Raw genomic sequence first — 89139 nt, 5'->3', positions numbered from 1 at the left:
ATCCGCTCAAAAGCGGAGAGTAGACGCGATCCGCCGACAGTTTACAAGCGCTGCTCTATGTCATTGAAAGTAAACGTGTTCTTTCGCGGCCGCGATTCGCCGGTCACGATGTGTATAACGACATGCCTTTAAGGACTTTCCCATTTTGCAAGCTCGGTGCGGCTGTCGTGCACGGCCCCGCATGACGACGCCGTGCCCTTCGACGTCTCGGCGCGCAGGTTCCACTTGCCTTTGTCCGCGTCGGCTTGCTGCCCCCAGCGGAACCCGACCGACCCGACCGGCACGACGAACTCGCCGGTCGCGTCGTCGATCATCACGCTCTTCCATTCCGGATGCGCGGTTTCGTCGAGCGCATCGCCGAAGTCGGACGCGCGCAACAGAAAATCTCGTCCATTCGAGTAGGAAAATCGACGACACAGGACGTCGAAAGAACCCTCGGCAGGCCGGGCGATGTCCAGCTTGAAGAAGGCGGCGCACAAGTCTGGACTTACCAGACGGTCAATCCCAGTGTCCTCGCGTTCATCCCGGTTGCGAATTTGCTCGGCAAGTCGATGCAGGAAGACAACCTCACCGTTCGCTTCAATAAAAAGGGCGTCGTCACAGCCTTGGGTCGCGGGCAGCACCGGTTCTAATGCCGGCACGATAGAGAATCGTAAAGACCAAACAAAAAGCCCGTAACCGCGAGGGTTACAGGCTTTTTGTTTGCGAAAAGCAGCTTGGTCGGATTTAGAACGGAATATCGTCATCCATCTCGTCGAAGCCGCCGCCGGCCGGCGCGCTCGGACGGCTTTGTGCGCCGCCACCACCGCCACGGGCCGCGCCACCGGCACGACCACCGCCACCGCCGCGCTCCATCTGCTCGCCACGGCCGCCGCCACCACCGCCATAACCGCCACCGTAACCGCTTTCATCACCACCACCACCGCCGCCTGCGCCGCCACGGCCGCCGAGCATCTGCATCTGATCAGCGACGATTTCGGTCGAGTAGCGGTCCTGGCCGTCCTGGCCTTGCCACTTGCGGGTGCGGATACGGCCTTCGATGTACACCGACGAACCCTTCTTCAGGTATTCGCTGACGATTTCCGCGAGGCGGCCGAAGAACGCGACGCGATGCCACTCGGTCATTTCCTTGAACTCGCCGCTCGCCTTGTCCTTGTAGCGGTCGGTCGTCGCGAGACGGATGTTCGCAACCGCGTCGCCGCTCGGCAGGTAACGGACTTCAGGATCGGCGCCGAGATTGCCGACGAGGATGACCTTGTTGACGGATGCCATGTGTTTCTCCAGTAAATTCGATGCCGGGCCGCTCGCGGGTCACGTCGAGCCGGCCCGCCGGGCGGCCCGGCAAGCGCCACCGATGCGTGCCCGGATAAAGGGTCAGGCCTTGCGCGGCGGCGCTTTCATGCTGGCCGCGATTATAAGCCACGCGGCAACGAGGCCCGAGCACGCGTAGAACACCGTGTTCGCGCCGCCGTGCTTCAGCAGCCAGCCGCCCGCAACGCCGCCGAGCGCGAGCCCGATCGATTGCGTCGTGTTGTAAACACCCGTGGCCGCGCCCTTGCGCGAGCCCGGCGCGAGCTTCGAGACCAGCGACGGCTGCGACGCTTCCAGGATGTTGAACCCGAGGAAATAGACGAAGAGGATCGCTGCCACAATGAGGATGGTATGCGGCGCGCTGCCCAGCAGCAATTGGCCGATCAGGATAGCGAAGATGCCGCCGAGCAGCACCGGCTTCATCTTGCCCCGTTTTTCCGCGACGATGATCGCGGGCACCATCATCACGAACGCGAGCCCCATCACGGGCAGGTAGACCTTCCAGTGCGACGCGACCGGCAGCCCGCCGTCGACGAGCAGGCGCGGCACGACGAGGAACAGCGCGGTCTGCGTCGCGTGCAGCACGAGCACGCCGAAATTGAGGCGCAGCAGCTCGCCGTTGTGCAGCACTTCCGCGAACGGCGCGGGCACGTGCACGGGCTTCGCCGCGTTCGGCACGACCCACAGCACGACGCCGATCGCGAGCAGCGACAGCACGCCGACCAGCGCGAACAAGCCGTTCATCCCGACCCAGTGGAACACGATCGGCGCGCCGACGATCGCGACCGCGAACGACACGCCGATCGAGCCGCCGACCATCGCCATTGCCTTGGTGCGGTTCTGCTCGGAAGTCAGGTCGGCGATGAACGCGAGCACCGCGGACGACACGGCGCCCATCCCCTGGATCACGCGGCCGACGATGATCCACGTGATGTCGTGCGCGGACGCGGCGACGAAGCTGCCGAGCGCGAAGATCAGCAGACCGATCGCGATCACCGGCTTGCGGCCGAACCGGTCGGACGCCCAGCCGTAGAAGATATAGAGCAGCGACTGCGTGACGCCGTAGGCCCCGAGCGCGATCCCGACGAGCAGCACGTTGTCGCCGCCCGGGATGGTTTTCGCGTAGACCGAGAACACCGGCATGATCATGAACAGGCCGAGCATGCGCAGCGCGAAGATCGCCGCGAGCGACGTGGTCGCACGCAGTTCGGGCGCGCTCATGCGGGAAGACGTGGCGGACGGATTGGACATCGGGAACGAATTTCGAATGATCGGATGGTCCGCCCGGCACCGGGCGGCGGAAGATCAGGGCCGTTGATCGGTGATCGCCGATCGGGCGGTCCGGGCAGGCGGACGTGACGCGGGCCGCCGACAGGCCGCTCGAGACGCAACATGCCGTGCGGCACGGCGGCATTCCCGGCGCAGGCGCCGCCTTGCTGACAGCTGCTGCAAACGCCTGGCGCCCCTTTGGGGCCCCGAACGACGGCCTCGAAAAGCCGTTATAGTAGCAGGTTTGGTTCCCTCCTTTTTCGCCAGGTTCATGGAACAAATCCGTATCCGTGGGGCGCGTACCCACAACCTGAAGAACGTCAATCTCGACCTGCCGCGCCACAAGCTGATCGTGATTACCGGGCTGTCCGGATCGGGCAAATCGTCGCTTGCGTTCGATACCCTTTATGCCGAAGGCCAGCGCCGCTACGTGGAAAGCCTGTCCGCGTATGCCCGCCAGTTCCTGCAGCTGATGGAGAAACCGGACGTCGACCTGATCGAGGGCCTGTCGCCCGCGATCTCGATCGAGCAGAAGGCGACGTCGCATAACCCGCGTTCGACCGTCGGCACGGTCACGGAAATCCACGACTACCTGCGACTTTTGTATGCACGGGTCGGCACGCCGTACTGCCCGGACCACGACATCCCGCTGGAAGCGCAGAGCGTGTCGCAGATGGTCGACGCCGCACTCGCGCTGCCCGAGGAAACCAAGCTGATGATCCTCGCGCCCGTCGTCGCGGACCGCAAGGGCGAGCACGCGGAGCTGTTCGAGGACATGCAGGCGCAGGGCTTCGTGCGCTTTCGCGTGCGCTCGGGCGGCGGCACCGCGAACGAAGGCGTCGCGAAGATCTACGAGGTCGATTCGCTGCCGAAGCTCAAGAAGAACGACAAGCACACGATCGACGTCGTCGTCGACCGCCTGAAGGTGCGCGCGGACATGAAGCAGCGGCTCGCCGAGTCGTTCGAGACCGCGCTGCGCCTCGCCGACGGCCGCGCGATCGCGCTCGAGATGGACACCGACCACGAGCACCTGTTCAGCTCGAAGTTCGCGTGCCCCGTGTGCTCGTACTCGCTGCAGGAACTCGAGCCGCGCCTGTTCTCGTTCAACAACCCGATGGGCGCATGCCCGGATTGCGACGGCCTCGGCCAGATCACGTTCTTCGACCCGAAGCGGGTCGTCGCGCACCCGTCGCTGTCGCTCGCCGCGGGTGCGGTGAAGGGCTGGGACCGGCGCAACCAGTTCTATTTCCAGATGCTGCAGAGCCTCGCGGCGTTCTACGAATTCGACATCGACGCCGCGTTCGAGGATCTGCCCGAGAAGATCAGGAAAGTGCTGCTGTACGGCTCCGGCAAGCAGACGATCCCGTTCTCGTACATGAACGAGCGCGGCCGCACGACGATCCGCGAGCACGTGTTCGAGGGGATCATTCCGAACCTCGAGCGCCGCTACCGCGAGACCGATTCGGTCGCGGTGCGCGAAGAGCTGTCGAAATACCAGAACAACCAGCCGTGCCCGTCGTGCGACGGCACGCGCCTGCGCCGCGAGGCACGCCACGTGCGGGTCGGCACGGGCGACTACGCGCGCGGCATCTATGAAGTCAGCAGCTGGCCGCTGCGCGACGCGCTCGGCTATTTCGACGGCCTGACGCTCGAAGGTGCGAAAGCCGAGATCGCCGACAAGGTGATCAAGGAAATCGTCGCGCGCCTGACGTTCCTGAACAACGTCGGCCTCGACTACCTGTCGCTCGAGCGCAGCGCCGAAACGCTGTCGGGCGGCGAGGCGCAGCGTATCCGCCTCGCGTCGCAGATCGGCTCGGGCCTCACGGGCGTGATGTACGTGCTCGACGAGCCGTCGATCGGCCTGCACCAGCGCGACAACGACCGGCTGATCGCGACGCTCAAGCACCTGCGCGACCTCGGCAACTCGGTGATCGTCGTCGAACATGACGAGGACATGATCCGCACCGCCGACTACGTCGTCGACATGGGCCCCGGCGCCGGCGAACACGGCGGCGTGGTGGTCGCGGAAGGCACGCCGAAGCAGGTGCAGGCGAACCCGCAATCGCTGACGGGCCAGTACCTCGTCGGCAAGCGCACGATCGAGTATCCGGACGAGCGGATCGGGCCCGATCCGGAGCGGATGCTGCGCATCGTCGACGCGCACGGCAACAACCTGAAGCACGTCGATCTCGAGCTGCCGGTCGGCCTGCTGACCTGCATCACCGGCGTGTCGGGCTCCGGCAAGTCGACGCTGATCAACGACACGCTGTATCACGCGGTCGCGCGCCACCTGTACGGCTCGTCCGCCGAGCCGGCGCCGCACGAGGCGATCGAGGGCCTCGAACACTTCGACAAGGTGATCAACGTCGACCAGTCGCCGATCGGCCGCACGCCGCGCTCGAACCCGGCCACCTACACGGGCCTGTTCACGCCGATCCGCGAGCTGTTCTCTGGCGTGCCGACCTCGAAGGAGCGCGGCTACGATCCGGGCCGCTTCTCGTTCAACGTGAAGGGCGGCCGCTGCGAGTCGTGCCAGGGCGACGGCGTGCTGAAGGTCGAGATGCACTTCCTGCCGGACGTCTATGTGCCGTGCGACGTGTGCCACGGCAAGCGCTACAACCGCGAGACGCTCGAAGTCCAGTACAAGGGCAAGAACATCAGCGAAGTGCTCGACATGACGGTCGAGCACGCGTACGAGTTCTTCAGCGCGGTGCCGGTCATTGCGCGCAAGCTGAAGACGCTGCTCGACGTCGGCCTCGGCTACATCCGCCTCGGCCAGTCGGCGACGACCTTGTCGGGCGGCGAGGCGCAGCGCGTGAAGCTGTCGCTCGAGCTGTCGAAGCGCGACACGGGCCGCACGCTGTACATCCTCGACGAGCCGACGACCGGCCTGCACTTCCACGACATCGCGCTGCTGCTCGAAGTGATCCACCGGCTGCGCGACCAGGGCAACACGGTCGTGATCATCGAGCACAACCTCGACGTGATCAAGACGGCCGACTGGGTGATCGACCTCGGCCCGGAAGGCGGTGCGGGCGGCGGCCAGATCATCGCGCAGGGCACGCCCGAGCAGGTCGCGAAGACAAAGGCGAGCTTCACCGGCAAGTACCTCGCGCCGCTCCTCAAGCGCAACAACCGCAAAGTCGCGGCGGGCTGATCCCGCCGCCCCGCGCGCGGCCGCCCGGCCGCGCGCGCCCGATCCGATCCCCTCCCCGCCCGGGCGGCCGCACGCCGTGCGTGTCCTCGTTTTCCCTTCTTCGTTTACACCACGCGCCAAACGCCCGGTTGCGGACCATAATGGCGGCTATACTTTACGGTCGTAAGGTTCGCCATTCGCACCAATCCGGTGCGCAGACACGCGGACGCCACCCGGCCAGACTCGCACCGGCCGGCGCACGAACGACAGCTATTGCATGGGGCCGGAGTCAGCGCTGAAGCGCTCACTCCGGCCCACACGGGAAAACACGATGGAGAAGCAACAAGAGTCGCCGCGCGAAGCGCAGAACAAGGAGCCGCACCTGCGCAGCGTGCGGCTGACGAGCGACTTCAGCCTGCCGAAACTGTCGGCGATCGAGATCGGCAGCTACCTGCTGGCGCTCGTCGCGATGTGGCTCATCCTCGACCTCAAGCTGCTCGGCGGGCTGCTCGCCGGCCTGCTCGTCTACCAGCTGATCCACACGATCGCGCCGGTGATCGAGCGCCACACGACGAGCATGCGCGCGCGCTGGGTCGCCGTCGTGCTGTTGTCCGCCGCGATCGTCGGCGGGCTCACGGGCATCACGATCGGCATCATCGAACACTTCGAGCACACGGTGCCGAACCTGCAGAGCCTGCTCGGCCAGCTGATGCAGATCGTCGAGCAGACCCGCGCACGCACGCCCGCGTGGATCGCGAACCTGCTGCCGGTCGACGTCGAGCAGATGAAGGCGAAGGCGGCCGTGCTGATGCACACGCACATGGACCAGCTGCAGCAGAGCGGCAAGAACGTCGCGCGCGGCTTCGGCCACGTGCTGTTCGGGATGATCATCGGCGCGATGATCGCGATCGGCGTCGAGCACGGCAAGGTGCGCCGGCCGCTCTCGACCGCACTCGTCACGCGCGTGTCGCGCTTCGCCGACGCGTTCCGCCGGATCGTGTTCGCACAGATCAAGATCTCGGCGATCAACTCGTTCTTCACGGGCCTCTACCTGCTGGTCGCGCTGCCGATCTTCCACGAGCAGCTGCCGCTGTCGAAGACGCTCGTGCTCGTCACGTTCATCGTCGGCCTGCTGCCGGTGATCGGCAACCTGATCTCGAACACGCTGATCGTCGCCGTATCGCTGTCGGTGAGCATGGGCACCGCGATCGCGTCGCTCGCGTTCCTCGTGATCATCCACAAGCTCGAGTACTTCCTGAATGCGAAGATCATCGGCGGCCAGATCGAATCGCGCGCGTGGGAGCTGCTGCTCGCGATGCTCATCATGGAAGCCGCGTTCGGGCTGCCGGGCGTGATCGCCGCGCCGATCTTCTACGCGTACCTTAAGCGCGAGCTGTACATGCTGCGGCTGATCTGACGCGCGGCGCGGACGCAACACCCGCCCCAACGAAAAACGCCGCGCCCGTTGCCGGGTGCGGCGTTTTGCTTGTCGTGCGGCAGAACGGTGGCTTAGCGGAACCTTAGCGAAACACGACCGTCTTCGTCCCGTTCAGCACGATGCGATGCTCGACATGCCACTTCACCGCGCGTGCGAGCGTCACACACTCGACGTCGCGGCCGATCGCGGTCAGCTGGTCCGGCGTCATGCTGTGGTCGACGCGCTCCACTTCCTGCTCGATGATCGGGCCTTCGTCCAGATCGGTCGTCACGTAGTGCGCGGTCGCGCCGATCAGCTTCACGCCGCGGTCGAACGCCTGGTAGTACGGCTTCGCGCCCTTGAAGCTCGGCAGGAACGAATGGTGGATGTTGATCGCGCGGCCGGCAAGCTGCTCGCACATGTTCGGCGACAGGATCTGCATGTAGCGCGCGAGCACGACGAGATCCGCCTGGTGCTCGTCGATCACTTCCAGCACGCGCGCTTCCTGCGCGGCCTTCGCAGCGTCGGACGAGCCGCCGACGAGCGGGAAGTGATGGAACGGGATGTCGTAGCTCGCGGCGAGCTGGTAGAAATCCTTGTGGTTCGACACGATCGCCGGGATCTCGATCGGCAGCTGGCCCGTGCGATAGCGGAACAGCAGGTCGTTCAGGCAATGGCCGATCTTCGACACCATGATCACGACGCGCGGCTTCACCGCCGCGTCGTGCAACTCCCAGCGCATCGCGAACTGCTCGGCGAGCGGCGCGAACTGCGTGCGCAGCGTGTCGAGCGCCGTCGTCGCATCCATGCCGTTGCCGTCATGCTCGAAATGCACGCGCATGAAGAACTCGCCGGTGCGGCTGTCGCCGAACTGCGCCGAGTCGAGGATGTTGTTGCCGCGCTCGAACAGGAAGCCCGAGACCGCGTGGACGATGCCGTGCCGGTCGGGGCACGACAGTTTCAAGATAAAGCTGTGATCGGCCGACATGACCGCTACTCCCTTCGTTTCCGTATTCGTGAAATGGCCCGCGCGGGGCCGTCCGCGGCAGCCCGGCAGGCGCCACCCGAGCCCGTCCGATGCGCGGCGTCAGGCTGCGTGCGCGAACAGCGCGTCGATTCCCGCCGCGTCGTCCGCCGCGATCCACCGATGCCGCAGCAGCGTGTCGAGCATCGCGAGGCTCGCGTCCATCGTCGCTTTGCCGTCCCGCAGCCAGCCGACCACCTCCGGCACGCTGGCCAGCCGGTGCTCGGCGACTTCGCCGTCCTGGTTGTGCGGCGCGAAGTCGCGCGGCAGCGGCAGGTCGTAGACGAAGATCAGTTCGGACTGCGTCCCTTCCGGCAGCGAGCACAGCACCTGCACCGCACGGCCCGCGATCGCGCGTGCCGCGAGTTCGGCCGGAATGCCGGCTTCCTCCCAGCATTCCTTCGTCAGCGTCTCGTGAACGCCGAGCCCCCAGCCGATGCCGCCCGCGACGACGTTGTCGAGCATGCCCGGGTCGGTTGCCTTGGTCGCGCTGCGGCGGCCGAGCCACATCTGCGGCGCCGCAGCGCCTTCCGGCCGGGGCGCACCCGGCTGAGGCGCCCCCGGTAGAACCGCATATTCTACGATGCCGTTCAGGTGCACCGCATAAGTCTGCGTGCCGAAGAACCGCGACGCGGCCCGCTCGATGTACGCAAGCGGCGGATCGTCGAAGCGGTTGCGGATCGCGTAGATCTCGTCGCGCCAGCCGGGAATCGCGCCCTCGGCCGCGAGCGCGCCGATCGCGCTCGCGAGCGCCATGCTGCGCGCGTCGACCGAGTCGTAGCGGTCGGACAGCACGACGCAGTCGTCCGTCAGCTCGAACACGTCGGGCCAGCGGGCGAGCCGCGCTGCGTCGGAACGCCGCACCCAGCCGACCGGCACGCCGGCGATCTCGAAGCGCAGGTGCGCGGCCGGGTCGAAGCGGCGCGCGGCGGCAATGCAGGGAAACGTCATCGGCCGCTCCGTCAGTCCTTCAGCGCGACACGGATGCCGATCGCGATGAACGTCGCGCCGGCGAGCCGGTCGAGCCATACGCCGACCGCCGGCCGGCGCTTCAGCCACACGCCGATCGCCCCCGCGCACACGCCGAACAGCGAAAAGATCACGGCCGTCTGCAGCATGAACAACGCGCCGAGTTCGAACATCTGCAGCGTCACGCTCTGCGCGCCGTGGGCATCGACGAACTGCGGCAGGAACACGACGAAGAACAGCGTGACCTTCGGGTTCATCAGGTTGCCGAGCACGCTCTGCCGGAAGATCGACGCGAGCGGCTGCGGGGGGCGCGTGTGCGCGGTCGCGAGGCCCTGGCTGCGCAACGCCTTGATGCCGATCCAGACGAGGTACGCGGCGCCCGCGAGCTTCAGGATCTGGAACGCGACCGGCGACGAACGCAGCACAGCCGCGACGCCGAGCGCCGCGAGCGTCGTGTGGAACGTCACGCCGGCGGCGAAACCGAGCGCGGCGACGAGGCCGGCCGCGCGGCCCTGCGAGATCCCGCGCGCGAGCACCTGCAGGTTGTCGGGGCCGGGCGCGAACGTGATCGCGATCGACGTGGCGAGAAACAGCATGAAATTCGGCATCGTGGCCTCGCTTCGTGAGCCGGCGCTCAGTGGCCGGAGAACTCGGTGACGGTGTAGACGGGCAGCCCTGCGCCACGCAGCAGCGCCGAGCCGCCGAGATCCGGCAGGTCGATGATCGCAGCGCCCTCGACGACGACCGCGCCAAGCCGCTGCAGCAGGTTGCGCCCCGCCATCATCGTGCCGCCCGTCGCGATCAGGTCGTCCATGATGACCACGCGGTCGCCGGGCCGGCACGCGTCCTCGTGGATCTCGACGGTCGCGCTGCCGTATTCGAGCTCGTACGATTCCGAGCGGGTCTTGTACGGCAGCTTGCCGACCTTGCGAATCGGCACGAAGCCGACGCTCAGCTCGTACGCGACGATCGGCGCGATGATGAAGCCGCGCGCATCGAGGCCCGCGACATAGTCGAGCTTCGCGTCGACATAGCGCTCGACGAACAGGTCGACGAGCACGCGCAGCGCCTTCGGGCTCTGCAGCAGCGTCGTGATGTCGCGAAACATCACGCCCGGCTGCGGCCAGTCGGGCACGGTGCGGATCTGGCTGTGGATGAAGGCGGCGGGATCGAGCGGCGCGCCCGATGACGAATGCGGCATGAAACTCTCCGAAAAAAACGGTGCGCGACGTTCCGGGCACCGTTCAGTCATTCCAGTAATGCGGGTCAGATAATCATTGACCGACGCTCAGACCGCCGGGGCCGGCGGCTCCCGCCGGTGGCGCGACAGGCGCTCCTCCGCGAGCGCGAGCGCCTCGGGCAGCCCGCGCAGCACGACGATGTCGCTCGCGCGCAGCTTGGTCTGCGGATCCGGCTCGACGCCGCGGATGCCGTGCCGGCGGATTGCCGTCACCTCGAGCCCGAGCGCAAACAGCCCGAGCTCGTCCAGCGAGCGCCCGACCGCATCCGCGCGTGCGTCGACCGGCACCGATTGTAGCCGCACCTGCTCGTGGTCGTCGTCGTCCGTGTCGTCGGCGCCGCGGAAATAGCCGCGCAGCAGGCTGTAGCGCTCGTCGCGCATCTCCTCGACGCGCCGCACGACCTTGCGCATCGGCACGCCGACCAGCACCAGCGTATGCGACGCGAGCATCAGGCTGCCTTCGACGATCTCCGGGATCACCTCGGTCGCGCCGGCCGCGAGCAGCTTCTCGAGGTCGGCGTCGTCGACGGTGCGCACGATCGCCGGCAGCGTCGGTTCGAGCTCGTGCACGTGATGCAGCACGCGCAGCGCGGACGGCGTGTTCGCATAGGTGATCGCCACGGCCGCCGCGCGGTGGATACCGGCTGCGAGCAGCGACTCGCGGCGTGCGGCGTCGCCGAACACGACCGACTCGCCGGCCGCCGCGGCCGAGCTCACGCGGTCGGGGTCGAGGTCGAGCGCGACGTACGAAATCCCTTCCTGCTCGAGCATCCGCGCAAGGTTCTGACCCGCGCGGCCATAGCCGCAGATGATCACGTGGCCGCGCTGCTTCAGGCTTTGCGTCGCGATCCGGGTCATCTGCAGCGACTGCATCATCCACTCCGTCGACGACAGCCGCATCACGATCCGGTCCGCGTTCTGAATCAGGAACGGCGCCGCGAGCATCGACAGCAGCATCGACGCGAGGATCGCCTGCAGCAGCGTCGAATCGACGAGATGCCGGTCGAGAATCAGGTTCAGCAGCACGAAGCCGAATTCGCCGGCCTGCGCGAGGCCGAGGCCCGTGCGCATCGCGACGCCCGGGCTCGCGCCGAAGAGCCGCGCGAGCCCCGCGATCATCGTGCCCTTGAACAGGATCTGCCCGACGAAGAAGCCGAGCACGAGCAACGGGTGCTCCCAGATCACGCGCGGATCGAGCAGCATCCCGGTCGTCACGAAGAACAGGCCGAGCAGCACGTCGCGGAACGGCTTGATGTCTTCCTCGACCTGATGGCGGAACGGCGTCTCCGAGATCAGCATCCCCGCGATGAACGCGCCGAGCGCGAGCGACAGGCCGAACTTGTCGGTGATGAACGCGGCGCCGAGCGTGACGAGCAGCAGGTTCAGCACGAACAGCTCCTGCGAGCGGCGCCGCGCGACGACATTGAGCCAACGGGTCATGAAGCGCTGTCCGACGATCAGCAGCAGCGCGAGCGCGATCACGATCTTGACGGCCGCGAAGCCGAGCGTGATCGCCAGGTCCTTCGACGATTCCGCGCCGAACGCGGCGATCACGATCAGCAGCGGCACGACGGCGAGATCCTGGAACAGCAGCACGCCGAAGATGTTGCGGCCGTGCTCGGTCTCGATCTCGAGCCGCTCGGCGAGCATCTTCGACACGATCGCGGTCGACGACATCGCGAGCGCGCCGCCGAGCGCGACGCTGCCCTGCCACGTGACATGCACCCAGCGTTCGAACAGCATGCCGAGCACGAGCGCGAGCACGAGCGTCGCGACCACCTGCAACAGGCCGAGGCCGAACACGAGCCGCTGCATCGCGCGCAGCTTCGCGAGCGAGAACTCGAGGCCGATCGAGAACATCAGGAACACCACGCCGAATTCCGCGAGATGCTCGGCCCGCTCGAGATCCGCGGCGATGCCGAGCGCGTGCGGGCCGACCAGGATGCCGACGGTCAGGTAGCCGAGCATCGGCGGCAGGTTCAGCGAACGGAACACGACGACGCCCACCACCGAAGCCAGCAGCAGCAGGAGCGTCATTTCGAGCGGGGAAATCACAGGCAAAGCGTCCTCGTTCGTCGGGGCCACGGCAATGCGGGCGCGGGTGGTGGCGGTGGACAGGCGACATCGGACGAGTCCGAAGGGCCGGCGCGGCGAACAAACGCCTTTGCTATACTCCGCGCATGATAGCGAAAATCAATGATGATCGGGCGCTCGCGCTCGCCCGCGACGTGCTCGACATCGAGGCGGACGCCGTGCGCGCATTGCGCGACCAGCTCGACGGCGACTTCGTCAGGGCCGTCGCGCTGCTGCTCGGCTGCAGCGGGCGCGTGGTCGTTTCCGGAATCGGCAAATCGGGGCATATCGCCCGCAAGATCGCGGCCACGCTGGCCAGCACCGGCACGCCCGCGTTCTTCGTCCATCCGGCCGAGGCCAGCCACGGCGACCTCGGGATGGTCACGGCCGACGACGTGTTCATCGGCATCTCCTACTCCGGCGAGTCGGAAGAACTCGTCGCGATCCTGCCGCTCGTGAAGCGGATCGGCGCGAAGCTGATCTCGATCACGGGCCGCTCCGAATCCAGCCTCGGCCAGCTCGCCGACGTGAACCTGAACGCCGCGGTGTCGAAGGAAGCGTGCCCGCTGAACCTCGCGCCCACCGCGAGCACGACCGCCGCGCTCGCGCTCGGCGACGCGCTCGCCGTCGCGGTGCTCGATGCGCGCGGCTTCGGCTCCGAGGATTTCGCGCGCTCGCACCCCGGCGGCGCGCTCGGCCGGCGCCTGCTCACCTACGTGCGCGACGTGATGCGCACCGGCGACGAGATTCCGTTCGTCGGGCTCGACGCGACGCTGTCGGACGCGCTGTTCCAGATCACCGCGAAGCGCCTCGGCATGACGGCCGTGGTCGACGCGGGCGGCAAGGTCGCGGGCATCTTCACGGACGGCGACCTGCGCCGCGTGCTTGCGCGCGACGGCGACTTCCGCACGCTGCCGATCGCCGACGTGATGACGCGCAACCCGCGCACGATCGCGCCGGATCACCTGGCGGTCGAGGCCGTGGAACTGATGGAGCGCCACCGGATCAACCAGATGCTGGTGGTCGATGCCGACGGCGCGCTGATCGGCGCGCTGAACATGCACGACCTGTTCTCGAAGAAGGTGATCTGATGACCGCTGCGCTCACTGCGGCCGAACGCGCGAGCCGCGTGAAGCTGATGATTTTCGACGTCGACGGCGTGCTGACCGACGGCGGCCTGCTGTTTACGGCTGCCGGCGACGCGATGAAGTCGTTCAATTCGCTCGACGGCCACGGCGTGAAGCTGCTCGGCGAGGCCGGCATCGCGACCGCGATCATCACCGGCCGCCGCTCCGAGATCGTCGCCGCACGCGCGCAGGAAATGAAGGTCACGCACCTGTTCCAGGGCGTCGAGAACAAGCTCGCGGTGTTCGCCGACCTGATCGCGTCGCTCGGCCTCGCGCCCGACGCGTGCGGCTACATGGGCGACGACTGGCCCGACCTGCCCGTGATGCTGCGCTGCGGCTTCGCGGCCGCGCCGGCCAACGCGCATCCCGAGGTGATCGCCCGCGCGCACTGGGTCGCCGAGGCCCGCGGCGGCCACGGCGCGGTGCGCGAAGTCTGCGACACGGTGCTGCGCGCGCAGCGCCGCTACGACGCGCTGCTCGCGGCCGCCTGCGGAGCCTGACGGATGAATAGCCGATTCCGCTGGACCCAGCTGCTGCCGCTCGTCGCGGTCGCGGCGCTCGCGGGCATCACGTGGTGGCTGCTGCAGGCGACACTGCCGCCGCCCGGCGAAGGCCCCGCGCAGGAGAAGCGCCACACGCCCGACTATTTCGCCGACAACTTCTCGGTCACCGAGCTCGACCAGTCCGGCGCGACCCAGTACCGTCTGACGGCGACGAAGCTGATCCACTTCGAGGACACCGAATCGAGCGACCTGACCGCGCCTGCGATGCGCGCGTTCCAGCCAGGCCGGCCGATCGTGACGACCACCGCGAAGCGCGGCACCGTCAACGGCGACGTGTCGGTCGTCGACCTGTACGACGACGCGCGCATCCTGCGCGCGGCGGGCGGCGGCGATCCGCAGATGCAGGCCGATTCCCAGCATTTCCGGATCTTCGTCAATGACGATGTGATCCAGACTGAAAAGCCGGTTAAACTTCAGCGCGGCCTGTCGCTCGTCAACGCGACCGACGGCATGAAGTACAACAACGTCACCCGGGTCATCGAACTCTACGGCAACGTGCGCGGCACGATCGCCGCGCCGGACACGTCCGGCGGCTCGAAACGCCAACCCAAGTGACGCATCCCTCACGTGATTGCATGAACGAATCGTTCCCTCGTCAGAATACCGGCGGCGCTGCGCGCGCCGTCCGCGCCGCGCTCGCCGCGACGCTCGTGGCGCTCCCGCTCGTCGGGCTGGCGCCGCTCGCCCATGCCGAGAAGGCCGACCAGAGCAAGCCGATCAACGTCGAGGCCGACAACCTGACCTATGACGACCTGAAGCAGGTGACCGTCGCGACCGGCAACGTCGTGATCACGAAGGGCACGATCGTCATCAAGGGCGATCGTGTCGAAGTGCGGCAGGATCCGGAAGGCTACCAGTACGCAACGTCATACGGCAGCGGCAAGAAACACGCGTCGTTCCGCCAGAAGCGCGAAGGCCTCGACGAATACATCGACGGCGACGCGGAACGCATCGACTACGACGGCAAGCAGGACCTGACGACGCTCACGACCGCCGCGACCGTACGCCGCCTGCAGGGCACGTCGACGATCGCCGACACTGTGCACGGCAGCGTGGTCACGTACGACGGCCAGCGCGACTTCTACACCGCGCGGGGCGGCAAGGACGTCGCCGCGCCGGGCAACCCGAACGGCCGCGTGCGCGCGATGCTGTCGCCGAAGAACGGCGGCCCCGCGCCGCTGACGGGCGCGCCGGCCAGGCTCGCGCCGTCGCCGACGATCCAGGGAGCGCCGGACTGATGAACGCGTTACCGAACCGCCAGCCGGCCGGCACGTCGAGCTCGCTCGTCGTCCGCAACCTGAAGAAGCGCTACGGCTCGCGCACCGTCGTCAAGGACGTGTCGCTCGACGTGAAGAGCGGCGAAGTCGTCGGCCTGCTCGGCCCGAACGGCGCCGGCAAGACCACGTCGTTCTACATGATCGTCGGCCTCGTGCCGCTCGACGCGGGCGAGATCTCGCTGAATGGCAGCTCGATCAGCCTGCTGCCGATCCACAAGCGCGCGTCGCTCGGGCTGTCGTACCTGCCGCAGGAAGCATCGGTGTTCCGCAAGCTGACCGTCGAGGAGAACATCCGCGCGGTGCTCGAGCTGCAATTCGGCGACGACGGCAAGCGGCTGTCGAAGGACGCGATCGCGTCGCGCACCGAGGCGCTGCTCGACGAGCTGCAGATCGGCCACCTGCGCGAGAACCCTGCGCTGTCGCTGTCGGGTGGCGAACGCCGCCGCGTCGAGATCGCGCGCGCGCTCGCAACCAACCCGAGCTTCATCCTGCTCGACGAGCCGTTCGCGGGCGTCGACCCGATCGCGGTGCTCGAGATCCAGAAGATCGTCAAGTTCCTGAAGCAGCGCAACATCGGCGTGCTGATCACCGACCACAACGTGCGCGAAACGCTCGGCATCTGCGACCACGCGTACATCATCAGCGACGGCTCGGTGCTCGCGGCCGGCGCCCCCAGCGAGATCATCGAGAACGAGAGCGTGCGCCGCGTGTATCTCGGCGAACACTTCCGCATGTAACGCGCGTTCACGGCAACGCTTCGCACGGCCCTGCCCGGCTCCGCCGCGCGGGGCCGTGCCCCGTTTCACGCGGCCGTGCCGGCGCGCGTAATCGCGGATGGCCCAACGCGGCTGGGACGTGGCAAACTCCGGGTATGACTCCCTCCTTGCCATGAAAGCCAGCCTTCAACTCCGCCTGTCACAACATCTGGCGCTGACGCCGCAACTGCAGCAGTCGATCCGGCTCCTGCAGCTGTCGACGCTCGAACTCCAGCAGGAAGTGGCGATGGCGGTCGCCCAGAATCCGCTGCTCGAGAACGACGACGAATGGATCGCGAGCCCGCTGCGCGTCGCAGCGGACGGTTCGCTGATCGCGCAGACGCCGCCCGCGTCGAACCCCGAGCCGATGGCAGCCCCCAACGGCACCGGCCAGACCAGTGAGCGCGCGGAACGCGACGAGCCTGCCGGCGCCGACGAGTACGACGGCTACGCAAGCGGCGACGGCGGCGACGGGCCGCAATGGAACCTCGACGAGTTCGGCCGCGCGAGCGGCGCGTCCGACGACGACGACCTGCCGCCGCTGCAGGTGCAGGAAGCCGCGACGTCGCTGCGCGACCACCTGTCCGCGCAACTGCGCGTCACGCAGGCCGGGACGCGCGATCGCGCGCTCGTGATGTTCCTGATCGAATCGCTCGACGACGACGGCTACCTGACCGCGACGCTCGACGAGGTGCTCGCCGATCTGCCGCCCGAACTCGAGGTCGACTGCGACGAGCTGAACGCCGCGCTCGCGCTGCTGCACAGCTTCGATCCGGCCGGTGTCGGGGCCCGTTCGGCGTCCGAATGCCTGAAGCTGCAGTTGCTGCGGCTCGATCCGTCCCCGACGCGCACGCTCGCGCTCGAGATCGTGTCGCAACACCTCGAACTGCTGGCCGCGCGCGACTTCACACGGTTGCGCAAGCACCTGAAGGCGACCGACGACGCGCTGCGCGACGCGCACGCGCTGATCCGCTCGCTCGAGCCGTTCCCCGGCGCCGCGTACGGCAAGGCCGAGGCCGACTACGTCGTGCCCGACATCATCGTGAAGAAGGTCGGCCAGGGCTGGCAGGCGGAACTCAATCCGGAAGTCGTGCCGCGCCTGCGGATCAACAACCTCTACGCGAACATCCTGCGCAACAGCCGCGGCGATCCGTCCACCGGTTCGCTGAAGCAGCAGCTGCAGGAAGCACGCTGGCTGATCAAGAACATCCAGCAGCGCTTCGACACGATCCTGCGTGTTGCGCAGGCTATTGTCGAACGTCAGAAGAATTTCTTTGCGCACGGCGAAATCGCGATGCGCCCCTTGGTTTTGCGGGAAATTGCTGATACGCTGGGCCTACACGAGTCGACTGTCAGCCGTGTGACAACCGGGAAGTACATGCTGACCCCGTTCGGGACGCTTGAATTTAAGTACTTCTTCGGATCTCACGTTTCGACCGACACCGGTGGCGCCGCATCGTCGACCGCCATCCGTGCCCTCATCAAGCAACTGATAGGAGCCGAAGACACAAAATCGCCTCTTTCGGACAGCCGAATTGCCGAACTGCTGGCAGAACAAGGCTTCGTGGTCGCGCGCCGCACGGTTGCAAAATATCGCGAAGCCCTCAAGATCCCGGCAGTCAATCTGCGCAAGTCTCTTTAGGCCTGCTGCCTGCCCGGCGGCAGGCGTGTTCCGGCCACCGCGCATACGGGGTAAGGCCGGGCGACCTGTCCGTCATCTGCCGCATCGCGGATGCGGCACGGGCAAGTCGACCGGACGACCGCAACAACGCGGACTGGTGGCCACTCGCTTGGAGAAGCACTATGAACCTGAAGATCAGTGGACATCATCTCGAAGTCACGCCTGCAATTCGCGAATACGTGATCACCAAGCTGGACCGGGTGCTACGGCATAGCGATCAGGTGATCGATGGCACTGTGATCCTCTCGGTCGACAACCACAAGGAAAAGGACAAGCAGCAACGCGCGGAAATCAATCTGCACCTGAAGGGCAAGGACATCTTCGTCGAAAGCGCAAACGGCAACCTGTACGCGGCGATCGATCTGCTGATCGACAAGCTGGACCGCCAGGTCGTCAAGCACATGGAACGCCTGCAAACGCATGCGCATGATCCGATCAAGCTTCAACCGGCGATCGAACAGATCGAAGTGCCGCCGCAATAACTGCACACTGCATCAGCATGCCGCCCGGTTCGCCGGGCGGTTTTTTTTGTGGTCCGGCGCAACGCCGCGAGCACTGCCGGCACCGCGCGCGGCTCGCGGATGCCGCCCGGCCGCTTCGCGCCACGCGCCCGGCTGTGTTCTATAATGCTCCGGTTATTGCCGGGGGGCGTTGGGTACGGTCGCCGTGCCTCGCAGGTCTCCATCGCCAAACGCCTTGATATCGCCGAACATGGAAAATCAGTCTGCCGCCGCGAGGAGACCCCAGGCCGCCCAATCGCCTGCCAACATGAATCGCCTAGCCAAAATCCTGCCCCTAGAGAACGTCGTCATCGACCTCTCCGTCACCAGCAAGAAACGCGTGTTCGAACAAGCCGGGCTGATGTTCGAGAATCAGAACGGCATTGCCCGCAGCACCGTCACGGACAACCTGTTCGCGCGCGAGCGCCTCGGCTCGACCGGGCTCGGCGAAGGCGTCGCGATTCCGCACGGGCGCATCAAGGGCCTCAAGCATCCGCTCGCCGCGTTCGTGCGGCTCGCCGATCCGATTCCGTTCGAGGCGCCCGACGGCCAGCCGGTTTCCCTCCTGATTTTCCTGCTCGTCCCCGAGCAAGCCACCCAGCAGCATCTCGAGATCCTGTCGGAAATCGCGCAACTGCTGTCCGACCGCGACGCGCGCGAGCGTCTGCACAACGAAACGGACCCCGCCGAGTTGCATAGCCTGCTCACTCAGTGGCAACCTTGAGTTGATCCGGGCGGTACATTTTCCCGAACGAGGCGGCGCAAGCCGCCGTCCCGGGCCGCCCGGCGCCGGCCCGGCAAGGCGACGCCCGTCGCCGCGCGCGCGCACCGGCTCATTGGAGTGACGGACTCATGGATACGTCCAGCATCAACGCCCAGAGCATCTTCGACGACAACGCGGCCACGCTGAAGCTCAGCTGGCTGACGGGGCATGAAGGCTGGGAGCGCGGCTTTTCGGCCGACACCGTCGCCAACGCGACCTCGAGCGCCGACCTCGTCGGCCACCTGAACCTGATCCACCCGAACCGGATCCAGGTGCTCGGCGAAGCCGAGATCGACTACTACCAGCGGCAGACCGACGAGGACCGTTCGCGCCACATGGCCGAACTGATCGCCCTCGAGCCGCCGTTCCTCGTCGTCGCCGGCGGCGCCGCGGCGCCGCCCGAGCTCGTGCTGCGCTGTACGCGCTCGTCGACCCCGCTGTTCACGACGCCGATGTCGGCCGCCGCGGTGATCGACAGCCTGCGCCTCTACATGTCGCGGATCCTCGCGCCGCGCGCGACGCTGCATGGCGTGTTTCTCGACATCCTCGGGATGGGCGTGCTGCTGACGGGCGACTCGGGCCTCGGCAAGAGCGAACTCGGCCTCGAGCTGATCAGCCGCGGCCACGGCCTCGTCGCCGACGACGCGGTCGACTTCGTCCGTCTTGGCCCCGATTTCGTCGAAGGGCGCTGCCCGCCGCTGCTGCAGAACCTGCTCGAAGTGCGCGGCCTCGGCCTGCTCGACATCAAGACGATCTTCGGCGAGACCGCCGTGCGGCGGAAGATGAAGCTGAAGCTGATCGTGCAGCTCGTGCGGCGCCCGGACGGCGAGTTCCAGCGCCTGCCGCTCGAAAGCCAGACCGTCGACGTGCTCGGCCTGCCGATCAGCAAGGTCACGATCCAGGTTGCGGCCGGCCGCAACCTCGCGGTGCTCGTCGAGGCAGCGGTGCGCAACACGATCCTGCAGTTGCGCGGAATCGACACGTTGCGTGATTTCATGGATCGGCAACGACTCGCGATGCAAGATCCCGATAGTCAGTTTCCCGGCAAGCTCGTATAGGGCCTGCTCACGCCAACAACGGGCCCGCTGCGGCCCGTCGCGCAGCGCGGGCGCGTCGTGCCGGTGCTATGATGAACCGTCAGGATTTTCTGCTTCCCATGCGCATAGTTCTCATCACCGGCATTTCCGGTTCCGGCAAATCCGTCGCGCTGAACGCGCTCGAAGACGCAGGCTACTACTGCGTCGACAATCTGCCGCCGCACGTGCTGCCCGAGCTAACCCGCTACCTCGCCGAAGAAGGCCAGCAGCGGCTCGCGGTTGCGATCGACGCGCGCTCGAGCGCGTCGCTCGACGAAATGCCCGGCCTGATCCGTACGCTGTCGCGCGATCACGATCTGCGCGTGCTGTTCCTCAATGCGAGCACCCCCGCGCTGATCCAGCGCTTCTCCGAGACGCGCCGCCGCCATCCTCTGTCGGGCTCGCCGTCGCACGACGCGGACATCGGCCTGCTGTCGTCGCTCGAGGAGGCGATCGAGCGCGAGCGCGACCTCGTCGCGCCGCTCGCCGAGTTCGGCCACCAGATCGACACGAGCAACCTGCGCGCGAACGTGCTGCGCACCTGGGTCAAGCGCTTCATCGAACAGAAGAACGACGACCTGATGCTGATGTTCGAATCGTTCGGCTTCAAGCGCGGCGTGCCGCTCGACGCCGACCTGATGTTCGACGTGCGCGCGCTGCCGAACCCGTACTACGACCATGAGTTGCGCCCGCTCACCGGGCTCGACCAGCCGGTCATCGCGTTTCTCGACGCACTGCCGATCGTCCACCAGATGATCGACGACATCCATGCGTTCCTGATCAAATGGCTGCCGCACTTCCGCGAAGACAACCGTAGCTACCTGACCGTCGCCATCGGCTGTACGGGCGGCCAGCATCGCTCGGTCTTCATCGCGGAAACGCTCGCCGCGCGCCTCGCGCACCAGGCGAACGTGATCGTGCGGCATCGTGACGCGCCCGTGGATGTCGACGCGTCGTCGCGGCTCGTGGCCGAGGTCGCCAGACCTTAGCAACGCCGCTTCTCCGTAAGCGCCATGTCCTCTCTCTCGACCACCCTGCTCGACCTGCCGCTGTTCCCCCTCCATACGGTGCTGTTTCCGGGCGGCCTGCTGCCGCTGAAGGTCTTCGAGGCGCGCTACCTCGACATGGCGCGCGCGTGCCTGCGCGACAACGCGCCGTTTGGCGTCTGCCTACTGAAGAGCGGGCCGGAAGTCGCACAGGAAGGCGCGGTGTCGGTACCCGAAACGATCGGCTGCATGGCGCGCATCGTCGAATGCGACACCGGCGAGTTCGGAATGCTGTTCCTGCAGGCGATCGGCACGCAGCGCTTCGAGTTGCTGTCGCATCGCGTCGAGGCGAACGGGCTGCTGGTCGGCATCGCGGAGCCGCTGCCCGACGACATTCCGCTCGAGGGCGAGCAGGCGCTCGCGCAGTTCGGCGCGTGCGCGGAGGTGCTCGAACGCATCATCGAAGCGCTAAAGCAGAAGATCGACAAGGAAAAGGAAAAGCTGCCGTTCTGCGAACCGTTCCGGCTCGACGATCCGAGCTGGGTGTCGAACCGTCTCGCGGAACTGCTGCCGCTCGACCTGCGCGCGCGACAGAAGCTGATGGAGTTTCCCGATGTCGGCGCGCGCATCGACGCCGTGCATCACGTGCTGAACCGGCACGGCTGGCTCTGAGCGCGAAGACGGGTGCGCTTTGCAGGTGCGCTCGCGGGCGCACTTAGCGCGCGCCCGCGCGTCGCGTTACAGCAGCGAACCGCTCAATCCGTCGAGCAGCTTGCGCACCGGCGCAGGCACGCCGTATGCGTCGAGCCCGGCGAGCGGCACCCACGCAGTCTGTGCGTCCTGCGCGACGAGCGCGCCGCCGTCACCCATCTCGCTCAGCCGCGGCTCGATCTCGAGCTTGAAATGCGTGAACGTGTGCGTGAGCGGTGCGAGCGGCACCGGACCACCGCCGCCGAATCCGCGCGCGCGCTCGGCGAGCGCGGCATCGCCGTCGGCCTCCGGCAGGCTCCAGAGCCCGCCCCAGATGCCGGCCGGCGGACGCCGCTCGAGCAGCACCGCGTCGCCATCGCGCAGCACGAGCATCCACGTCTTCTTCGTCGGCACCTTCTTCTTCGGACGCGCGGCCGGCAATTCGCGCTGCCGGCCCGTCGACTGGGCGACGCAATCCCCCGCGAACGGGCAGCGCGCGCAATCCGGCTTGCCGCGCACGCACAGCGTCGCACCGAGATCCATCAGCCCCTGCGTGTAGGCGCTGACGTCGTCCGCATGCGCAGCGTCGGGCAACAACGATTCGGCAAGCGCCCACATGTCGTTCTCGACACGCTTTTCCCCCGGGAAACCCTCGACGCCGAATACACGCGCGAGCACGCGCTTCACATTGCCGTCGAGAATCGTCGCGTGCGCGCCGAACGCGAACGACGCGATCGCCGCGGCGGTCGAGCGGCCGATGCCCGGCAGTTCGGCGAGCGCCTCCGGCGTCGACGGAAACGCGCCGCCGTGCCCGGCGACCACGACCTGCGCGCAGCGATGCAGGTTGCGCGCGCGCGAGTAGTAGCCGAGGCCGGCCCACAACGCCATTACGTCGTCGAGCGGCGCGGCCGCGAGCGCCGCGACGTCCGGGTAGCGGTCGAGAAAGCGCAGGTAGTACGGCACGACGGTCGATACCTGCGTCTGCTGCAGCATGATTTCGGACAGCCAGATGCGATACGGGTCACGGGTGTTCTGCCACGGCAGGTCGTGGCGTCCGTGCTCGCGCTGCCACGCGATCAGGCGCGTGGCGAACTTGCGGTGCAGCGGCGTGACGGGAAACGGAGCGGGGGCGATACGGGGTGGCTTCAAGGTCGCAAGTAGGTGGCAAGTGGTTTCAACGCTGGCAGGACGGACAGTAGTAGGTCGACCGCTGGCCCTGCACGATCTGCCTGATCGGCGTGCCGCACACGCGGCAAGGCTGCCCGGCGCGATCATAGACGAAGCAGTCGAGCTGGAAGTAGCCGCTCTCGCCGTTGCTGCCGACGAAATCGCGCAGCGTGCTGCCGCCGCGCTCGATGGCGTCGGCGAGCGTCGCGCGCACGGCGTCGGCAAGCCGCTCGTAGCGCGGCAGCGACACCTTGCCGGCCGCGGTGGTCGGCCGGATGCGCGCGCGGAACAGGCTCTCCGACGCATAGATGTTGCCGACGCCGACGACGATGTCGCCCGCGAGCAGCGCCTGCTTGACCGACACCGAGCGCCCGCGCGTGCGCGCGTGGAGCAGCGCGCCGGTGAACGCCGGCGAGAACGGTTCGACGCCGAGCCCGGCCAGGAGCGGATGCGCGTGCACGTCGCCGTCTTCGCGCGGATGCCACAGCACCGCGCCGAACCGGCGCGGATCGCGGAAACGCAGCACGAACTCGTCGAAAATCCAGTCGATATGGTCGTGTTTCGCGGCCGCGGGCGGCGCGCCGGCCGTCGGCAGCACGCGCAGCGTGCCCGTCATGCCGAGGTGCACGATGAACCAGCCGGCGTCGACTTCGAACAGCAGGTATTTGCCGCGACGCTCGACGCCGAGCACCTCGCGCGCGCGCAGCTGTTCCGCGAGCCCGGCGGGCACGGGCCAGCGCAGCATCGCGGTGCGCACGTCGACGCGCTCGACGCGACGGCCCGCGACAAAGGGTTCGATACCGCGGCGCGTCACTTCGACTTCCGGCAACTCTGGCATGTTCTGGGGGTCTTAGACTGGATGATGACGATCGTGCGTGTATTGTAGCGAGCGCGATACAATCGGCTGAAACATCGAACGGATTTCCATGACCCTGCCCTCGAAGCTGCTTCAGAAGCGCCCCGCCGCCGACGCACGTGCCTCGCGCGCCTTCCCGATCCGCCGCGCGCTTGGTGCCGCGCTGATCGCCGCATGGACGCTTGCCGCCTTCCCGGCTCACGCGCAGGATCCGGCACCGGACGATGCCGAATCCCAGAACTCGTTCGATCACGTGTTGCCGGACGAGAAAAAGGATCTCCCGAACGTCCAGCTGACGAGCCAGATCGTCTACCAGGTGCTCGCCGCCGAGGTTGCGCTGCAGCGCAACCAGCCTGCGCCTGCGTTCCAGACCTATCTCGCGCTCGCACGCGACACGCACGACCCGCGCATGGCGCAGCGCGCGACCGAAATCGCGCTCGGCGCGCAGAGCCCGGCCGACGCGCTGTCCGCCGCAGAGCTGTGGCGGCAGTACGCGCCCAATTCGAATCGCGCGTCGCAGGTCGACGCCGCGCTGCTCGTGCTGTCCGGCAAGCCGGCCGACGCGCAGCCGATGCTCGCGCGCGAACTCGCGCGCGCGAGCGGCGACTCGCGCGGCCCCGCGATCCTCGCGCTGCAGGCGCTGCTCGCACGCGGCGCGGACCGCGTCGGCGGCCTCGCGGTGCTGAAGGACATGCTGAAGAACGACATGAACCGCCCTGAGGCGCAGCTCGCGATCGCGCGGCAGCAGCTCGCGGTCGACGACAAGGAGGGCGCCGCGCAGTCGCTGAAGCAGGCGCTGAAGATCCGGCCGGACTACCTGCCGGCGGCGCTGATGCTGTCGCAGATGGGTCCGGCGGAGCGCGCGGCAGGCATCGCGTCGTTCGAGAAATATGTTCAGCAGAATCCGAAGTCGCGCGATGCGCGGCTCGCACTGTCGCAGCTGTATCTCGCCGACGAACGCCTCGACGATGCGCAGAAGCAGTTCGAGACGATGCGCAAGCTCGATGCGAAGGATCCGACGCCGCTGATGGCGCTGGCGCTGATCAAGATTCAGCAGAAGAAACTCGACGACGCGACGGCCTTCCTGAAGCAATACGTGCAGCTCGGCGACAAGCAGCCCGATCTCGACGTCGGCCAGGGCTACATCTACCTCGCTCAGATCGCGATCGACCAGGGCAACGACGCGCAGGCGTCGCAATGGCTCGACAAGGTCGACCAGACGAGCCAGCACTACCTGCCCGCGCAGATCACGCGCGCGCAGCTGCTGCAGAAGCAGGGCAAGACCGACGAAGCGCGCAAGGTGCTCGACAACCTGTCGGTCACCGATCCGCGCGATGCTGCCGTGATCGCGCGCACTGACGCGTCGATCCTGTTCACCGCGAAGCGCTACAACGAAGCGGAAGCGCGCCTGTCGCGCGCAGTCGACGATTTCCCGGAAGATCCGGACCTGCGCTACGACTATGCGATGGCGGCCGAGAAGACCGGCCACTACACGACGATGGAAAAGCAGCTGCGCGAACTGATCCGCACGCAGCCCGACAACCCGCAGGCGTACAACGCGCTCGGCTATTCGCTTGCCGACCGCAACCAGCGCCTGTCGGAGGCCAGCAAGCTGATCGAGAAGGCAATCGCGCTCGCGCCGAACGACGCGTACATCATGGACAGCCTCGGCTGGGTGAAGTACCGGATGGGCGACACGGCCGGTGCGACGACGATCCTGCGGCGCGCCTACGACCTGCAGCCGAACGCCGAAATCGGCGCGCATCTCGGCGAGGTGCTGTGGCGGACCGGCGCGCAGGACGAGGCGCGTTCCGCGTGGCGTGCGGCGCAGAAGCTCGAGCCGGACAACGACACGCTCGTGCAGACGCTCAAGCGCCTCCAGATCAACGGTCTCTGATGCAGGTATTCCGGATGTTTTCCCTGTCCTCCGGTGCGGCGCGTGCCGCCGCAGCGGCCGCGGCGGCGTTCGCGCTTGCCGGCTGCGCAAGCACGCCGCCGTCGGCGAGCGCGCCGTCCGCCGACGCGCTGCAGACCGCCGCGACGCACGCCTATCACGGCCGCTTCGCGGTGCAGTACAGCGACCGCCTCGGCAAGCCGCAGAACGTGTACGGCAACTTCGACTGGCAGGAGCACGGCGACGACGTGTTGCTCGAGCTGCGCAGCCCGCTCGGCCAGACGCTCGCAGTCGTCAAGTCGTCGCCGCGCGAGGCGTCGCTCGAGCTGCCGAACCGTCAGCCGAAATTCGCGACGGACGTCGGCGAGCTGATGCAGAACACGCTCGGCTTCGCGCTGCCGCTCGCGGGCCTGCGCTACTGGCTGCTGCCGACGCCCGCGCCCGCGACGCCCGCGCAGACGGTACGTGATCCCGACGACGGCACGCGCATCAAGCAGATCCGCCAGGATGGCTGGACGATCGACTACATCGCCTATGCGGATGCGCCGGCCACCGGCGTCAAACGCGTGAATCTCGTGCGCGCCACGCCGCCGCTCGACATCAAGCTCGTGCTCGACCAGTGAGCACGCGCACCCTGCCCGACCAGACACCAGCATGACCGACTCGACCCGCTCGCTGCGCAACTGCCTTGCGCCCGCGAAACTCAACCTGTTCCTGCACATCACCGGCCGCCGTCCGAACGGCTATCACGACCTGCAGAGCGTGTTCCAACTGCTGAACTGGGGCGATACGCTGCACTTCACGCTGCGCGACGACGGCAAGGTCGCGCGCGCGACCGACGTGCCCGGCGTGCCCGAGGAAAGCGATCTCGTCGTGCGCGCGGCGAACCTGCTGAAAGCGCACACGGGTACCGCGGCCGGCGTCGATATCGAGATCGACAAGCGCCTGCCGATGGGCGCGGGCCTCGGCGGCGGCAGCTCCGACGCGGCAACGACGCTGCTCGCGCTGAACCGTCTGTGGCAGCTGAATCTGCCGCGCGCGGAATTGCAATCGCTCGCGGTGAAACTCGGCGCCGACGTGCCGTTTTTTATTTTTGGAAAAAATGCGTTCGCAGAGGGTATCGGAGAAGAATTAGCTGAGGTAGAATTGCCGACTCGCTGGTTCCTGGTTGTGACGCCAAGCGTTCATGTCCCGACTGCTGAAATATTTTCAGATAAGTTGTTGACAAGAGATTCAAAGCCCGTCACAATTACAGACTTTCTTGCACGACAAAGCAGCGACGCAGGATGGCCAGATAGTTTCGGTCGGAATGATATGCAGCAAGTTGTGACAAGTAAGTACGCGGAAGTTGCGCAGGTGGTCAAATGGTTGTATGATGTGACCCCCGCGAGGATGACCGGCTCCGGAGCTAGCGTGTTTGCGGTGTTTCGCAGCAAGCACGAGGCAGAAGCGGTGAAAGCCAAACTGCCCGCCGGTTGGAATGGCGCAGTTGCCGAGAGTTTGAACGAGCATCCGCTCTTCTCTTTCGCGTCATGAAGTTTTGCTTTGTCGGATGGCCTACAGTCCGGCGAAGATTCAGTTAAGTGTAGGGGAGTCGCCAAGTTGGTCAAGGCACCGGATTTTGATTCCGGCATGCGAGGGTTCGAGTCCTTCCTCCCCTGCCATAAATTTTCCCGCATTTTCCCGCCCAAGCCCGAAGCAGGTGCATGATGAGCAGCCACGCCCATGACGGCCTGATGGTCTTTACTGGTAACGCGAATCCCGCGCTTGCTCAGGAAGTCGTCAATATCCTTGGTATTCCCCTCGGCAAGGCAATGGTCAGCCGTTTCTCCGACGGCGAGATCCAGGTCGAGATCCAGGAAAACGTGCGCGGCAAGGACGTCTTCGTCCTGCAATCCACGTGCGCGCCGACCAACGACAACCTGATGGAACTGATGATCATGGTCGATGCGCTGAAGCGCGCATCCGCAGGCCGGATCACCGCAGCCATCCCCTACTTCGGCTATGCCCGCCAGGATCGCCGCCCGCGTTCGGCGCGCGTCGCGATCTCGGCGAAGGTCATCGCGAACATGCTGGAAATCGCCGGCGTCGAGCGGATCATCACGATGGATCTGCACGCCGACCAGATTCAGGGCTTCTTCGACATCCCGGTCGACAACATCTACGCAACGCCGATCCTGCTGGGCGACCTGCGCAAGCAGAACTACTCGGATCTGCTCGTCGTATCGCCGGACGTCGGCGGCGTGGTCCGCGCCCGTGCGCTCGCGAAGCAGCTCAACTGCGATCTCGCGATCATCGACAAGCGTCGCCCGAAGGCGAACGTCGCCGAAGTGATGAACATCATCGGTGAAGTCGAAGGCCGTACCTGCGTGATCATGGACGACATGGTCGACACCGCCGGCACGCTCTGCAAGGCAGCGCAAGTGCTGAAGGACCGCGGCGCGAAGCAGGTGTTCGCGTATGCGACGCACCCCGTGCTGTCGGGCGGCGCAGCCGAGCGCATCGCCGCATCGGCGCTCGACGAGCTGGTCGTCACCGACACGATCCCGCTGTCCGCAGAATCGCTGGCGTGCTCGAAGATCCGCTCGCTGACGAGCGCGAGCCTGCTGGCCGAGACGTTCTCGCGGATCCGCCGCGGCGATTCGGTGATGTCGCTGTTCGCGGAATCCTGATCGGATACCGACAAGTCAAGCATGCGTAGAAAGCGAAGCGGCAACGCTTCGCTTTTTGCACAATCGGCCGGGACTTACGAAACCCCGGCCGTATCATCGGGGGCCGCGCTGTCGACGGCCCCGTTTTACTGCCTGGTCGCGGGCAGCAAATGGAGAAACACATGAAAATCGTCGCTTTCGAGCGCCAACTGCAAGGTACGGGTGCGAGCCGCCGCCTGCGCAACGCCGGTAAGACCACGGGTATCGTCTACGGTGGTGAAGCAGCGCCGCAAATGATCGAGCTCGATCACAACGCGCTGTGGCACGCACTGAAGAAGGAAGCCTTCCACTCGTCGATCCTCGACCTCGAAGTGGCCGGCCAGTCGCAGCAAGTCCTGCTGCGCGACGTGCAATACCACCCGTTCAAGCAACTCGTGCTGCACGTGGACTTCCAGCGCGTCGACTCGAAGAAGAAGCTGCACACGAAGGTGCCGGTTCACTTCGTGAACGCCGAGACGAGCCCGGCTGTGAAGCTGGCAAGCGCGATCATCGCGCACGTCGTGACGGAAATCGAAGTCGAGTGCCTGCCGGTCGACCTGCCGGAATTCGTCGAACTCGACCTGTCGAAGATCGAAGCTGGCCAGTCGCTGCACGCGAAGGACATCGTACTGCCGAAGGGCGTCGCGCTGACCGCGCACGTCGACGCTGAAAACCCGGTCGTCGCGTCGGCAGCCCTGCCGGCTGGCGCCGTGGCGGATGCGGCTGAAGGCGAAACGCCGGCTGCCTAAGCGCCATTTCGATCCGTTTTCCGAAACGGTCGACGCAACCCGCCGCGGCTTGCCCGGCGGGTTTTTCTTTTTTTGCGCCCAGGCGGCCCGCTGCCGCCTTCGAAACGTCATGATCAAACTGATCGTCGGCCTCGGCAATCCCGGGGCGGAATACACCGCGACGCGCCACAACGCCGGCTTCTGGCTGGTCGACCAGCTGGCCCGCGAAGCGGGCGCCACGCTGCGCGACGAGCGCCGCTTCCACGGCTTTTACGCGAAGGCCCGCCTGCACGGCGAGGAAGTCCACCTGCTCGAGCCGCAGACGTACATGAACCGTTCCGGCCAGTCGGTCGTCGCGCTCGCGCAATTCTTCAAGATCCTGCCGGACCAGATCCTCGTCGCGCACGACGAACTCGACCTGCCGCCCGGCACCGTCAAGCTGAAGCGCGGCGGCGGCAGCGGCGGCCACAACGGCCTCAAGGACATTTCCGCGCACCTGTCGTCGCAGCAGTACTGGCGGCTGCGAATCGGCATCGGCCACCCGCGCGACCTGATCCCCGAGAGCGCGCGCGCCGGCGCGAAGCCGGACGTCGCGAATTTCGTGCTGAAGCCGCCGCGCCGCGAAGAGCAGGACGTGATCGACGCGTCGATCGAACGTGCGCTTGCCGTGATGCCGATGGTCGTCAAGGGCGAGCTCGACCGCGCGACGATGCTGCTGCATCGCAACGACTGACCGCACCGCTTTGCCGCGCATGAGGTAATCTCGTTGTTTTACCTTGTCAGGAGCCTAGCGGTGAGCCGTTACTGGAGCGACGTCGTTCAGCAACTCGTGCCCTACGTGCCGGGCGAACAGCCCGCGCTCGCGCACCCGGTCAAGCTGAACACCAACGAGAATCCCTATCCGCCGTCGCCACGTGTCGTCGCGGCGATCGCGCACGAACTCGGCGACGCCGGCGACACGCTGCGCCGCTATCCCGATCCGCTCGCGCGCAAGCTGCGCGAGACGGTCGCCGCCCATCACCGCATCGCGCCCGAACAGGTGTTCGCCGGCAACGGCTCCGACGAGGTGCTCGCGCACACGTTCCAGGCGCTGCTCAAGCACGACCGGCCGCTGCGTTTCCCCGACATCACGTACAGCTTCTACCCGACCTACGCGCGCCTGTATGGCGTGCGCTACGACGCACTGCCGCTCGCCGACGACTTCTCGATCCGCGTCGACGACTACCTCGACGATGCGGGCGGCGTGCTGTTCCCGAACCCGAACGCGCCGACCGGGCGCGCGCTGCCACTCGCGGACGTCGAGCGGATCGCGGCCGCGAATCCGTCGTCTCCCGTCGTGATCGACGAGGCATACGTGGACTTCGGCGCACAGTCGGCGATCTCGCTGATCGACCGCTACCCGAACCTGCTCGTCGTCCATACGACGTCGAAGGCGCGTTCGCTCGCCGGAATGCGGGTCGGCTTCGCGTTCGGCGACGCCGGGCTGATCGAAGCGCTCAACCGCGTGAAGGACAGCTTCAACTCGTATCCGCTCGACCGGCTCGCGCAGGTCGCCGCACAAGCGGCATACGAAGACGACGCCTACTTCGGCGCAACCTGCCAGCGCGTGATCGACAGCCGCACGCGGCTCACGCAGGCGCTCGAGGGATTGGGATTCGACGTCGTGCCGTCGGCCGCGAACTTCGTGTTCGCGCGCCATCCGGCATACGATGCGGCCACGCTCGCAGCGCGGCTGAAGCAACGGGAAATTTTCGTGCGGCACTTCAAGCTGCCGCGGATCGACCAGCATCTGCGCATCACCGTCGGCACCGACGCCGAATGCGACACGTTCGTCGCGGCACTGCGCGACCTGCTGGGCTGAGGAAGCCGGAAACGGCGCGGGCGGCGCATGCCGCCCGGCCTGCGTCACATCACGACGCGTCGTCGCCCTTCGCGGCGATCAATGCGTGGTACTTCTCCATCAACTGCTCGTGCGTTTCCACGTGCTGCGGATCGCGCGGGATGCATTCGACCGGACACACCTGCTGGCACTGCGGCTCGTCGAAATGGCCGACGCACTCGGTGCACTTGCGGGGATCGATCACATAGATTTCCGGGCCCATCGAAATTGCGCCGTTCGGGCACTCGGGCTCGCACACGTCACAATTGATGCACTCGTCGGTAATCGTCAAAGCCATACTGATCTCACTTCATCAGGCCAGTGGTCGGCTTCCGGGAGAAGCCGACCGGCGCCGCATCACGCGGCCGGGCCCTGGCCCATCGAGGCCACTTTTTCCGTCAGCCACTTCTCGACCGACGGGAACACGAACTTGCTGACATCTCCGCCCAACTGAGCGATTTCGCGCACGATCGTCCCCGAAATGAACTGGTACTGATCGGACGGCGTCATGAACATCGTCTCGACGTCCGGCAGCAGATAGCGGTTCATCCCCGCCATCTGGAACTCATATTCGAAATCGGACACTGCACGCAGGCCACGCACGATCACCCGTGCGTTGTTGGTGCGAACGAAATCCTTCAGGAGGCCGGTGAAGCCCATCACCTTCACGTTCGGGTAATGGCCGAGCACCTCGTTCGCAATCTCCAGCCGCTCCTCCAGCGAGAAGAACGGCTTTTTCGCGCGGCTGTCGGCAACGCCAACGACCAGCGTATCAAAAATGCTCGACGCCCGCCGCACGAGATCCTCATGCCCGCGCGTCAGCGGATCGAACGTACCCGGATACACGGCGACTACCATGTCGCTCCTCCTGTCATCACGTCTCGTTTGGAACGCGCATTATTCATCATTTTCGCGTCGCAGCAAATGATAGTGCACCGCGCCTGCCTTGCCATGCTTTGCAATCTGCCAGCCGGCGAGCGCATCGTGCGCGGCCGGGTCGAGCTCCGCCCCCGTCTCGACGTACAGCATGCCGCCCGGCGCGACGAGCGGCGCGGTCAGCGCGATCGCCCGCTCGAGCACCGCCGCATCGCCGAACGGCGGATCGAGGAACACGACGTCGAACGCGCCCGGCGTGAGCCCGGCCGCGAGACGCAGCGCATCGGCCTCCGCAATCTCGACGGTGCGCGCGCCGAGCTTGTCCTTGATCGCGCGCAGTTGCTGCGCCGCACGCGGATGGCGCTCGACCATCACGACGCTCGCCGCGCCGCGCGACGCAGCCTCGAAGCCGAGCGCGCCGGTGCCGGCGAACAGGTCGAGACAGCGCTGCCCGCCAAGATCCTGGCCGAGCCAGTTGAACAGCGTCTCGCGTACGCGATCGGGCGTCGGCCGCAGGCCGTCGAGATCCAGCACCGCGAGCGGCGTGCGTTTCCAGTCGCCGCCGATGATGCGGATCGTGTGCGGCTTGCCGCGGCTGGTGGAGGCCGCGGGGCGGCCGGAAGATGAACGGGACATACGAAGGAAAATGAACGACAGGGACCGGGCGCGCACGGGGCGCGCCGCCAAACAGGCGCACGTTACCACAAGCGGCGCCACAAGCTGGCGCGAGCGCTGCGCGGGTGCCTGATAAAATGCGAGGCTTCGGCTATCGCGCGCCGTGCCCGCACGGGGTCGCGCGACGGCCCGCACACAGTCCGCGCGCCCAGCGGCGGCCTGCCCTCTTCCTGACGCCAGACCATGTTCAGTTTCTTCAAACGATTCAAGAAAACGCAGGAGCCGACTCCCGCGGAATCGCTGCCGGCCGACGCGCCGCAACCGGAAGCGCAGCCCGCCGGCACGCGTCCGGCCGACGCGTCTTCGGCACCCGCAAGCGCTCCCGCGACACCGGCAGCCCCCGCAGCGCAGCCTACCGCACCGGCCAGGCCGGCCGCCCCGTCCGTCGTGATGACGGTCACGCCGACCGGCAACGGCCGCGACGAAGTCGTCGAGACGGTCGAGATCGTTCCGCCGCCGGCGCAGGATCCGTCCGCGAAGAAGTCGTGGCTCGCCCGCCTGAAAACCGGGCTCGCGAAGACGGGTTCCAGCATCACGAACGTCTTCGTCAACACGAAGATCGACGAGGATCTGTACGAGGAGCTCGAAACCGCGCTGCTGATGTCCGATGCGGGGGTCGACGCGACCGAATACCTGCTCGACGCATTGCGCGAGAAAGTGCGGGCGGACCGGCTGACCGATCCGCAGCAGGTCAAGGGCGCGTTACGCGACCTGCTCGTCGAGCTGCTGCAGCCGCTCGAAAAATCGCTGACGCTCGGCCGCGCGCAGCCGCTCGTGATGATGATCGCGGGCGTGAACGGCGCGGGCAAGACGACCAGCATCGGCAAGCTCGCGAAGCACCTGCAGAGCTTCGACCAGTCGGTGCTGCTGGCCGCGGGCGACACGTTCCGCGCGGCCGCGCGCGAACAGCTGACGGTCTGGGGCGAGCGCAACAACGTGACGGTCGTGCAGCAGGAGAGCGGCGATCCGGCCGCGGTGATCTTCGACGCGGTCAGCGCCGCGCGCGCACGCGGCATCGACGTGATGATGGCCGACACCGCCGGCCGCCTGCCAACGCAGTTGCACCTGATGGAAGAGCTGAAGAAGGTGAAGCGCGTGATCGCGAAGGCGCACAACGGCGCGCCGCACGAGGTGCTGCTCGTGATCGACGCGAACACGGGCCAGAACGGGCTCACGCAGGTGAAGGCGTTCGACGATGCGCTCGGGCTGACGGGCCTGATCGTCACGAAGCTCGACGGCACCGCGAAGGGCGGCATCCTCGCCGCGATCGCGCGCCAGCGTCCGGTGCCCGTCTACTTCATCGGCGTCGGCGAGAAGGTCGAGGACCTGCAGCCGTTCAGTGCTGAGGAATTCGCCGACGCGCTGCTCGGCTGAACGCCGCGGCCGCCGACACGGATCCAGGGCGCCCGAGGGCGCCCTTTTTTCATGCGGCTGCTTGCGTCATTCCGCGTCCGGCTGCTCGCCCGGCGCGGCTGCCTTGAATGCGTCGAGCGTCGCCGCGTAATCGACGATGCGCTGGATCGTCGGATAACGCGCAGTGTCGATCGAGAAGCGATTCGCATTGAACACCTGCGGCACGAGGCAGATGTCGGCCAGCGTCGGCGTATCGCCGAAGCACAGCTTGCCGGTCCGCGGATCGCTCGCGAGGCGCGCCTCGAGCGATGCGAAGCCCGTCTCGATCCAGTGGCGGTACCAGTCGTTCTTCGCCTCTTCCGGCACCTGCAGCATGTGCTTCAGGTACTTCAGCACGCGCAGGTTGTTCAGCGGATGGATCTCGCACGCGATCTGCAGCGCGATCGTGCGCACATACGCGCGATCGGCCGGCTGCTTCGGCAGCAGCGCCGGCTCCGGATGCGTCTCTTCCAGGTACTCGATGATCGCGAGCGACTGCTGCAGCGTCGCGTCGCCGTCGATCAGCGTCGGCACGAGCGAATCGGGGTTCAGCGCGCGATACTCGTCCTTCAGCTGCTGGCCGCCCTCGCGCAGCAGGTGGACGGGCACGTAGTCGAATGGCAGCTGCTTCAGGTTCAGGGCGATCCGCACGCGATACGACGCGGAACTGCGGAAATAGCTGTAAAGCTTCATCGGATGTCTCTCGTTGTCATGTTCGGCCGGGGCCGGAGTACGGTCGCGCGTTGCCGGGATCATGAGTGTAGCGCGCCGGCCCGCGGCCGCGCGCTTGCAAGAACCGCGCGAATGCGTGCGATACTTGAAGGGTTCCCACCTCTGTCCGTGCGGCCCGCTCGCCTATGCGACACGCGCCGCCTCCCTACGCTTCGATGACCGCTTCCCACGATCCCGCCGCTGCCGCGGCCGAACCGTTCCACTGCGCCCGCTTCATCAAGGAAATCGGGCGCGGTCCGCATGGCGCGCGCGCGCTGTCCGCCGAAGACACGTTCGAGCTGTACCGTGCGATGCTCGATGCGCGCGTGTCGGACGTCGAACTCGGCGCGATCCTGATCGCTTACCGGCTGAAGGGCGAGACCGCCGACGAACTGGCCGCGATGCTCGCCGCCGCGCATGCATCGTTCGAACCCGTGCACGTGCGCGACAGCGCGTTTCGCGCGGTGGCGATCCCGAGCTACAACGGCGCGCGCAAGCAGCCGAACCTCGTGCCGCTGCTCGCGCTGCTGCTCGCGCGCGAAGGCGTGCCGGTGCTCGTGCATGGCGTCACGCGGGATCCGGGCCGCGTGACGAGCGCGGAGATCTTCGCGGCGCTGTCGATCGCGCCGTCGGCGTCGCACGATGCAATCGAAGACACGCTCGCCGAACGTCGCGTCGCATTCGCATCGATCGACGTGCTCGCGCCGCGGCTCGCGCGCCTGCTGGCGATGCGCAGCGTGCTCGGCGTGCGCAACTCGACGCATACGCTCGTGAAGATCCTGCAGCCGTTCGCGCCCGCGGGCCTGCGGCTCGTCAACTACACGCATCCGCCGTATCGCGACAGCCTCGCGCAGCTGTTCCGCGACCATCCGGACGCCGCGCAGGGCGGCGCACTGCTCGCGCGCGGCACCGAGGGCGAGGCCGTCGCCGACACGCGGCGCCAGGTGCAGGTCGACTGGCTGCACGACGGTGTCTGCGACGCGCTGATCGAAGCCGAGCGCTCGTCGGCCGATGCGCCGCCCGTCGCGCTGCCGGAATCGCGCGATGCGGGCACCACCGCCGCATGGACGGACGCGGTGCTGCGTGGCGAAATCCCGGTGCCGGAGACGGTCGCGCGGCAAGTCGACACGATCGTGCGGATCGCTCGCATCGACGCCTGAATTTGACACGCGCCGGCAAGTTGGCATAGAGTTGTCGCCATGCGTTCCTTTCCGAACACCCTCCGAATTACCTCCGGCCGCCTAGCGCGGCCGCTATCGCTACGACTAGCCTAAGGCAGCCGTAGCGCCGTGCGCTGTCCGCACGGTCCCTCCTCAGCAGTTCCTCGCAGTACCTTCTCGCAGTTTTTTACAACCCGAAGTCGTCAGCTTTCGTCCGTCTATCCGTCGGCCGAATCGCGAAGATCATCCGCATCCGACGCGCGATCGTGCGCACCGGTGCGAGGCAGCGTCAACCGTCGCTCATGCCGTCCGTCTTCGCTCGCGACTTGAGCCCCGAGGTCAAGAAGATGAAGCGCAACCCGCAAGAGAAATACCGACCGTTCGCACCCGTCCGCATCAATGGCCGCAAATGGCCGACCCGCACGATCGAGCGCGCGCCGGTCTGGATGAGCACCGATTTGCGCGACGGCAACCAGTCGCTGATCGAGCCGATGAGCATCGAGCAGAAGCTCGAGTTCTTCGAGATGCTCGTCGCGATCGGCTTCAAGGAGATCGAAGTCGGTTTTCCGTCGGCGTCGCAAACCGACTTCGATTTCGTGCGCAAGCTGATCGACGAGAAGCGCATCCCCGACGACGTGACGATCGAAGTGCTCGTGCAGTCGCGCGAGGATCTGATCGCCCGCACGTTCGACGCGCTCGACGGCGTGCCGCGCGCGATCGTGCACCTGTACAACGCGATCTGCCCGTCGTTCCGCCGCATCGTGTTCGGGATGTCGAAGGACGACGTGAAGGCGCTCGCGGTCGACGGGACGCGAATGATCAAGGAACACGCGATGGCGCGCCCGGACACGCACTGGACCTACCAGTATTCGCCGGAAACCTTCAGCATGACCGAGCTCACGTTCGCGCGCGAAGTGTGCGATGCGGTCGCGCAGACCTGGCGTCCGACCCGCGACCACAAGATGATCGTCAACCTGCCGGCGACCGTCGAAGCCGCGATGCCGAACGTGTTCGCGGACCAGATCGAGTGGATGGACCGCAACCTCGGCTATCGCGACAGCATCGTGCTGTCCGTGCATCCGCACAATGACCGCGGCACCGCGGTCGCCGCCGCCGAACTCGCGCTGCTTGCGGGCGCCGACCGCATCGAAGGCTGCCTGTTCGGCAACGGCGAGCGCACCGGCAATGTCGATCTCGTCACGCTCGCGCTGAATCTCTACACGCAGGGCATCGATCCGGGCCTCGATTTTTCGGATATCGATGCAGTGCGCCGCGTGGTCGAGCGCTGCAACCAGATTCCCGTGCATCCGCGCCATCCGTATGCGGGCGACCTCGTGTTCACCGCGTTCTCGGGCTCGCACCAGGACGCAATCCGCAAGGGCTTCGCGCAGCAGCGCCCCGACGCGATCTGGGAAGTGCCGTACCTGCCGATCGATCCGGCCGACGTCGGCCGCAGCTACGACGCGGTGATCCGCGTGAACAGCCAGTCCGGCAAGGGCGGCTCGACGTTCCTGCTCGAACGCGGGATGGGCTTCACGCCGCCGCGCCGCGTGCAGATCGAGTTCAGCCATGCGGTGCAGACGATCGCCGACGCATCCGGCGAGGAAGTGACGGGAGAGAAGATCTGCGCGCTGTTCTCGCGCGAATTCCTCGAGACTGACGGTCCCGCCAGCCGCAACGGCAGTGGGGCACGCTGGGAGAACCGCGAGATCGCCGGCGCGGGCGCAGCCGATGCGCCGCCGGAACAGGCCGTGCCGCGCGTGGCCGCAGCTTTCGCGGCGGCAGCCGGTGCGGCGGTCGACGTCGGCTCCTGCGAGCATGTCCGCACGGCGGACGGCCGCACCGCGGTGTTCGTCAGTTGCCGGGTCGGCGACGCGCCGCTGCGGCATGGGGTCGGCGTGCATGCCGACGCGGCGACCGCCGCAATGGATGCCGTCGTCAGCGCGATCAACCGCTCGGCATGGCACTGTGCCGATCGCCGTGCGGCGGCCTGACGGGCCGCATCAGGGTTTGAAGAAGGTCAGCGAGCGGTGCAGGACCACCCGTGCAACACGCGATCCGCGTTGCACGGGCCAACGAAAAGCGGCCCAGAAGGCCGCTTCGGAAGAGACACGCAAAGGAATGCCAAGCGGAATGCCACGCGCGTTCATGTCTCGGTCGCGCACCGCGTCGCCTGCCACGCAAGCAGGCGCCAGCGCCCCTGCTCCTGGGTCTGCACGGCGGTATAGGCAATCGGAAACACGAGACCGCCGTTGTTCGTTTCCATCTCGATCAGTGCGCGCCCGGTGACGACGCAGGTCTCGTTGCCGACGGGCAGCACGTCCTGCGACTGGACCTCGATCTGGCGATAGCGACGGCGGCCTGCGGCGATGGCGTCGATGAACTGCTGCTTCGTTTCCCGTTTGCCATTGGTATGGACATAGAACACTTTGTCCGACAGCAGTGCGTCGAGCACCTCGCCGTCACCGTCCACCATTGCGCGGAACCGATCGCGCTCGAGCGCGCGGATCGCATCGACCACCTTCGCCATCGCCTGACTCCTCGGCAACGCGCACGCCGTGCGCGGGCGTGCGAATCAGAAGTTGTACTGCATGTAGAACTGGTGGAAATTTATACCAGGATTCGGCTCTTTGATACCCGCGTTAGACACATGTTGAAAACGGTAGCCGACCTGATACTGTTGCCGTTCTCCGAACTGGGCGCCGACGCCGACCGTGTCCGCGAACTGGAACGCGGTGGACATCGAGAAATTGGTCGCAATCGTCGGATGGGACAGCAGCCGCACGCCCGCGCCGGCTTCGATATACGGACGCACCGCGCCCGCACTCTTGATGAAGCGCAGCATCGGCGTCGCGCCGAGCTCCCACAGGTTGCTGTGGATGTTGCCGCCCGTGTGCCAGTAGCCGACATGGCCTTCCATCACGAACGCGAAGTGCCAGCCGCCGATCTCCCACCACGTCCAGCCCGGATCCCACACGACGCCGAGGGTCCCCTTGTCGATGCCATGGCGATCGGAAAACCCGCCGCCCGCCTGAATCCCCCAACGATCCGCAAACGCCGCGCCGGACCCGCCCAGCAATGCCGCAGCCAGAACGGCATGCGTCGCAACTCGGCTGTGCCGCCGACCATTCTTCTTATTGTTCATCTGACACTCCAACTCTGTGGGTTGAATGGAACCGGCCGCGGACGGCCTGGATCGAGCGAACAGAATCTTATGGTAAAGGACTTTTCCGATCGGCATCACAGAGCGAAATGGTTTGCTTCCTAAACTACAAAAATCGGAACCGTCTGCCTGATCCTCGGAAAAACAACGACTTATGGAACTTGCCGGCGTTCGAGTGGTCACGCCTAACACTATCGATCTCGCAAGATCGATAGAGAATCGGGAACTCGAAAGCCCGTGCCCCCTCTAAGGAATTAGCACTCCGTTGAAGGGAGTGCTAAGATTGACCGCGGAATCATCCGATACCGGGGTTCATCCCTGATTCCAAAGGAGTTTTCTTAAGTGAGCAACGCTCTGACCCTTCCGAACACCCTGAGCCCGGCGTCCGCTAAGGCCGAATCGGCAGGCTCGCTGGCGCTCGCAACCTATTCGATGTTGCCGGGCCAGCTGGGCAACATCGACGCCTATATCCAGGCAGTCAATCGTATCCCGTTGCTGACGGCCGAGGAAGAACGCCAGTACGCAACCGAATTCCGCGAGCAGAACAACCTCGACTCGGCCCGCCGCCTCGTGCTGTCGCACCTGCGGCTCGTCGTGTCGATCGCGCGCAACTATCTCGGCTACGGCCTGCCGCACGGCGACCTGATCCAGGAAGGCAACATCGGCCTGATGAAGGCCGTGAAGCGCTTCGATCCGGCGCAGAACGTGCGTCTCGTGTCGTATGCGATCCACTGGATCAAGGCCGAGATCCACGAATACATCCTGCGCAACTGGCGCATGGTGAAGGTCGCGACGACGAAGGCGCAGCGCAAGCTGTTCTTCAACCTGCGCAGCCACAAGAAGGGCATGCAGGCGATGACGCCCGAGGAAATCGACGGCCTCGCGCAGGAGCTCAACGTCAAGCGCGAAGAAGTGACCGAGATGGAAACGCGGCTGTCGGGCGGCGACATCGCGCTCGAAGGCCAGGTCGAGGACGGCGAGGAAAGCTATGCGCCGATCGCGTATCTCGCCGATTCGCACAACGAGCCGACCGCCGTGCTCGCCGCGCGTCAGCGCGACTCGCTGCAGACGGACGGCATCGCGCAGGCACTCGACGCGCTCGACGCGCGCAGCCGCCGCATCATCGAGGCACGCTGGCTGCACGTCGACGACGACGGCTCGGGCGGCTCGACGCTGCACGATCTCGCCGCCGAGTTCGGCGTATCGGCGGAGCGCATCCGCCAGATCGAAGCGAGCGCGATGAAGAAAATGCGCACGGCACTCGCCGAATACGCGTAAATCGACTGATTCAAAGCGTCGTAACCAAAACCGCTGCCACCCGGCAGCGGTTTTTTTTCGTCGATTGATTGACCGATTTCATCGGGTATTCAGTCGCGAAAGGCCGTTTCCGAAAAACATTGATTTACGTCAAATCCCGCCGCGCCGTTCGCGACGGTGTGCCGCAGCGCAGCACTCGGCGCGGCGAAGGCGGCCTTTTAGAATGGGTATGTCCGGCGCAACAGGATTAAGAAACCGCTTAACAGCCGTCATATATCCAACGTAAAGTCGCCCCCAACCCGCGTTAAATCGATTCAGGATAATCGCCGTGATCTCGATCGACAAAAAGCCCGCATCACCTGCCGCGGGGTCGGCAGGCTGGCGTGGCCGCATCGCCACGTGGGCCCGCGGCCCGACCCTCGCCCGGGACATCACTTTCGTACTGATCGTCAAGCTGGCCCTGCTGATGGCGCTCAAATACGCATTCTTCAATCATCCGCAGGCCGAGCACATGTCGCTGCCGCCTGCCGCCGTCGCCGAGAAGCTGCTCTCGGTCCCGGCGCCCGTTTCTACCCAGGGAGACCAACATGATAAGTAGCGAAGTCGTCGATCTGTCACGACTGCAGTTCGGCATCACAGCGCTCTACCACTTCCTGTTCGTGCCGCTGACGCTCGGTCTGTCGTGGCTGCTCGTGATCATGGAAGCCGTGTACGTGATGACCGGCAAGCAGGTCTACAAGGACATGACCCAGTTCTGGGGCAAGCTGTTCGGGATCAACTTTGCGATGGGCGTGACGACCGGCATCACGCTCGAATTCCAGTTCGGCACGAACTGGTCGTACTACTCGCACTACGTCGGCGACATCTTCGGCGTGCCGCTCGCGGTCGAAGGCCTGATGGCGTTCTTCCTCGAATCGACGTTCGTCGGCCTGTTCTTCTTCGGCTGGAACCGCCTGTCGAAGGTCAAGCACCTGATGGTCACGTTCCTCGTCGCGCTCGGCTCGAACCTGTCCGCGCTGTGGATCCTCGTCGCGAACGGCTGGATGAACAACCCGGTCGGCGCCGAGTTCAATTACCAGACGATGCGCATGGAGATGACGAGCCTGTTCGACGTGATCTTCAACCCGGTCGCGCAGGTGAAGTTCGTGCACACCGTGTCGGCCGGCTACGTGTCGGCTGCGATGTTCGTGCTCGGCGTGTCGTCGTGGTACCTGCTGAAGAAGCGCGACACCGACTTCGCGCTGCGCTCGTTCGCGGTCGCGGCCGGCTTCGGCCTCGCATCGACGCTTTGCGTGATCGTGCTCGGCGACGAATCGGGCTACACGACCGGCGAAGTGCAGAAGATGAAGCTCGCCGCGATCGAATCCGAATGGGAAACGCAGCCGGCGCCCGCGTCGTTCACGCTGATCGGCCTGCCGAACCAGAAGGAGCAGCGTACCGACTACGCGATCAAGATCCCGTACGCGCTCGGCCTGATCGCGACGCGCTCGATCGACGAGCCGGTGGTCGGCCTGCGCGATCTCGCGAAGCACAGCGAGGAGCACATCCAGAGCGGGATGATCGCGTACGGCGCGCTGCAGAAGCTCAAGGAAGGCGACAAGAGCGCCGCGACGCAAGCGCTGTTCGACCGGCACAAGCAGTATCTCGGCTACGGGCTGATGCTCAAGCAGTTCACGCCGAACGTGACCGACGCGACGCCCGAGCAGATCAAGGAAGCCGCGAAGAAGACCATCCCGCCCGTCGCGCCGGTGTTCTTCTCGTTCCGGATCATGGTGTTCCTCGGTTTCCTGTTCGTCGCGACCTTCGTCGCCGCGTTCTGGTTCTGCGCGCGCCGCGAACTGCTGCAGGACAACCGCCGCTGGTTCCTGCGCTACGCGGTGTGGGCAATCCCGCTGCCGTGGATCGCGATCGAATTCGGCTGGGTCGTCGCCGAACTGGGCCGACAGCCGTGGACGATCGCGGGCGTGCTGCCGACGCACCTGTCCGCGTCGAGCCTGACGCCGTCCGACCTGTACCTGAGCCTCGCCGGCTTCATCCTGTTCTACACGGTGCTCTTCATCGTCGAGATCACGCTGATGTTCAAGTACGCACGTCTCGGCCCGTCGTCGCTGCATACGGGGCGCTACCACCACGAGCTGATCGCCGCCGAGCGCGCGTCCGTATGACGGCGCACGCGTACCCGACACCGAACAAGGAATCGCTATGGACTATGCAACTCTCAAGCTGATCTGGTGGCTGCTCGTCGGCGTGCTGCTGATCGGCTTCGCCGTCACCGACGGCTTCGACATGGGCGCGACCGCGCTGCTGCCGTTCCTCGGCAAGACCGACGACGAGCGCCGCATCATCGTCAACACGGTAGGCGCAACCTGGGAAGGCAACCAGGTGTGGCTGATCACCGCCGGCGGCGCGATGTTTGCCGCCTGGCCGCTCGTCTATGCGGCGTCGTTCTCCGGCTTCTACTTCGCGATGCTGCTCGTGCTGTTCGCGCTGTTCTTCCGGCCGGTCGGCTTCGACTACCGCAGCAAGCGGCCGGACCCGCGCTGGCGCGCGGCCTGGGACTGGGGCCTGTTCGTCGGCGGCTTCGTGCCGGCACTCGTGTTCGGCGTCGCATTCGGCAACCTGCTGCAGGGCGTGCCGTTCCAGTTCGACACCGATCTGCGCGTGACCTACCACGGCAGCTTCTGGGCGCTGTTGAACCCGTTCGCGCTGCTGTGCGGCCTCGTCAGCCTGACGATGCTCGTCGCGCACGGCGCCGCGTTCATCAAGATGAAGACGGACGGCGTGATCGCGCGCCGCGCGTCGGTCGCGCTGCGCGCGTCGGCGTTCCTCGCCGTCGTGCTGTTCGTGCTCGCCGGTGTGCTGGTCGCGTCGTACATCGGCGGCTATCACATCACGCACGCCGCGCCCACCGACACGGTCGCGAACCCGCTGCTCAAGGATGTCGCCTCCGGGTCGGGCCTGTGGCTCGCGAACTACGGCGAATATCCGTGGATGATCGCGGCGCCTGTCGTCGGCATCGCGGGCGGCGTGCTCGCACTGCTGCTCGCGGGCTCGCGCCTCGAGAAGACCGCGTTCGTCTGCACGGGCCTGATGATCGTCGGCGTGATCCTGACCGCGGGCTTCTCGATGTTCCCGTTCATCATGCCGTCGTCGCTGGACCCGAAGAGCAGCCTGACGGTATGGGACTCGACGTCGAGCCACATGACGCTGCAGGTGATGCTGTTCGCCGTGATCGTGTTCCTGCCGATCGTCCTGCTCTACACGAGCTGGGTGTACCGCGTGATGCGCGGCAAGGTCACGCGCCAGGCGCTCGAGGAAAACACGCACTCGATGTACTGAACCGGGCCGGGGCGCGCAGGCGCCCCCCCGCCCCGCCCTCCCCCGTTTCGCAAGGAGTCGGATCATGTGGTATTTCAGCTGGATTCTCGGTATCGGCGTCGCGCTCGCGTTCGGCATCATCAACGCGATGTGGCTCGAAGCGCGACAGCGCAGCAAGCAGGAAGCGTAAGTACGCGCGAACTGACGCGGCCCGCTGCGGGCGCGGCCTGACAGCCCGCGCAACGCAAACCCACCCGCAATGAAACACGGCGCCCTCGGGCGCCGTGTTTCGTTTCCGGGTGCGGCCACGATCGGGGAATCACTGCCGCCATCGCCGCGCGACGTCAGGCCGGCTGCGCGGCTGCCCCGCCGCCCGCCGCCGGCAGGCGCGCATTGAGCTGCTCCGCGTAGCGCGACGCTGCGCTGCCGCAGACGATGTGGAACGTGTCGGCGCCGACCCACGCGACGTCGAGCGATTCGAGGCGCTGGCGATCGACCGCCGACGGATCGAGCACGACGACACGCAGGCGCGTGGTCGCCACCGCGTCGAGCGACGCAACGTTCGTCGCGCCGCCGAACACCGCGAGCCAGCGTGCCGGCTCCGGATCGAGCGGACCGGCCGCGCCGACCGCAGCCGTGGCCGCCGGTGCAGCGGCAACCGTCGGCACCGCAGCGCTTGCCTCAGTGCTTGCCGCAGCACCGCCGCCGATCGCCGTGCGCATTTCGTCGGCGATGATGTCCGCCTCCGGCCCGATGATCACCTGCACGCTGTTGCCGCCGCGCTTGAGCACGCCGCGCGCGCCGACCGCCTTCAGGTCCGCTTCCGACACCTTGCCCGGATCGACGACGCTCAGGCGCAGGCGCGTCGTGCATGCGTCGACGACTGTCAGGTTCGCGGCGCCGCCGAGCGCGGCGATGTAGCGCTGTGCGCGCGGCGCGGTGGCAGCCGCGATCGGCGCGACGCCGACACCCGCGTCGAGCGACTCGGCCGCCGCGTCGGCCGTCGCAGGCTCACGGCCCGGCGTCGCCATGTTGAACTTGCGGATGAAGAAGCGGAACAGCCCGTAGTACGCGATGCCGTATGCAATGCCGAGCGGAATCGCGATCCAGCCCTTCGTCGACAACCCGTAGTTCAGCACGTAGTCGATCGCGCCCGCCGAGAACGTGAAGCCGAGCTTCACGTCGAGCAGCTGGCAGATCGCGAGCGACAGCCCCGTCAGCAGCGCGTGGATCACGTACAGCACCGGCGCGAGGAACATGAAGCTGAATTCGATCGGCTCGGTCACGCCGGTCAGGAACGATGTGAGCGCCATCGACAGCAGCAGGCCGCCGACCACCGCGCGGCGCTCCTTCGGCGCCTCGTGCAGCATCGCGAGACACGCGGCAGGCAGGCCGAACATCATGATCGGGAAGAAGCCGGCCATGAAGGTGCCGGCGGTCTGGTCGCCCGCGAAGAAGCGGTGCAGGTCGCCGTGCACGAGCTCGCCACCGGCCGGCGGCGTGAAGTTGCCGAACACGAACCACGCGAGCGAGTTGAGGATGTGGTGCAGGCCCGTGACGAGCAGCAGCCGGTTCAGGAAGCCGAACACGAACGCGCCGATCGCGCCCGCGGTCGTCAGCCACTGGCCGGCCGCATCGATCGCGTGCTGCACCGGCTGCCACACGTAGCCGAACACGATGCCGAGCAGCACGCACGCGAGACCCGTGATGATCGGCACGAAACGCTTGCCGCCGAAGAACGCGAGGTAGTCGGGCAGCTTGATGTCCTTGTAGCGGTTGTACAGCAAGCCCGCGACCACGCCCGCGATGATCCCGGACAGCACGCCCATGTTCAGCTTCGGATCGATGTCCTTCATGATCGCGGTTTCGATCAGGTAGCCGATCGCACCCGCGAGCGCCGCGACGCCGTTGTTGTCCTTCGCGAAGCCGACCGCCACGCCGATCGCGAACAGCAGCGGCAGGTTGTCGAAGATCGCGCCGCCCGCGTCGGCGATCATCTTGATGTTGAACACGTCCGGCTGGCCGAGGCGCAGCAGGATGCCGGCGACCGGCAGCACTGCAATGGGCAGCATCAGTGCGCGGCCCAGGCTCTGTATCTTCAGAAACGGATTTCCGTCCATTCAGTCCTCCTATCCTTGTTCCATTGATCAAGGGTGGGTGCACGCATGGCGCTTCCATGCATGCACCGCCCCTCCTTTGATATTGAAACCGTTGAAACGCGTTGCGAGTCCGCCGCCGATGCTCAGTCGAGCGGCCAGATCTCGCGGCTTGCTGCCCTTACCGCCTGCGCCGAATCGAGCGCGAGCAGATCCTGCGCGCGCTGGCGGCACAGCGGGTAATCGAGTCGGCGCACGCGCGCCTTGATGCCCGGCACCGACACCGGATCGACCGACAGTTCGGTCACGCCGAGGCCGACGAGGATCGGCACCGCGAGCGGATCGCCGCCGAGCGCGCCGCACACGCCAACCCACTTGCCGTGCTTCTGCGCGCCGCGCACCGCGATGTCGATCAGGCGCAGCACGGCCGGATGCAGGCCATCCGCCTGCGCGGCCAGATCGGCCTGGCAGCGGTCCATCGCGAGCGTGTACTGGGTCAGGTCGTTGGTGCCGATCGACAGGAAGTCCGCGTGCTGCGACAGCTGGTCGGCGAGCAGCGCCGCCGACGGCACCTCGATCATCACGCCGACCTCGATCGGCTCGGTGCGGCCCATCGCGTGCGCGAATTCGTCGATGCGCTTGCGCAACCGCACCAGTTCGCCCGCATCAGTGACCATCGGCAGCAGGATCCGCACCGCGCCGAACGGCTTCACCGCGAGCAGGCCCTGCAACTGGTCGTCGAGCAGGTCGGGGCGCACCTGCGCGAGGCGGATGCCGCGCAGGCCGAGCGCCGGGTTCGGCTCGGGCGGCAGCGTCAGGTAGTCGACTTCCTTGTCCGCGCCGACGTCGAGCGTGCGGATGATCGCGGTGCGGCCCTGCAGCGCGTCGACGATCGCCTGGTAGCTGTCGCGGTGCTCGGCCGCCGTCGGTGCCGCCTGGCGATGGATGAACATCAGCTCGGTGCGCAGCAGGCCGACCGCGTCCGCGCCGTTGTCGACCGCGGTGTTCGCGTCGTCGAGCGTCGCGATGTTCGCGGCGACCTCGATCGCGCGGCCGTCGGCCGTCGTGGCGGCTTCGCCCGCGGTCTGGCGGTTCGCTTCGCGCACGCCGGCAAGACGCTGGCGCTCGTGCCGCGCACGCTCGACGTCGAGCGCGGTCGGCGCATGTTCGAGCCGGCCCGCGCTTGCATCGACGACGACCTGCGTGCCGTCCGGAATCGCGTACAGCGCATCGCCGACCGCGACGAGCGCCGGAATGCCGAGCTGGCGCGCGATGATCGCCGCGTGCGACGTCGCGCCGCCGCGTGCCATCACGAGCGCCGTCACGTGTTCGCGATCGAGCGACGCGAGATCGGACGGCGTGAATTCCTCGGCGGCCAGCACGGCTTCGTCGGGCAGCGTGCGCGCCGCACTGTTCGCATGGCCGAGCGCGCGCAGCACGCGCTTCTCGATATCGCGCAGGTCCGCCGCGCGCTCGGCGAGCAGCGCATCGTCGAGCTTCGACAGCGTGTCGATCTGCGTGCGGATCGTCGCGCGCCACGCATGGCCCGCGCTCTTGCCGAGGCTGATCAGGTCGCGTGCCGCGTCGATCAGCGTCGGATCCTCGAGCAGCACGCGATGCACCGCGAAGATCCCTGCTTCACCGACCGCGCCGCGCGCCGATGCGTTGCGCACGGTGACGTCGAGTTCCGCGTCGACGGCCTTCAGCGCCTGGTCGAGCTGGCGACTCTCCGACGCGGGCGTGCCGCTCGCCTGCTCGGGCGGCGTGAGCTCTGCATCGTCGAGGCGCACCAGCGTGCCGACCGCGATGCCGGGGGCCGCGCACACGCCCGCGAGCGTGTTGGGTTCCAGGGGCGCGCCGGCGTTGCGCACGAGCGCCTGCGGTGCGGGCGACAGCGTGCGCGCCGGTTTTTCGTCGACCTCGCCATGCGCCTCGCGCAGCAGTTCGTCTGCGACCGCATCGACCGCCTGCTGCGCCTGCGCGCCGCGCCCGACCAGCTCGATCGTCGCCTGTTCGCCGGCGCCAAGGCCGAGCAGCCCGACCACGCTCTCGATCGGCGCCTTGCGGCCGTCATAGTGCACGTCGACGTGCGCGTCGAGACCGCGCGCCGCCTCGCGCGCCCGCGCGGCCGGCCGCGCGTGCAGGCCGCCCGGCTGCGTCAGCCGAATCGCGCGGCGCACCTCGTTCATCGCCGCGGCGCCGGCCTCCGCCGCCTGCACGCCCGCTTCGCCCTTGCCGCGCAGCGTGAGGAGCGGCGTCTCGCCTGCTGTGGCGGAGCCTTGCGCGCGATCGATCACCTCGAACGCATCGGAATTCGCGATCGCGATCACCGACACGAGCGAATGCGCGCTGCGCGCAACCGCATCCTGGTCGAACTCGATCAGCAGGTCGCCCGCGTCGACACGCGCGCCGGCCTCGACCCGCGCGGTGAAGCCCTGGCCGTTCAGCTCGACCGTGTCGATGCCGATGTGCAGCAGCACTTCCGCACCCTGCGGCGTCGTGATCGTTACCGCGTGGCCCGTGCGCGCGAGGTGCGACACGATGCCTGCGCACGGCGCGACGAGCTTGCCGGCGAGCGGGTCGATGCCGATGCCGTCGCCGAACATCCCGCCGGAGAACACCGGATCGGGCACGTCGGCCAGCGGTACGATCGGCCCCGTCAGCGGGGCCAGCAGAACGAACTGATCGTGGGTGGGGCTCTTCAACTGGGACTCCTCGGCGCGTCTCATCGGCGTTCTCGGCTCATCAATGCGTTTCGGTGACTTTGTTCAGGTGGCGCGGCGTGTCGGGATTGCGGCCGCGCGCGACGGCAAGATTCGCCGCCATCACGTAGAACGAAAGAATGGCGGCGATCGGGTCGAGCGCCGAATGGGCAGACTGCGCGAGCGGCAGCACGGTGCCGGATACACCCGATATGCCGGGCGTGCCTGCAGGTGCCGCGAGCAGCACCGCCGCGCCGCGCGCGCGCATGTCGGCCGCGAGTTGCAGCAGGCCCGCCTGCTCGGGGCCCGGCGGCGCGAACACGAGCAGCGGGTAGTCGCGGTCGATCAGCTCCATCGGGCCGTGACGGACTTCGGCGCTCGAGAATGCCTCGGCCTGGATGCCGGAGGTTTCCTTCAGCTTCAGCGCGGCTTCCTGCGCGATCGCGAGGCCGAGGCCGCGGCCGATCACGATCATCCGTTCGACGTCGGCGAGCGCCGCGACGGCCGGCGACCAGTCGAGCGCGCCCGCCTGCGCGAGCACGTCGGGCAGCCCGCGCAGCGCGCTCACGAGCGCGGCGTCACGCTGCCAGAATGCGACGATCTGCGCGGACAGCGACAGCATCGCGATGTAGCTCTTGGTGGCCGCGACCGACAGTTCGGGGCCGGCCAGCAGCGGCAACGGGTGCTCGCATGCGTCGGCAAGCGGCGACGGCAGCACGTTCGCGGCGGCGACGGTGCGCGCGCCCGCTTCGCGCAGCGCGGCCATCGTGTTGACGAGATCGGGGCTCTGGCCGGACTGCGAGAACGCGATCGCGAGCTGGTCCTGCACTTTCAGCGGCGCCTGCTGCAGTGTCGCAACCGACATCGGCAGCGACGCGACCGGCACGCCGAGGCGGCTCATCGTCAGGCTTGCGAAATAACTGGCGGCATGGTCCGAGCTGCCGCGCGCGACCGTCAGCGCGACGGCCGGCGGATGCGCCATCAGTTGGCCGGCGAGCGCTTCGACGCGCGCGGTGTCGGCCAGCTGCGCGGCGACGACCTGCGCGGACTCGCGCGCTTCGTTAAGCATATTCGACAATCGATTCTCCTTCGACATAGGTCGCGGTGAGGTTCAGGTCGCGATCGAACACGACGAGGTCGGCCCATGCGCCGCGCGCGATGTGGCCGCGATCGGCGATGCCGAGGTAATCGGCCGCGTAGCGCGACATCCGGTTCGACACGTCGGCGAGCGGCAGGCCGAGCGACACGAGATTGCGCAGCGCCTGGTCCATCGTCAGCGTGCTGCCCGCGAGCGTGCCGTCGGCGAGCCGCACGCCGCCGAGGCACTTCGTCACGTGCTGGCTGCCGAGCCGGTATTCGCCGTCGGGCATGCCGGTGGCCGACGTGCTGTCGGTCACGACGTACAGGCGCGGGATCGCGCGCAGCGCCGCGCGGATCGCGCCCGGATGCACGTGCAGCAGGTCGGGGATGATCTCCGCGTATTCGGCATGCGCGAGCGCCGCGCCGACGAGGCCCGGGTTGCGGTGATGCAGCGGCGACATCGCGTTGAACAGATGCGTGAAGCCGCACGCGCCGTGCTTGAGCGCGGCGACCGCGTCGTCGTAGGTCGCGAGCGAGTGGCCGAGCTGCACGCGCACGCCGCGCGCGGCCATCTCGCCGATGATCTCGATGTGGCCGGCGATTTCCGGCGCGAGCGTGACGACGCGGATCGGCGCGATCGACAGGTACTTCAGCACTTCGTCGAGCACGGCCGACACGGCTGCGTCCGGCTGCGCGCCGAGCTTGCCGGGGTTGATGTACGGCCCTTCGAGGTGCACGCCGAGCACGCGCGCGCCGCCCGGCGTGCGCGAACGCGCGATGCTGCCGAGGTTGCCGACGACCTTCATCAGCTCGTCGCGCGGCGCGGTCATCGTCGTCGCGAGCAGGCTCGTCGTGCCGTACTGCGCGTGCATGCGGGCGATCGTCTCGATCGCGTCGCCGCCTTCCATCACGTCGGCGCCGCCGCCGCCGTGCACGTGCAGGTCGATGAAGCCGGGCAGGATGTACGGCGCATCGTTCTTCGCGGGATCGGCGCTCGTGCCGTCGAGCGCGGTAATGCGGCCGTTCTCGCAGTCGAGCGAGCCGTGGATCCAGCCGTCGGGGGTGAGGATGTTGCCAGTCAGCATGACGTTCTCTTGATGATCGGGTGACGCGGCCAGCCGCGTCGCACTTTGCAGAATCTGCAGCGTACGCCGCTTGGCGCGCGCCGGAACAGTCTCTTGCGTCAGCGTTTCAACTCGGCGACGAAGGCGTAGTAGTCGTCGCGGCAATACGTTTCGGTCAATCGATCACGCGCTGGTCGGCACCGTAGCCGATGTCCGGCGACGGACGCGGGCCGTCTTGAGTGAACGAATTATATAACCACAATAATACCAGTCAACGAACTGGTATTAACGTCGCTAAAATCGCCGAAAGCCTTGCCCATCAAGCGTTTTAGTTGCGATAAATCCTTTGTTTACAAAGAACTCCGGGGTAGGGATTTACCCGGATCGGTATGCAAAGGGGCCGTTCAGGCGAACTGGCAGTCGGGTTACGAAGCGTGGCAACGAGACCAGAATAGAACCAATTTGGCCGACTGGCATGGTTCGCGCACGTCGGCAAATATTGCTTTCATCCGACTGTTCGCGACGCATGCGGGTCATCCCGGGCGGACGGCTCGACCGGTTCCGCATCGACCGCACCGCTTCGACCTCACCGGTCCGTGACACACGGTCGACACGCATGTCGGACGAGAATCGCTCCTCGTCACGTTTCTCACGACGATCGAATTCATGTCCGACGACGACGCCTTCACCGACCTCAAGCCGTGCGCCGCGCGCATCGCCGCCGCCCCCTGCTGCACCTCCGGCCCCGTTCTGCCGGACGGGGCGACGATAACGATCCCGCCGACGGACGACGCACGATGAACGGATCGCACGCAGGAATGCAAGGCGGCAGCGTTCGCGCGGGCGGCGCGGCGCTGGTAGCGGGGGCGGTCGCGATCGCAGCGGCCGCGTTCACGGGGATGACGCTCGGCGTCGGCGCGCTGCTCGCGCCCATTGCCGACCTGTTTGCGTTCGCCGCGCTGTTCGGCATCGTCTACACGCTGATCGCGGCATGTCTCGTCAGCCGCTTTTTCGCGCGCGACACGATCGTGCCCGAGCGCTTTCCCGCCATCACGATCGTGAAGCCGCTGCACGGCGACGAATGGCATCTCGAGGAGCATCTCGCGAGCTTCTTCGAACACGACTATCCCGGCCCGGTCCAGTATCTGTTCGGCGTGCACGACGCGAAGGACGTCGCGTTGACCGCGGTCGACGCGCTGCGGGCGCGCTATCCCGATGCCCATGTGACGATCGTCGCGGACGCGCGCCTGTACGGTCCGAACCGGAAGATCGGCAACCTCGTCAACATGCTCGAACAGGCGGAGCACGACGTGCTGTGCTTCGCGGACAGCGATGTGCGGATCGGCCCCGACACGTTGCGCCAGATCGTCGGCGCGCTGCAGCAGCCGGGCGTCGGCCTCGTCACCTGCGTGTACCGCGGCATGTGCGCACCGGGGTTCTGGCCGCGCGCGGCCGCGGCATCGACGAATTACCTGTTCCTGCCCGGCGTCGTCACGGGCCTCGCGGCCGGTCTCGCGCGCCCCTGCTTCGGGCAGACCATCGCGATTACGCGCGCGACGCTCGACGAGATCGGCGGTCTCGCGCAGTTCGCGCATCACCTGGCCGAGGATCATGCGCTCGGCGAAGCCGTTCGCGGCATTGGCGCGAGCGTCGCGATTCCGCCGACACTCGTTGGACACGCCTGCGTCGAGACGACGTTCCGCGAACTGTTCCTTCATGAGCTGCGCTGGAGCCGAACGATCCGCGCGGCTGACCGGCTTGGGCATCTCGGCTCCGCGCTGATGCATCCGCTGCCGTTCGCGCTGCTCGCGGCGCTCGCGTCCGGCGGCGCGCCGCACGCGTGGGGGCTCGCCGGCATGGCGCTGCTCGCGCGCTTCGCGCTCAAGTGGCAAACCGACCGGGCGATCGCGCAGCCGTTCGCCGACCGGGCCGTGCTGCCGCTGTCCGATCTCGTTCAGTTCGCGGTGTTCGTCGCGAGCTTCTTCTCGTCGCACGTCATTTGGCGCGGGACGCGCTTTCGCGTCGACCGGCACGGACTGCTGTCCAAGGCAGGTGAGCCGTGATCCGCCGGACCTTCCGGCGCGGCACGGGCGCCGAAGCGGCGCGCCTGCGACGCGACACGTGGGCCCGGCATTCCGGGCGGGCAGCGGCACTCGTCGGGCTGGCGATCGCGGGATGGTTGATCTGGCGCTCGCATCCGCTGGATATCCTGCATCGACTGCAGACCGCTGGCGCCGGGCTGGCGCTCGCGGCGCTGGCTCACATCCTGCCGATGCTGGCGAACGCGTGGGACTGGCGGATGCTGATACGCGGTGCGCGCCGGCCCGCCTTCGCGGCCATGCTGAGGCTCGTGTGGATCCGCGAATCGATCAACGGCTTGCTGCCGGTCGCGCGGATCGGCGGCGAGATCGCGTCGTTCGGCCTGCTCCGGCGCATGGGCGTGCGGCCGGCGACGGCGGCGGCGAGCCTCGTCGTCGACATGCAGCTCACGCTGATCAGCCAGCTGGTGTTTGCACTTGCCGCGCTCGGCTACGTGCTCTGGAACGTGCCGTCCGGCATCGCTCACGCCGCCGCGCAGCTCGCGCTCGGCGTGGCCGCGCTGGCGCCGTTGCTGCTGCTGTTCGCACTGGTTCAGCACCTTCGGCCTTTCGAGCGCACGATGCGCGCGATCAACCACGTGACGAGCGGCAAGGTCTATGCGCTCGTCGGCGAATCGGCGCGTACCGATCTGACGATCCGGCTGCTGTGGCGCAAGACGGATGTGATCGTGTCCTATCTCGCGATCTGGCAAACGCTGCAGTTCGCGGGATACGCACTCGAGATATGGATCGCGCTCCACTTTCTCGGCGCGCATCCGACGTTCGTGCAGGCGCTCGTGATCGAGGCGCTGATCCAGTTCGTCAGCAGCGCTGCGTTCCTGATGCCGGGCGGCCTCGGTGTGCAGGAAGGCGGCTTCGTGCTGATCGGCGGCCTGATCGGTTTCGATCCGCCGACCTGTCTCGCGCTGGCGGCGTCGCGACGCGTGCGCGATCTGTTGTTTTACGTTCCGGGGCTGCTGGTCTGGCGGCTTGCCGCCGTGTCCGGGCACCGCAGCGGTCTCGCGAGCCGGGACACGCTGCACGCGCACGAGCCGGGTGAGCCGCGCTAGCGCGCGTCAGTGGAACTCGCGGCTCGACGTGCGCAGGCCGCCGAGCAGCGGCGTCAGGTCCTCGAAATGCTGCACGACGAGGTGCCGCACGTCGCTCGCGACCTGCCACACGCCCGACGCCGCGAGCAGCCGCGAATCGAGCGTCTCGCGGCGCTGCCGCGCGAGCAGCTCGGGCCGGACGATGAGGTTCACGCAGCCCGTTTCGTCCTCGAGCGTCATGAACATCGTGCCCTTCGCGGTGCCCGGCATCTGCCGGGCAGTCACGAGCCCGCAGGCGCGCGCGAGCCGGCCATCGGGACGGTCATGCAGTTCTGCCGCGGACGACAGCCGCCGCGCGCGCAGCGCGGGCCGCAGCAGCGCGACGGGATGGCGGTTCAGCGTGAGGCCCGTCGTGTGGTAGTCGGCGAGGATATCGTCGGCCTCCGACGGCGCGCCGAGCGCGGGCCGCTCGGGCTCGTCGATCGGCGCGGCCGCGAGCAGGTCGCGGTCCGGCGCCGCGGCCACCGCCTGCCACAGCGCATCGCGGCGATGGCCGGCGAGCGTCGCGAGCGCGTTCGCGGCGGCGAGCGCTTCGAGGTCGCGGCGTTCGAGCTGCGCACGGCGCGCGAGCGCATCGACGTTGTCGAACGGGCCGGCCGCGCGCGCGGCTTCGATCCGGCGCGCGGCGGCTTCGCCGAGGCCGCGCACGAGCGACAGGCCGAGCCGCACGGCGGGCTGTCCGTATGGAGGCGGCTGACCCGGCAGCGCTTCGAGCGACGCATCCCAGCCGCTTTGCGTCGCATCGATCGGCAGGACCTGCACACCGTGCCGCTTCGCATCCTGCACGAGTTGCGACGGCGGATAGAACCCCATCGGCTGGCTGTTCAGCAGCGCGGCGAGAAAGATCGCCGGTTCGTGGCATTTGAGCCAGCTGCTGGCGTAGGCCAGTTTGGCAAAGCTCGCCGCGTGGCTCTCGGGAAAACCGTAATCGCCGAAGCCCTTGATCTGCTCGAAGATCTGTTCGGCGAATTCTGGCGGATAGTCGCGCTCGCGCATGCCGTCGACGATCTTGCGGTGATACTTCTCGAGATTGCCCTTGCGCTTCCATGCGGCCATCGCGCGGCGCAGCTCGTCGGCCTCGCCGGGCGTGAAGCCGGCCGCGATCATCGCGATCTGCATCACCTGTTCCTGGAAGATCGGCACGCCCTGCGTGCGTTCGAGCGCGGGCTTCAGGTCCTCCTTCGGATAGCTGACCTTCTCGATCCCCTGCCGCCGTTTCAGATAGGGATGCACAGCGCCGCCCTGGATCGGCCCCGGCCGCACGATCGCAACCTCGATCACCAGATCGTAATAAGTGCGCGGCCGCAAGCGCGGCAGCATCGACATCTGCGCGCGCGATTCGATCTGGAACACACCGACCGTGTCGGCGCGGCAGATCATGTCGTAGGTCGCTTCGTCATCCTGCGGAATGTGTTTCAGCGTGAACGGCTCGCCGTCCTCCGGTGCCCCACGCCACGCGGTGCGCAGGTCGAACGCGCGATGCAGCGCCGACAGCATGCCGAGCGCGAGCACGTCGACCTTCATCAGCTTGAGCGATTCGAGATCGTCCTTGTCCCACTGGATCACGCGCCGCCCGTCCATCGCCGCGTTCTCGACGGGCACGAGCCGCGTGAGCTTGCCGCGACTGATCACGAAGCCGCCCGAGTGTTGCGACAGGTGACGCGGGAAGTTCAGCAGGCGCGCAGCGAGCTCGGCCCACGTGCGGATCAGCGGCGTAGCAGGATCGAGCCCGGTCGTCGCGAACTGCTGAAGCAAGTCGCGGCTGCCGTCGAACCAGCGATGCGCCTTCGCGACGCGGTCGATCAGCATCGGATCGACGCCGAGCGCCTTGCCGGTTTCGCGCAACACGCCACGGGGGCGATACGTCGAGACGGCGGCCGCGAGCGCCGCGCGATTCTTGCCATACTTTGCGTAGATATGCTGAATCACTTCTTCCCGGCGCTGGTGCTCGAAGTCGACGTCGATGTCGGGCGGCTCGCCGCGCTCCTCGCTGATGAAGCGCTCGAACAGCATCGTGCTCTGTTCGGGATTCACCTCGGTGATGCCGAGGCAGTAACAGACGACCGAATTCGCCGCCGAGCCCCGGCCCTGGCACAGGATGTTCCGGCTGCGCGCGTATTTGACGATGTCGTAGACGGTCAGGAAGAACGGTTCGTAGTTCAGCCTTGCGATCAGGTCGAGCTCATGCCGGATCTGCTTCGCCACTTTCTCCGGAATACCCTGCGGATAGCGCTCGGCTGCCCCGGCCTCGGTTTCCTGTTTCAGATAGCTCGTCGGCGTATGCCCGCTCGGCACGATCTCGTCGGGATACTCGTAGCGCAGCGTGTCGAGCTCGAAATGACACGCATCGAGAATCGCGCACGTCTGCGCGATCTCGTCTGGCGAAAACAACTGCGCGATCTGCTGCCGCCAGCGCAAATGCTGCTCCGCGTTCGGCGCGAGTGCATACCCGCACTCCGAAACCGGCATCCCGAGCCGGATCGCCGTCATCGTGTCCTGCAACGGCTTGCACGAGCGTCGATGCATCGTCACATCGCCGAGCGCGACGACGCGCACTTCACGCCGCGCGCCGGCCGCACGAATCTCCTCGCGCTGCATGCCGTCGAGCGCGCGCTGCAGTTGCACGAGCCCGAGCCGCGCGCGCTCGCCGAACGTCGCGCGAAACCACGCGACCTGCGCATCGAGCACATCCGCGCGCACCGGGTACGCGGGAACGAGGATCGCGAAGCAGTCCGGCACCCCGCGCAGGTGCGCGAATTCTTCGGGCGGTCTCGACAACATTCGCGGCGTCAGCCTGTACGTGCCCTTCGGCGATGCCATCCGCCGCCACGAGATCAGTTCCGACAGGTTGCCGTAGCCCTCGCGGTTCTGCGCGAGCAGCACGAGCCCGAACGCGCCGGGGCCCGGATCGTGGCCGGGCGCGACGTCGTCCGGCGTCACGTCGAAGTACGCGCCGACAATCAGCGGCAGCCCTTTCGCCTTCGCCGCGACATGCATCCGCGGCGCGCCCGCGAGCGAGCATTCGTCGGTGATCGCGATACCACGGTAGCCAAGCTCCACCGCACGCTCGACCAGTTCCTCCGCATGTGACGCGCCATGCAGGAACGAGAAGTTCGACCGGCAGAACAGCTCCGCGTAGTCGGGAAGTACCTTGAATTCCTCAGCCATCGCCATTCATCCGAACAAGCCGTGCAAGAACCAGCGCGGTTCGGCCCCGCTGCTCCCGCTCGGCAGTTCCTGAAAGATCCAGTAGCACGCGCCGGCTTCGTCCTGCGCAACGTAGTAATCGCGCCTCTCGCGCTGGCCGTCGAACCACCCCGCATCGATCCGTTCGGCCGACGACATCTTCCTGAGCGGCGTGCCAAACACGGGCCGGTTCTCGCGCATCAACAGCGGCAGCGGCTCGGCCAGCAGCCATGAAGGCCGCGGCGGCGCGGCGGGCGGACCGGCGGACGGACGGCCCGCTGGCGCATCGAGCGGCAGCCAGCGGTTCGCGGCCTCGGGCCGGTGGTCGGCGACGGGCGCCGCGCGCAATACGTTCTCCGCGCCAAGCCGCGCGACCAGCAGCTCGATGAGCCGCGCACGCGTCTCGCGCGTGCCACCCGGCTCGGGAAAGAGATCGTCGGCCGGCGGCGCGACCGACTCGACGCGGGTGGCCGTCAGGCGCACCGCGATCACCGCGGCCGGCAGCTCGACACGCGCGAGCCGCTCGCCGAGCAGCCGCATGAAGTGCGCCTCGTCGCGCGCGGGCTCCGCGAACGCGAGCTCGAGCGACGTCGGCGGCACGGCCTGGCGGCCGCGCTCGTGTTCGAGGCCGAACGCCATCGCGGCCAGCGACAGCTGCCGCGCGGCCAGCCAGCCGCACAGCTGCACGATGAGCCGCCGCGCGGCGAACAGCACGGCTTCCGCATATTCGACGCGCTCCGGCAATTCGAGCCGCGTGTCGAACACGGGCGGCACCGGCATCCACGCAAGCGGCTCGACGGCGTCGCCATAGGCGCGGTCGAGCGCGGCCAGCAGCGCGGGACCGCAGCGGCGCTGCAGCCCCGCGCGCGGCAGGCCGCGCAGATCGGCGAGCGTGTGGCAGCCGAGGCCGTCGAACCAGCCCGCATACGGGCGCGCGTCGGGCAGCAGCACGCACGGCAGCCCGTCGAGCGCGCGGACGAGCGACGCATGGCCGGCCACCCGGCGCCGGCTGCGCGAGCGGCCCGACACGCGCGCGAGCAGCCACGCGCCGCCCCCGGTCGGCGCGGCGGACAGGCGCGCTGCATAGCCGAGCGCCGCGAGCGTTGCGCGCACCTGGCGGCACAGCGACGGCAGGCCGCCGAACAGGCGCAGGCTCGGGCCGACGTCGACGATCAACGTGGCTTCATCAGCGAGCGCGACGCACGGCGAGAAACGCAGCAGCGCGAGCGCGACCGCGCGCAGCGCATCGGCCTCGCGCGCCGGGTCGCGCTCGACGAGCTGCGTATCGGGCGCGAGCGTCAGCACGCCGCCGCGCTTCATGCCCGCGCGCACGCCCTGCCGGTGCGCGGCCGCGTCGGCGATCAGCACGACGCCCTGCTCGAGCACCGCACAGCCGGCCTCGCCGTCAGACGGCGGCGGGGCGCACACGTCGAGCGGCAGGCGCGGCAGATGGATGCCGAGCAAGACGCGCATAGCGGCTCTCCACGATGGGCGACGGCAGGTCGAGCACGAGCGGCTCGCTGCGCGCGGGCCCGCGACGCTTGACGATGTCGATCGACACACCGCCCGGCACGGGGTGCAGCGCGACGCGCAGCACGGCGGGCGACGGCTGCCGCGCGGCCGGCAGCGAGCGCAGCATCACGAACAGCGTGTCGCCCGTGCGCGCCGCAGCGAGGTGCAGGCGCCGCAACGCGTCGGGCCGCGCATCCTGCCAGAGCAGCAGCGCACCGCAGCAGCCTGTCTTGAGCGCCTGCTCGGCCGCCCACAGCGCGTCCGCGCGGCTGCCGGCGCGCAGCCACAGCAGCGCATCGGCCGGCACGCCGAGACCGGCGAGCGCGGTCGCATGCGGCGACTGCGGCGGCGCGACGAGCGCGAGCGGCCGCCGGGCGCTGACGGTGTGCGCGAGCGCGGGCGCGAGCAGCCGCATTTCGCCGCAGCCCGGCTGCGCGGCCAGCAACTCGACGAGCCCGCCGACCGGCCAGCCGCCGCCCGGCAACTCGGCGGACAGCGACGCGAAACCCGTGTCGATCGTGCGCGAACCGCCGCGCGCGAGCTGCGAACCGCGCCAGAGCGACGGATGAAGGGATTCAGGAGAAATGGAGGATGCGAGCATGACGCCACCCACAACTGTATGGATATACAGTATATGGCAATGCGCTCGCGTCGCACAGCACCGGTGCGAAACCGGCCGACGTGGCGCCTCCCGCGCCGCGTCGGCCCACGGCTACGCGTCACCCAAGCAGCAGCGCATCGTCGTCGAGCTGTTCGTGCCGCACCTTCTCGAACATCTGCAGCAGGTCCGGCACGTCGAGCCCCTTGCGTTCGTCGCCCGACACGTCGAGCACGACCTGCCCCTGGTGCAGCATCACCGTGCGGTGCCCATAGTCGAGCGCCTGCCGCATGCTGTGCGTGACCATCATCGTCGTCAGCCGGCTCTCGGCGACGATCCGCGCGGTCAGCTCGAGCACGAACGCGGCCGTCTTCGGGTCGAGCGCGGCCGTATGCTCGTCGAGCAGCAGGATCCGCGACGGCCGCAGCGACGCCATCAAGAGGCTCACCGCCTGCCGCTGGCCGCCCGACAGCAATCCGATCCGGTCGGTCAGCCGGTTCTCGAGGCCAAGGTTGAGCAGCCGCAGCTTGTCGCGGAACAGCTCGCGCGACGGCCGATCGAGCGCGGCCTTGAAGCCGCGCCGCCCGCCGCGCGCCATCGCGAGCGCCATGTTCTCCTCGATCGTCAGCGCCTCGCAGGTGCCGGCCATCGGGTCCTGGAACACGCGCGCGACGAGGTGCGCGCGGTCCCACGCGGGTTGGCGAGTGACGTCGGTGCCGTCGATCGAGATACGCCCCGCATCGACCGCCTGGTCGCCGCTGATCGCATTGAGGAAGGTCGACTTGCCGGCGCCGTTCGAGCCGATCACCGCGACGAACTGGCCGTCCGGAATATCGAGCGACAGCCCGCGCAGCGCACGCGTCTCGATCGGCGTGCCGGGATTGAACGTGAGTTTCAGGTCTTGTGCGGACAGCATGTCATGCCCCTCCGTTCTTGCGCGCGAACAGCTTCTTGCGCGTCGCCGGCAGCACCAGCGCGATCGTGACGAGCGCGGCGGTCACGAGGTTCAGGTCCTGCGCCTTCAGGCCGATGAATTCGCTGTTTAGCGCAAGCGCGATGAAGAAGCGGTAGACGATCGCGCCGAGCACGACCGCGAGCGTCGTCAGCACCAGCCGGCGAGCGGGCAGCAGCGTCTCGCCGATGATCACCGCGGCCAGCCCGATCACGATCGTGCCGATCCCCATCGAGATGTCCGCGCCGCCCTGCGTCTGCGCGAAGAGGGCCCCCGCGAGCGCGACGAGCGCGTTCGACAGCGCCATCCCGGCGAGCGTCGCACGGCCGGTCGCGATGCCCTGCGCGCGCGCCATCCGCGGGTTCGCGCCGGTCGCGCGCATCGCGAGGCCGAGCTGCGACGAGAAGAACCAGTCGAGGCCGAGCTTCGCGACCACGACCACGACGGCAAGCAGCGCCGGGCGCAGCACGTAGTCGGGCAGCCAGGCCGGCTGCAGCATGGTGAAGAGCGTCGGCTCGGTGATGAGCGGCACGTTCGGCCGGCCCATGATCCGCAGGTTCACCGAGTACAGCGCGATCATCATCAGGATGCTGGCGAGCAGATCCATGATCTTCAGGCGCACGTTGAGCCAGCCGGTGACGAAGCCGGCCGCGGCGCCCGCGACGATCGCGAAGCCGGTCGCCGCGAACGGGTCGACGCCGGCCGAGATCAGCGTCGCGGCCACCGCGCCGCCGAGCGGGAAGCTGCCGTCGACGGTCAGGTCGGGAAAATTGAGGATGCGGAACGAGATCAGCACCCCGAGCGCGACGAGGCTGAAGATCAGGCCGATCTCCAGTGCGCCCAGAAACGAGAACAAAGACATGGTGGGGAAATCCTGTTGCTTCCCGGCCGGACGGATGCGGCCGGGCGAAACGGATGGGCGGCCCCGGTAAGGGCCGCCCATCCAGCGGTTTCGTTCAGGCCCGGTCGGGGCCTTCGAGCCCGGCGTTCGGCCGGCTGCGGCTTACTTGATGACCGTCTTCGCTTCCTTGACCAGGTCCTGCGACAGCGTCACGCCCTGCTTCGCGGCCGCCCCCGTGTTCACGAACAGCTCGAGGTTGCTGCTCGTCTCCGACGCGATCGCGCCCGGCTTCTCGCCCTTCAGGATCCGCGCGACGACCTTGCCGGTCTGGCGGCCGAGGTCGCCGTAGTTGATGCCGAGCGCCGCGATGCCGCCGCGCTTCACGCTGTCGGTGTCGCCCGCGACGAGCGGGATCTTCGCTTCGTTCGCGACCTTCACGAGCGCTTCGTACGCGGACACGACGTTGTTGTCGGTGTTCGTGTAGATCACGTCGACCTTGCCGATCAGGCTCTTCGCGGCCGGGCCGATGTCGACGGTGCGCGGCGCGGCCGCTTCCTTGAGCGTCATCCCCTGCTTCGCGAGGATCTCCGCGAGCGCCTTCACGACGACGACCGAATTCGCCTCGCCCGGGTTGTAGACCATGCCGACCGTCTTCGCATTCGGCACCACGCGCTTGATCAGCGCGACCTGGCGGTCGAGCGGCAGCTTGTCGGACACGCCCGTCACGTTGGTGCCCGTCGGGCCCCAGCCCTTCACGAGCTGCGCGGTGACCGGGTCGGTCACGCCCGAGTAGACGACCGGCACGCTCTTCGTCGACGCGACGACCGCCTGCGCGGCCGGCGTCGCGATTGCGACGATCACGTCGGGCTGGTCGCCGACGAACTTGCGCGCGATCTGCGCGGCCGTGCCCGTATTGCCCTGCGCGCTCTGGTATTCCCACTTGAGCTTGTCGTCGCCGTAGCCTTCGGCCTTCAGTTCGGCGCGCACGCCGTCGCGGATCGCGTCGAGCGCCGGGTGATCGACGATCGACAGCACCTTGACCGTCTGCGCGTGCGCGGCGCCGGCCAGCGCGAGCGCGGCAACGCCGGCCGTGATCGAACGGATCGCGAACTTCTTCAACTGCTTCATCGGTGAGTCTCCCCCGTATTGTCGGTTCTGGATGATGGGCTTCGCACATCGGCCCGGCCGCGCGGCCCGCGTCATCGCGGCGGCGGCCCGGCCGTCACGTCACACCGGATCGGTGCGCGGCGGCGAACCGCCACGAGGATACCATTTCCGCAGACCACCGCCTGACTCCAGGCTTACGCGACCCCGCCGCATACACGGCGCGCACCGGCCCCGTGAATGCTCGCGCCGCGGCGAGATGTGAGCAAGTGACGGGCGCCGCGCGGCCGTTCCACGGGCCGCACCAATGAAAAAGGGCCTGCGCGATGCAGGCCCTTGCGTGTCAGCGGTTCAGCCGCCGGTGCGCGGCGTTCAGAACGACGCGACCATCGCGCCCTTGAACTGCTTCTTGATGAATTCCTTCACTTCCTGCGACTGGTACGCCTTGACCAGCTTCTTCACCCAGGGCTGATCCTTGTCCTTCGCGCGCACCGCGATCAGGTTCGCGTACGGGCTCGTCAGCGCTTCGAGCGCGAGCGCGTCCTTGGTCGGCTGCAGGTTCGCGGCGATCGCGTAGTTCGTGTTGACCACGGCCGCGTCGACGTCCGACAGCACGCGCGGCAGTTGCGCAGCGTCGAGCTCGGAGATCTTCAGCTTCTTCGGGTTGTCGGCGATGTCGAGCACGGTCGCGTTGTTGCCGCCCGTGCCGGCGCCAGCCTTCAGCTTGATCAGGCCCTGCGTCTGCAGCAGCAGCAGCGCACGGTTCTCGTTCGACGGATCGTTCGGCACCGCGAGCTTCGCGCCTTGCTGCAGATCCTTCAGCGCCTTGACCTTCTTCGAGTAGATGCCCATCGGCGAGATGTAGGTCAGGCCCGCGCTGACGAGCTTGTAGCCGCGCTGCTTCACCTGGCTGTCGAGGTACGGCTGGTGCTGGAAGCTGTTCGCGTCGAGGTCGCCCGCGTCGAGCGCCGCGTTCGGCTGCACGTAGTCGTTGAACTCGATCACCTTCACGTTCAGGCCTTCCTTCTCCTTCGCGACCTTCTGCACGACCTGCCAGACTTCCGCGTCCGGGCCGGACACCGTACCGACCTTGATCACCTTGTCCTCGGCGTGCACGCCCGCCGACATAGTCAGCGCAGCGCCGGTTGCCAGCACGGAAAACACCTTCAGGAGACTGCGACGCTTCATCTGTTTCTCGCTTTCTTGCTAACTGAAAAAGGGGCGCGATACGGGTATGTCCCGGCTCGCAGGAAAGGGGCAAATGGTGTCACAGGATCGGCAGGATGTGAAATACATCCCGCTCATATGGGTATGCGGGAAGCGCGCAGGTGACCTTGCCGCGCGGGCACGCCATCGGCTCAGGCGCCGCCCTGCCGCGCGCGAATTGGCCGCGACGGCGCGACAGCGCCGGCAGGCTGTGCTACAAGATCGCCTTGCCGGCGCATCGCGCCCCGGCGACTTACCGAGGCCAGCATGTACGTCATCGACATTCACTACACCACGTCGCTCGAGCGCATCGACGACGCGCTCGAACGCCATCGCGCGTATCTGCAGCCGCTGCTCGACAAGGGGATCTTCATCGCGGCCGGGCCGAAGGTGCCGCGTGACGGCGGCGTGATCCTCGCGGCCCGCATCGACCGCGACGAACTGGAAGCGATCCTGCAGACCGACCCATTCGTCACGGAAGGCCTCGCGACTTACCGCGTGACCGAGTTCCGGATGACGCGCGCCGCTCCGGGCCTGAACCTGCCCGCGCTGCCGTAACGCACACTGGCGCACACTGGCGCACACTGCGTGGCTGCCGGCGTCGCTCAGCCGAGCAGCAGTTTCAGGTCATGCAACCACGGGCCAGGGCCCTGGCCGTCGCGCACGAAGAGGCGCAGCTTGCCGTTCGTATCGAACACGTAGCTCGCGGCGGTGTGATCCATCGTGTAGCTGCCGGGCGTCTTGCCCGGCACTTTCGCGTAATAGACGCGGAAATCCTTCGTGACCTTCTTCAGCTGCGCGTCGTCCGCCGCGCGCAGGCCGATGAACGACGGATCGAATGCCGGCACGTACTGGCCGAGCAGCGCGGGCGTGTCGCGCTCCGGGTCGATGGTCACGAACAGCACCTGCACGCGCTTCGCCGCATCCGGCCCGAGCTGCTTGAGCGCCTCGGACAGCTCGGCCATCGTCGTCGGGCAGACGTCCGGGCAATGCGTGTAGCCGAAGAACATCACGACGGCCTTGCCCTTGAAGTCCGCGAGCGTGCGCACCTTGCCGGTCGTGTCGGGCAGCGCGAAGTCGCTGCCGAACTGCGTGTTGCCGGTGATGTCGAGATTCTGGAATTTCGGCGCGTCGTCACACGCCGCGAGCAGCGACGCGAGCGCCAGCGCGCAAGCGAACAGCCAGCCTTGGCGCGCGCGGCGCCCGAACCATGAATGGAGCATTGCGTTCAAACCGTGCGGTTACACGCCGAGCAGCGGGCGGGCGTAGTGATCGACGAGCAGCGCCGCGAACAGCAGCGACAGATAGACGATCGAGTAGCGGAAGGCCTTGCGGGCGAGGTCGTCGGAGTAATCGCGGTAGATCTTCCACGCATACGCGAAGAACACCGCGCCGAGCAGCACGGCGCTCGTCAGGTAGACGGCCCCGCTCATCCCCGAGATGAACGGCATCATCGTGACCGCGAACAGGATCACCGTGTACAGCAGGATGTGCAGCCGCGTGAATTTCTCGCCGTGCGTGACGGGCAGCATCGGCAGCCCCGCGTTCTCGTAATCCTTGCGGCGATACAGCGCGAGCACCCAGAAATGCGGCGGCGTCCACACGAAGATGATCAGCACGAGGATCCACGCGTCGCCGGGCACCGCGCCCGTCACCGCGGCCCAGCCGAGCGCCGGCGGCATCGCGCCGGACGCGCCGCCGATCACGATGTTCTGCGGCGTCATCGGCTTCAGCAGCAGCGTGTAGATCACCGCGTAGCCGACGAAGGTCGCGATCGTCAGCCACATCGTCAGCGGGTTCGTGAACGTGTAGAGCGTCCACGCGCCAACGCTGCCGAGCACGCCCGAGAACAGCAGGATCTGCGAGGTCGTGATCTCGCCGCGCGCGGACGGACGCCATGCGGTGCGGCGCATCATCGCGTCGATCTTCTGCTCGACGAGACAGTTGATCGCGAACGCCGCACCCGCCAGCAGCCAGATGCCGACGGTGCCGCCAACCAGCACCCGCCACGGCACCATGCCCGGCGTCGCGAGGAACATGCCGATCACCGCGCAGAACACCGCAAGCTGCGTGACCCGCGGTTTCGTCAGCGCCATGTACTGGGAAAACCGGCTACCGGGCGAATGGGAAAGGGTGCTTTGCATGGGAACGGTCACGCCGGCGCGGCATCGCGCGCAGGCAGCGCGACACGGCCAGGGCGGCTTGAAAGGATGCGAAAGTTTAACATGACGACGAGCAGCAGCAGGATCGCGGCGCCCCCGTTATGGGCCACCGCGACCGGCAAAGGCCACTGCAATACGATATTCGTCAACCCCGTCACGAACTGCAGCACGACCACCAGCAGCACGCCGTTCGCGGGCCGCCGCAGCGATTCGAAGCGGCGCATCTTCAGCGCGAACGCGACGAGGTACGCAACGACGACGAACGCGAACGTGCGGTGCGTCCAGTGAATCGCGACGAGCGCGTCCTGCGTGATCGCGTCGCCGTCGCTCGTCATGCCGAGCGCACGCCACAGGTGGAAGCCGTGCCGGAAATCCATCGGCGGAATCCACTGGCCGTTGCAGGTCGGGAAATCGGTGCACGCGAGCACCGCGTAGTTGGTGCTCACCCAGCCGCCGAGCGCGATCTGCACGACGAGCAGCACGAGCGCCGCGAGCGCGGCCGCGCGATAGCGCCCGGCTTCCGGGTCATGCGCGGGCAGCGGCGTCTGCCGTGCCGCAAGCCAGCCGAGCGTGCCGAGCAGCATCAGCCCGAGCAGCAGGTGGATCGTGACGATCACCGGCTGCAGCTTCATCGTCACCGTCCACGCGCCGAACGCGCCCTGCACGACGATCAGCATCAGCAGGCTCGTCGGCCACCACGGCGATACGTGCAACGGACGGCGGCGCAGCCGTGCGGTCCATGCGATCGCCGTCTGCGCAATGATAAGCACGCCGATCGCCATCGCGAAATAGCGGTGGATCATCTCGATCCACGCCTTCGACATGCTGACGGGGCCGGTCGGCAGCGCCTCGTGCGCGGCCGTGATCGCCGCATGCGCGATGAACGGCGACGACGTGCCGTAGCAGCCCGGCCAGTCCGGGCAGCCGAGGCCCGAATCGGTCAGCCGCGTGAAGCCGCCGAACATCACGAGATCAAGGGTCAGGAATGTGGTGATCCACACCAGCTTGCGGAACTTGTTGTCGTCCGCCTTCACCCACACGTACGACAGCGGCAGCAGCGCGATACAGAAGCCGATCAGGCCGAGTTGCAGTAGATACGACATCGGATTATTGCCTCGTAGTCCCGCGTCAGCCGATGCTCGACCACTTCAGCAGTTTCGTGACGTCTGACTTGATCTTGCTGGGGTTCGGGTTCTTCGGGAAGCGCATCATCAGGTTGCCGTTCGGGTCGACCAGGTAGATGTGGTCGGTATCCTGCGCGCCGGCATCGGCCGGCAGCCACGCAGCCACCGCGGCCGGGTCGGCGATCAGCTTCACCGTGTCCGGATACGCGTCGCCCACCTTCGCCGGAATCGCGCCCGCATCGCTGCGCAGCCACACCATCGTGATCCGGTGCCGTTCGCCGGCCTGCGTGACGCGCACCTGGCGCATGAAATAGAGCTTCTGCGCGCACGCGTCGTCGCACGCGCTGCGATCGGTCATCACGAACAGCCACACGCCGCGCAGCGACGAAAGCGGCATCGTCTTGCCGGTTTCGTCGGTGACGGTCAGGTTCGCCGGAATCGGGCGCTGCGGGTCGATCAGCGTGCCGTAGTTCGTCGAGCCGCCCTTCGGCTTGATCACGTAATAGGTGAAGTACGACGCGAGCATCGGCGCCGCGCAGACGAGCCCGAGCAGCACGAGCATCCAGCGGCCGCGCTTTCTGGCGGCCGGGGAAACAGGCGAAACGGGCGTGGCGGGCGCGGCGCCCGGGCCCTGACGGGAAGATTGGATGGACAAATCAGACCTCTCGAAACGAACCCGCGGCGTCGCCGCCGCGTACGGACATCGCGCCGCTCATGCGCCGGACGACTTCTTCGCCGCGCGCCGCGCCGCGTACAAGCCGAAACCGAGCGCGGCCGCCGCCATGCCCCACCACTGAAACATGTAACCGTAATTGCGCTCGACGCCGGTCGCGGGCGCCGGCCAGTCGCGCACCAGCTTGTCGCCGTCGTCGCTCGTCTGCTGGATCACGAACGGCTGCAGCGGCAGGCCGGTTTCCTTCGCATACGCGGCGACGTCCAGGTTCTGGCGAATCTTCTGGTGCGGCGCCGAGCCGCCTTCGCCGAGTTCGAACGCGCGCGACGCGTCGGCGCGTGCGATCCCGACGACCTCGATATCGCCCGCGGGCGTCGCGAACGGCTCGATCGCCGTGCGATCGGCGATGTTGCGCGGCAGCCAGCCTCGATTCACGAGCACGTAGCCGCCGCCCGTGAGTTTAAACGGCATCACGACGTAAAAACCCGGCTGGTCGTTATACGGCCGATTGTCGAGGAACACCGCTTGCTCGGGCATGAAGCGCCCCGTCGCGCGCACGCGATGGAACTCGATCGACGCGAGCGGGACCGGCTGCGCGCCGACCTCGACGGGCACCGCATGCTCGAAGCGCACGATATTCGCCTGCAGCGCCTCCTTCTGATGCGCGCGGTCGCGCTGCCAGAAACCGAGACGGATCGTGACCGCGACGACCGCGAGGATCAGCAGCGCAGGCAGCAGGCGGATCTTCATCGGGCCGCCCGCCCGGCGCGTTCGCGGATGCGAGGTGCGATAATTATCCTCTTCCTTTCGAATTGCCGTCGTCCGGTTCGCTGCATGCACACCCTCGTTCCCATCGCCTTCGTCCTCATCATTGCCAGCCTGGGTTCGGCGCTCTATTTCATGATGCACGACCGCGGCCACACGAAACGCATGGCCTGGTCGCTCGCCACCCGCGTCGGGCTGTCGATCTCGCTGTTCCTGTTCATCCTGTTCGCAAACTGGATGGGCTGGATCCATTCGACCGGCTTGCCGATCGGCCGCTGACGCCATCGCCGCGGGGGCCGCGGCCGCCGTGACCACCGCGGCCGCTGTGACATTTCGCCGCATGGCGGCGCCACCAAGCAAAAGCGCCGCCTGACTGAGTCGCGGCGGCGCCCGGATGATGCCGGCTGCCGGACGAATCGTTCACGCCGTCCGGCTCCCACAAAACCAAACGGCCCGCGCATCGCTGCGCGGGCCGTGTTGCATTTACAGCCAGTAGACGACGACGTACAGGCCGAGCCAGACGACGTCGACGAAGTGCCAGTACCACGCGGCGCCTTCGAATGCGAAGTGATGCTCCGGCTTGAAGTGGCCACGGATCATCCGCACCAGCACCACGGCGAGCATCGTGCCGCCGAGGAACACGTGGAAACCGTGGAAGCCCGTCAGCAGGAAGAACGTCGAGCCGTAGATGCCCGAGCCGAGCGTCAGGTTCAGTTCGTTGTACGCGTGGAAGTATTCGAAGCCCTGCGTGAACAGGAAGCAGATGCCGAGCACGAGCGTCGCGGCGAGCCACGCGATCGCCTTGCGGCGGTGATCGTCGCGCAGCGCATGGTGCGAAATCGTCAGCGTCGCGCCCGACGACAGCAGCAGCGCGGTGTTCAGCGTCGGGATCGGCCACGGGCCCATCGTCTTGAAGTGGCCAGCGAGCGCAGCCGGGCCTTCGTTCGGCCACACGGCGGAGAAGTCCGGCCAGATCAGCTTGTAGTCGAGGCTGCCGAGCTGGTGCAGCGCGATTTCACGCGCATAGAACAGCGCACCGAAGAACGCGCCGAAGAACATCACTTCGGAGAAGATGAACCAGCTCATGCTCCAGCGGTACGACCGGTCGACGTTCTTGCCGTACAAGCCGCCTTCCGATTCGGCAATCGAGTCGCCGAACCAGTGGTACAGCGTGAAGAGGAGCCACAGCAGGCCGAGCAACGCCGTGTACGGCGCCCAGTCGTGACCGTTGATCCACAGCGCCACCGATCCGAGCATGACCAGCAGGCCGCAGGCCGCGCTGATCGGATGCTGCGACGGATGCGGCACGAAATAGTACGGGGTCTGGTTTTGACCGCTCATGCTTGATTCTCCACTTCAGTCCAATTTGTGTACCGGAAACCGCTCCGGCTTTATTTCTCGCGCGGCGCGACGGCCGCCGCTCTTTCCTTCGTGAAACGCCCGGGGCGTTCCGCGTTGCATTCTTTCGTTGCCGCGGGTCTCGGCCCTCAGCCCTCAGCCCACGACCGCGCGCACGATCAGGATCAGCACGCCGATGAACACACCGGCCGCGATCAGCGCAACGATCAGTACGTGCAGCGGATTCAGCTGCGTCGCATCCGCTTCCAGGTCGCGCCGCTTGCGCACGCCGAAGAACGACCACAACACCGCCTTGACCGCCTGGCCGAACGATCCGCCCCGCTTGCCGTCCGTCATCGCCCTGCCTCCATCGTCATGCACCCGGCTTCGTCGAGCCCGGCTGCTTCGCCGCGCCGGCTGCCGCCTGCGCCGGCGTATTCAGTTCGAAGAACGTGTACGACAGCGTGATCGTCTTCACGTCCTTCGGCAGCTTCGGATCGATCACGAACACCACCGGCATCTTGCGCGACTCGTGCGCGGCCAGCGTCTGCTGCGTGAAGCAAAAGCACTCGATCTTCTTGAAAAACTCCGTCGCCTGCTTCGGCGCATAGCTCGGGATCGCCTGCGCGACGACCGGACGGCCCTGGCCGTTCGTCACGTCGTACACGATCGTCGTCAGCTCGCCCGGATGCACGTCGAGGCTGTTGTGTTCCGGCTTGAAACCCAGCGGGCCGCGCGCGTTCGTATCGAACTCGACCGACACCGTGCGACTCGTGTCGACCTGCGTGTTCTTCGCCTCGCGCTCGCTGACGTCGCGCTGCACGAGGTTGTTGATGCCGGTGATCTGGCAGATCGCCCGATACATCGGCACGAGCGCGAAGCCGAAGCCGAACATCAGTCCCGCCACGACAAACAGCTTCATCAGCATCGACCGGTTGAACGCGCGATCCGCGTTCTCCGCTTCCGGCTTCGACATACGACAACGTCCTCGCTACTGCGTCAGTGAGTGGACAGCCACCATTGCTTGATCACGACACCCACAAAAAAAACGGCGGCGATCGCAAGCAGAATCAGGCCGAGCCGCTTGTTGCCCGCGCGGATCTGCTCGGGCGTGCGTCTTTGTTGTGGATTCCGGTTCATCTGAAACCTGCGGTGGAACGTTCCGCCACGCCTGCCTGCAGCGGCAGGCGTCGGCGGAACATCCTTCGAAACGTATTAGTCGACGTGCGGCGGTTGCTCGAACGTGTGGAACGGAGCCGGGCTCGGCACCGTCCACTCGAGACCGATCGCGCCATCCCACGGCTTGTCGGCGGCCTTCTCCAGCTCGCCACCGCCACGGTACGCCGGCAGCACGACCGCGAACAGGAAGTACACCTGCGCGAGACCGAAACCGAACGCGCCGATCGTCGCGACCTGGTTGAAGTCCGTGAACTGCGCCGGGTAGTCCGCATAGCGGCGCGGCATGCCCGCGAGACCGACGAAGTGCATCGGGAAGAACGTCAGGTTGAAGAAGATCATCGACGCCCAGAAGTGGATCTTGCCGCGCGTCTCGTTGTACATCCAGCCCGTCCACTTCGGTGACCAGTAGTACCAGCCCGCGAACAGCGCGAACAGGGAACCGGCCACCAGCACGTAGTGGAAGTGCGCGACCACGAAGTAGGTGCCGTGGTACTGGATGTCGAGCGGCGCCATTGCCAGCATCAGGCCCGTCAGGCCGCCGAACGTGAACACGAACAGGAAGCCGATCGCGAACAGCATCGGGGTTTCGAACGTCATCGAACCGCGCCACATCGTCGCGAGCCAGTTGAACACCTTCACGCCCGTCGGCACCGCGATCAGCATCGTCGCGTACATGAAGAACAGCTGGCCGGTGACCGGCATGCCCGTTGCGAACATGTGGTGCGCCCAGACCATGAACGACAGGATCGCGATCGATGCCGTCGCGTACACCATCGAGCTATAGCCGAACAGCGTCTTGCGTGCGAACGCCGGGATCACCTGCGACACGATCCCGAACGCCGGCAGAATCATGATGTACACCTCGGGGTGGCCGAAGAACCAGAAGATGTGCTGGTACATCACCGGGTCGCCGCCGCCTGCCGCGTTGAAGAACGACGTGCCGAAGTGGCGGTCGAACAGCACCATCGTGATCGCGCCTGCCAGAACCGGCATCACCGCGATCAGCAGGTACGCGGTGATCAGCCACGTCCACGCGAACATCGGCATCTTCATCAGCGTCATGCCCGGTGCGCGCATGTTCAGGATCGTCACGACGATGTTGATGCCGCCCATGATCGACGAGGCGCCCATCAGGTGGACCGCGAAGATCGCGAAGTCCATGCCCGGGCCCATCTGCGTCGACAGCGGCGCATACAGCGTCCAGCCGGCAGCCGTCGCGCCGCCCGGCGCGAAGAACGAGCCGACCAGCAGCACGGCCGCGACCGGCAGCAGCCAGAAGCTGAAGTTGTTCATCCGCGCGAACGCCATGTCGGACGCGCCGATCTGCAGCGGAATCATCCAGTTCGCGAAGCCGACGAATGCCGGCATGATCGCGCCGAACACCATGATCAGGCCGTGCATCGTCGTGAGTTCGTTGAAGAACTCCGGACGCATGATCTGCAGGCCCGGCGTGAACAGCTCGGCACGGATGCCGAGCGCCATCACGCCGCCCGACAGGAACATGATGAACGAGAACAGCAGGTACAGCGTACCGATGTCCTTGTGGTTGGTGGCGAACAGCCAGCGCCGCCAGCCATGCGGTGTTTCGTGCGCGTGGTCGTCGTGCGCGTGGCCCGCGGCTACGTCGTGCCCGATGCTAGACATGAGAATCTCCTAATGCGAATACGTCGACAAACACAGCGACACGTCAGGCCGCCGGGCCGATCTCGACACGCCGGGCTTCCTTCGCGTCCGCCCCGCCCGTGATCGTTTCCGGCTTCTTCATAATGATGTGGTCTTCCGCCACGCCTGCCGCCTTCAGCGCGTCGCGCACGGCTTGCGCGCGGTGCTTGGCGAGTTCGGCGTTGGCGTCGGCCGAGCCCGTCTTGTCGGTGAAGCCCGACAGCGCGAGCTTCGCGTCCGGATGTGCCTTCGCATAGTCGGCCGCCGCCGCGATCGCCGACTGTGCGTCGGCCGGCAGCGTGCTCTTGCCCGTTTCGAAATAGATCGTCGACAGCGCGGCCGCCGGCGCGGCTGCGCCCGACGCTGCCTGCTCCGGCGCCGAAGCTGCTGCCGCCGGCGCTGCGCCTGCGGCGTCCGCGGTGTCTTCAGGCAGCTTGCCGTTACGCGCGTCCGCCACCTGCTTCGGTTGCAGCACGTCGTTCTTGTGGTTGCCCCACGAGTTGCGCTCGTAGGTGACGACCGCGGCAATGTCGAGGTCCGACAGCGACGCCCACGACGGCATCGCGCCCTTGCCCTTCAGCACGCGCTCGACGTGCGCCGAGATCGGGCCGTTCGCGATCGGGCTGCCGTCCATCGCCGGGAACGCGCCGAGGCCCTTGCCGTTCACCTGGTGACAAGCTGCGCAGTTCGCCTTGTAGACGTCCTCGCCGTGCGCCATCAGTTCGGCCATCGTGTAAACCTTGTTCGGATCGACTGCGGCACCGGCCAGCTTGGCCTTCTGCGCGGTGACCCACTTCGCGTAGTCGTCATCCGAGAGCACCTCGACGACGACCGGCATGTACGCGTGCTCCTTGCCGCACAGCTCGGTACAGAAACCGCGGAAGGTGCCGACCTTGTCGGCCTTGAACCACGTGTCGCGCACGAAGCCGGGGATCGCATCCTGCTTCACGCCGAACGCGGGCACGTACCACGAGTGGACGACGTCGTTCGCGGTCGTGATGATGCGGATCTTCTTGTTGACCGGCACGACGAGCGGGTTGTCGACTTCCTGCAGGTAGGTGTCGGTGATCGCCTGCTTGCCCATCACTGCGTCACGCGGGGTCGACAGCGTCGACAGGAAGCTGATGCCTTCGCCTGGGCCCTTCACGTAGTCGTAGCCCCACTTCCACTGGTAGCCGGTGACCTTGACCGTGAGATCGGCGTTCGTCGTGTCCTTCATCGCGACGACGGCCTTCGTCGCCGGCAGCGCCATCAGCACGACGATGACGAACGGCACGATCGTCCAGATGATTTCGACGGTCGTGCTTTCATGGAAATTGGCGGCCTTGTGGCCTTTGGATTTGCGGTGCGCGAAGATCGAATAGAACATCACGCCGAACACGCCGACGAAGATCACCGTACACAGGATCAGCATCATCGTGTGGAGATCGTAGAGCTCCTCGGCGATCTTCGTGACAGGCGGCTGAAAATTGATCTCGTTGACGCGGGGGCCGCCCGGGCTGTCACCGACCGCCAGAGCCGCGCCGGCAAAGAGCAGTCCGCCGCATGCCAGCACGCCCGTGAGGGCTCGCTTGATTGTTTTCATAGCTTCCTTACCCAAAATTTCCATTCAAACCCTCCCCCGTCGCAAGCCACCTGCGTCGCACCCGCCGCCCCGGTCATCCACAGCGCCGGAGCGACATGCGCAACTCGTCGGCGAACTGCGCGCGCCGGTACTGCGCGAGATGCTGCCCAATCACGACGGTCTGCCCGCGCGACACCAGCCGAATCGGATCGCGTGGCGTCGCGCCCGGCTCGACCCGCACCCAGCGCGGGTTGAATTCGATCTGCGTGAGCCGTTCCGCATCCATCCGCTCGATCACGAGCCGGTGCGGAAACAGCCTGATGCGTTCGTAGTCGACTGCATGGCGCGCATGGATCGCAAACGCGACACCCACCGCCAGCAGCTCGATTCCGGTGAAAGGCATGACGAGCCATGCCCCCTGCCACATCAGCAATGCCGCGATCGCAAGCGAAACACTCGCGAGCGACGCGTAAAACAGCACGAACTGGCGCGGCGACACCGAACAGTTGCGCTTCATGAGCCAGTCCTCGAGGACCGGTTCAACGTCCGCTGCCTCCGTCGAATCCCTCGCTGCCTCCATCGCCGCCTCACGCGAATGGCATGCGATGCATGCCTGCATCGGACTCGCCACCCCGTATTGCGGGGACCCCGGGGCGACAAGCTGACGCATTATAGGCGGGTTCAATGGCATCCACAAGCAAGCGCCTATCGCCCGCCAAGCCAAGCACGACAAGCTTTCCGGCCATTTCAGCGGTTATTTTGACCCCGCTTTGCATCGCTAATTTCAGACATAACAAAACCCCTCTTTACCGCTTTACCGATTCTTCGGGCGCCCCTTTCCGATGTCCTCGATGCGCACGATCCCGTGCCCCTCCGCGGTCGTGCGCGGCACGGCCTTCCACGCGTGCCCGTAGATCACCTCGAAGGTCAGCGGGATCGTGCCGTCCGCGCGCCGGCGCGCGTCGAGCGCATCGCCCAGCGCCTGACGGAAGCGCCGCGTCGCGCGCTGCGGCGCCGCGCGCTCGAACGGATACGCGCCCCAGCGGCGCACGTCGGCCAGCAATGAATCGGGGGATTTATAGGTGACGGTCAGCACTTCCTGGTCCATCACGGGAATCTCGAAGCCGCTCTCGACGAGCATGTCGCCGAGGTCGTGCATGTCGACGAAATCGATCACGCGCGGCGCGGCCGGCGCGAGGCCGAGCGCGGCCTCGGCGTCCGCGCAGGCCGCGCGCAGCTCGCGCAGCGTATCGGGGCCGAGCGTGCTGAACATCAGCAGGCCGTTGACGCGCAGCACCCGCTGCCACTCGGGCAGCACCGCGTCGGGATGCGAATGCCAGTGCAGCGCGAGGTTCGACCAGAGCAGGTCGAACGCGCCCGCCGCGAACGGCAGCGCCGAGAAATCCGCCTGCGCGACACGGGGGCCGCGCTGGCCGAGCGCCTTGCCGAGCGACGCGGGCAGCCAGCGGCGCCAGCTCGTCTGCTCGGTTTCGCGCTGCCCTGCCCGCGCGAGCATCGCGCCGGACAGGTCGACGCCGAACACGGGCGCCTCCGGAAAGCGCGCGCGCAGCGCCGGCAGGTCGTCACCCGCGCCGCAACCGGCGTCGAGCACCGCCGCGGGGCTCACCTTGATGTACTCGAGACGCTCGCACATCCGCTGCGCGATCTCGCGCGGCAGGAACGCGACTGCGTCGAACGCGGCCGCGCGGCGGTCGAAGATCTGCCGCAGACGCCGGGCGTCATAGGCCGGACGGCTGGATGAGGTCGAAGCTGGGGACATGTCTGGCACACTGGCGAAGAGCCCGAAGTATACTCGCTCGCCCCGGAAGCTTCATTGAGGCCATATTGAGGCGCCTAGCCGATGAATCGCCGCCCGTTTTCGCAGTCGTTCCGCGTCGTTATGTCGCAGGCTTTGGCGCGAGTGGCGGCGATTGCGTTGCCGAACCGCTGCGCACTGTGCGGCAATTTGTCACACACGGCGATCTGCGGCGGATGCGATGCCGCGTACTGGGATGAAACGCGCCTGCGCTGCGCCGTCTGCGCGGCGCCGCTCGCACCGGGGCACGCGCGACGCGCGGCCGGCTACCGGTGCGACGCGTGCCGCGCCACGCCGCCGCCGTACGATGCGACACTCGCGCTCGCCGATTACCGGGCGCCGCTCGACGAGCTCGCGCGCGGGCTGAAGTTTCATGCGCGGCTCGCGCTTGGCGCCGAGTTCGCGGGCCGGCTCGAGCGGCTGATCGCAGACACACCCGTCGCCAGCGGCCGCTTCGACGTGATCGCGCCGGTACCGCTCGCGCGCGGGCGGCTCGCCGCGCGCGGCTACAACCAGGCGTGGGCGATCGCGCGGCCGCTCGCGCGCCGGCTCGGTGTGCGCGCGGACGCGGCGCTGCTCGCACGCGTCGCGGAAACCGCGCCGCAATCGCGGCTCGACCGGCGCGCGCGGCGCGACAACGTCGCAGCGGCGTTCACGGTCGCAGGCGACGTCGCGGGCCGCCATGTCGCGCTCGTCGACGACGTGATGACGTCGGGCGCGACGCTGGCCGCCGCCGCACACGTGCTCAAGGCGGCGGGCGCCGCACGCGTGACGAATCTGGTCGCGCTGCGCACCGCCAGGGATTAATTGGATGGAGACGCGTGCTGCCCGCCGGCGGCCGCGCCAGTCAGAACCCGGCCGGCCGCGAGGCTGGCCCACCGAGAGCGGCCCGCCGAGCGCGGCCGCCGAACCGAACCATGTACAACGTCGTCCTCGTCGCCCCCGAAATTCCGCCGAACACCGGCAACGTGATCCGCCTGTGCGCGAATACCGGTGCGCGGCTGCACCTGATCGAACCGCTCGGCTTTCCGCTCGACGACGCGAAGATGCGCCGCGCGGGCCTCGACTATCACGAATATGCGGAAATGCGTGTGCATCCGGACTGGGACGCGTTCGTCGCCGCCGAATCGCCCGATCCCGCGCGGATGTTCGCGTTCACGACGCGCGGCTCGGGCCGCTTCCACGACCACGCGTTCCTGCCGGGCGACTGGTTCGTGTTCGGCTCGGAAACGCGCGGCCTGCCCGCGCCGCTGCTCGAGCGCTTCCCGAACGAACAGCGCGTGCGCCTGCCGATGCGGCCCGGCAACCGCAGCCTGAACCTGTCGAACACGGTCGCTGTGGTCGTGTTCGAGGCGTGGCGGCAGGCCGGCTTCGAAGGCGGCGCCTAGACTAGACGCGCGCGAGCCGTGCCCGGTACAGCTCGAGCATGTCCGGCGAAAAACACGCGAAGATCACCTGCGTGAGGTTCGGCGCCTGCGGCAGCATCTCGACGACCGCCCCGATCGCGATGTCGACCGCCTGCTCCGCCGGATAACGGTAGATTCCGCAGCTGATTGCCGGGAACGCGATCGACGCGCACGCGACCTCTTCGGCCAGCTCGATCGCGCGCCGGTAGCACGACGCGAGCAGCTCGGCTTCCCGCTGCCCGCCGCCATGCCACACGGGGCCGACCGCGTGAATCACGTATTTCGCCGGCAACCCGTGGCCGCGCGTGAGTTTCGCGTCGCCGGTCTCGCAGCCGCCGAGCGTGCGGCATTCGGCGAGCAAGCCCGGGCCGGCCGCGCGATGGATCGCGCCATCGACACCGCCGCCGCCGAGCAGCGAGCCGTTTGCCGCGTTGACGATCGCATCGACCGCGAGCGTCGTGATGTCGACGACCTGCGCGTCGAGCGTGGTGGAACCGATCTGCAGCATGACGACCTCCGCGAACGAAGGAGATGATTCAAGCGTAGTGCGCTTTGCGCGGCCACGCGACCGCTACCCCGCGCTCGCTACTCCGCGCGCGCGTCCCGGCGCAGCAGGCCGCTGACCGCGTCGCGCGGCGCGACGCCGTCGAACAGCACGCCGCACACGGCTTCGGTGATCGGCATCTCGAGCGACTGCGCGCGCGCGATCGCGAGCACCGCCTGCGCGCAGCGCACGCCTTCGGCGACATGGCCGAGCGCGCCGAGAATATCGTTCAATGAACGGCCGGCCGCCAGCTGCAAGCCGACCGTGCGATTGCGCGACAGGTCGCCCGTCGCGGTGAGGATCAGGTCGCCGAGGCCCGTGAGGCCCGTGAAGGTTTCCGCGCGGCCGCCGAGCGCGACGCCGAGTCGCGACATTTCCGCAAGCCCGCGCGTGATCAGCGCGGCGCGTGCGTTCAGGCCGAGGCCGAGCCCGTCGGCAATGCCGGTCGCGATCGCCAGCACGTTCTTCACCGCGCCGCCGACCTCGACGCCGACCACGTCGTCGCCCGTATAGATCCGCATCGCGCCATGATGGAACGCCGCGAGCGTGCGTTCGCGGCACGCGGCCGACGCGCTCGCGACCGTCAGCGCGACCGGCAGCCCCTGGCCGACTTCGCGTGCGAAGCTCGGCCCCGACAGCACGCCGTTGCTGCGCTGTTCCGGCAGTTCGGCGGCGATCACCTGATGCGGCAGCAGATGCGTGTCGGCCTCGAAGCCCTTGCAGACCCAGACGACGTGCGCGGGCACGCAGCCCGCGTCGCGCATCGCGCGGCACAGCGCGCGCAGCCCGGCCACGGGCGCGCCGATCACGCACAGCGCGTCGTCCGCGGCGCCATGCGCGAGCGCCGCGGCGAGATCCGCGTCGTAGCGCAATGCGTCGGGCAATGCGATGCCGTCGAGATAACGGGAATTTTCGTGCCGGGCCTGCAGCCCGGCGATGAGCGCGGCGTCGCGCGCCCAGAGAAGCGTGTCGTGCCGCGCGGCCAGATGGCCCGCGAGCGCGGTGCCCCAGGCACCGGCGCCGAGAACGGCTACTTTCATACCCAGCACCGGTCCTTGCTCGTTCCTCAGTTCAGCGTCGAGCCGTTCGGCGCGCCTGCTGCACCCGCCTGCTGCTGGAGCTGCGCGAGACGCTGCTCGTAGAGCGCCTGGAAGTTGATCTCGGCGAGGTGGATCGGCGGGAAGCCCGCGCGCGTGATCGCGTCGGCGATGTTCGAGCGCAGGTACGGGAACAGGATCGTCGGGCAAGCGATGCCGACGAGCGGGTCGAGCTGTTCGTCAGGAATGTTGCGAATGTCGAAAATTCCGGCCTGCTTCGCCTCGATCAGGAACGCGACCTTGTCCTTCACCTTCGCCGTTACGGTGCCCGACACGACGACTTCGAACACGCTTTCCGCGAGACGCTCGGCCTTGACGTCGACTTCGACTTCAACCGACGGCATGTCCTGCTCGAGGAAGATCGCCGGCGAATTCGGCTGCTCGAGCGACATATCCTTCAGGTAGACGCGCTGGATGTTGAAGAACGGTTGGTTTTCGACGTCGGACATGTTGATTCCCTAAAAGTGGTGACGGAGCGGCCGGCCCGGGCCGGCCGCTCCGGTTGATCCTGCGCGCCTGGCTGCGCAGCCGGCGGCCATTCTGCCCTAATCAGGCCGCTTGCAGAAGCGGCAGGAGACCGCCTGCGCGGTCGAGCTTCGACAGATCGTCGTAGCCGCCGACGTGCGTGTCGCCGATGTAGATCTGCGGCACCGTGCGGCGGCCCGTGCGCGTCATCATTTCGTCGCGGCGCGACGGATCCTTGTCGATCAGCACCTTCTCGATCTGCTCGACGCCGCGCAGCTTCAGGAGCCGCTCGGCCTGGATGCAATACGGGCACACCTGGGTGCTGTACATGACCACTTTGTTCACTTCGCCACTCCTTGTTTGACGACCGGCATCCCGGCCTGCTGCCACGCGGCGACGCCGCCTTCGAGCACGTGCACCTCGGCATAGCCCGCCTCCTCGACCGCGCGCGCCGCCTTCTGCGACTGCTGGCCGTTCTGGCACACGAGCAGCACCGGGGTGCTCTTGTTCTTCGCGACCTGCGCGATCTTCGCGCCGATTTCGCCCGCCTCGACCTGGCGCGCCGACGGCAGGTGGCCGGCGGCGAACTCGGACGCGGGCCGCACGTCGATCACGACCGCGTTGCGGCGATTGATGAGCTGAGTCGCCTCTGCGGCCGACAGGCCGCCGCGGCCGCGGCGCAGCGCGGGCCAGGCCAGCAGGCCGCCGGACACCAGCAGGATCGCGATGAGGGCCAGGTTCGTGTAATCGGTAAAGAACGTCACGGAATTCCGCCGGAAAAAGAGAAATCGGGAAAGGACAATCCGAGCATTATAAAATAACCGACTTGCGCGGGCGTGACGCCCGGCGCACCGCTTCCTTCACTACCGACCGCAAGCACCTATGTACAAGCTCGTCCTCATCCGCCACGGCGAATCGACGTGGAACAAGGAAAACCGCTTCACCGGCTGGGTCGACGTCGACCTGACCGAGCAAGGCTGCAACGAGGCCTACCAGGCCGGCGAACTGCTCAAGGAAGCCGGCTACACGTTCGACATCGCGTACACGTCCGTGCTCAAGCGCGCGATCCGCACGCTGTGGCACGTGCAGGACCGGATGGATCTGATGTATCTGCCCGTCGTGCACTCGTGGCGCCTGAACGAGCGCCACTACGGCGCGCTGTCCGGCCTGAACAAGGCGGAAACGGCCGCGAAGTTCGGCGACGAGCAGGTGCTCGTGTGGCGCCGCAGCTACGACACGCCGCCGCCCGCGCTCGACGCGACCGACGAGCGCGCGCCGTACGGCGACCCGCGCTACGCGAAGGTGCCGCGCGAGCAGCTGCCGCTCACCGAATGCCTGAAGGACACGGTCGCGCGCGTGCTGCCGCTGTGGAACGAGTCGATCGCGCCCGCGGTCAAGGCCGGCAAGCAGGTGCTGGTCGCCGCGCACGGCAATTCGCTGCGCGCGCTGATCAAGTACCTCGACGGGATCTCCGACAGCGACATCGTCGGGCTGAACATCCCGAACGGCGTGCCGCTCGTGTATGAACTCGACGAAAACCTGAAGCCGATCCAGCACTACTACCTCGGCGACCAGGACGCGATCGCGAAGGCGCAGGCCGCCGTCGCGAAGCAGGGCAAGGCGGGCTGATCCCGCCCCGCTCTCCCGCTCCGGCCCCGCGCCGGCGCGGGAGGGGCCGCGCGAACCTCCTCGCGCGGGCGCTGTCGAACCGCTTTCGACCCATTCCACTTGCAAGTCGGACGAACAGTTATACTTGTCCGCTACATCCCCGCTACCGCCACGCGCTTCCCGACCGCACCAGATCTCTATGCGTATGAAATTGAAGAACATCGGCCTGATTGCCGCGGGCCTTGCCACGGGCGTGTTTGCCACGCTGCAAATTTCCGCGTCGGCCGAGCAGACCGTCACGGCGCCGCTTCCGCTCGACCAGCTCCGCCTGTTCGCTGAGGTATTCGGCCAGATCAAGCGCGAGTACGTCGAGCCGGTCGACGACAAGAAGCTGCTGACGGCGGCGATCAAGGGCATGGTGTCGAGCCTCGACCCGCACTCGTCGTTCCTCGACAAGACCGACTACGAGGAACTGCAGGAGCAGACGAAGGGCCGCTTCGCGGGTCTCGGCATCGAGATCTCTCAGGAAGACGGCCTCGTCAAGGTGATCTCGCCGATCGAAGATACCCCCGCGTTCCGCGCGGGCATCCGGCCGGGCGACCTGATCACCCGCATCAACGACAAGCCGGTGCGCGGCATGACGCTCGACAAGGCCGTCAAGCAGATGCGCGGTGAGCCGGGCACGAAGGTCACGCTGACGATCTTCCGCAAGAGCGACGACCGCACGTTCCCGATCACGGTCACGCGCGCGGTGATCCGCGTGCAGAGCGTGAAGATGAAGCTGCTCGATCCGGGCTACGCGTATATCCGCATCACGAGCTTCCAGGAACGCACGACGCCCGATCTCGCCGCGAAGCTGCAGGACATCGCGCGCCAGCAGCCGAACGTGAAGGGCCTGATCGTCGATTTGCGCAACAACGGCGGCGGCCTTCTGCAGAGCGCCGTCGGCGTCGCGGGCGCGTTCCTGCCGCCGGATTCCGTCGTCGTGTCGACCAACGGTCAGATCCCCGATTCGAAGCAGGTCTACCGCGACACGTACGACAATTACCGCCTGCCGTCGTTCGACGGCGATCCGCTGAAGGGCCTGCCGCCGGTCTTCAAGACCGTGCCGATCGTCGTGCTGACGAATGCCTATTCGGCGTCGGCGTCCGAAATCGTCGCGGGCGCGCTGCAGGATTCGAAGCGCGCGCTGATCCTCGGCAAGACGACGTTCGGCAAGGGTTCGGTGCAGACGGTCCGCCCGATGACGGCCGACACCGCACTGCGCCTGACGACCGCGTACTACTACACGCCGAGCGGCCGTTCGATCCAGAACAAGGGCATCACGCCGGACGTGCCGGTCGACCAGTACGCGGACGGCGATCCGGACGACGTGCTCGTGACGCGCGAGGTCGACTATACGAACCACCTCGCGAACACGCAGGATCCGAACGAGAAGAAGGAACAGGAAGAGCGCGAGCAGCGCCGGATGGATCAGCTGCGCATCCTGGAAGAGCAGAACGACAAGAAGACGCCCGAGCAGCGCCAGAAGGATCGCGACCGCAAGCCGGTCGAGTTCGGCAGCACGGACGACTTCATGATGCAGCAAGCGCTCGCGAAGCTCGAAGGCAAGCCGGTGCAGCAGTCGAAGTCGCTGCTCGCGGAAAGCACGCAGGGCCCGGCCGCCAAGACGACCGGCGCGTCGAAGCCCGCGGCAGCATCGAAGCCGGCCGCGAAACCGGCGCCCGCGTCGGCGCCGCAGTAAGCGCCGGCCGATAAACGACGGCCGATAAACGACGGCCGGTAATCGACGGCCGGTAATCGACGGGCCATCGCGGGAAGACCGCGATGGCCCGTTTTTCATGCGCGCTTAGAATACGCACATTCGATACGCACATTCGAAACGCAAATTCGATACGCAAGTCCGCACCGCGCCCCGCCCGCAACCAACTCATGAACGACGACCAACTCCTCCGCTATTCCCGCCACATCCTCGTCGACGAAATCGGCATCGAGGCGCAGCAGCGCTTTCTCGACGCGCATGCGATCGTCGTCGGCGCAGGCGGCCTCGGCTCGCCCGCGGCGATGTATCTCGCGGCGTCCGGCGTCGGCACGATCACGCTCGTCGACGCGGACACCGTCGATCTGACCAACCTGCAGCGGCAGATCCTGCACGTGAGCGCGTCGGTCGGGCGCAAGAAGGTGGAATCGGGGCGCGACGCGCTCGCGCAGCTCAACCCGGACGTGACCGTGCACGCGGTCGCCGAGCGTGTCGACGACGCGTGGCTCGACGCGCACGTGCCGCATGCGGGCGTCGTGCTCGACTGCACCGACAACTTTGCGACCCGCCATGCGATCAACCGCGCCTGCGTCGCGCATCGCGTGCCGCTCGTATCGGGCGCGGCGCTGCGCTTCGATGGCCAGATCAGCACATTCGACTTCCGCGATCCGGCGGCGCCCTGCTATGCGTGCGTGTTCCCCGAAGACCAGCCGTTCGAGGAAGTCGCGTGCGCGACGATGGGCGTATTCGCGCCGACGGTCGGGATCATCGGCTCGATGCAGGCGGCCGAGGCGCTGCGCGTGATCGGCGGCATCGGCACGACGCTGAACGGCCGGCTGATGATGCTCGATGCGCTGCGAATGGAATGGACGACGATGAAGATCGCACGCCAGGCCGACTGCCCGGTGTGCGGCGGCCGGCACTGATGCCGGCCGCGCGGCACACGCCGCGTCGCGCGTGTGCTTGACCGGCCCGCGGCCCGCACCGGCAGGCACGCTTATACGACTGCGTCCGCGCGCGGCTCGGCGACCGCCAGGCGCTGCAGCGCCGACTGCACTTCCTCTGGCTCGAACGCCGCGAGTACGTCCGCGGTCGGCTTTTCGAGCGCCTTCAGGTGCGCGCGCAGGATCTCCTGCTTGACGACGAGCAGCTGGCTCGGATGCATCGAGAATTCGGTGAGCCCCATGCCGAGCAGCAGGCGCGTGAGCGCCGGATCGCCGGCCATCTCCCCGCATACCGACACCGGCACGCCCGCGCGCTTCGCCTCGCGCAGCGTGTACGCGATCAGGTGCAGCACCGCCGGATGCAGCGGGTCGTACAAATGCGCGACCGCGTTATCCGCGCGGTCGATCGCGAGCGTGTACTGGATCAGGTCGTTGGTGCCGATCGACAGGAAATCGAAGCGCTTCAGGAACAGCGGCAGCGCGATCGCCGCGGCCGGAATTTCGATCATCGCGCCGATCCGCACGTTCGGATCGTATGCAAGCCCCGCATCGTCGAGCTGGTGCTTCGCCTCGCGGATCAGGTCGAGCGTCTGGTCGATCTCCTGCGCGTGCGCGAGCATCGGGATCAGGATCTTCACCTGCCCGAACGCGGACGCGCGCAGGATCGCGCGCAACTGCGTGAGGAACATCTGCGGCTCGGACAGGCTCCAGCGGATCGCGCGCAGGCCGAGCGCCGGGTTCGGCGCAGTCTCGTAGCCTTCGTCGAGCGCCTCGAGCGGCTTGTCGGCGCCGACGTCGATCGTGCGGATCGTCACCGGCATGCCCTTCATCCATTCGACCGCGCGCTTGTACGCGGCGAACTGCTCCTCTTCCTCCGGCATCACCTTCTGATGCATGAACAGGAATTCGGAGCGGAACAGGCCGACACCGACGGCGCCCGCCTCGACCGCCGCCTTCGCGTCGTCGGGCAGCTCGATGTTCGCGCACAGGTCGATCTTCGTGCCGCATAACGTTTGCGTCGGCGAAAACTTGAGACGCTGCAGCTTGCGTTGCTCGAGCGCCTTTTCGGACTGCCGGTACGAATACTCCTCGAGAACGATCGGCGCCGGATCGACGATCACGATGCCCTGGTCGCCGTCGACGATGATCAGGTCGTCCTGGCGGATCAGCGTGCTCGCATGCTGCACGCCGACCGCGGCCGGAATGCCGAGGCTGCGCGCGACGATCGCCGTATGCGACGTGCGCCCGCCGAGATCGGTGACGAACGCCTGGAACGACTGGGTCTTGAACTGCATCATGTCGGCCGGCGCGATGTCGTGCGCGACCACGATCATCTCGTCGGTGCCGGACTTCGCGGCGCCGTTGAGCGCCTGCGCGGCGGACGGCGCGCCCGCGAGCGCCTTCAGCACGCGCTCGACCACCTGCTCGATGTCGGCCTTGCGTTCTCGCAGGTATTCATCCTCGATGTCGTCGAAATGCCGCGTGAGCAGGTCGAGCTGCTCGGTCAGCGCCCATTCGACGTTGTAGCGCCGCGTGCGGATCAGGTCGATGGTTTCCTGCACGAGCATCGCGTCGCTCAGGATCATCGCGTGCACGTCGATGAACGCGCCCACTTCGCTCGGGGTGTCCTCGGTCAGGTCGGCGCGCAGCGCATCGAGCTCGCGATGCACGGCCGCGAGCGCCGTGCGGAAGCGCTCGACCTCGGCGTCGATCTGGGTCGTCTCGATCAGGTAATGGGCGACATCGAGCGCCGCCGGCGCGATCAGATACGCGCGTCCGATCGCGATACCACGTGATACGGGAATGCCCTGCAGCGTGAACGACACGCGCACCTCCTCTGTACATGTAAAGCCGCGGCACACTGCTGCGATGCGCTTATGACCCTGGATCCCGATTATAAATTCCGTACATGGCGGCTGACTGCATGCACCGCAGCATTACGTGCAATGCATCAATCGTGCCGGCGAAAAAAATGCCGCGGTATCCGCGGCATTCTCACTGGAAATGGCAACGATCTTGTGCCGTCGGTCACTGGCCTTCGCCGAACTTGTCGGCAATCAGCTTCAGCAGCGCGTCCATCGCCTCCTTCTCGTCCGCCCCTTCGGTCTCGATCGTGATCGTGCTGCCGATGCCCGCCGCCAGCATCATCACGCCCATGATGCTTTTCGCGTTGATCTTGCGCCCGTTGCGCGTCATCCAGACTTCGGACTGGAAATTGCCGGCCAGTTGCGTGAGCTTGGCCGATGCACGTGCATGCAGCCCCAATTTGTTGACGATGGTGGTTTCTTGTTGAAGCATGGTTCTCGTTCGGTCGAGGTTGCCGGCGGCACCCGTCGGCGGATGGGTCTGAAACGGGGAGCGAAACCCGGTCAGGGCGATTCGGTGCGCGGCCGCGGTTCCGGCGGAATCGGCGCGCATTCGCCGCAGCCGATCTCGGACGGCGGCGGCGGCGTGCCCGCCGCGACCTCGTGGACGCCTTTCGCGCCACCGGACAGCGCCTTGTCGACGAGCTTGTCGAGCGGGACCGTGCGGTAGCAGACCGCGCGCACCAGCATCGGCAGGTTGACGCCGGCCAGCACCCTGACGTTGTCGATTTTCGCCAACTGCCCGGCGATGTTCGCGGGCGTCGCGCCGTACATGTCGGTCAGCACGATCGCGCCGTTTTCTTCCTTGAGCCGCGCGAGCTCGGCATGCGCGAACGCCATCACCTGGGTGGGGTCGCTGTCCGCCTGCACGTCGATGCAGCCGATGCGCGCGGGCACGCCGCCGTAGATGTGCGCGATGCAGTCCCGCAGCGCGGTGGCGAGCGGGGCGTGCGCGATGATCAGAATCCCTGCCATGTCAGCACCCGCCTGTCCGCCCCGAGCCGGGCAACGTACAAAGCGATTGAGGGGGTCGTTTCATTTTCAACCTGGCAACAAGTTCGGCCCGGCCGCCGGGCCTGCGGCACCTGAATGCCGGTGCCTGGCGAGCGGGCATTGTAGCAGGCCGGTCACCTCATTCCGGCAGCGGGGGACCTGCGCGGCCGCCGCCGGTGTTGCGCGCAACAGACGCGGCTTACGCGGCCGCGCGCTCCAGCGCGTCGATGAACATTGCGGCGACGTCGAAACCCGTCTGCTCCATGATCTCGCGGAAGCAGGTCGGACTCGTGACGTTCACCTCGGTCAACCAGTCGCCGATCGCATCGAGCCCGACCAGCAGCAGCCCGCGTGCGGCCAGCACGGGCCCGAGCGTTTCGGCGATCTCGCGGTCGCGCGCGGTCAGCGGCTGCGCGACGCCAAGGCCGCCCGCGGCGAGATTGCCGCGCACCTCGTTGCCCTGCGGAATCCGCGCGAGCGAATACGGCACCGGCTCGCCGCCGATCAGCAGGATCCGCTTGTCGCCGGCCTTGATTTCCGGGATGTACTTCTGCGCCATCACCGTGCGCGCGCCGTCGTGGCTCAGCATCTCGATGATCGAACCGAGGTTCATGCCATCCGGCTTCACGCGGAACACGCCCATCCCGCCCATTCCGTCGAGCGGCTTCAGGATCACGTCGCCGTGCTCCGTATGGAACGCGCGCAGCCGCTTCGCGTCGCGCGTGACGAGCGTCGGCGCGACGAACTGCGGGAATTCGCCGATCGCGAGCTTCTCCGAGTGATCGCGGATCGACTGCGCGTTGTTGAACACGCGTGCGCCCGCGCGCTCGGCCAGTTCGAGCAGCCACGTCGACGTCACGTATTCCATGTCGAACGGCGGATCCTTGCGCATCAGCACCGCGCCGAACGACTCGACGCGGCGCGACTCGACGACGCCGGCCTCGTACCACTGCTCGCGATGCAGGTCGTCCAGCTCGCCGACGAACACGATGCGCCGCACGTCGGCCTCGACGGCGGAACCGGTCCACGCGAGGTGGCGCGGCTCGCACGCGTAGACCGCATGCCCGCGCCGCGCGGCCTCCGCCATCATCGCGTAGGTCGAATCCTTGTAGATCTTGAAGCGCTCGAGCGGGTCGGCGATAAAGAGAATGTCCATGCGGGTCCTGTCTTTGCGGTGCCGGCAGCGTGGCCGTTACACCTGAATGGCTTCCGGATCGGTCTTTTCCAGTTCGATCGACGACGCGATCAGCGACAGCCGCGCGACGACGCCGTACATGTAGAACCGGTTCGGCGGCGCGGCGCCCGGCTTCGCGCCGGCATCCGGCAGCGCGGTGTGCTCGAAGCCGAGCGGCACGTAGTGCATGCCCGGCGCGTTCAGGTTCTGGTCGCGCTCGCGGCCGGCGTGCGTGCGGTAGAAGCCGCCGACCACGTAGCGGTCGATCATGTAGACGACCGGCTCGGCCACTTCGTCGCCGACCCGCTCGAACGTGTACACGCCTTCCTGCACGATCACGTCGCGCACCGCGAGCCCGGCCTTCGACTCGGCCATCTGCGCGCGCTCGGCCTTCGACAGCCGGCCGATCTCGGCCGCGTCGTGCACCGTCATCACGCCGCGCCCGGCGGTGCCGGCATCGGCCTTCACGACGACGTACGGCTTCTCGCTGATCCCGTATTCGCGATACTTGCGCGCGATCTTCTTCAGCACGCCGTCGATCGCGTCGGCGAGCGCCTCGTCGCCTTCATGCGCCTGCCAGTCGATGCCTTCGACATGCGCGAAATACGGATTCACCATCCACGGATCGACACCGACCATCTTCGCGAACTTCTTCGCGACGTCGTCGTAGCACGAGAAGTGCGTCGACTTGCGGCGCACGGCCCAGCCCGCGTGCAGCGGCGGCAGCAGGTACTGCTCGTGCAGGTTCTCGAGCACGGCCGGGATGCCGGCCGACAGGTCATTGTTCAGCAGGATCGAGCACGGATCGAAATTCTTCAGGCCGAGGCGGCGCTGCGTGCGCTCGAGCGGTTCGAGCACGATCTTCTGGCCGTCCGCGAGCGTGATCGGCGTGATGTCGGTGATGCCAGGATCGAGCGAGCCGAAGCGCACGTTGAGGCCGGCGAGGCGCATGATCGCCGCGAGGCGCGCGACGTTCTCCAGATAGAACGCGTTGCGGGTCGGCAGCTCGGGAATCACGAGCAGGTTCTTCGCGTCCGGGCAGATCTTCTCGATGGCGGCCATCGCCGCCTGCACGGCGAGCGGCAGCACTTCGGACGGCAGATTGTTGAACGCGCCGGGAAACAGGTTGGCGTCGACGGGCGCGAGCTTGAAGCCGGCGTTACGCAGGTCGACCGAACAGTAGAACGGCGGCGTGTGTTCCTGCCATTCGAGCCTGAACCAGCGTTCGATCGCAGGCGTGGCGTCGAGGATCTTCTGCTCGAGCTCGAGCAGCGGGCCGTTTAACGCCGTAACGAGGTGGGGAACCATGAATCACTCGCGAGCGGGAGAATGAAGATTGTAGAGCAATTGCATTGCCCATTTGGGGATTGTTCCCGGGTTCACAAGGATTTGGAGGAAGTTTCTGGCTATTGACCCGATAGTGCGCAGGGTCATGCGCTGCCAGGCCCTAGTGCAGGAGAAAAAAAACCCGCCGGGAAGGCGGGCCGAAGTCGCTGCGCTCATTCGTCGCGCGGGCGGAGGCAGTGTCGCCGCGGCCGCCCGCCATGTTTCATTCAGACTTACTCGACATGCTCGCCGTGCAGGATCACGTCGAGGCCTTCGCGCTCTTCCTCTTCCGTCACGCGCAGGCCGATCGTCAGGTCGATCAGCTTCAGCAGGACGAAGCTCAGCACGCCGCTGTAGACCAGCGTGATCAACACGCCCTTCGCCTGCAGCAGCAGGCTGCCGTCGGCGCCGCCGATGTCCTTCACCGCGAACACGCCCGTCAGCAGCGCGCCGAGGATACCGCCCACGCCGTGCACGCCGAACGCGTCGAGCGAATCGTCATAGCCGAGCTTCGACTTGAGCCA

The 89139-nt window shown here is 67.1% G+C and carries 88 protein-coding genes, 1 tRNA gene and 3 pseudogenes; 40 read left to right on the top strand and 52 right to left on the bottom strand.

Annotation, left to right across the window (positions count from 1 at the left end):
- Positions 1-164: 164 nt before the first annotated feature.
- Positions 165-380: pseudogene (locus tag DID96_RS24695) on the bottom strand (hypothetical protein); the annotation flags it as partial.
- On the opposite strand from DID96_RS24695, the gene bamE reads away from it, so the two are divergent.
- The gene (gene bamE, locus DID96_RS39585; RefSeq protein WP_124601883.1) at positions 333-632 is read left to right on the top strand and encodes an outer membrane protein assembly factor BamE; all 300 of its coding nucleotides are present in this window, start codon (positions 333-335) and stop codon (positions 630-632) included. The pseudogene DID96_RS24695 and the gene bamE sit on opposite strands and share 48 nt — an antisense overlap.
- Positions 633-726: 94 nt before the next feature.
- Here the strand turns inward: bamE and DID96_RS24685 are convergent, their stop codons facing one another.
- Both DID96_RS24685 and DID96_RS24680 read right to left on the bottom strand, forming a co-directional pair.
- Positions 727-1272: a single-stranded DNA-binding protein gene (locus tag DID96_RS24685; protein ID WP_124601874.1), complete on the bottom strand. Its 546-nt coding sequence runs from the start codon at positions 1270-1272 to the stop codon at positions 727-729.
- A 102-nt stretch (positions 1273-1374) separates the two neighbouring features.
- A complete protein-coding gene (locus DID96_RS24680; RefSeq protein ID WP_124601873.1) occupies positions 1375-2562 on the bottom strand; it encodes an MFS transporter in 1188 nt (395 codons plus the stop codon).
- Between the two features lie 289 nt (positions 2563-2851).
- On the opposite strand from DID96_RS24680, the gene uvrA reads away from it, so the two are divergent.
- Both uvrA and DID96_RS24670 read left to right on the top strand, forming a co-directional pair.
- On the top strand, positions 2852-5737 hold the full coding sequence (uvrA, locus tag DID96_RS24675) for an excinuclease ABC subunit UvrA (protein WP_124601872.1): 2886 nt from the start codon (positions 2852-2854) through the stop codon (positions 5735-5737).
- A gap of 310 nt (positions 5738-6047) precedes the next feature.
- Positions 6048-7133: an AI-2E family transporter gene (locus DID96_RS24670; protein WP_185732347.1), complete on the top strand. Its 1086-nt coding sequence runs from the start codon at positions 6048-6050 to the stop codon at positions 7131-7133.
- Between the two features lie 103 nt (positions 7134-7236).
- On the opposite strand, the gene purU is transcribed toward DID96_RS24670, so the two are convergent.
- From purU to DID96_RS24645, 5 genes are all read right to left on the bottom strand, one after another.
- Entirely contained in the window at positions 7237-8121 is an 885-nt protein-coding gene (gene purU / locus DID96_RS24665) for a formyltetrahydrofolate deformylase (protein ID WP_124601871.1), read from the bottom strand.
- A gap of 99 nt (positions 8122-8220) precedes the next feature.
- Positions 8221-9108 (bottom strand): NUDIX hydrolase family protein, encoded by an 888-nt coding sequence (locus tag DID96_RS24660; RefSeq protein ID WP_124601870.1) that lies wholly within the window; start codon positions 9106-9108, stop codon positions 8221-8223.
- An 11-nt stretch (positions 9109-9119) separates the two neighbouring features.
- A complete protein-coding gene (locus DID96_RS24655) occupies positions 9120-9734 on the bottom strand; it encodes a LysE family translocator (protein WP_124601869.1) in 615 nt (204 codons plus the stop codon).
- A 26-nt stretch (positions 9735-9760) separates the two neighbouring features.
- Positions 9761-10327, bottom strand: coding sequence for an adenine phosphoribosyltransferase (locus DID96_RS24650; protein WP_124601868.1), 567 nt, complete (start codon positions 10325-10327; stop codon positions 9761-9763).
- An 87-nt stretch (positions 10328-10414) separates the two neighbouring features.
- The gene (locus tag DID96_RS24645; protein WP_124601881.1) at positions 10415-12421 is read right to left on the bottom strand and encodes a monovalent cation:proton antiporter family protein; all 2007 of its coding nucleotides are present in this window, start codon (positions 12419-12421) and stop codon (positions 10415-10417) included.
- Between the two features lie 125 nt (positions 12422-12546).
- Between DID96_RS24645 and kdsD the strand changes: the two genes are divergently transcribed.
- The 11 genes from kdsD (at position 12547) to DID96_RS24590 (ending at position 21839) form a co-directional block, all read left to right on the top strand.
- Complete coding sequence (kdsD, locus tag DID96_RS24640) at positions 12547-13530, top strand: arabinose 5-phosphate isomerase KdsD (protein ID WP_124601867.1); 984 nt, start codon at positions 12547-12549, stop codon at positions 13528-13530.
- Positions 13530-14066: an HAD family hydrolase gene (locus tag DID96_RS24635; RefSeq protein ID WP_124601866.1), complete on the top strand. Its 537-nt coding sequence runs from the start codon at positions 13530-13532 to the stop codon at positions 14064-14066. Before kdsD ends, DID96_RS24635 begins: the two co-directional genes overlap by 1 nt.
- Before the next feature lie 3 nt (positions 14067-14069).
- Positions 14070-14684 (top strand): LPS export ABC transporter periplasmic protein LptC, encoded by a 615-nt coding sequence (gene lptC / locus DID96_RS24630; protein WP_124601865.1) that lies wholly within the window; start codon positions 14070-14072, stop codon positions 14682-14684.
- Positions 14685-14704: 20 nt separating this feature from the next.
- Entirely contained in the window at positions 14705-15367 is a 663-nt protein-coding gene (lptA, locus tag DID96_RS24625; protein ID WP_124601864.1) for a lipopolysaccharide transport periplasmic protein LptA, read from the top strand.
- On the top strand, positions 15367-16143 hold the full coding sequence (gene lptB / locus DID96_RS24620; protein WP_124601863.1) for an LPS export ABC transporter ATP-binding protein: 777 nt from the start codon (positions 15367-15369) through the stop codon (positions 16141-16143). The genes lptA and lptB overlap by 1 nt, the downstream gene beginning before the upstream one ends.
- A 151-nt stretch (positions 16144-16294) precedes the next feature.
- Positions 16295-17803: an RNA polymerase factor sigma-54 gene (locus tag DID96_RS24615; RefSeq protein WP_124601862.1), complete on the top strand. Its 1509-nt coding sequence runs from the start codon at positions 16295-16297 to the stop codon at positions 17801-17803.
- Positions 17804-17964: 161 nt separating this feature from the next.
- Positions 17965-18324 (top strand): ribosome hibernation-promoting factor, HPF/YfiA family, encoded by a 360-nt coding sequence (gene hpf, locus DID96_RS24610; RefSeq protein ID WP_124601861.1) that lies wholly within the window; start codon positions 17965-17967, stop codon positions 18322-18324.
- 229 nt (positions 18325-18553) lie between these two features.
- On the top strand, positions 18554-19066 hold the full coding sequence (locus DID96_RS24605) for a PTS sugar transporter subunit IIA (RefSeq protein WP_124601880.1): 513 nt from the start codon (positions 18554-18556) through the stop codon (positions 19064-19066).
- Positions 19067-19194: 128 nt separating this feature from the next.
- Complete coding sequence (gene hprK / locus DID96_RS24600; RefSeq protein ID WP_010090664.1) at positions 19195-20163, top strand: HPr(Ser) kinase/phosphatase; 969 nt, start codon at positions 19195-19197, stop codon at positions 20161-20163.
- 98 nt (positions 20164-20261) lie between these two features.
- On the top strand, positions 20262-21170 hold the full coding sequence (gene rapZ / locus DID96_RS24595) for an RNase adapter RapZ (protein WP_124601860.1): 909 nt from the start codon (positions 20262-20264) through the stop codon (positions 21168-21170).
- Positions 21171-21194: 24 nt separating this feature from the next.
- Positions 21195-21839, top strand: a complete 645-nt coding sequence (locus DID96_RS24590) for an LON peptidase substrate-binding domain-containing protein (protein WP_124601859.1) — start codon at positions 21195-21197, stop codon at positions 21837-21839.
- Positions 21840-21905: 66 nt separating this feature from the next.
- Here DID96_RS24590 and mutY read toward each other — a convergent pair whose 3' ends face one another.
- Together mutY and mutM are read right to left on the bottom strand one after the other, a co-directional pair.
- Complete coding sequence (gene mutY, locus DID96_RS24585; protein ID WP_124601858.1) at positions 21906-23006, bottom strand: A/G-specific adenine glycosylase; 1101 nt, start codon at positions 23004-23006, stop codon at positions 21906-21908.
- 25 nt (positions 23007-23031) lie between these two features.
- Positions 23032-23862, bottom strand: coding sequence for a bifunctional DNA-formamidopyrimidine glycosylase/DNA-(apurinic or apyrimidinic site) lyase (gene mutM, locus DID96_RS24580; protein ID WP_124601857.1), 831 nt, complete (start codon positions 23860-23862; stop codon positions 23032-23034).
- A gap of 88 nt (positions 23863-23950) precedes the next feature.
- Between mutM and DID96_RS24575 the strand changes: the two genes are divergently transcribed.
- The 8 genes from DID96_RS24575 to hisC all read left to right on the top strand — a co-directional run bounded on the left by DID96_RS24575 (position 23951) and on the right by hisC (position 31053).
- A complete protein-coding gene (locus DID96_RS24575; protein ID WP_124601856.1) occupies positions 23951-25777 on the top strand; it encodes a tetratricopeptide repeat protein in 1827 nt (608 codons plus the stop codon).
- Entirely contained in the window at positions 25777-26397 is a 621-nt protein-coding gene (gene lolB / locus DID96_RS24570) for a lipoprotein insertase outer membrane protein LolB (RefSeq protein WP_124601855.1), read from the top strand. Before DID96_RS24575 ends, lolB begins: the two co-directional genes overlap by 1 nt.
- Before the next feature lie 31 nt (positions 26398-26428).
- Positions 26429-27310, top strand: coding sequence for a 4-(cytidine 5'-diphospho)-2-C-methyl-D-erythritol kinase (gene ispE / locus DID96_RS24565; protein ID WP_124601854.1), 882 nt, complete (start codon positions 26429-26431; stop codon positions 27308-27310).
- 51 nt (positions 27311-27361) lie between these two features.
- Positions 27362-27438, top strand: a tRNA-Gln gene (locus DID96_RS24560).
- Positions 27439-27483: 45 nt separating this feature from the next.
- Positions 27484-28446 carry a ribose-phosphate pyrophosphokinase gene (locus DID96_RS24555; protein ID WP_124601879.1) on the top strand — a complete coding sequence of 321 codons (963 nt, stop codon included), beginning with the start codon at positions 27484-27486 and terminating at the stop codon, positions 28444-28446.
- 161 nt (positions 28447-28607) lie between these two features.
- Positions 28608-29213, top strand: coding sequence for a 50S ribosomal protein L25/general stress protein Ctc (locus DID96_RS24550; protein WP_124601853.1), 606 nt, complete (start codon positions 28608-28610; stop codon positions 29211-29213).
- 109 nt (positions 29214-29322) lie between these two features.
- The gene (gene pth, locus DID96_RS24545) at positions 29323-29925 is read left to right on the top strand and encodes an aminoacyl-tRNA hydrolase (RefSeq protein WP_124601852.1); all 603 of its coding nucleotides are present in this window, start codon (positions 29323-29325) and stop codon (positions 29923-29925) included.
- 60 nt (positions 29926-29985) lie between these two features.
- A complete protein-coding gene (gene hisC / locus DID96_RS24540) occupies positions 29986-31053 on the top strand; it encodes a histidinol-phosphate transaminase (protein ID WP_124601851.1) in 1068 nt (355 codons plus the stop codon).
- A 49-nt stretch (positions 31054-31102) separates the two neighbouring features.
- Here the strand turns inward: hisC and DID96_RS24535 are convergent, their stop codons facing one another.
- The 3 genes from DID96_RS24535 to rsmD are packed head-to-tail and all read right to left on the bottom strand — an operon-like array spanning position 31103 to position 32583.
- Positions 31103-31369 (bottom strand): YfhL family 4Fe-4S dicluster ferredoxin, encoded by a 267-nt coding sequence (locus DID96_RS24535; RefSeq protein ID WP_124601850.1) that lies wholly within the window; start codon positions 31367-31369, stop codon positions 31103-31105.
- A gap of 59 nt (positions 31370-31428) precedes the next feature.
- On the bottom strand, positions 31429-31929 hold the full coding sequence (coaD, locus tag DID96_RS24530) for a pantetheine-phosphate adenylyltransferase (protein ID WP_124601849.1): 501 nt from the start codon (positions 31927-31929) through the stop codon (positions 31429-31431).
- Between the two features lie 39 nt (positions 31930-31968).
- Positions 31969-32583, bottom strand: a complete 615-nt coding sequence (gene rsmD, locus DID96_RS24525) for a 16S rRNA (guanine(966)-N(2))-methyltransferase RsmD (RefSeq protein ID WP_124601848.1) — start codon at positions 32581-32583, stop codon at positions 31969-31971.
- A gap of 222 nt (positions 32584-32805) precedes the next feature.
- Between rsmD and ftsY the strand changes: the two genes are divergently transcribed.
- Positions 32806-33996 carry a signal recognition particle-docking protein FtsY gene (gene ftsY / locus DID96_RS24520; protein WP_124601847.1) on the top strand — a complete coding sequence of 397 codons (1191 nt, stop codon included), beginning with the start codon at positions 32806-32808 and terminating at the stop codon, positions 33994-33996.
- Between the two features lie 66 nt (positions 33997-34062).
- On the opposite strand, the gene maiA is transcribed toward ftsY, so the two are convergent.
- On the bottom strand, positions 34063-34707 hold the full coding sequence (gene maiA, locus DID96_RS24515) for a maleylacetoacetate isomerase (RefSeq protein WP_124601846.1): 645 nt from the start codon (positions 34705-34707) through the stop codon (positions 34063-34065).
- 194 nt (positions 34708-34901) lie between these two features.
- Between maiA and ybiB the strand changes: the two genes are divergently transcribed.
- Complete coding sequence (ybiB, locus tag DID96_RS24510; protein WP_124601845.1) at positions 34902-35885, top strand: DNA-binding protein YbiB; 984 nt, start codon at positions 34902-34904, stop codon at positions 35883-35885.
- Between the two features lie 347 nt (positions 35886-36232).
- A complete protein-coding gene (gene leuA / locus DID96_RS24505) occupies positions 36233-37879 on the top strand; it encodes a 2-isopropylmalate synthase (RefSeq protein ID WP_124601844.1) in 1647 nt (548 codons plus the stop codon).
- Positions 37880-38031: 152 nt separating this feature from the next.
- Here leuA and DID96_RS24500 read toward each other — a convergent pair whose 3' ends face one another.
- Together DID96_RS24500 and DID96_RS24495 are read right to left on the bottom strand one after the other, a co-directional pair.
- Positions 38032-38415, bottom strand: a complete 384-nt coding sequence (locus DID96_RS24500; protein WP_124601843.1) for a nuclear transport factor 2 family protein — start codon at positions 38413-38415, stop codon at positions 38032-38034.
- A gap of 45 nt (positions 38416-38460) precedes the next feature.
- Entirely contained in the window at positions 38461-39030 is a 570-nt protein-coding gene (locus DID96_RS24495) for an acyloxyacyl hydrolase (protein WP_124601842.1), read from the bottom strand.
- Positions 39031-39390: 360 nt separating this feature from the next.
- Here DID96_RS24495 and rpoH point away from each other — a divergent pair, with 360 nt between their 5' ends.
- From rpoH to cydX, 5 genes are all read left to right on the top strand, one after another.
- Complete coding sequence (rpoH, locus tag DID96_RS24485) at positions 39391-40326, top strand: RNA polymerase sigma factor RpoH (protein WP_124601840.1); 936 nt, start codon at positions 39391-39393, stop codon at positions 40324-40326.
- A gap of 301 nt (positions 40327-40627) precedes the next feature.
- On the top strand, positions 40628-40903 hold the full coding sequence (cydP, locus tag DID96_RS24475) for a cytochrome oxidase putative small subunit CydP (protein WP_185732348.1): 276 nt from the start codon (positions 40628-40630) through the stop codon (positions 40901-40903).
- Entirely contained in the window at positions 40893-42470 is a 1578-nt protein-coding gene (locus DID96_RS24470) for a cytochrome ubiquinol oxidase subunit I (RefSeq protein WP_124601837.1), read from the top strand. The genes cydP and DID96_RS24470 overlap by 11 nt, the downstream gene beginning before the upstream one ends.
- A gap of 37 nt (positions 42471-42507) precedes the next feature.
- Positions 42508-43644, top strand: coding sequence for a cytochrome d ubiquinol oxidase subunit II (gene cydB, locus DID96_RS24465; protein ID WP_124601836.1), 1137 nt, complete (start codon positions 42508-42510; stop codon positions 43642-43644).
- A 64-nt stretch (positions 43645-43708) separates the two neighbouring features.
- A complete protein-coding gene (gene cydX, locus DID96_RS24460) occupies positions 43709-43813 on the top strand; it encodes a cytochrome bd-I oxidase subunit CydX (protein ID WP_124601835.1) in 105 nt (34 codons plus the stop codon).
- Positions 43814-43967: 154 nt separating this feature from the next.
- On the opposite strand, the gene nagE is transcribed toward cydX, so the two are convergent.
- The 5 genes and pseudogenes from nagE to DID96_RS24435 form a co-directional block, all read right to left on the bottom strand.
- On the bottom strand, positions 43968-45743 hold the full coding sequence (gene nagE, locus DID96_RS24455; protein ID WP_124601834.1) for an N-acetylglucosamine-specific PTS transporter subunit IIBC: 1776 nt from the start codon (positions 45741-45743) through the stop codon (positions 43968-43970).
- Between the two features lie 122 nt (positions 45744-45865).
- Positions 45866-48448, bottom strand: coding sequence for a phosphoenolpyruvate--protein phosphotransferase (gene ptsP, locus DID96_RS24450; protein WP_124601833.1), 2583 nt, complete (start codon positions 48446-48448; stop codon positions 45866-45868).
- A gap of 16 nt (positions 48449-48464) precedes the next feature.
- Entirely contained in the window at positions 48465-49490 is a 1026-nt protein-coding gene (locus DID96_RS24445; RefSeq protein ID WP_124601878.1) for an SIS domain-containing protein, read from the bottom strand.
- Positions 49483-50586, bottom strand: coding sequence for an N-acetylglucosamine-6-phosphate deacetylase (gene nagA, locus DID96_RS24440; protein WP_124601832.1), 1104 nt, complete (start codon positions 50584-50586; stop codon positions 49483-49485). The genes DID96_RS24445 and nagA overlap by 8 nt, the downstream gene beginning before the upstream one ends.
- A gap of 98 nt (positions 50587-50684) precedes the next feature.
- Positions 50685-50776, bottom strand: a pseudogene (locus tag DID96_RS24435) (GntR family transcriptional regulator); the annotation flags it as partial.
- A 455-nt stretch (positions 50777-51231) separates the two neighbouring features.
- Here DID96_RS24435 and DID96_RS39040 point away from each other — a divergent pair.
- Genes DID96_RS39040 through DID96_RS24425 form a run of 3 tightly spaced genes read left to right on the top strand, consistent with a single transcriptional unit; the run spans position 51232 to position 53713 of the window.
- Complete coding sequence (locus tag DID96_RS39040; RefSeq protein WP_260464002.1) at positions 51232-51366, top strand: hypothetical protein; 135 nt, start codon at positions 51232-51234, stop codon at positions 51364-51366.
- Entirely contained in the window at positions 51363-52628 is a 1266-nt protein-coding gene (gene hpnI / locus DID96_RS24430; RefSeq protein ID WP_409333811.1) for a bacteriohopanetetrol glucosamine biosynthesis glycosyltransferase HpnI, read from the top strand. The genes DID96_RS39040 and hpnI overlap by 4 nt, the downstream gene beginning before the upstream one ends.
- Before the next feature lie 44 nt (positions 52629-52672).
- Positions 52673-53713 (top strand): lysylphosphatidylglycerol synthase domain-containing protein, encoded by a 1041-nt coding sequence (locus DID96_RS24425; protein WP_260464003.1) that lies wholly within the window; start codon positions 52673-52675, stop codon positions 53711-53713.
- Between the two features lie 6 nt (positions 53714-53719).
- Here the strand turns inward: DID96_RS24425 and DID96_RS24420 are convergent, their stop codons facing one another.
- From DID96_RS24420 to DID96_RS24390, 7 genes are all read right to left on the bottom strand, one after another.
- Positions 53720-56920: an error-prone DNA polymerase gene (locus DID96_RS24420; protein WP_124601830.1), complete on the bottom strand. Its 3201-nt coding sequence runs from the start codon at positions 56918-56920 to the stop codon at positions 53720-53722.
- A gap of 6 nt (positions 56921-56926) precedes the next feature.
- Positions 56927-58411, bottom strand: a complete 1485-nt coding sequence (locus tag DID96_RS24415; RefSeq protein WP_124601829.1) for a DNA polymerase Y family protein — start codon at positions 58409-58411, stop codon at positions 56927-56929.
- Entirely contained in the window at positions 58344-59051 is a 708-nt protein-coding gene (gene imuA / locus DID96_RS24410) for a translesion DNA synthesis-associated protein ImuA (protein WP_124601828.1), read from the bottom strand. The genes DID96_RS24415 and imuA overlap by 68 nt, the downstream gene beginning before the upstream one ends.
- Positions 59052-59169: 118 nt before the next feature.
- Complete coding sequence (locus DID96_RS24405) at positions 59170-59964, bottom strand: ABC transporter ATP-binding protein (RefSeq protein ID WP_124601827.1); 795 nt, start codon at positions 59962-59964, stop codon at positions 59170-59172.
- Between the two features lies 1 nt (position 59965).
- On the bottom strand, positions 59966-60862 hold the full coding sequence (locus DID96_RS24400) for an ABC transporter permease (RefSeq protein ID WP_124601826.1): 897 nt from the start codon (positions 60860-60862) through the stop codon (positions 59966-59968).
- 141 nt (positions 60863-61003) lie between these two features.
- Complete coding sequence (locus DID96_RS24395; RefSeq protein WP_124601825.1) at positions 61004-61969, bottom strand: ABC transporter substrate-binding protein; 966 nt, start codon at positions 61967-61969, stop codon at positions 61004-61006.
- 348 nt (positions 61970-62317) lie between these two features.
- The gene (locus DID96_RS24390; protein WP_124601824.1) at positions 62318-63133 is read right to left on the bottom strand and encodes a MetQ/NlpA family ABC transporter substrate-binding protein; all 816 of its coding nucleotides are present in this window, start codon (positions 63131-63133) and stop codon (positions 62318-62320) included.
- 285 nt (positions 63134-63418) lie between these two features.
- Between DID96_RS24390 and DID96_RS24385 the strand changes: the two genes are divergently transcribed.
- Positions 63419-63709: a YciI family protein gene (locus DID96_RS24385; RefSeq protein WP_124601823.1), complete on the top strand. Its 291-nt coding sequence runs from the start codon at positions 63419-63421 to the stop codon at positions 63707-63709.
- 47 nt (positions 63710-63756) lie between these two features.
- On the opposite strand, the gene DID96_RS24380 is transcribed toward DID96_RS24385, so the two are convergent.
- From DID96_RS24380 to DID96_RS24360, 5 genes are all read right to left on the bottom strand, one after another.
- Positions 63757-64374 carry an SCO family protein gene (locus DID96_RS24380; RefSeq protein ID WP_124601822.1) on the bottom strand — a complete coding sequence of 206 codons (618 nt, stop codon included), beginning with the start codon at positions 64372-64374 and terminating at the stop codon, positions 63757-63759.
- Positions 64375-64392: 18 nt separating this feature from the next.
- Positions 64393-65295 (bottom strand): heme o synthase, encoded by a 903-nt coding sequence (gene cyoE / locus DID96_RS24375; protein WP_124601821.1) that lies wholly within the window; start codon positions 65293-65295, stop codon positions 64393-64395.
- 8 nt (positions 65296-65303) lie between these two features.
- Positions 65304-66416 carry a heme A synthase gene (locus DID96_RS24370; RefSeq protein ID WP_124601820.1) on the bottom strand — a complete coding sequence of 371 codons (1113 nt, stop codon included), beginning with the start codon at positions 66414-66416 and terminating at the stop codon, positions 65304-65306.
- 25 nt (positions 66417-66441) lie between these two features.
- Entirely contained in the window at positions 66442-67086 is a 645-nt protein-coding gene (locus tag DID96_RS24365; RefSeq protein ID WP_124601876.1) for a cytochrome C oxidase subunit I, read from the bottom strand.
- 63 nt (positions 67087-67149) lie between these two features.
- Positions 67150-67860 (bottom strand): SURF1 family protein, encoded by a 711-nt coding sequence (locus tag DID96_RS24360; protein WP_260464001.1) that lies wholly within the window; start codon positions 67858-67860, stop codon positions 67150-67152.
- A gap of 84 nt (positions 67861-67944) precedes the next feature.
- On the opposite strand from DID96_RS24360, the gene DID96_RS24355 reads away from it, so the two are divergent.
- On the top strand, positions 67945-68154 hold the full coding sequence (locus tag DID96_RS24355; RefSeq protein WP_124601818.1) for a twin transmembrane helix small protein: 210 nt from the start codon (positions 67945-67947) through the stop codon (positions 68152-68154).
- A 204-nt stretch (positions 68155-68358) separates the two neighbouring features.
- On the opposite strand, the gene DID96_RS24350 is transcribed toward DID96_RS24355, so the two are convergent.
- From DID96_RS24350 to DID96_RS24320, 8 genes are all read right to left on the bottom strand, one after another.
- Complete coding sequence (locus DID96_RS24350; RefSeq protein WP_124601817.1) at positions 68359-69216, bottom strand: cytochrome c oxidase subunit 3; 858 nt, start codon at positions 69214-69216, stop codon at positions 68359-68361.
- 153 nt (positions 69217-69369) lie between these two features.
- Positions 69370-69570: a DUF2970 domain-containing protein gene (locus DID96_RS24345; RefSeq protein WP_124601816.1), complete on the bottom strand. Its 201-nt coding sequence runs from the start codon at positions 69568-69570 to the stop codon at positions 69370-69372.
- A 16-nt stretch (positions 69571-69586) separates the two neighbouring features.
- Entirely contained in the window at positions 69587-70189 is a 603-nt protein-coding gene (locus DID96_RS24340) for a cytochrome c oxidase assembly protein (RefSeq protein ID WP_124601815.1), read from the bottom strand.
- Between the two features lie 23 nt (positions 70190-70212).
- A complete protein-coding gene (locus DID96_RS38420; RefSeq protein ID WP_042586883.1) occupies positions 70213-70353 on the bottom strand; it encodes a cytochrome oxidase small assembly protein in 141 nt (46 codons plus the stop codon).
- 75 nt (positions 70354-70428) lie between these two features.
- Positions 70429-72036, bottom strand: coding sequence for a cytochrome c oxidase subunit I (gene ctaD / locus DID96_RS24335; protein ID WP_124601814.1), 1608 nt, complete (start codon positions 72034-72036; stop codon positions 70429-70431).
- 43 nt (positions 72037-72079) lie between these two features.
- A complete protein-coding gene (gene coxB, locus DID96_RS24330) occupies positions 72080-73663 on the bottom strand; it encodes a cytochrome c oxidase subunit II (RefSeq protein ID WP_124601813.1) in 1584 nt (527 codons plus the stop codon).
- A 49-nt stretch (positions 73664-73712) separates the two neighbouring features.
- Positions 73713-74237 carry a DUF2244 domain-containing protein gene (locus tag DID96_RS24325; RefSeq protein ID WP_124601812.1) on the bottom strand — a complete coding sequence of 175 codons (525 nt, stop codon included), beginning with the start codon at positions 74235-74237 and terminating at the stop codon, positions 73713-73715.
- Positions 74238-74432: 195 nt separating this feature from the next.
- Entirely contained in the window at positions 74433-75398 is a 966-nt protein-coding gene (locus tag DID96_RS24320; RefSeq protein ID WP_124601811.1) for a methyltransferase domain-containing protein, read from the bottom strand.
- A gap of 81 nt (positions 75399-75479) precedes the next feature.
- Between DID96_RS24320 and DID96_RS24315 the strand changes: the two genes are divergently transcribed.
- Together DID96_RS24315 and trmL are read left to right on the top strand one after the other, a co-directional pair.
- Positions 75480-76241, top strand: a complete 762-nt coding sequence (locus DID96_RS24315; protein ID WP_124601810.1) for a ComF family protein — start codon at positions 75480-75482, stop codon at positions 76239-76241.
- Positions 76242-76351: 110 nt separating this feature from the next.
- Positions 76352-76822, top strand: coding sequence for a tRNA (uridine(34)/cytosine(34)/5-carboxymethylaminomethyluridine(34)-2'-O)-methyltransferase TrmL (gene trmL / locus DID96_RS24310; RefSeq protein WP_124601809.1), 471 nt, complete (start codon positions 76352-76354; stop codon positions 76820-76822).
- 1 nt (position 76823) lies between these two features.
- On the opposite strand, the gene DID96_RS24305 is transcribed toward trmL, so the two are convergent.
- The 5 genes from DID96_RS24305 to DID96_RS24285 form a co-directional block, all read right to left on the bottom strand.
- Positions 76824-77348: an O-acetyl-ADP-ribose deacetylase gene (locus DID96_RS24305; RefSeq protein ID WP_124601808.1), complete on the bottom strand. Its 525-nt coding sequence runs from the start codon at positions 77346-77348 to the stop codon at positions 76824-76826.
- 77 nt (positions 77349-77425) lie between these two features.
- The gene (locus DID96_RS24300) at positions 77426-78424 is read right to left on the bottom strand and encodes an NAD(P)H-dependent glycerol-3-phosphate dehydrogenase (protein WP_124601807.1); all 999 of its coding nucleotides are present in this window, start codon (positions 78422-78424) and stop codon (positions 77426-77428) included.
- Positions 78425-78450: 26 nt separating this feature from the next.
- Complete coding sequence (gene secB / locus DID96_RS24295) at positions 78451-78930, bottom strand: protein-export chaperone SecB (protein ID WP_059464440.1); 480 nt, start codon at positions 78928-78930, stop codon at positions 78451-78453.
- Positions 78931-79030: 100 nt separating this feature from the next.
- Complete coding sequence (grxC, locus tag DID96_RS24290) at positions 79031-79291, bottom strand: glutaredoxin 3 (protein WP_124601806.1); 261 nt, start codon at positions 79289-79291, stop codon at positions 79031-79033.
- Positions 79288-79710: a rhodanese-like domain-containing protein gene (locus tag DID96_RS24285; RefSeq protein WP_124601805.1), complete on the bottom strand. Its 423-nt coding sequence runs from the start codon at positions 79708-79710 to the stop codon at positions 79288-79290. The genes grxC and DID96_RS24285 overlap by 4 nt, the downstream gene beginning before the upstream one ends.
- A 118-nt stretch (positions 79711-79828) precedes the next feature.
- Between DID96_RS24285 and gpmA the strand changes: the two genes are divergently transcribed.
- The 3 genes from gpmA to DID96_RS24270 all read left to right on the top strand — a co-directional run bounded on the left by gpmA (position 79829) and on the right by DID96_RS24270 (position 83239).
- Complete coding sequence (gene gpmA, locus DID96_RS24280; RefSeq protein ID WP_124601804.1) at positions 79829-80575, top strand: 2,3-diphosphoglycerate-dependent phosphoglycerate mutase; 747 nt, start codon at positions 79829-79831, stop codon at positions 80573-80575.
- Between the two features lie 178 nt (positions 80576-80753).
- Positions 80754-82298, top strand: coding sequence for a S41 family peptidase (locus tag DID96_RS24275; protein WP_124601803.1), 1545 nt, complete (start codon positions 80754-80756; stop codon positions 82296-82298).
- A gap of 188 nt (positions 82299-82486) precedes the next feature.
- Complete coding sequence (locus DID96_RS24270; protein ID WP_124601802.1) at positions 82487-83239, top strand: molybdopterin-synthase adenylyltransferase MoeB; 753 nt, start codon at positions 82487-82489, stop codon at positions 83237-83239.
- A 71-nt stretch (positions 83240-83310) separates the two neighbouring features.
- On the opposite strand, the gene ptsP (DID96_RS24265) is transcribed toward DID96_RS24270, so the two are convergent.
- The 6 genes and pseudogenes from ptsP (DID96_RS24265) to DID96_RS24240 all read right to left on the bottom strand — a co-directional run.
- Positions 83311-85083, bottom strand: coding sequence for a phosphoenolpyruvate--protein phosphotransferase (gene ptsP, locus DID96_RS24265; protein WP_124601801.1), 1773 nt, complete (start codon positions 85081-85083; stop codon positions 83311-83313).
- Between the two features lie 202 nt (positions 85084-85285).
- Complete coding sequence (locus DID96_RS24260; protein ID WP_124601875.1) at positions 85286-85555, bottom strand: HPr family phosphocarrier protein; 270 nt, start codon at positions 85553-85555, stop codon at positions 85286-85288.
- A 71-nt stretch (positions 85556-85626) separates the two neighbouring features.
- The gene (locus tag DID96_RS24255) at positions 85627-86097 is read right to left on the bottom strand and encodes a PTS sugar transporter subunit IIA (protein WP_124601800.1); all 471 of its coding nucleotides are present in this window, start codon (positions 86095-86097) and stop codon (positions 85627-85629) included.
- Positions 86098-86314: 217 nt separating this feature from the next.
- Positions 86315-87271: a glutathione synthase gene (gshB, locus tag DID96_RS24250; protein ID WP_124601799.1), complete on the bottom strand. Its 957-nt coding sequence runs from the start codon at positions 87269-87271 to the stop codon at positions 86315-86317.
- A 36-nt stretch (positions 87272-87307) separates the two neighbouring features.
- Positions 87308-88597, bottom strand: coding sequence for a glutamate--cysteine ligase (gene gshA / locus DID96_RS24245; RefSeq protein WP_124601798.1), 1290 nt, complete (start codon positions 88595-88597; stop codon positions 87308-87310).
- 251 nt (positions 88598-88848) lie between these two features.
- A pseudogene (locus tag DID96_RS24240) lies at positions 88849-89139 on the bottom strand (ammonium transporter); the annotation flags it as partial.

This window comes from Burkholderia sp. Bp8963, assembly GCF_003854275.1.
Taxonomy (GTDB): Bacteria; Pseudomonadota; Gammaproteobacteria; order Burkholderiales; family Burkholderiaceae; genus Burkholderia.
Note: the sequence above shows the minus strand (reverse complement) of the source record. Positions and strands in the feature narration are given on the sequence as shown.

Bases quoted from the DNA above. Each gene is read 5' to 3' on its own strand.
- DID96_RS24605 (WP_124601880.1), top strand. From the start codon at position 18,554: ATGGAAAATCAGTCTGCCGCCGCGAGGAGACCCCAGGCCGCCCAATCG.
- DID96_RS24535 (WP_124601850.1), bottom strand. From the start codon at position 31,369: ATGGCTTTGACGATTACCGACGAGTGCATCAATTGTGACGTGTGCGAG.
- DID96_RS24255 (WP_124601800.1), bottom strand. From the start codon at position 86,097: ATGGCAGGGATTCTGATCATCGCGCACGCCCCGCTCGCCACCGCGCTG.
- DID96_RS24400 (WP_124601826.1), bottom strand. From the start codon at position 60,862: ATGTCTTTGTTCTCGTTTCTGGGCGCACTGGAGATCGGCCTGATCTTC.
- nagE (WP_124601834.1), bottom strand. From the start codon at position 45,743: ATGGACGGAAATCCGTTTCTGAAGATACAGAGCCTGGGCCGCGCACTG.
- DID96_RS24260 (WP_124601875.1), bottom strand. From the start codon at position 85,555: ATGCTTCAACAAGAAACCACCATCGTCAACAAATTGGGGCTGCATGCA.
- nagA (WP_124601832.1), bottom strand. From the start codon at position 50,586: ATGCTGACTGGCAACATCCTCACCCCCGACGGCTGGATCCACGGCTCG.
- uvrA (WP_124601872.1), top strand. From the start codon at position 2,852: ATGGAACAAATCCGTATCCGTGGGGCGCGTACCCACAACCTGAAGAAC.
- DID96_RS24635 (WP_124601866.1), top strand. From the start codon at position 13,530: ATGACCGCTGCGCTCACTGCGGCCGAACGCGCGAGCCGCGTGAAGCTG.
- DID96_RS24300 (WP_124601807.1), bottom strand. From the start codon at position 78,424: ATGAAAGTAGCCGTTCTCGGCGCCGGTGCCTGGGGCACCGCGCTCGCG.
- DID96_RS24405 (WP_124601827.1), bottom strand. From the start codon at position 59,964: ATGCTGTCCGCACAAGACCTGAAACTCACGTTCAATCCCGGCACGCCG.
- DID96_RS24320 (WP_124601811.1), bottom strand. From the start codon at position 75,398: ATGTCCCCAGCTTCGACCTCATCCAGCCGTCCGGCCTATGACGCCCGG.
- DID96_RS24395 (WP_124601825.1), bottom strand. From the start codon at position 61,969: ATGAAGCAGTTGAAGAAGTTCGCGATCCGTTCGATCACGGCCGGCGTT.
- DID96_RS24660 (WP_124601870.1), bottom strand. From the start codon at position 9,108: ATGACGTTTCCCTGCATTGCCGCCGCGCGCCGCTTCGACCCGGCCGCG.
- DID96_RS24385 (WP_124601823.1), top strand. From the start codon at position 63,419: ATGTACGTCATCGACATTCACTACACCACGTCGCTCGAGCGCATCGAC.
- DID96_RS24350 (WP_124601817.1), bottom strand. From the start codon at position 69,216: ATGAGCGGTCAAAACCAGACCCCGTACTATTTCGTGCCGCATCCGTCG.
- DID96_RS24500 (WP_124601843.1), bottom strand. From the start codon at position 38,415: ATGGCGAAGGTGGTCGATGCGATCCGCGCGCTCGAGCGCGATCGGTTC.
- DID96_RS39040 (WP_260464002.1), top strand. From the start codon at position 51,232: ATGTCCGACGACGACGCCTTCACCGACCTCAAGCCGTGCGCCGCGCGC.
- bamE (WP_124601883.1), top strand. From the start codon at position 333: ATGCGCGGTTTCGTCGAGCGCATCGCCGAAGTCGGACGCGCGCAACAG.
- DID96_RS24575 (WP_124601856.1), top strand. From the start codon at position 23,951: ATGACCCTGCCCTCGAAGCTGCTTCAGAAGCGCCCCGCCGCCGACGCA.
- leuA (WP_124601844.1), top strand. From the start codon at position 36,233: ATGAAGCGCAACCCGCAAGAGAAATACCGACCGTTCGCACCCGTCCGC.
- DID96_RS24550 (WP_124601853.1), top strand. From the start codon at position 28,608: ATGAAAATCGTCGCTTTCGAGCGCCAACTGCAAGGTACGGGTGCGAGC.
- DID96_RS24315 (WP_124601810.1), top strand. From the start codon at position 75,480: ATGAATCGCCGCCCGTTTTCGCAGTCGTTCCGCGTCGTTATGTCGCAG.
- gpmA (WP_124601804.1), top strand. From the start codon at position 79,829: ATGTACAAGCTCGTCCTCATCCGCCACGGCGAATCGACGTGGAACAAG.
- DID96_RS24340 (WP_124601815.1), bottom strand. From the start codon at position 70,189: ATGTCGAAGCCGGAAGCGGAGAACGCGGATCGCGCGTTCAACCGGTCG.
- trmL (WP_124601809.1), top strand. From the start codon at position 76,352: ATGTACAACGTCGTCCTCGTCGCCCCCGAAATTCCGCCGAACACCGGC.
- ybiB (WP_124601845.1), top strand. From the start codon at position 34,902: ATGACCGCTTCCCACGATCCCGCCGCTGCCGCGGCCGAACCGTTCCAC.
- lptB (WP_124601863.1), top strand. From the start codon at position 15,367: ATGAACGCGTTACCGAACCGCCAGCCGGCCGGCACGTCGAGCTCGCTC.
- DID96_RS24305 (WP_124601808.1), bottom strand. From the start codon at position 77,348: ATGCTGCAGATCGGTTCCACCACGCTCGACGCGCAGGTCGTCGACATC.
- DID96_RS38420 (WP_042586883.1), bottom strand. From the start codon at position 70,353: ATGAACCGGAATCCACAACAAAGACGCACGCCCGAGCAGATCCGCGCG.
- DID96_RS24390 (WP_124601824.1), bottom strand. From the start codon at position 63,133: ATGAAGCGTCGCAGTCTCCTGAAGGTGTTTTCCGTGCTGGCAACCGGC.
- DID96_RS24275 (WP_124601803.1), top strand. From the start codon at position 80,754: ATGCGTATGAAATTGAAGAACATCGGCCTGATTGCCGCGGGCCTTGCC.
- lptC (WP_124601865.1), top strand. From the start codon at position 14,070: ATGAATAGCCGATTCCGCTGGACCCAGCTGCTGCCGCTCGTCGCGGTC.
- DID96_RS24685 (WP_124601874.1), bottom strand. From the start codon at position 1,272: ATGGCATCCGTCAACAAGGTCATCCTCGTCGGCAATCTCGGCGCCGAT.
- DID96_RS24555 (WP_124601879.1), top strand. From the start codon at position 27,484: ATGAGCAGCCACGCCCATGACGGCCTGATGGTCTTTACTGGTAACGCG.
- DID96_RS24360 (WP_260464001.1), bottom strand. From the start codon at position 67,860: ATGAAGATCCGCCTGCTGCCTGCGCTGCTGATCCTCGCGGTCGTCGCG.
- hpnI (WP_409333811.1), top strand. From the start codon at position 51,363: ATGAACGGATCGCACGCAGGAATGCAAGGCGGCAGCGTTCGCGCGGGC.
- maiA (WP_124601846.1), bottom strand. From the start codon at position 34,707: ATGAAGCTTTACAGCTATTTCCGCAGTTCCGCGTCGTATCGCGTGCGG.
- ctaD (WP_124601814.1), bottom strand. From the start codon at position 72,036: ATGTCTAGCATCGGGCACGACGTAGCCGCGGGCCACGCGCACGACGAC.
- ptsP (WP_124601833.1), bottom strand. From the start codon at position 48,448: ATGAGACGCGCCGAGGAGTCCCAGTTGAAGAGCCCCACCCACGATCAG.
- lolB (WP_124601855.1), top strand. From the start codon at position 25,777: ATGCAGGTATTCCGGATGTTTTCCCTGTCCTCCGGTGCGGCGCGTGCC.
- DID96_RS24670 (WP_185732347.1), top strand. From the start codon at position 6,048: ATGGAGAAGCAACAAGAGTCGCCGCGCGAAGCGCAGAACAAGGAGCCG.
- cydB (WP_124601836.1), top strand. From the start codon at position 42,508: ATGGACTATGCAACTCTCAAGCTGATCTGGTGGCTGCTCGTCGGCGTG.
- coaD (WP_124601849.1), bottom strand. From the start codon at position 31,929: ATGGTAGTCGCCGTGTATCCGGGTACGTTCGATCCGCTGACGCGCGGG.
- mutM (WP_124601857.1), bottom strand. From the start codon at position 23,862: ATGCCAGAGTTGCCGGAAGTCGAAGTGACGCGCCGCGGTATCGAACCC.
- ispE (WP_124601854.1), top strand. From the start codon at position 26,429: ATGACCGACTCGACCCGCTCGCTGCGCAACTGCCTTGCGCCCGCGAAA.
- hpf (WP_124601861.1), top strand. From the start codon at position 17,965: ATGAACCTGAAGATCAGTGGACATCATCTCGAAGTCACGCCTGCAATT.
- DID96_RS24680 (WP_124601873.1), bottom strand. From the start codon at position 2,562: ATGTCCAATCCGTCCGCCACGTCTTCCCGCATGAGCGCGCCCGAACTG.
- DID96_RS24445 (WP_124601878.1), bottom strand. From the start codon at position 49,490: ATGCTTAACGAAGCGCGCGAGTCCGCGCAGGTCGTCGCCGCGCAGCTG.
- cydX (WP_124601835.1), top strand. From the start codon at position 43,709: ATGTGGTATTTCAGCTGGATTCTCGGTATCGGCGTCGCGCTCGCGTTC.
- DID96_RS24325 (WP_124601812.1), bottom strand. From the start codon at position 74,237: ATGCAGGCATGCATCGCATGCCATTCGCGTGAGGCGGCGATGGAGGCA.
- hprK (WP_010090664.1), top strand. From the start codon at position 19,195: ATGGATACGTCCAGCATCAACGCCCAGAGCATCTTCGACGACAACGCG.
- DID96_RS24655 (WP_124601869.1), bottom strand. From the start codon at position 9,734: ATGCCGAATTTCATGCTGTTTCTCGCCACGTCGATCGCGATCACGTTC.
- pth (WP_124601852.1), top strand. From the start codon at position 29,323: ATGATCAAACTGATCGTCGGCCTCGGCAATCCCGGGGCGGAATACACC.
- DID96_RS24380 (WP_124601822.1), bottom strand. From the start codon at position 64,374: ATGCTCCATTCATGGTTCGGGCGCCGCGCGCGCCAAGGCTGGCTGTTC.
- rapZ (WP_124601860.1), top strand. From the start codon at position 20,262: ATGCGCATAGTTCTCATCACCGGCATTTCCGGTTCCGGCAAATCCGTC.
- DID96_RS24345 (WP_124601816.1), bottom strand. From the start codon at position 69,570: ATGACGGACGGCAAGCGGGGCGGATCGTTCGGCCAGGCGGTCAAGGCG.
- gshA (WP_124601798.1), bottom strand. From the start codon at position 88,597: ATGGTTCCCCACCTCGTTACGGCGTTAAACGGCCCGCTGCTCGAGCTC.
- DID96_RS24495 (WP_124601842.1), bottom strand. From the start codon at position 39,030: ATGAACAATAAGAAGAATGGTCGGCGGCACAGCCGAGTTGCGACGCAT.
- rsmD (WP_124601848.1), bottom strand. From the start codon at position 32,583: ATGTCCCGTTCATCTTCCGGCCGCCCCGCGGCCTCCACCAGCCGCGGC.
- DID96_RS24590 (WP_124601859.1), top strand. From the start codon at position 21,195: ATGTCCTCTCTCTCGACCACCCTGCTCGACCTGCCGCTGTTCCCCCTC.
- DID96_RS24355 (WP_124601818.1), top strand. From the start codon at position 67,945: ATGCACACCCTCGTTCCCATCGCCTTCGTCCTCATCATTGCCAGCCTG.
- DID96_RS24470 (WP_124601837.1), top strand. From the start codon at position 40,893: ATGATAAGTAGCGAAGTCGTCGATCTGTCACGACTGCAGTTCGGCATC.
- imuA (WP_124601828.1), bottom strand. From the start codon at position 59,051: ATGCTCGCATCCTCCATTTCTCCTGAATCCCTTCATCCGTCGCTCTGG.
- DID96_RS24650 (WP_124601868.1), bottom strand. From the start codon at position 10,327: ATGCCGCATTCGTCATCGGGCGCGCCGCTCGATCCCGCCGCCTTCATC.
- ftsY (WP_124601847.1), top strand. From the start codon at position 32,806: ATGTTCAGTTTCTTCAAACGATTCAAGAAAACGCAGGAGCCGACTCCC.
- coxB (WP_124601813.1), bottom strand. From the start codon at position 73,663: ATGGAAATTTTGGGTAAGGAAGCTATGAAAACAATCAAGCGAGCCCTC.
- gshB (WP_124601799.1), bottom strand. From the start codon at position 87,271: ATGGACATTCTCTTTATCGCCGACCCGCTCGAGCGCTTCAAGATCTAC.
- lptA (WP_124601864.1), top strand. From the start codon at position 14,705: ATGAACGAATCGTTCCCTCGTCAGAATACCGGCGGCGCTGCGCGCGCC.
- DID96_RS24370 (WP_124601820.1), bottom strand. From the start codon at position 66,416: ATGTCGTATCTACTGCAACTCGGCCTGATCGGCTTCTGTATCGCGCTG.
- purU (WP_124601871.1), bottom strand. From the start codon at position 8,121: ATGTCGGCCGATCACAGCTTTATCTTGAAACTGTCGTGCCCCGACCGG.
- DID96_RS24270 (WP_124601802.1), top strand. From the start codon at position 82,487: ATGAACGACGACCAACTCCTCCGCTATTCCCGCCACATCCTCGTCGAC.
- DID96_RS24420 (WP_124601830.1), bottom strand. From the start codon at position 56,920: ATGGCTGAGGAATTCAAGGTACTTCCCGACTACGCGGAGCTGTTCTGC.
- cyoE (WP_124601821.1), bottom strand. From the start codon at position 65,295: ATGCAAAGCACCCTTTCCCATTCGCCCGGTAGCCGGTTTTCCCAGTAC.
- kdsD (WP_124601867.1), top strand. From the start codon at position 12,547: ATGATAGCGAAAATCAATGATGATCGGGCGCTCGCGCTCGCCCGCGAC.
- secB (WP_059464440.1), bottom strand. From the start codon at position 78,930: ATGTCCGACGTCGAAAACCAACCGTTCTTCAACATCCAGCGCGTCTAC.
- DID96_RS24615 (WP_124601862.1), top strand. From the start codon at position 16,295: ATGAAAGCCAGCCTTCAACTCCGCCTGTCACAACATCTGGCGCTGACG.
- DID96_RS24415 (WP_124601829.1), bottom strand. From the start codon at position 58,411: ATGCGCGTCTTGCTCGGCATCCATCTGCCGCGCCTGCCGCTCGACGTG.